Origin of the sequence: Clostridium minihomine (assembly GCF_900240385.1) — a bacterium.
Classification (GTDB): Bacteria; Bacillota; Clostridia; order Oscillospirales; family Acutalibacteraceae; genus Faecalispora; species Faecalispora minihomine.
The window spans coordinates 57672-173014 of the sequence record NZ_OEQH01000002.1; the positions used below are offsets into that span (position 1 = coordinate 57672).

Annotated in this window: 108 protein-coding genes, 1 tRNA gene, 2 other RNA genes, 1 pseudogene, 1 riboswitch and 1 other annotated feature (2 of these 114 cut by a window edge); of the genes and pseudogenes, 39 read left to right on the forward strand and 73 right to left on the reverse strand. The window is 45.9% G+C overall.

The features are described from left to right. The 6 genes from rsmA to C1A02_RS04030 form a co-directional block, all read right to left on the reverse strand. Positions 1-319, reverse strand: partial view of a 16S rRNA (adenine(1518)-N(6)/adenine(1519)-N(6))-dimethyltransferase RsmA gene (gene rsmA, locus C1A02_RS04005; protein WP_101696938.1) — the 5' portion only. The gene continues 545 nt to the left of window position 1, outside the view; only the first 319 of its 864 coding nucleotides appear in the window; the start codon lies at positions 317-319; its stop codon lies beyond the left edge, outside the window. Between the two features lie 85 nt (positions 320-404). Next, positions 405-1085 carry a Crp/Fnr family transcriptional regulator gene (locus tag C1A02_RS04010; protein ID WP_101696939.1) on the reverse strand — a complete coding sequence of 227 codons (681 nt, stop codon included), beginning with the start codon at positions 1083-1085 and terminating at the stop codon, positions 405-407. A gap of 18 nt (positions 1086-1103) precedes the next feature. After that, a complete protein-coding gene (locus C1A02_RS04015) occupies positions 1104-2159 on the reverse strand; it encodes a hypothetical protein (protein WP_101696940.1) in 1056 nt (351 codons plus the stop codon). Between the two features lie 346 nt (positions 2160-2505). Then, positions 2506-3579 carry a 3-isopropylmalate dehydrogenase gene (gene leuB / locus C1A02_RS04020; RefSeq protein WP_101696941.1) on the reverse strand — a complete coding sequence of 358 codons (1074 nt, stop codon included), beginning with the start codon at positions 3577-3579 and terminating at the stop codon, positions 2506-2508. Between the two features lie 12 nt (positions 3580-3591). After that, positions 3592-5295, reverse strand: coding sequence for a 2-isopropylmalate synthase (gene leuA / locus C1A02_RS04025; RefSeq protein WP_101696942.1), 1704 nt, complete (start codon positions 5293-5295; stop codon positions 3592-3594). Between the two features lie 60 nt (positions 5296-5355). Beyond that, positions 5356-5611: a binding site (T-box leader), on the reverse strand. 61 nt (positions 5612-5672) lie between these two features. Next, positions 5673-6377, reverse strand: a complete 705-nt coding sequence (locus C1A02_RS04030; protein ID WP_101696943.1) for a histidine phosphatase family protein — start codon at positions 6375-6377, stop codon at positions 5673-5675. A 119-nt stretch (positions 6378-6496) separates the two neighbouring features. Between C1A02_RS04030 and C1A02_RS04035 the strand changes: the two genes are divergently transcribed. Next, positions 6497-7201 (forward strand): helix-turn-helix domain-containing protein, encoded by a 705-nt coding sequence (locus C1A02_RS04035; protein ID WP_101696944.1) that lies wholly within the window; start codon positions 6497-6499, stop codon positions 7199-7201. A 670-nt stretch (positions 7202-7871) separates the two neighbouring features. Here the strand turns inward: C1A02_RS04035 and C1A02_RS04040 are convergent. From C1A02_RS04040 to C1A02_RS04090, 10 genes are all read right to left on the reverse strand, one after another. Continuing rightward, positions 7872-8171 carry a hypothetical protein gene (locus C1A02_RS04040; RefSeq protein WP_101696945.1) on the reverse strand — a complete coding sequence of 100 codons (300 nt, stop codon included), beginning with the start codon at positions 8169-8171 and terminating at the stop codon, positions 7872-7874. A gap of 150 nt (positions 8172-8321) precedes the next feature. Next, positions 8322-8498, reverse strand: a complete 177-nt coding sequence (locus tag C1A02_RS04045; protein WP_101696946.1) for a ribbon-helix-helix domain-containing protein — start codon at positions 8496-8498, stop codon at positions 8322-8324. A gap of 893 nt (positions 8499-9391) precedes the next feature. Further along, positions 9392-10666, reverse strand: a complete 1275-nt coding sequence (locus C1A02_RS04055) for a glycoside hydrolase family 3 protein (RefSeq protein WP_243577915.1) — start codon at positions 10664-10666, stop codon at positions 9392-9394. Further along, positions 10663-12087 carry a glycogen synthase GlgA gene (gene glgA, locus C1A02_RS04060; RefSeq protein WP_101696949.1) on the reverse strand — a complete coding sequence of 475 codons (1425 nt, stop codon included), beginning with the start codon at positions 12085-12087 and terminating at the stop codon, positions 10663-10665. The genes C1A02_RS04055 and glgA overlap by 4 nt, the downstream gene beginning before the upstream one ends. Before the next feature lie 18 nt (positions 12088-12105). After that, positions 12106-13221: a glucose-1-phosphate adenylyltransferase subunit GlgD gene (gene glgD, locus C1A02_RS04065; protein WP_101696950.1), complete on the reverse strand. Its 1116-nt coding sequence runs from the start codon at positions 13219-13221 to the stop codon at positions 12106-12108. Then, positions 13221-14432: a glucose-1-phosphate adenylyltransferase gene (locus C1A02_RS04070; RefSeq protein WP_101696951.1), complete on the reverse strand. Its 1212-nt coding sequence runs from the start codon at positions 14430-14432 to the stop codon at positions 13221-13223. The genes glgD and C1A02_RS04070 overlap by 1 nt, the downstream gene beginning before the upstream one ends. Positions 14433-14476: 44 nt before the next feature. Then, entirely contained in the window at positions 14477-16420 is a 1944-nt protein-coding gene (gene glgB / locus C1A02_RS04075) for a 1,4-alpha-glucan branching protein GlgB (RefSeq protein ID WP_101696952.1), read from the reverse strand. Between the two features lie 365 nt (positions 16421-16785). After that, positions 16786-17454 carry a hypothetical protein gene (locus C1A02_RS04080; RefSeq protein WP_101696953.1) on the reverse strand — a complete coding sequence of 223 codons (669 nt, stop codon included), beginning with the start codon at positions 17452-17454 and terminating at the stop codon, positions 16786-16788. 410 nt (positions 17455-17864) lie between these two features. After that, entirely contained in the window at positions 17865-18881 is a 1017-nt protein-coding gene (gap, locus tag C1A02_RS04085; RefSeq protein ID WP_101696954.1) for a type I glyceraldehyde-3-phosphate dehydrogenase, read from the reverse strand. Positions 18882-18991: 110 nt separating this feature from the next. Continuing rightward, on the reverse strand, positions 18992-19846 hold the full coding sequence (locus C1A02_RS04090; protein ID WP_101696955.1) for a hypothetical protein: 855 nt from the start codon (positions 19844-19846) through the stop codon (positions 18992-18994). A gap of 157 nt (positions 19847-20003) precedes the next feature. Here C1A02_RS04090 and spoIID point away from each other — a divergent pair, with 157 nt between their 5' ends. Further along, entirely contained in the window at positions 20004-21044 is a 1041-nt protein-coding gene (gene spoIID / locus C1A02_RS04095) for a stage II sporulation protein D (RefSeq protein WP_101696956.1), read from the forward strand. Between the two features lie 342 nt (positions 21045-21386). Here spoIID and C1A02_RS04100 read toward each other — a convergent pair whose 3' ends face one another. From C1A02_RS04100 to C1A02_RS04115, 3 genes are all read right to left on the reverse strand, one after another. Continuing rightward, positions 21387-24605 carry a hypothetical protein gene (locus tag C1A02_RS04100; RefSeq protein ID WP_101696957.1) on the reverse strand — a complete coding sequence of 1073 codons (3219 nt, stop codon included), beginning with the start codon at positions 24603-24605 and terminating at the stop codon, positions 21387-21389. A 367-nt stretch (positions 24606-24972) separates the two neighbouring features. Continuing rightward, a complete protein-coding gene (locus tag C1A02_RS04105; protein ID WP_101696958.1) occupies positions 24973-26805 on the reverse strand; it encodes an MORN repeat-containing protein in 1833 nt (610 codons plus the stop codon). 177 nt (positions 26806-26982) lie between these two features. Next, entirely contained in the window at positions 26983-27207 is a 225-nt protein-coding gene (locus tag C1A02_RS04115) for a hypothetical protein (protein WP_164997144.1), read from the reverse strand. Between the two features lie 185 nt (positions 27208-27392). Between C1A02_RS04115 and C1A02_RS04120 the strand changes: the two genes are divergently transcribed. The 5 genes from C1A02_RS04120 to C1A02_RS04140 all read left to right on the forward strand — a co-directional run bounded on the left by C1A02_RS04120 (position 27393) and on the right by C1A02_RS04140 (position 32498). Further along, positions 27393-27887: a tRNA (cytidine(34)-2'-O)-methyltransferase gene (locus C1A02_RS04120; protein WP_101696961.1), complete on the forward strand. Its 495-nt coding sequence runs from the start codon at positions 27393-27395 to the stop codon at positions 27885-27887. 156 nt (positions 27888-28043) lie between these two features. After that, positions 28044-29240 (forward strand): phosphoglycerate kinase, encoded by a 1197-nt coding sequence (locus C1A02_RS04125; RefSeq protein WP_101696962.1) that lies wholly within the window; start codon positions 28044-28046, stop codon positions 29238-29240. 252 nt (positions 29241-29492) lie between these two features. Next, complete coding sequence (tpiA, locus tag C1A02_RS04130) at positions 29493-30263, forward strand: triose-phosphate isomerase (protein WP_101696963.1); 771 nt, start codon at positions 29493-29495, stop codon at positions 30261-30263. 30 nt (positions 30264-30293) lie between these two features. Continuing rightward, a complete protein-coding gene (gpmI, locus tag C1A02_RS04135) occupies positions 30294-31808 on the forward strand; it encodes a 2,3-bisphosphoglycerate-independent phosphoglycerate mutase (RefSeq protein ID WP_101696964.1) in 1515 nt (504 codons plus the stop codon). 126 nt (positions 31809-31934) lie between these two features. After that, a complete protein-coding gene (locus tag C1A02_RS04140; protein ID WP_101696965.1) occupies positions 31935-32498 on the forward strand; it encodes a hypothetical protein in 564 nt (187 codons plus the stop codon). Between the two features lie 58 nt (positions 32499-32556). Here C1A02_RS04140 and C1A02_RS04145 read toward each other — a convergent pair whose 3' ends face one another. The 4 genes from C1A02_RS04145 to C1A02_RS04160 are packed head-to-tail and all read right to left on the reverse strand — an operon-like array spanning position 32557 to position 37956. Beyond that, positions 32557-34371: a serine hydrolase domain-containing protein gene (locus C1A02_RS04145; protein WP_101696966.1), complete on the reverse strand. Its 1815-nt coding sequence runs from the start codon at positions 34369-34371 to the stop codon at positions 32557-32559. Next, complete coding sequence (locus C1A02_RS04150) at positions 34368-35612, reverse strand: competence/damage-inducible protein A (RefSeq protein WP_101696967.1); 1245 nt, start codon at positions 35610-35612, stop codon at positions 34368-34370. Before C1A02_RS04150 ends, C1A02_RS04145 begins: the two co-directional genes overlap by 4 nt. A gap of 28 nt (positions 35613-35640) precedes the next feature. Next, complete coding sequence (gene thiI, locus C1A02_RS04155; protein ID WP_101696968.1) at positions 35641-36810, reverse strand: tRNA uracil 4-sulfurtransferase ThiI; 1170 nt, start codon at positions 36808-36810, stop codon at positions 35641-35643. A 9-nt stretch (positions 36811-36819) separates the two neighbouring features. Further along, complete coding sequence (locus C1A02_RS04160; RefSeq protein WP_101696969.1) at positions 36820-37956, reverse strand: cysteine desulfurase family protein; 1137 nt, start codon at positions 37954-37956, stop codon at positions 36820-36822. 154 nt (positions 37957-38110) lie between these two features. Here C1A02_RS04160 and C1A02_RS04165 point away from each other — a divergent pair, with 154 nt between their 5' ends. Continuing rightward, complete coding sequence (locus C1A02_RS04165; protein WP_101696970.1) at positions 38111-38548, forward strand: Fur family transcriptional regulator; 438 nt, start codon at positions 38111-38113, stop codon at positions 38546-38548. On the opposite strand, the gene C1A02_RS13435 is transcribed toward C1A02_RS04165, so the two are convergent. Continuing rightward, positions 38549-38788 carry a hypothetical protein gene (locus C1A02_RS13435; protein WP_164997145.1) on the reverse strand — a complete coding sequence of 80 codons (240 nt, stop codon included), beginning with the start codon at positions 38786-38788 and terminating at the stop codon, positions 38549-38551. A gap of 80 nt (positions 38789-38868) precedes the next feature. On the opposite strand from C1A02_RS13435, the gene C1A02_RS04175 reads away from it, so the two are divergent. From C1A02_RS04175 to C1A02_RS04185, 3 genes are all read left to right on the forward strand, one after another. Next, the gene (locus C1A02_RS04175) at positions 38869-39531 is read left to right on the forward strand and encodes a response regulator transcription factor (protein WP_101696972.1); all 663 of its coding nucleotides are present in this window, start codon (positions 38869-38871) and stop codon (positions 39529-39531) included. Then, positions 39528-40931: a HAMP domain-containing sensor histidine kinase gene (locus C1A02_RS04180; RefSeq protein WP_101696973.1), complete on the forward strand. Its 1404-nt coding sequence runs from the start codon at positions 39528-39530 to the stop codon at positions 40929-40931. Before C1A02_RS04175 ends, C1A02_RS04180 begins: the two co-directional genes overlap by 4 nt. Positions 40932-41038: 107 nt before the next feature. Then, a complete protein-coding gene (locus C1A02_RS04185; protein WP_101696974.1) occupies positions 41039-41920 on the forward strand; it encodes a hypothetical protein in 882 nt (293 codons plus the stop codon). 80 nt (positions 41921-42000) lie between these two features. Here C1A02_RS04185 and lexA read toward each other — a convergent pair whose 3' ends face one another. Next, positions 42001-42588, reverse strand: coding sequence for a transcriptional repressor LexA (lexA, locus tag C1A02_RS04190; protein WP_101696975.1), 588 nt, complete (start codon positions 42586-42588; stop codon positions 42001-42003). 383 nt (positions 42589-42971) lie between these two features. Between lexA and C1A02_RS04195 the strand changes: the two genes are divergently transcribed. Beyond that, a complete protein-coding gene (locus C1A02_RS04195) occupies positions 42972-43715 on the forward strand; it encodes a M23 family metallopeptidase (RefSeq protein WP_101697476.1) in 744 nt (247 codons plus the stop codon). Between the two features lie 101 nt (positions 43716-43816). Here the strand turns inward: C1A02_RS04195 and C1A02_RS04200 are convergent, their stop codons facing one another. The 3 genes from C1A02_RS04200 to C1A02_RS04210 all read right to left on the reverse strand — a co-directional run bounded on the left by C1A02_RS04200 (position 43817) and on the right by C1A02_RS04210 (position 45632). Then, positions 43817-44584: an SDR family NAD(P)-dependent oxidoreductase gene (locus C1A02_RS04200; protein ID WP_101696976.1), complete on the reverse strand. Its 768-nt coding sequence runs from the start codon at positions 44582-44584 to the stop codon at positions 43817-43819. 428 nt (positions 44585-45012) lie between these two features. Further along, positions 45013-45300, reverse strand: a complete 288-nt coding sequence (locus tag C1A02_RS04205; protein ID WP_101696977.1) for a hypothetical protein — start codon at positions 45298-45300, stop codon at positions 45013-45015. 158 nt (positions 45301-45458) lie between these two features. Next, the gene (locus C1A02_RS04210; RefSeq protein WP_101696978.1) at positions 45459-45632 is read right to left on the reverse strand and encodes a CopG family transcriptional regulator; all 174 of its coding nucleotides are present in this window, start codon (positions 45630-45632) and stop codon (positions 45459-45461) included. A 122-nt stretch (positions 45633-45754) separates the two neighbouring features. Here C1A02_RS04210 and C1A02_RS04215 point away from each other — a divergent pair, with 122 nt between their 5' ends. Further along, a complete protein-coding gene (locus C1A02_RS04215; protein ID WP_101696979.1) occupies positions 45755-46171 on the forward strand; it encodes a cupin domain-containing protein in 417 nt (138 codons plus the stop codon). Between the two features lie 124 nt (positions 46172-46295). Here C1A02_RS04215 and C1A02_RS04220 read toward each other — a convergent pair whose 3' ends face one another. The 15 genes from C1A02_RS04220 to C1A02_RS04290 form a co-directional block, all read right to left on the reverse strand. After that, on the reverse strand, positions 46296-46721 hold the full coding sequence (locus C1A02_RS04220; RefSeq protein WP_101696980.1) for a hypothetical protein: 426 nt from the start codon (positions 46719-46721) through the stop codon (positions 46296-46298). Between the two features lie 250 nt (positions 46722-46971). Continuing rightward, the gene (locus tag C1A02_RS13310; RefSeq protein ID WP_442338925.1) at positions 46972-47472 is read right to left on the reverse strand and encodes a DUF7948 domain-containing protein; all 501 of its coding nucleotides are present in this window, start codon (positions 47470-47472) and stop codon (positions 46972-46974) included. Positions 47473-47481: 9 nt separating this feature from the next. After that, entirely contained in the window at positions 47482-47688 is a 207-nt protein-coding gene (locus tag C1A02_RS04225; protein WP_101696981.1) for a hypothetical protein, read from the reverse strand. Positions 47689-48151: 463 nt separating this feature from the next. Next, the gene (locus tag C1A02_RS04230; RefSeq protein WP_101696982.1) at positions 48152-50215 is read right to left on the reverse strand and encodes a DUF7948 domain-containing protein; all 2064 of its coding nucleotides are present in this window, start codon (positions 50213-50215) and stop codon (positions 48152-48154) included. Positions 50216-50252: 37 nt separating this feature from the next. Beyond that, entirely contained in the window at positions 50253-50990 is a 738-nt protein-coding gene (locus C1A02_RS04235) for a BclA C-terminal domain-containing protein (RefSeq protein WP_101696983.1), read from the reverse strand. Between the two features lie 721 nt (positions 50991-51711). Beyond that, positions 51712-51795: transfer RNA gene (locus tag C1A02_RS04240), tRNA-Leu, on the reverse strand. A gap of 91 nt (positions 51796-51886) precedes the next feature. Beyond that, positions 51887-52489 carry a ribonuclease M5 gene (locus tag C1A02_RS04245; protein WP_101696984.1) on the reverse strand — a complete coding sequence of 201 codons (603 nt, stop codon included), beginning with the start codon at positions 52487-52489 and terminating at the stop codon, positions 51887-51889. Then, positions 52486-53538, reverse strand: coding sequence for a DNA polymerase III subunit delta (gene holA / locus C1A02_RS04250; RefSeq protein WP_101696985.1), 1053 nt, complete (start codon positions 53536-53538; stop codon positions 52486-52488). The genes C1A02_RS04245 and holA overlap by 4 nt, the downstream gene beginning before the upstream one ends. Further along, on the reverse strand, positions 53538-55766 hold the full coding sequence (locus C1A02_RS04255) for a ComEC/Rec2 family competence protein (protein ID WP_101696986.1): 2229 nt from the start codon (positions 55764-55766) through the stop codon (positions 53538-53540). The genes holA and C1A02_RS04255 overlap by 1 nt, the downstream gene beginning before the upstream one ends. A gap of 49 nt (positions 55767-55815) precedes the next feature. Beyond that, positions 55816-56355 (reverse strand): phosphoribosyltransferase family protein, encoded by a 540-nt coding sequence (locus C1A02_RS04260; RefSeq protein WP_101696987.1) that lies wholly within the window; start codon positions 56353-56355, stop codon positions 55816-55818. 202 nt (positions 56356-56557) lie between these two features. Further along, a complete protein-coding gene (locus C1A02_RS04265) occupies positions 56558-56899 on the reverse strand; it encodes a histidine triad nucleotide-binding protein (RefSeq protein ID WP_101696988.1) in 342 nt (113 codons plus the stop codon). Positions 56900-57101: 202 nt separating this feature from the next. Beyond that, positions 57102-59732, reverse strand: a complete 2631-nt coding sequence (alaS, locus tag C1A02_RS04270) for an alanine--tRNA ligase (protein WP_101696989.1) — start codon at positions 59730-59732, stop codon at positions 57102-57104. A 341-nt stretch (positions 59733-60073) separates the two neighbouring features. Further along, positions 60074-61672 carry a peptidoglycan D,D-transpeptidase FtsI family protein gene (locus C1A02_RS04280; protein WP_101696991.1) on the reverse strand — a complete coding sequence of 533 codons (1599 nt, stop codon included), beginning with the start codon at positions 61670-61672 and terminating at the stop codon, positions 60074-60076. Positions 61673-61858: 186 nt separating this feature from the next. Beyond that, on the reverse strand, positions 61859-62212 hold the full coding sequence (locus tag C1A02_RS04285; protein WP_101696992.1) for a hypothetical protein: 354 nt from the start codon (positions 62210-62212) through the stop codon (positions 61859-61861). 200 nt (positions 62213-62412) lie between these two features. Next, positions 62413-62625, reverse strand: a complete 213-nt coding sequence (locus C1A02_RS04290; protein WP_101696993.1) for a cold-shock protein — start codon at positions 62623-62625, stop codon at positions 62413-62415. Positions 62626-62954: 329 nt separating this feature from the next. On the opposite strand from C1A02_RS04290, the gene C1A02_RS04295 reads away from it, so the two are divergent. Both C1A02_RS04295 and C1A02_RS04300 read left to right on the forward strand, forming a co-directional pair. After that, positions 62955-63491 (forward strand): ferritin family protein, encoded by a 537-nt coding sequence (locus C1A02_RS04295; protein ID WP_101696994.1) that lies wholly within the window; start codon positions 62955-62957, stop codon positions 63489-63491. A 78-nt stretch (positions 63492-63569) separates the two neighbouring features. Continuing rightward, entirely contained in the window at positions 63570-63842 is a 273-nt protein-coding gene (locus tag C1A02_RS04300) for a hypothetical protein (RefSeq protein WP_101696995.1), read from the forward strand. A 72-nt stretch (positions 63843-63914) separates the two neighbouring features. On the opposite strand, the gene C1A02_RS04305 is transcribed toward C1A02_RS04300, so the two are convergent. Next, a complete protein-coding gene (locus C1A02_RS04305) occupies positions 63915-64232 on the reverse strand; it encodes a helix-turn-helix domain-containing protein (protein WP_101696996.1) in 318 nt (105 codons plus the stop codon). Between the two features lie 442 nt (positions 64233-64674). On the opposite strand from C1A02_RS04305, the gene C1A02_RS04315 reads away from it, so the two are divergent. Beyond that, complete coding sequence (locus tag C1A02_RS04315) at positions 64675-65148, forward strand: SLOG family protein (RefSeq protein ID WP_101696998.1); 474 nt, start codon at positions 64675-64677, stop codon at positions 65146-65148. A gap of 146 nt (positions 65149-65294) precedes the next feature. Here C1A02_RS04315 and C1A02_RS04320 read toward each other — a convergent pair whose 3' ends face one another. The 3 genes from C1A02_RS04320 to C1A02_RS04330 form a co-directional block, all read right to left on the reverse strand. Next, positions 65295-67730 carry a methyl-accepting chemotaxis protein gene (locus tag C1A02_RS04320; RefSeq protein ID WP_243577916.1) on the reverse strand — a complete coding sequence of 812 codons (2436 nt, stop codon included), beginning with the start codon at positions 67728-67730 and terminating at the stop codon, positions 65295-65297. A 406-nt stretch (positions 67731-68136) separates the two neighbouring features. After that, on the reverse strand, positions 68137-68886 hold the full coding sequence (locus C1A02_RS04325) for a DUF975 family protein (protein ID WP_101696999.1): 750 nt from the start codon (positions 68884-68886) through the stop codon (positions 68137-68139). 211 nt (positions 68887-69097) lie between these two features. Then, positions 69098-70276, reverse strand: a complete 1179-nt coding sequence (locus C1A02_RS04330; protein WP_101697000.1) for a DegT/DnrJ/EryC1/StrS family aminotransferase — start codon at positions 70274-70276, stop codon at positions 69098-69100. 326 nt (positions 70277-70602) lie between these two features. Between C1A02_RS04330 and C1A02_RS04335 the strand changes: the two genes are divergently transcribed. The 6 genes from C1A02_RS04335 to C1A02_RS04360 all read left to right on the forward strand — a co-directional run bounded on the left by C1A02_RS04335 (position 70603) and on the right by C1A02_RS04360 (position 77234). Then, positions 70603-71193, forward strand: coding sequence for an acyltransferase (locus tag C1A02_RS04335; protein ID WP_101697001.1), 591 nt, complete (start codon positions 70603-70605; stop codon positions 71191-71193). Further along, positions 71180-72313, forward strand: coding sequence for a DegT/DnrJ/EryC1/StrS family aminotransferase (locus tag C1A02_RS04340; protein ID WP_101697002.1), 1134 nt, complete (start codon positions 71180-71182; stop codon positions 72311-72313). The genes C1A02_RS04335 and C1A02_RS04340 overlap by 14 nt, the downstream gene beginning before the upstream one ends. 52 nt (positions 72314-72365) lie before the next feature. Continuing rightward, positions 72366-73685: a nucleotide sugar dehydrogenase gene (locus tag C1A02_RS04345; protein WP_101697003.1), complete on the forward strand. Its 1320-nt coding sequence runs from the start codon at positions 72366-72368 to the stop codon at positions 73683-73685. Positions 73686-73790: 105 nt separating this feature from the next. Continuing rightward, positions 73791-74909, forward strand: coding sequence for a Gfo/Idh/MocA family protein (locus C1A02_RS04350; RefSeq protein ID WP_101697004.1), 1119 nt, complete (start codon positions 73791-73793; stop codon positions 74907-74909). Then, positions 74906-75988: a non-hydrolyzing UDP-N-acetylglucosamine 2-epimerase gene (wecB, locus tag C1A02_RS04355; RefSeq protein WP_101697005.1), complete on the forward strand. Its 1083-nt coding sequence runs from the start codon at positions 74906-74908 to the stop codon at positions 75986-75988. Before C1A02_RS04350 ends, wecB begins: the two co-directional genes overlap by 4 nt. A 13-nt stretch (positions 75989-76001) precedes the next feature. Beyond that, a complete protein-coding gene (locus C1A02_RS04360) occupies positions 76002-77234 on the forward strand; it encodes a glycosyltransferase family 4 protein (protein ID WP_101697006.1) in 1233 nt (410 codons plus the stop codon). Positions 77235-77454: 220 nt separating this feature from the next. Here C1A02_RS04360 and C1A02_RS04365 read toward each other — a convergent pair whose 3' ends face one another. The 7 genes from C1A02_RS04365 to C1A02_RS04395 form a co-directional block, all read right to left on the reverse strand. Beyond that, complete coding sequence (locus C1A02_RS04365) at positions 77455-78105, reverse strand: ABC-2 transporter permease (RefSeq protein WP_101697007.1); 651 nt, start codon at positions 78103-78105, stop codon at positions 77455-77457. Next, entirely contained in the window at positions 78102-78965 is an 864-nt protein-coding gene (locus C1A02_RS04370) for an ABC transporter ATP-binding protein (protein ID WP_101697008.1), read from the reverse strand. The genes C1A02_RS04365 and C1A02_RS04370 overlap by 4 nt, the downstream gene beginning before the upstream one ends. Before the next feature lie 2 nt (positions 78966-78967). Then, positions 78968-79342 carry a GntR family transcriptional regulator gene (locus C1A02_RS04375; protein WP_101697009.1) on the reverse strand — a complete coding sequence of 125 codons (375 nt, stop codon included), beginning with the start codon at positions 79340-79342 and terminating at the stop codon, positions 78968-78970. Positions 79343-79557: 215 nt separating this feature from the next. After that, positions 79558-81657, reverse strand: coding sequence for a methyl-accepting chemotaxis protein (locus C1A02_RS04380; protein WP_243577917.1), 2100 nt, complete (start codon positions 81655-81657; stop codon positions 79558-79560). 327 nt (positions 81658-81984) lie between these two features. After that, the gene (locus C1A02_RS04385) at positions 81985-84144 is read right to left on the reverse strand and encodes a methyl-accepting chemotaxis protein (protein ID WP_243577918.1); all 2160 of its coding nucleotides are present in this window, start codon (positions 84142-84144) and stop codon (positions 81985-81987) included. A 393-nt stretch (positions 84145-84537) separates the two neighbouring features. After that, complete coding sequence (locus tag C1A02_RS04390; protein ID WP_129588141.1) at positions 84538-84777, reverse strand: hypothetical protein; 240 nt, start codon at positions 84775-84777, stop codon at positions 84538-84540. Between the two features lie 26 nt (positions 84778-84803). Continuing rightward, complete coding sequence (locus tag C1A02_RS04395) at positions 84804-85400, reverse strand: uracil-DNA glycosylase (RefSeq protein ID WP_101697011.1); 597 nt, start codon at positions 85398-85400, stop codon at positions 84804-84806. A gap of 379 nt (positions 85401-85779) precedes the next feature. Between C1A02_RS04395 and ffs the strand changes: the two genes are divergently transcribed. The 6 genes from ffs (at position 85780) to ssrA (ending at position 89642) form a co-directional block, all read left to right on the forward strand. Continuing rightward, positions 85780-85879: signal recognition particle sRNA small type (ffs, locus tag C1A02_RS04405), an RNA gene on the forward strand. A gap of 81 nt (positions 85880-85960) precedes the next feature. After that, positions 85961-87691 carry a DNA polymerase III subunit gamma/tau gene (gene dnaX / locus C1A02_RS04410; RefSeq protein WP_101697480.1) on the forward strand — a complete coding sequence of 577 codons (1731 nt, stop codon included), beginning with the start codon at positions 85961-85963 and terminating at the stop codon, positions 87689-87691. A 14-nt stretch (positions 87692-87705) separates the two neighbouring features. Then, entirely contained in the window at positions 87706-88056 is a 351-nt protein-coding gene (locus tag C1A02_RS04415) for a YbaB/EbfC family nucleoid-associated protein (RefSeq protein WP_101697013.1), read from the forward strand. A gap of 3 nt (positions 88057-88059) precedes the next feature. Further along, a complete protein-coding gene (recR, locus tag C1A02_RS04420) occupies positions 88060-88659 on the forward strand; it encodes a recombination mediator RecR (protein WP_101697014.1) in 600 nt (199 codons plus the stop codon). 18 nt (positions 88660-88677) lie between these two features. Then, positions 88678-89148: an SsrA-binding protein SmpB gene (gene smpB, locus C1A02_RS04425; RefSeq protein WP_101697015.1), complete on the forward strand. Its 471-nt coding sequence runs from the start codon at positions 88678-88680 to the stop codon at positions 89146-89148. A 144-nt stretch (positions 89149-89292) separates the two neighbouring features. After that, positions 89293-89642: a transfer-messenger RNA gene (gene ssrA, locus C1A02_RS04430) on the forward strand. 521 nt (positions 89643-90163) lie between these two features. On the opposite strand, the pseudogene C1A02_RS13920 reads toward ssrA, so the two are convergent. From C1A02_RS13920 to C1A02_RS04445, 3 genes and pseudogenes are all read right to left on the reverse strand, one after another. Continuing rightward, positions 90164-91246, reverse strand: a pseudogene (locus C1A02_RS13920) (recombinase family protein); the annotation flags it as partial. After that, a complete protein-coding gene (locus C1A02_RS13440; RefSeq protein ID WP_164997146.1) occupies positions 91224-91364 on the reverse strand; it encodes a hypothetical protein in 141 nt (46 codons plus the stop codon). The pseudogene C1A02_RS13920 and the gene C1A02_RS13440, both read right to left, overlap by 23 nt. Before the next feature lie 315 nt (positions 91365-91679). After that, positions 91680-92141: a hypothetical protein gene (locus tag C1A02_RS04445; RefSeq protein WP_101697016.1), complete on the reverse strand. Its 462-nt coding sequence runs from the start codon at positions 92139-92141 to the stop codon at positions 91680-91682. Between the two features lie 144 nt (positions 92142-92285). Between C1A02_RS04445 and C1A02_RS04450 the strand changes: the two genes are divergently transcribed. Beyond that, positions 92286-92570, forward strand: coding sequence for a helix-turn-helix domain-containing protein (locus C1A02_RS04450; protein ID WP_243577919.1), 285 nt, complete (start codon positions 92286-92288; stop codon positions 92568-92570). 35 nt (positions 92571-92605) lie between these two features. Here C1A02_RS04450 and C1A02_RS04455 read toward each other — a convergent pair whose 3' ends face one another. The 3 genes from C1A02_RS04455 to C1A02_RS04465 all read right to left on the reverse strand — a co-directional run bounded on the left by C1A02_RS04455 (position 92606) and on the right by C1A02_RS04465 (position 95526). After that, on the reverse strand, positions 92606-93598 hold the full coding sequence (locus C1A02_RS04455; RefSeq protein ID WP_101697017.1) for a hypothetical protein: 993 nt from the start codon (positions 93596-93598) through the stop codon (positions 92606-92608). A 497-nt stretch (positions 93599-94095) separates the two neighbouring features. Next, positions 94096-95007, reverse strand: coding sequence for a site-specific integrase (locus tag C1A02_RS04460; RefSeq protein WP_101697018.1), 912 nt, complete (start codon positions 95005-95007; stop codon positions 94096-94098). A gap of 237 nt (positions 95008-95244) precedes the next feature. Next, positions 95245-95526, reverse strand: a complete 282-nt coding sequence (locus tag C1A02_RS04465) for a hypothetical protein (RefSeq protein ID WP_101697019.1) — start codon at positions 95524-95526, stop codon at positions 95245-95247. 225 nt (positions 95527-95751) lie between these two features. Between C1A02_RS04465 and C1A02_RS04470 the strand changes: the two genes are divergently transcribed. Further along, positions 95752-97236, forward strand: coding sequence for a hypothetical protein (locus C1A02_RS04470; protein WP_101697020.1), 1485 nt, complete (start codon positions 95752-95754; stop codon positions 97234-97236). An 80-nt stretch (positions 97237-97316) separates the two neighbouring features. Beyond that, positions 97317-97811, forward strand: a complete 495-nt coding sequence (locus C1A02_RS04475; RefSeq protein WP_101697021.1) for a hypothetical protein — start codon at positions 97317-97319, stop codon at positions 97809-97811. 178 nt (positions 97812-97989) lie between these two features. On the opposite strand, the gene C1A02_RS04480 is transcribed toward C1A02_RS04475, so the two are convergent. From C1A02_RS04480 to C1A02_RS04495, 5 genes are all read right to left on the reverse strand, one after another. Further along, positions 97990-99165, reverse strand: coding sequence for a tyrosine-type recombinase/integrase (locus C1A02_RS04480; protein WP_243577920.1), 1176 nt, complete (start codon positions 99163-99165; stop codon positions 97990-97992). A 150-nt stretch (positions 99166-99315) separates the two neighbouring features. After that, positions 99316-99750 carry a DUF2085 domain-containing protein gene (locus C1A02_RS04485; RefSeq protein WP_243577940.1) on the reverse strand — a complete coding sequence of 145 codons (435 nt, stop codon included), beginning with the start codon at positions 99748-99750 and terminating at the stop codon, positions 99316-99318. A 222-nt stretch (positions 99751-99972) separates the two neighbouring features. Then, positions 99973-100242, reverse strand: a complete 270-nt coding sequence (locus tag C1A02_RS04490) for an ImmA/IrrE family metallo-endopeptidase (RefSeq protein ID WP_101697023.1) — start codon at positions 100240-100242, stop codon at positions 99973-99975. Between the two features lie 29 nt (positions 100243-100271). Then, the gene (locus tag C1A02_RS13825) at positions 100272-100394 is read right to left on the reverse strand and encodes a hypothetical protein (RefSeq protein ID WP_279385498.1); all 123 of its coding nucleotides are present in this window, start codon (positions 100392-100394) and stop codon (positions 100272-100274) included. Between the two features lie 18 nt (positions 100395-100412). Then, positions 100413-101009 (reverse strand): helix-turn-helix domain-containing protein, encoded by a 597-nt coding sequence (locus tag C1A02_RS04495; protein WP_101697024.1) that lies wholly within the window; start codon positions 101007-101009, stop codon positions 100413-100415. A 183-nt stretch (positions 101010-101192) separates the two neighbouring features. Between C1A02_RS04495 and C1A02_RS04500 the strand changes: the two genes are divergently transcribed. The 5 genes from C1A02_RS04500 to C1A02_RS04520 all read left to right on the forward strand — a co-directional run bounded on the left by C1A02_RS04500 (position 101193) and on the right by C1A02_RS04520 (position 106045). Continuing rightward, positions 101193-101441 (forward strand): XRE family transcriptional regulator, encoded by a 249-nt coding sequence (locus C1A02_RS04500; RefSeq protein ID WP_101697025.1) that lies wholly within the window; start codon positions 101193-101195, stop codon positions 101439-101441. After that, positions 101413-102093, forward strand: a complete 681-nt coding sequence (locus C1A02_RS04505; RefSeq protein ID WP_101697026.1) for a BRO-N domain-containing protein — start codon at positions 101413-101415, stop codon at positions 102091-102093. Before C1A02_RS04500 ends, C1A02_RS04505 begins: the two co-directional genes overlap by 29 nt. 242 nt (positions 102094-102335) lie before the next feature. After that, positions 102336-103784 carry a leucine-rich repeat domain-containing protein gene (locus C1A02_RS04510; RefSeq protein WP_164997147.1) on the forward strand — a complete coding sequence of 483 codons (1449 nt, stop codon included), beginning with the start codon at positions 102336-102338 and terminating at the stop codon, positions 103782-103784. Between the two features lie 285 nt (positions 103785-104069). Next, positions 104070-104708, forward strand: coding sequence for a hypothetical protein (locus tag C1A02_RS04515; RefSeq protein ID WP_101697028.1), 639 nt, complete (start codon positions 104070-104072; stop codon positions 104706-104708). 215 nt (positions 104709-104923) lie between these two features. Next, positions 104924-106045 carry a DUF2974 domain-containing protein gene (locus tag C1A02_RS04520; protein WP_101697029.1) on the forward strand — a complete coding sequence of 374 codons (1122 nt, stop codon included), beginning with the start codon at positions 104924-104926 and terminating at the stop codon, positions 106043-106045. Positions 106046-106227: 182 nt separating this feature from the next. Here C1A02_RS04520 and C1A02_RS04525 read toward each other — a convergent pair whose 3' ends face one another. Genes C1A02_RS04525 through thiD form a run of 5 tightly spaced genes read right to left on the reverse strand, consistent with a single transcriptional unit; the run spans position 106228 to position 110451 of the window. Beyond that, entirely contained in the window at positions 106228-106875 is a 648-nt protein-coding gene (locus C1A02_RS04525) for an HAD family hydrolase (protein WP_101697030.1), read from the reverse strand. Continuing rightward, positions 106841-107500 carry a thiamine phosphate synthase gene (gene thiE, locus C1A02_RS04530; protein ID WP_101697031.1) on the reverse strand — a complete coding sequence of 220 codons (660 nt, stop codon included), beginning with the start codon at positions 107498-107500 and terminating at the stop codon, positions 106841-106843. The genes C1A02_RS04525 and thiE overlap by 35 nt, the downstream gene beginning before the upstream one ends. Beyond that, positions 107490-108311, reverse strand: coding sequence for a hydroxyethylthiazole kinase (gene thiM, locus C1A02_RS04535; RefSeq protein ID WP_101697032.1), 822 nt, complete (start codon positions 108309-108311; stop codon positions 107490-107492). Before thiM ends, thiE begins: the two co-directional genes overlap by 11 nt. Before the next feature lie 32 nt (positions 108312-108343). After that, positions 108344-109651: a phosphomethylpyrimidine synthase ThiC gene (thiC, locus tag C1A02_RS04540; protein ID WP_101697033.1), complete on the reverse strand. Its 1308-nt coding sequence runs from the start codon at positions 109649-109651 to the stop codon at positions 108344-108346. Next, positions 109648-110451 carry a bifunctional hydroxymethylpyrimidine kinase/phosphomethylpyrimidine kinase gene (thiD, locus tag C1A02_RS04545; RefSeq protein ID WP_101697034.1) on the reverse strand — a complete coding sequence of 268 codons (804 nt, stop codon included), beginning with the start codon at positions 110449-110451 and terminating at the stop codon, positions 109648-109650. The genes thiC and thiD overlap by 4 nt, the downstream gene beginning before the upstream one ends. 114 nt (positions 110452-110565) lie before the next feature. Continuing rightward, a riboswitch (TPP riboswitch) is annotated at positions 110566-110672 on the reverse strand. A 205-nt stretch (positions 110673-110877) separates the two neighbouring features. Here thiD and C1A02_RS04550 point away from each other — a divergent pair. Next, entirely contained in the window at positions 110878-111357 is a 480-nt protein-coding gene (locus tag C1A02_RS04550) for a TspO/MBR family protein (RefSeq protein WP_101697035.1), read from the forward strand. Positions 111358-111426: 69 nt separating this feature from the next. Continuing rightward, a complete protein-coding gene (locus tag C1A02_RS13830) occupies positions 111427-111561 on the forward strand; it encodes a hypothetical protein (protein WP_279385499.1) in 135 nt (44 codons plus the stop codon). Between the two features lie 214 nt (positions 111562-111775). On the opposite strand, the gene C1A02_RS04560 is transcribed toward C1A02_RS13830, so the two are convergent. From C1A02_RS04560 to C1A02_RS04570, 3 genes are all read right to left on the reverse strand, one after another. Continuing rightward, complete coding sequence (locus C1A02_RS04560) at positions 111776-112987, reverse strand: GNAT family N-acetyltransferase (protein ID WP_101697037.1); 1212 nt, start codon at positions 112985-112987, stop codon at positions 111776-111778. 57 nt (positions 112988-113044) lie between these two features. Beyond that, a complete protein-coding gene (locus tag C1A02_RS04565) occupies positions 113045-113875 on the reverse strand; it encodes an aldo/keto reductase (protein ID WP_101697038.1) in 831 nt (276 codons plus the stop codon). Positions 113876-113977: 102 nt separating this feature from the next. After that, positions 113978-114796 (reverse strand): MerR family transcriptional regulator, encoded by an 819-nt coding sequence (locus C1A02_RS04570; protein ID WP_101697039.1) that lies wholly within the window; start codon positions 114794-114796, stop codon positions 113978-113980. Between the two features lie 127 nt (positions 114797-114923). Between C1A02_RS04570 and C1A02_RS04575 the strand changes: the two genes are divergently transcribed. Then, on the forward strand, positions 114924-115343 hold the 5' portion of the coding sequence (locus C1A02_RS04575; RefSeq protein WP_101697040.1) for a YitT family protein. 300 nt of this gene lie beyond the right edge of the window; the window shows 420 of its 720 coding nt (coding positions 1-420); it begins with the start codon at positions 114924-114926; its stop codon lies off the right edge, out of view.

Consider the following 115343-nt stretch of genomic DNA (forward strand, 5'->3'; position numbering starts at 1 on the left):
AATCCAACTTTAAGATATCCCCATTTATCACCGTCACATTATCATACTCCGCCAGTGTTTCGTCCAGCACCGGCAGCAGCCTTTTATCCAGTTCCACCGAAACGACTTTTCCTGCCCGTTCCGCCAATTCCCGGGTTAGCACCCCGATTCCGGGCCCAACCTCCAGTACACCGCTGCCAGATTCGGCTCCGCATTCCTCTGCCATGCGCGGGCATACCGTGGGATTAATCAAAAAATTTTGTCCCAGCGCCTTGCTGAAATGAAAGCCGTGGCGGCCTAAAATCTCTTTAATGGTTGTAATATTGGATAAGCTGTTCATGGAACCTCCACTTGTTCAGTTGATTCCGGCCATCCCGCCGGTGGGGCAAAACAAAATTTCAAAACAGGAATACACAATGTAAAAGCTACTGTTTTTCCCGCTGGTTCGGATACAGAGAAAAGCGGTTGCGATGAAATCGAATCAAATTTTCTTCCTGCATCTTTCCCAATTCTTTCGAAAGTGCGCTGCGGTTCACACACAGAAAATCCGCCAGTTCCTCCCGGGAAAACGGAATCACCGGATCCATAGTTGCCTGACGCTTGGCCAATTCATTCAGATAAGCCAAGACTTTTTCCCGAATACTCTTTTGAGACAGTATCTCCATTTTCCGGTTCAGGTAGACATTCTTTTGCGCCAGAAGATGCACCATGTTCTGTATTAGACGGCTGTGATAATCACACAAGGCGGTACAGGGGGACAAGATCTTATCAATGGCCAGCCGCATCACAGTACACCCCGAAACCGACACAACGGTTACGGGGCTTTGCCCAACACCGGCACAAGCCAAAGATTCCCCAAAAATTTCTCCGGCAGAAAACTCTGCCATAATAGAGCGGTTCCCCAGCATATCTTCTTTGGTTACCTGCACCCTTCCGTCCAGAATAATCCCAATAAAATCCACCGGTTCCCCCGCTAACAGAAGAATCTGGTTTTTTGGATGTGTTTTGACAGAAGCACCCAGACAGCTGATGATTTTTTCACAGTCCTCTCCGCTGATGCCCTGAAACAGCGGAACAGACTGCAATACGGGTAAATATTGTTTCACGTTCTGCTCCTTTATGCTCTATCTCTCCAAAGATTCCAAACGGATTCCCTGCTTTGCCATTCGTTGATCCACCTCAGAATAATCGGGGGATTCCGTAGCCAGCTTATGATAACTTTCTTTCCCCAAAGGCATAAGCCACAGCAAATCCACCTGATTCCGGCGCAAAAAAGAACTGTTTAGCTGCACGGCTTCCCGATCCGAAAGAAAAACGGCATAGGGATGGGCAGGATCGCTGTTAAAATCGATGGTATGATGATGGCTAAAAAACGCGGCGTGCATCCAAGGCATTGTCACAATGGAAGACATTTGAGAAAGTACCTTGGTTTCTTCCAAAGGCAAATCTTCCTTCCAGCAGAACCCCAGTTCTATCTTTTCATAGTTTTCATAGTCTTCCCGGTGCAATTCCACAGACGGCTGGGGGAACATTCCCACCCCGATGGTAAAGGCGTAACGATACTTTTCTTTTTGAAATACCGCCAATCCCTTGGGCGGAAACTGCCCGCCGTCAATGGCATAATAGGCGGCTACTTTCCCAAACTGATTTTCCAGTTCCTCTAAAAAGCCCTGCTGATAGTTTTGCCAAACCTGAGAAAAATCCTGTGCCCAGAACCGCCGCGATTCCTGCAAGCGAGGGAACATGGCATTCCCCGGTTGCAACGGCAAAGGATAAAGCCCCATCGCCTCTGTGTCCGAATACTTAGAATACCCCGAAAAACTGGAATCCGCCCAATAAGGGATGGCACAAATCAGTTCTTCCCGGCAAAACAGTCCTGCCAGACAGCCTTCTTTCCCCCAAACGATTTCCAGATCTTCTTCCGCCAGAAGAGACAGATCCTCTGGATACCGGCAGTATTTTGTATTGATTTTGGGCTGCTTTCCCTTGTCCATATCATCTGCACAAGAATAACTGTCGTCTACAAACACATGATTTTTAATCCAGCATGCAGCCATGGTTACAATCTTTTCCCGATCGGTATCCATTCGATACAAATAAAAATAGCTGCAATCGTTCTCTGTCAAGACTTCTGCTGTAAAATGAGCAATCGGTGATTCGGAAAAAAGAATAGAGTTCAAACTGCCGCCCCCATATTTTCAATTTTTAACCATAATTCAGAGCACTAATATAGTTAATATATCATAATTTGGCAAAAAACAAAAGAGATACCGAAGGTTTTCCCTTCCTGAACTTTTTCTGCCTACACCGTCCAAAAAAGCTTCCTTCCCAAAGGAAGGAAGCTTTTTATCCGCTAATGATGTATTATTCTAACGCCTTTTCCCATAAAAAGCAACCTTGCGAACAGAGTCTTATCTCATCGTGCTTTTCTTTTCAGGACTGAAAAGGCACTGATAAAGAAACACTTTTCACCCGGCAAAATAAGACGGCGCCTCTTTCTTCCGCTATTTTGCCTGTTGTTTTTCCTTACAGGAAGCTGCAGACAAGCGCCCCCATCTCTTCACAATTGACAATCGCCAAACCCTCTTCCGCCAAATCCGGCGTGCGAGCCTGAGTCAAAGCTTCGTTCACCGCCTGCTCAATGGCATCTGCAGCCTGGGGCTGGTTCAGGGAATATTTCAGCATCATTGCCACAGAAAGAATTGTTGCCAGGGGGTTGGCAATCCCTTTTCCGGCAATATCCGGGGCCGAACCATGCACCGGCTCATACAATCCGGGCTTCTTCGCCCCCAAACTGGCAGAAGCCAGCATTCCAATGGAACCGCTGATCATCGCCGCTTCGTCGGACAAAATATCGCCAAACATGTTGGAGGTAACTATCACATCGAACTGCCCCGGGTGGCGCACCATCTGCATGGCGCAGTTATCCACATACATGTGGCTCAGCTCTACATCGGGGTATTCCTCGGCGATGCGTTTGACTGTCTGGCGCCACAGGCGGGAAGTCTCTAAAATATTGGCTTTATCCACGCTGCACAGGCGCTTTTTGCGCTTTTGCGCCATCTCAAATCCAATGCGGGCAATGCGCTCAATCTCTGGAACGGTATATAGTTCGGTATCATAAGCGGCCTCGGTTCCGTTTATCAGCTTCTGTCCCCGATCCCCAAAATAAATACCGCCGGTCAGTTCGCGCACCACAAGAATTTCTAAGGAATCCCCAATGACTTCAGGCCGAAGGGGTGACGCATGCCGCAAAGGCTCAAAAATCACCGCCGGCCGCAGGTTGGCAAACAGCTCCAGTTCCCGCCGAATTCCAAGCAGCCCCACCGTTTCCGGCCGCTGATTCCCGGGCAGCGTATCCCATTTGGGGCCGCCCACCGCACCCAGCAAAACCGCATCGGCCGCTTTGCAGATGGTTACCGTTTCGGGCGGCAGAGCTGTTCCGGTTTCGTCAATGGCACAGCCACCTAAAAGCGCCGGAACATAATCCACAAAGAACCCGAATTTTTCCGCGGCAGCGGTTAGAACCCGCTGCGCCTGCTCCACAATTTCCGGCCCGATTCCGTCGCCTTTTAACACCGCGATTTGATACTTCTGCATGTGTGCTCCTCCTTAAAAATTATTAATAACCGTAGAAAGCTGTGCCCGGTTAATGGCACACACAATTCCTTTAATGGAAGCCAAGCTGATGTTGCTGTCCAACCCAACGCCAAACACCGTCTGATAATCGGGAGTCGTCATCTGAATATAAGAAAGCGCCTTAGAATCTGCACCGGTAGAAACCGCATGCTCATGATAAGATACAAAGCGGTAATTCTCAATTCCCACACCGCGCAGCGCTTTAAAGAAAGCATCGATAGGTCCGTTACCGGTGCCAGTAATCTGGTGATCCTCATGATGGAAGCGCAGCACACCATCAAAGCATACCACGGTTTCGCCGTCCGCCTCATTTTCCTCATGCAGCCGATAGCTCTTTAAATAGTACGGGTAACGGATCTGCAAATATTCCTTTTGGAACAGATTGAAAATTTCTTTGGGCTGCAATTCGCGTCCCAAATTGTCGCAGGCAGTCTGAACCACCATTCCAAATTCGGGGTACATCTCTTTTGGCAGATTGTAGCCGAAATTCTGCTGCATAATGAAAGCAGCGCCGCCCTTGCCGGACTGGCTGTTGATGCGGATAATCGGCTCGTATTCCCTGCCCACATCTGCCGGATCGATGGGCAGATAAGGTACCTGCCAAGTTTGAGAATGGCTCTTCTGCATATAGTCCACGCCTTTTTTGATGGCGTCCTGATGAGAACCGGAGAAGGCGGTAAAGACCAATTCGCCTGCATAAGGGTGCCGCTCATGAACCTTCATCTTGGTGCAGGATTCGTACACCTGGCGGATCTCATTCATCTTGGTAAAGTCCAAACTTGGGTGTACCCCCTGGGTATACAGATTCATGGCAACCACCATAATATCGGCGTTTCCGGTGCGTTCCCCGTTGCCGAAAATCGTTCCCTCTACCCGCTCTGCGCCGGCCATAATTCCCAATTCCGTTGCGGCTACCGCACAGCCCCGGTCATTGTGGGGATGAATACTGACAATGGCACAGTCACGTTTTTTCAGGTGACGGCAGAAATATTCAATCTGATCCGCATAGCAATTGGGGGTGCTGACCTCAACCGTGTTGGGCAGGTTCACAATCACCTTTTTTTCGGGAGTAGCCCCCAGTTCATCCAACACCCGATCACAAATTTTCACCGCGTTATCCATTTCGGTACCGGTAAAACTTTCAGGGGAATATTCATAGCGAATTTGAATCCCACTCTTTTTCATTTCCTGTTCCGTCAGCTTGCGAATCAACTTGGCACCTTTTACCGCAATGTCAATGATGCCATTCATGTCGGTGTTAAACACCACCTTACGCTGAAGAGTCGAGGTAGAATTATACAAATGGACGATCACATTTTTGGCGCCGGAAATGGCCTCAAAGGTTTTGCGGATCAAATGAGGACGTGCCTGAACCAATACCTGTATGGTAACATCATCCGGAATCAGATTCCGTTCGATTAGGGTTCGCAGCATCTCATATTCTGTTTCGGATGCAGACGGGAATCCGACTTCGATCTCTTTAAAGCCGATGTCTATCAGGGTTTGAAAGAACAAAAGCTTTTCGTCCAGATTCATCGGGTTCACCAGCGCCTGGTTGCCATCGCGTAGATCTACGCTGCACCAAATGGGCGCTTTGTCAATTACCCTGCCGGGCCACTGGCGGTCCGGCAGGTGAACCGGCTGAAAAGGAATGTACTTTTGATAGCCTGTTACCATACTCGATCTCTCCTTTACAAAATAAAAACAAAAAAAGCCCCTAACTCAGCTGTCTGCTGAGTTAGGGGCGAATTCGTAAAATACAAATCCGCGGTACCACCCTTGTTCGGCACTTTTATAATACAAAAGCACCCTCAATAAGCCTCTGACAAGGCTTTGGCCGATAACGCTGCCAGCTGCGTCCGATCCTGCGGCACATGGCGTCGGATCGGCGACTCCGGGATGAGCTATACACATAAGGTTTCGCACCGGCTTGCACCAACCGCCGGCTCTCTGACTGCTTCACCAGATGTCTTCTTCCCTTCAAAGTCTTTGGGTGACCAATCGGTCTATGAAATTGTACTCATTATATAAGCGGCTTTTTGTTTTGTCAAGCCCTAATTTTCAGAATCTTCTTCTCTGCCATAGGCACGGTTGGCCGCCTCTCTGGCCAAATCGACCACGGTATGCTGGCGCTGTTCCCCTGTGGTATTATCTGGAATCGTGGCAATGACTTCCGCTACCATAGAGCGCATCCAAAGCCCGGGGGTAATGCGCAGGGTATAGCCCCGGCCGTTTTCGGTCATCCAGTCATAAAAGGATGCTTTGGGCAGGCCGTAGGCGGCTAAAATAGTCATAATCGTGCCCCCGTGGGTTACCATTACCGCACTGGTGGTGCCAGAGCTCATCATTTCCTCCACCAACTTTTCAAAAGTGGAACAAACCCGATAGGCGAACTGCTGGCTGGTTTCCCCATTGGGTGGGCTGACCTGCTGCTGGTTTTCCATCCAGTTTAAAAAGGCCGGATCGGTTTCCAGCTCTTTGGCGGTTTTGCCTTCCCAGTCGCCAAAATCACATTCCCGCAGTCCGTCTACCAAAACAGGCTTTGCTTCGGGGTACAAAATTCCCAGCGTATCTACACAGCGGCTCAAAGGGCTGCTGTAATACACCTGTGCTTTGGGATATTCATACTCACAGCGCAGCTGATTCAGATGCTCGATTCCCTGCACCGAAAGCGGCGAATCGGTTCGGCCAATGTACTGCCCAAGCAGGTTTCCTTCGGTAATTCCATGGCGGATAAAATGAATCAAATAAGATTTCATTAGATATTGCTCCTTTTTTTCTTCTTCCTACGACATCTAGCGGTTTACAATCCGTTGTATTTAGTATATACTTTACAATACGTTAAAGTTATCCATATTTCGACGGGGGTTTTTCCGACATGAACAGTAATTTTTCCAGAATCATGACATTACTGCGGAAAGAACAGGGATATAGTCAAAAAAAGGTTGCGGAAGAACTGGGTGTGTCACAGGCGCTTTTGTCCCATTATGAAAAAGGGATTCGGGAATGCGGGCTGGATTTCGTGGTTCGCGCAGCCGACTTTTACAACGTTTCCTGTGATTATCTGCTGGGTCGCACACCAGAACGCAACGGGGCCACTTTAACCGTGGAGGACATCCCGGAACCCGATGCCGTTGGCAAAGAAAATGTGATGAAAGGGAGTCTTTTGCCGGTACTGAGCAAAAAGCTTTTGGCCAATTCCCTGAACATTATTTTCAGTTTGCTGCAAAAATGCAATAATAAAGCACTGACTGCCGAAATTTCCGCCTATTTGACCCTTTCGGTCTATAAGGCGTTTCGTATTCTGTATTCCGCCAATCCCAAAAATCCCCAAGGCATGTTCGCGGCTCCGCCCGGACTGGACAGGGGCTTTTCGGACGCAGCTTTAGCCATTGCCCACGCCAACGCAGAATATGTGGCTGGCGGGGAAGATTTGGATCAGGAAAAAGGGCTGAAAAAAGATCAGGCGCCGCCTCTTTCTCCCGAACTGATTCAGGAAGAATATCCCTTATTTGCCGGTTCTTTGTTCCATCTGGTACAAAGCGCAGAATCCCGCATGGGACTGAAAAAATCCGAAAAATAGATGATGTCATTATAACAGTCAGGTCATAAAATTGCAAACAGAGCACACAGGGTTGGTATTTACGAAATACCGGCTCTTTTTTTATCTAAATTTAGGATGTTTTAAGAAAGGTATTTTACTTTACAGCTTATTTACTCTGTTTACCGGGCTGTTTTTTATAAAATATTCTTCTTTACTTCCTCTTGTCCCACAGTCTCATGAAAGTTTTTTCTTTTTGTGCCGCTAGCATAGATTTTTTCTGAAAATATTCTTCCTATTTTTACGTCGCCCCTCAGGCTGGGTGAAGCTAGATGCTTTTGAAAGAGTTTTTGCGGCGATAGCACAGGTGTTTTTCTAAGAACATTCTTCTAATCATTACTTTGCCCCTCCGGCCGGGGCAGGACTTTTCGTTTCCCTGTCAAGAGTGTTCTTTATTTATTAAATAAACTTTACTTTATTGTTTTTAAAAAATATTCTTCTACTAATTCCCTTGCCCCTCCGGCCGGGGCGGGCCCCTACTTTCTTTCAAGAAGAAAGTAGGCAAAGACTTGCCAAGGCTCTGCCTTTGGAATCCGTTTAAAATCAGGGAAAGACGAAAGCGTTGTGTAACGCGCCGCTAAATCGTGGGTGGCGCACTCACCTCTGGCGGCGCGCTACCACACGGCGGCGCTATTTTTAGCTGGGTGTATTATTACCCGGCGGCTTGCCCTTCTTGAATTCCCTGATTGATTAGAATTTCTAAAAGAGCAGACAACAGAACCCCGCTGACAATCAGTTCATAATCGGGGCTGCCTTTGCCCCGATGAATACGCAAGGCTTGTAAGGCTGCCACACGGTTTCGATTTTCCAGCTGTACCTTTAACTGATATTCCGCATGGTTAATCCGCAAATTCACCGTACAGCTGGCGGAGAAAGGCTCGGAATCCGCATAGCATTTTAATTGATGAGATAAGTATTCATACTGTTTGGCTTTTAACTGCCGAATAATCATAGTAACGCTTCCTTTCTAGTTGTGTTTGGCTCAGCAGAGCCTTGAAAGGAATCACGGCATATGGTAAAATATTTACACCGTATTTGCCTTTGGGCATCTGCTGGTATTGGGGAAGTGGCGTTGCTTTACGAGAGTGTGCGCCACTTCCTTTCATTTTTTCAGGTCGTCAAACATTTTCCGAACACCACGTCTTACTACCTCGGCTCTGGATACCCCCATTGTTTCGCTGCATTTTTCTAATTGCTCTGAAGTATCCTTATCGAACCTGATTTTCATCGTAATGTCTTTTGGACTATCAGTAGGACGGCCTAGCTTTTTTGCGGCCATTGTTCCCCTCCTTTTTGCAGGTCGCTAATGTTATTATATGTTTTAGACCTGCAAAAGTCAAGGCTATAGTTGCTATCCGGTAAAATGTTGAAAGAAATCACAGTGTATGATAAAATATTTACACCGTATTTGCCTTCGGGCATCTGCCGGTTGTTTGGGAAGTGGCGTCGTCTTTGCGAGAGTGTGCGCCACTTCCTTTCATTTTTTCAGGTCGTCATGCATCCTATGGATACTACGCCGTATGACTTCTGCTTTCGATACCTCTAAAGTTTTCACGCAATCCTCTAACCTTTCAGAGGTTTCTTTGTCCAGCCTTATTTTAAGCGAAATGTCCTTTGGATTATCAGTAGGACGACCCAGTTTTTTATTCCCCAAAAACATCACCTCACTTAATGGGGTCACTAATATAATAACTTAGTGACGTCGTTAAGTCAAGATATGATACTCTTAAATTGGAAAATTCTATGTTTAAGGCCAACGAAGCGCCACTTCTCGGGTGACGCGCCGCTTTAGCGGCGTGGAGCCTTTGGCGCGATTTCACATGACTGACGTCTTATTGTTTTACGGATTCCAAAGGTGTCCTTTGTGTCGTTCAGAGGGGGTCCCGGGGGAGAGAGTCGAAACTCTCCCCCGGGAAAGCCTTTGCTTCCTTTCGCCTTTCCGCGAAAGGAAGTGCCCGCCCCGGCATGAGGGGCAAGGTAGTGAAAGAAGAATCTTCTTAGAAAAACAATAAAGTTCCTTTATGGCACAAGAAGGCAGAACATCCCCGCCCAGCCCAAGGGCAAAACAAAGTTCAAAAATATAAATTTTTATAAAATAAAACTTTTCTACGAAAGAAAAAGGAGCTCACCGACTACCGGTAAGCTCCTTTTTTGTATCAAACTCTTTGCGGTTTAGCTAAGAATCCCCATGCTGTATTTCCAGGCCAAGATCCGCAGTACGCTTTCGTCCAGCCGCTGCTGAGAAATGGTGCCGTTTTCAACAGCCGCATACAAAGCGTTAAAATCGCCCGAAATATCAGTGGAAAGAAGCAGATCGTTCCCGGCCAGAAAAGCAGCCGGTGCAGCGCTTTTCTCACTCACCCGGTCACGAACCCCTTGCATGGCCAAATCATCGGTCATAATAATGCCGGTAAAATTCAGTTCCTCCCGCAAAATTCGGTGAACCTCTGGTGACAAAGAGGCGGGGTTCTCCCCATCCATCGCTGTTACAATATTGTGAGAAACCAGCACACAAGGTGCACCCGCGTCAATGCCCGACTGAAAAGGAAGAAAATCGCTGGAACGAAAATCCTCGATCGAACGGTTGTCCGTTGCCACGCCGGTATGCGTGTCAGAATTGCTGCCATAGCCGGGGAAATGCTTCAATGTGCTGGAAAGCTTCTTGCTGTTCGAAGCATTCACCACCGTTTCTACAAACTCGGCGGTTCGCGCGCCGTTTCGGGCAAATGCCCGGGGGAACATAAAGGCGCTTCGATCAAAGGTCACATCGGCCACCGGGGCCAAATTCACATTGATGCCATAAGACAAAAGCAGATCAGCTTTTTCCAGCGCATCCTGCCGAATGGCATCCATTCCGCCATTGGCATATACCACCTGGGGGGAACGGAATTTTTTCTCTGCCAAAGCGGGGAACTGGCTGATTCGCGTCACGGTTCCGCCTTCTTCGTCCACAGCCAAAGCCATTTTGACCTTGCTGGTTTCCTGATAGCCTTGCAGCATGGCACGCACCTGCTCCGCCGTTTTATCCTGAAAGCTATTGGCCATTAGAAAAAATCCACCGGGCTGATATTCTTTAATCGTCTGCAAATCCCCTTCAGTCGGGGCTCGGAACAAGAAAACTTGTCCTGCTTTTTCCTTTACCGTCATTCCCGAAAGAGTTTGGGCGGCTTTTTGATAGGAATCTTTAAAAATTCCTTCTGCCTCCACCGGCAGCACAGAGGATTCCGGCGGGGGCTGAGAGGATGCCGGTTCCTGAGATTCCGATGCCTCTTGAGTTTGAGAGGACGATGGAATCGGTTTTCCGGATGATTTTTGAAAAGGAGAAAATGGACCAAGCAGGGCAAAGGCCCCCGCCCCTGCCAACAAGATACCTGTCAGCAAGAGCGCGGGAACCAATTTTCTTCTTCGTCGTTTTCCGTAATATGGTCTGTAATGCTTTCTACTCAATTTTTCAGCAGCTCCCTGTAAAGTCGGATATATTCATTGGCGGATTTTCCCCAGCTGTTGTCACATTCCATGGCACGCTGCACCAGAATTGCCCAGCCTTCTTTTTGAGCATAGCCTTCCAGCGCACGATACACCGCATACAGCATATCCCCGCTGTCATAAGTCTGGAATGTAAAGCCGTTGCCTTCCCCGTCCCCGCTGTCCTGAATCGAGTCTTTCAGGCCGCCGGTTTCGCGTACCACCGGGATTGCCCCATACCGCAAAGCAATCATCTGCGAAAGGCCGCAGGGTTCACTTTTGCTGGGCATTAAAAAGATATCACTTCCGGCGTACACCTTGCGGGATACCTCGGGTGCAAACCCGATATAGGCACAAACCCTGCCGGGGTAGCGTTCCTGCATTTCGCGGAAAAAGCTTTCGTATTCATAATCGCCGGAACCCAACAGCACAAACTGTGCATTGGTTTCGGCTAGAATGCGTTCCAGCGAATCTTTGACCAAATCCAGTCCCTTTTGTGCAACCAGACGAGTCACCATACCAATCAAAGGCGTATCGGCTTCCTGCGCCAGCCCCAGCTGCTCCTGCAAAGCACGTTTGTTTTCGGCCTTGCCGGAAGGATCCGCAGCGCTGTACGGGGCCGCCAAAGTGGAATCGTTTTCCGGATCATAATGCACGTTGTCGATACCGTTTAAAATTCCCGAAAGCTTCCATGCACGGGAACCCAAAATTCCTTCTAAACCATAGGCAAACCAAGGGTCCAGAATTTCCTGAGCATAAGTAGGGCTGACCGTTGTTACCCAATTGGCACATTCAATGCCGCCTTTGAGCATATTGACACAGCCGTCATACTCCAGCAACTGGGAAGCGGAGTCGGGAATTCCCAAGACATCCCGAACCAATTCCAAACCGTATTTGCCCTGATACTGGATATTATGGATGGTAGTGACCGTTTTAATTCCCTGATACCAAGGATTATTGGCATAAAACAGCCGAAAGTAAGCCGGAACCATGGCAGTCTGCCAATCGTTACTGTGAATAATATCGGGTTTAAAATCAATGACGGGAAGCATTTCCAAAGCCGCCCGGGACAAAAATGCAAACCGCTCCGCATCATCGTAATGGCCGTATAACCCGGGACGTTTAAAATAGTATTGGTTGTCAATCAGATAATAAATTACCCCGCCTGCGCGAGCCTCGAACACACCGCAATACTGTCTGCGCCAAGCCACCGGCACCGAAAGACTGGTGACAAAATGCATCTGATCCCGCAATTCCTGCGGAATATCTTCATAAAGGGGCATCACCACCCGGCATCCAATCAGCCGGCGGCGCAAAGCCTGGGGCAACGAACCGGCCACATCGCCCAAACCGCCGGTAGCGGCAAAGGGCAGGGCTTCACTGGTGCAATATAATACTTTCATCACAGCGCCTCCTGTCACTTATACAATACTCCCCTTGCTGATAAAGACGGGGTAGGATTGAAATCCCATCAGGGACCGCTCCTCTTTAATCTCCACGTCCTTGTCAATAATCACATAGTTCAAACGGCTGTTTCGCCCGATGATACTGTCCTGCATAATCACACAGTTTTCCAGTCTTGCGCCCCGGGCCACCTTCACCCCGCGAAACAACACGCAGTTGTGCACTTCACCGTCCACCTGGCAGCCGTCTGCCACCAAAGAGTTTGTCACATTGCAGCCAAGCCCATACCGGGCGGGCATATCATCCCGTACCTTGGTATAAATGGGGCGGTTCGGATCAAACAGCTGCGACCGAACCTGCGGCAGCATCAGTGACATATTGGCCTCAAAGTAAGAATTCATAGAGCTGATCATCTGCATAAAGCCCGTGAATTCATAGGCATACACCTTATAATTCGGAATATTCCGCTGTAATAGATCCCGTGGGAAATCGTACATATTCCGGCTGACACAATCTTCTACCAGTTTTATCAGCAAATGGCGGCCAATCAAAATAACGTTCATGCTGTAATTGCATTCCCCGTCCATCCGGGGATCAATGAGCATATCCCGTACCCGGGATTCCGGATCAATTTGCAAAACGCCCGCACTGCTGACTTTGTCGGGGATTTTGCCGTATCGATACACAATGGTAATATCTGCCCCTTTTGCGATATGTGACGCAATTACCTTTTTGTAGTCAATATTTGCCACGATATCGCAATCGCTGAGCAGCACATAATCTTCTTTTGAACTGGACAAAAAGCGGCTGGCAGAGGAAAGGGAGTCAATTCGGCTGTTGGAAATCGAGCTTTGTGCTCCAAAGGGAGGAAGCATATAGAGCCCTTCCCGTTTTCGGGAAAGATCCCATGCCTTGCCGGAACCAAGGTGATCCATCAGGGATTGATAGTTGCTTTTGGTCATAACCCCCACCTTGTTGATTCCGCAATTCACCATGTTGGAAAGAGGAAAATCAATCAAACGGTAACGTCCGCCAAACGGAATCGAGCCCATTGCCCGTTTTTCAGTCAGTTCCCGCACTCTTTCTTCATGTACATTGGAAAACAGCAGTCCAATCACATTGTTTCCCCGCATTATCTTGCCACCTCCTCAGCGTCGATCATTGCTTTGGGAGGAACCACAGCACCTGCTGCTATCTCACAATTTTCTCCCACAACCGCAACTCCCCACTGCCCTTTGTCTTCCATTTCTTCGGGACGGGCGCCCACAACGGCCCCTTTCCCCACCACGGTATTTTCTGACACAATCGCATATTGAATCACGGCGCCCTCTTCTACCCGGGCGCCGGGCATAATGATGGAATCCCGAACCACCGCTCCCGGGGCAATATATACCCCGGCAAATAAAACCGTAAAATCCACTTCACCGTACACATTGCAGCCCTCAGCCACCAAAGAATTCTGCACCTTTGCTTCGGCAGACAGATAATGGGGCGGCATAACCGGATTGCGGGAATAGATTTTCCAGACAGGTTCGCTTAAATCCAGCTCAGTATGCGGGTCAAGCAAATCCATGTTGGATTCCCAAAGGCTTTCAATGGTTCCAACATCCTTCCAGTACCCGGTAAACTCATAGGCAAACATGCGCTCCCCGGCCTCCAGCATAGCAGGCAGTAAATCCTTGCCAAAATCGTTTGAAGATTTTGGGGTTGCCTCATCCTGTTCCAAATACTTTCTCAATTTGTCCCACGAAAACACATAAATTCCCATAGAGGCTTTGTTGCTTTTGGGTTTTTTGGGCTTTTCATCAAATTCATAGATAGAGCCGTCTTCCCGGGTATTCAGAATTCCGAACCGGGGGGCTTCTTCCCATGGAACCTCTATTTGGGCAATGGTACAATCGGCTTCCTTTTCCTTATGGTACGCAATCATTTTAGAGTAATCCATTTTATAGATGTGATCGCCCGAAAGAATCACCACATAGTCCGGATGATACCGTTCAATAAACGGAATGTTCTGATAAATTGCATTGGCAGTTCCTTTGTACCAGTCTGCCTTTCGGCCGCGCTGATAAGGGGCCAGCATATGAACGCCGGCATCCATGCTATCCAGATCCCAGGGCTGGCCACTGCCTATGTAGTCATTCAGCACCAACGGCTGATATTGGGTTAAAACCCCAACAGTCTCAATTCCGGAATTTACACAATTGGAAAGCGGAAAATCAATAATCCGGTACTTCCCGCCGTAAGGAACCGCGGGTTTGGCCAGATTTTTGGTCAGTACCCCCAAGCGGCTCCCCTGTCCGCCGGCCAGCAACATGGCGACGACTTCTTGTTTTGGCAACATCGCATTTACCTCCTTGGCTGATATACTAAAAACGCTGCGAGCCCTTACAATATTTCCGCATTTCCGGGCAAACGGCCATCTGGCTTTTTAGAGCGGCGGCGTTTGCACTTTAAAAAGAAAACGGACATAGCCGGCAGCGTGAGGCTGATACTTTGATCATAGCCATGCATCGGAATTTCTTGGGTTCGTATCGAATCCCCGTTGGTCACACCGGAACCGCCGAACTCGACTTGGTCTGAAGAAAAAATCTCTTGATAAACACCTTTAAAGGGAACGCCGATGCAGTAGTTTTCCCTTTGAACCGGCAGAAAATTACAAACAACAATGACTTCTTTGCCAGATTGATCGATTCTTCGGAACGAAATGACGCTTTGCGTATAATCGTCGTTAGAAATCCAGGCAAATCCTTCCCAGGAAAAATCGATCTGCCACAAAGCAGGAGTTTCCAGATAAAAATGATTCAGAGCTTTAAAAAATACTTGAGCCTTTTGATGCAGCGGATATTCCAGCAAAAACCACTCCAGTTGTTTTTCGTAATTCCATTCCACAAACTGGCAAAACTCGGTGCCCATAAAAATCAATTTTTTTCCCGGATGAGCCATCATATATCCCATAAAAGCCCTGACTCCGGCCAGTTTTTCTTCATTTTCTCCCGGCATTTTATTAATTAAAGAGCATTTTCCATGCACCACTTCATCATGAGAAATGGGTAAAACATAATTCTCTGAAAAGGCATAAAAGAAAGAAAAAGTCAGGTTGTCATGATTGTATTTGCGGTAAACCGGATCTAAAGACATATACCGCAGCATATCGTTCATCCAGCCCATATTCCACTTATAATTGAAACCCAGACCACCACAGTATGTGGGTTTAGATACCAGCGGCCAGGCCGTGGATTCCTCTGCAATCATCATCACATTGGGTGATGCCTGAAACACAGCTTCATTCAGCTTTTGCAGAAATGCCACCGCTTCCAAATTTTCTCGCCCACCATTTTGGTTTTTAACCCATTCGCCTTCTTTGCGGCTATAGTCTAAATACAGCATGGAAGCAACCGCGTCCATCCGGATGCCATCAATATGAAACTCAGTGAGCCAGAACACCGCACTGGAAATTAAAAAGCTAATCACTTCGTTGCGGCCATAATCAAAAACTAAAGTACCCCATTCCTTATGCTCCCCTTTTTTGGGATCTGCATATTCATAGCAGGGGGTTCCATCAAAGCGTGCCAACCCATTTTCGTCTTTGGGGAAATGAGCCGGAACCCAGTCCAGAATCACACCGATCCCTGCTTGGTGGCATTGATCCACAAAAAACATAAAATCTTTGGGCGTCCCATAGCGGGAAGTGGGGGCGAAATAACCGGTTACCTGATAGCCCCAGGAACCTTCAAAAGGATATTCCGTCAGCGGCATCAGCTCAATATGAGTATAACCCATCTCTGTTACATAAGGAATCAGTTCCTGCGCCAACTGGCGGTAAGAAAGGCTGCTGCCGTCGGAATTTTTGCGCCAGGAGCCCACATGAAGCTCATAAATGTTCACCGGCTGACTGTAGTGGGGTTTTTGTGTCTGATGGCGTTTCCAGCCGGCATCCTTCCAATGGAACCCCTCTATGGAATAATATTTGGAAGCATTGCCGAACCCATCTTCAAAATGAAACGCGTAGGGATCGCTTTTAAACACCTTTGTCCCATCAACCTGTTCCACACAGAATTTATAAGAGGTGTATTCGGGAAGAACAAAAGGCAGATACGCCTCCCAAACCCCTTGACTGATTTTTTTCATGGGGTACTGGCTGTCATCCCAATCATTAAAATCCCCTGCCACAGAAACGGATTCTGCATGCGGTGCCCAAACACGGCACACCATTTCAGGCTGCCCGTTTCTCTCTGTTTCGTGCATCCCCATATACTCATAAGCCTTCGAGTTTGTCCCCTGATGAAACAGAGAAAGCGGCAGGCTGGAGTTTTCCGGTTTTAATGACATCTCTATCCACTCCTTTCCAGAGCTTTCTGTTTTCATCATACCACAAATCCCAAAAATTTCAATAGTTTTTAGTAATTTAATGAAAATATATTGAATCACTCTTCTCATAATTTGTATACTATTCACAAATTACAGCTGTTTTGGTTATGTAATGGGTGAAAGTCCGGACAAACGTAATTGGCTCTATATTACTCCTTTTGTTCTGTCGCATTTTAGAGAAAAGCCGAACCCCAGCTCTTTCTGTAGCATTTAACCAAGAAATGGTACAAAAATCGGTGTACACGAAACATATCGCATACACCGGTTTTGAGGAAGCTCTTTGTTATCTTGAGATAATCCAAATTCATTATGATAGATGCTCCGTATCACTCCAAGTCTCCAATTGATCCAAAAAATAGTTCAAAATTTTTTTCGCATATAAAAGTGTATGTACCATCACTATTATAAATTAGTGTTCTAGAAATACATTGATTCACTAAAATTAGATTTGCTAAATCGGAGTAATAGAATTGCGAAATATATTCCGAATATTTCTTAAAATAATTAATTAAGTATTTTTCAAAATCATAAATATCAAAAAGAATATCTTCTTGGCAAGTTTTATAAATTTCCAGGATATCTTTAGAATCTAACTCTTTTCCATCATAGCCCAATTTATGATAAATATATCTTATAAACAGTCGATTTTGATAACTTTCATATTCAAATTTCTGAATTTGAATTTTTTTCCGTATCGCATTTACAGATGGAATAAAGGATAAAAAATAGAGCATGAACAACAACATCACAACTACAAAAACAATAACAGAAAAGGGTGTGTCGGGAAATATTCGGTTAACTAAAATATAAATATTGCTTCCATTAGAATCCTGTGTAGATTCACTGGCACTACACCATGCAAAAAATCCCCCTAAAAAAACTGTGATAAACAATACATTTCTTACTTTTTTATATAATGATACATCCATGGAAAGTTTTGATAAATCATCTCTAAGTTTTAATTCATAGATTATTTTTTCAAACTGCAAATCCATTTAATTTTCTCCTTTGAGGGGTAATGACTCAAAATACTATCCTTAATCAAATAGTGATTGGGATAGTTCCTAAAAAACTTACTCTAAAGTTTAATAAGAAATAGCACCCCTAACTTAAGTACAAAGCACTCTAAGCAGGGGTACTACTATTGGATTACAAAATTGAACGCTTACACCAGTATTCAATATAAATATTGTAATTTGCAGTTATTCACAATATAGAGCACTTAAAAACCAGGGTGTTTCTGAAAAAGGAAAACCGTTGGGAATTTCGCTGAAAACAGAGCAGATGCAAAGCAAAAAGCGCAGAAATACTAGGTATCAGGACATTCCTAACGCCGCAGTTGTTGTTTACAGTAGAATTCACCTAGAGTTTGGAGTTTTTAGATGTCCCCTAGTTAAAGAGCAAATTATTTATGATCCACACTGAACATATGGCTGATTAAATCCAGCACCTTGTTGCTGTAGCCCCACTCGTTGTCGTACCAAGAAACCAGCTTAACAAAGTTTTCATTCAGCATGATACCTGCATCTGCATCAAAAATAGAGGTGCGGGGATCACCCAAGAAATCAGAGGATACCACGGCTTCGTCTGTGTAGCCCAGAATGCCCTTCATCTCGTTTTCAGAAGCTTCTTTGATGGCTTCACAAATCTCTTCATAAGTAGCAGATTTCTCCAAACGGCAGGTCAAGTCCACAACGGAAACGTCTAAAGTGGGCACACGGAAAGACATGCCGGTCAGCTTGCCTTTCAGTGCAGGGATAACCAAGGCTGCCGCTTTTGCTGCACCGGTGGAAGAGGGGATAATGTTGCCGGCAGCTGCTCTGCCGCCTCTCCAATCCTTGGCGGAGGGGCCGTCCACTGTTTTCTGAGTAGCAGTGGTAGAGTGCACGGTGGTCATCAGACCTTCGGCAATGCCAAATTTGTCGTTAATTACCTTGGCCAAAGGAGCCAGGCAGTTGGTCGTACAGGATGCATTGGATACTACTGTCATATCAGAGGTATAAGAATCTAAGTTTACACCGCATACAAAAGTAGGGGCATCATCTTTTGCCGGGGCAGAAATAACAACTTTCTTTGCGCCTGCCGCAATGTGAGCCGATGCTTTCTCTTTTGTTGCAAATACGCCTGTGGACTCCACAACATATTCTGCGCCGTCAGCGCCCCACGGAATGTTGGCAGGGTCTTTTTCCGCATGAACATTGATGGCTTTGCCGTTTACCATCAGCTTGCCGTCCTGTGCGCTGATTTCGCCCTGAAATCTGCCGTGCATGGTGTCATACTTTACCATATAGACCATGTAATTCAGATCAACAAAAGGATCGTTGATCCCCACGATCTCGAATACATCCGGCTGTGCTACCGCCGCACGGAACACCAAGCGTCCAATCCGGCCAAAACCATTGATGCCAATTTTGATAGACATAGTATAACCTCCTAATAATTTAAAGCATACCTTTTCTTTCCACTATTCTATAGCATTTTTTACAACAATACAAGAGTTTGAGAAAAATTTAACTAATAAATGTTCATTTTTTAAATTTTTTCAGATATTTTTTGCTTTTTTATCATTTTAAAACTAAGAGATTGCAAAAACATTGCCAACACCAAATATAATACACTGCTTTCCATGGTCATAGAGCAAATATCGCCCCGGCCCATGGCATACATCAGTAAGTTCGGCACAGTTACCGTAAAAGTTACAATGGCACAGCACATACCGGATGCCACCATCAAAAGACGGCTTTTGGAATCATCCAGTCCCGACAAAAAACGTGCCTGAGCAAACAGGCATACCAGCAAAAAGATCACCATAAACATGGAATACAAGCTTTCAATGGAATTGACCACTTCTGTGGATCGCACAAACATTACCGTTAAATCCATGCATGACCAAAGCGGCAAAAATAAAGTTGCCGCAGGAAGGTGAAGGTAAGGACTTTTTCCTTGGCCCAATCCCCACGCCAGCACCAGCAGATTAATTGCTGCTGCCACCGCCAGAATCGCCAGCGCAGCGTATAAAACCGGATGCTGCACCCAAACCGGAATCTGCTGCATATAATTTTCTTCCCAATTGGTATCACCCGACGCCACCAGCGCCAGCTGACGAACGGCATAAATCAGCATCACCGCGCCGCTTAATCCACAAAATATAACGGACGGCATACTGGACATATCCTGAAATTGCAAAGAGAAATTCTTTTGGCGCCGCGACAAAAAAAGCACTGCCGCGCACCCTGCAATCAGAATTACAGAAACGATAGTTGAGGTTACATTTCCATCGGTAAAAAAACCAGTTTGACTGTCCACATAATACATCAACTGATATAAACGCACCGGAATCGTCACTATGCAGGTGACCGCAAATACGATCCAAATTTTTTTTATCATGCTTTCTGCCCTTTCTTTTGCTTCTATCAGCGGTCACTGAAAGAATTTTTGCGATTCAATGATAAACTTTAACGAATCTATGACTCATTTTATATCACGTATCCCGCAAAGTCAATAGAAGCCGCCCCGGGCCGCTTTGCGGAGAAAGGAGCCCAATATGAAAGGAAAACCCGCACTGTGCCTTTTGCTGTTCTTACTGCTTTTGCTGATTCCGCTCATGGCACTGGGCGCAAAAACACCAGACAAAAAATCATCTTCCCCTCCCGCATCTTCCACACCGGCAAGCAGCCAAACGCAAAGTGCTGCCCCCGCCTCTTCTACGGCAAGCGAAACAAAAACAGCGGCAACTGCCGCTGTTTTTAAAATTCTGGATGAATCCACCGGAACAGTACTGACCGTGGACGACAAAGAATTCCTGTTTGGAGCAGTCGTCACAGAAATGTCCCCCGAAAACCATGTGGAGGCTCTAAAAGCACAGGCGGTCAGCGCTTACACTTATTACAGCCGCCTGCGCGAACAACAGCGGCAAAAACCAGATTCCTCCCTGAAAGGCGCTGATTTTAAAGCCAACATTTCCAGCTGGCTTCTCTATACCACCAAAGAAGAAATGCAAAAACGCTGGGGTGGAAATTTCGATGCCTATTATAAAAAGCTGTCAGAAGTAGCAGATGCCGTTTACGGCGAAACCCTGCAAAGCAACGGCCAACTGATTTGCGCCACCTATTACGCGATATCTTCCGGCAATACTGAAGCCGCCAAAGATATTTGGGGCGGAGATTACAGCTATCTGGTGCCGGTTGCAAGCCCCGGGGACGTGTATGCCGGGGGTTTTAGCACTAGCGTAACCTTAACCCCTCAAGAAGTCCAAACCGCCGCACAGAAACAATGGGGGCTATCTTTAACAGGCGAGCCTTCCGGTTGGTTTGGGAAAGACGAACGAACCAAATCCGGCTCAGTCAAATCCCAAGTGCTGAGCGGCAAAACGGTTACGGGCGGAGAAGTTCGAACAGCCTTTGGGCTTCGATCCGCCAACTATACAATCAAATTTGCAGGTGGAAAATTCACCTTCTCAGTCAAAGGATACGGCCATGGCGTGGGCATGAGTCAAGTGGGGGCAGAATATATGGCGCAGCATGGCTCTGACTACCGCCAGATTCTTTCTTGGTACTATCCCGGCACTGCCTTAACAAAAGCATAAGCAAAAAGGAAACAGCCATGCAAAATATGACTGTTTCCTTTTTTGATCCCTTATTCCTCGAATCTTTTTATTTGATCCATTCTTTGCTTTCGATCGATCTTTCCTTTGGATTTGTTCCACACATTCGGCTTACCGTCGTACTCTATCGGCACTGATAGCACGGTTCCGACAGGTCGATTTGACCTGTTTTAACAAAAATAAGGAGGTAAGACCAAAAGTCTTACCTCCCATTGATACGTGTGCCGATCTCCGGCACAAAGCGGCGGTCTGGAAGATGAAGTCCAAACCGCCGCACGCAAATACAACTAACGATTATTCAGTTATTTTTAAGAAACTTGGTTCTTATTTGAACAGAGACACGTTGTTGCCTGCTACGCCCTTCGCAACTGCACCAGCAGCAACGTCGAACTTAACGGAAACGTGAGTATTGCCAGCCTTAGCAACTACATAAGCAGTGCCGGGGTTCTGAGCAGTTACTCTGTACACGCCATTGCCGCGGGGAGTGATGGAAACGACTTTGCCGTTTGCGCTCACAACCGGAACTTCATTGCTTCCGGTAACGGTGAACTTCACATCATAGATGCCCTTAGGAGCAAAGGTGTAGGAAGTTGTGTCAGCCTTCAAAGAACCGTTCACTTTTACTACGTTCACAGTCAAAGTAGCAGCAGCGCCGTTTGCATCAGTTGTGGTGATGGTTGCGGTGCCTTCAGCAATACCCTTAACCTGGAACTTGTAGCCGCGAGCATCAGCAGCGTTGAACAGTTCAACCTTAGCAATCTGATCGTCGGAAGAAGTAGCAGTCATAACTGCTTCGCTGGAGGACTTTGCAATATACTGGTACACTGCATTGGTTCCCAAAGTAACCGGCTTGGTGGTATCCAAAGTTACAGTGGAAGCAGGCAGAGCAGTAGCAGTAACTTTAGTGGTAGCAACAACAAAATCATCATTGGTGCGGCCATCTTTGTCTACTACAGTAGCAGTAATAGTTGCCTGGTTATCGGTTGCATACTCTTTGTTGAAATCCAGAACCTTAATGGTAGCCACGCTGCCTTCGGTGGTCATGCTGATATAATCATCATTTCCATCAATGCTCCACTCAACATAGGAACCCTCAGGCATGCCTGTGCCGGTGGGATAAGCAACTGCAGTTACAGTTGTGCTCTGGCCCTTAGCAAGGGAAACTTCGCTCTTATCGAGCTGTACGCCAGCGAAAGTAACAGCCTTAACAACGAACTTCTCAACGTCGCTGTTCACAGCCTTCTTCTCTAAGGTGTAGCCCAAAGTTGTGATGTCATCAATGTCAACTGCATCGGTGTAAGACTGGAATGCAGTTACGCCAGTAGCCAAACCTTCGGTCAGCTGCAGGGTAATGTCTTCCATGCTGTCTTCAACAAACAGTTTGCCAGCGGGAACTGCCAGAGTACCGTCACCGGAAATGTCATTGAAGTAGCCTTCAGCAACAGTTACCTTGCCGTCTTCATCTTCAATTTCCAAGCTGCCAGCCTGCAGTTTGCCCTTGACTTCAACGTTGGAATCGCCGTTTACAGTAATATCTACGTTAGCAGAATTAATGATTTTGCCGATTTTACCGGAGAAATCTTCGAAAGTAATATCATTGTCATAGTCAGCATCCAAAGTGCCGATAGTAACATTTTCGTCGTTCAGAGTAACAGCGCCCTTAACGGTGCCGTTAATCTTCACAGCAGCATCACTAGAAGCATTGATCTCGATTTCGTGCTCATCGCCCTTAGCTTCCACATTACCAGTGATGGTGGTGGCAACATCTTCGTCATTGGCATCGATGTCTACGGTCTTACCAATCACATCGCCAGAAATGGTACCGCCGTTAACAGCAACCTCAGCTTTATCTGCATCAATTGCCTTTACCTTACCTTTGGTAACGGTAATCTGAGGCTCTTCACCCTTTTGCTCTAACAGGCCGACATTACCATCATCAATGGTAATCTTGTTAGCCTTAATGTTGCCGGCGCTACCAGCATCCATATCAACAGTAGTTTTTGCATTACCCTTAATGGCACCGATTTTACCGTCGGTAACAAGAATGGTATTCTCTACAACTTCCCCTTTATCCAAATAGGGAGCAATGTCATAGCCGGTGACGTTGTAAATTTCATTGTTGTCTTTGGCTTTTCTGACATCATCGTTATCCCAGCTGTTCAGTGTATCAGCTTTTCTGGTCACATAGGTTGTGCTGCCCTTTTTGTTGATTTCAACTTTTGAACGTTCTGCACGCCATTTTTTATCAACAGACAACTTAACAGTGGTCTTTTCTGTTTTATCTTTCTTGGTGGCCAAGTCAAAATCTACGTTGATGGTACCAGTAGAAGCAACTTTTTCAGGAACCAATTTGTCTTTCTTTTCACCACCAGCTTTAGCTACAGCAAGAGCAGCCTCAGCATCTGTTACAGCCTTTTTCAAATCTACTTCCTTAAGATCCTTGACTGCAGCGTATGCCTCTTTATGAGCATTCAATTCGTCCTCAGCCTTTTTAACCACTTCGGCTTGAGCATTGTACTTGTCAAGTGTCTCTTGAGCCTCATCTAAAGCAGTCTGTGCGGCTGCAATTGCAGCATCATCCACAGGCTCTGCTTTTTTCAGATCTTCCAGTGTAGTTGTTTTAGTGACTACATCACTTTTTAATGTTTCCAGAGCTTTTCCCTTATAATCACCATGCTCCTTGGCTGTAGCTACGTTGCCTTCCAGCGTAGTTGTTGTAGCTGCGCCAGTTTTAAACAACTCCAACTTAGCGTTTGCAGCATCCAAAACAGCTTGGGCGCTTTCAATAGCGCTCACGTTGCCTTCAGGGAAATAGGTGGTCTTAACGGTGTAAATACCATTTACAGACTTAACAGGCTCATTTTTCTTGATGTCAAAAGCCTTGTCGCTGTCTTTCTTGACTTTACCGTCGACAGCATCTTCATCAATGGTATACACTGCATACAAATCTTTGTTAGTTACTTTATAAATAGCAAAAGTTAACTGCTCGTCATTGATTGCCGCAGAGCTAAGATCATCGGGCTTATCATTTTCGAACGGCTCATCACTCACTTCTGCAACGATCTGGCTTCCAACCGGATCAGCATAAATGGTGATATCTTTCTTGCCTCTTACCTTAACGGTCTTGTCGTTACGGTCGTATTCACCCTCATAGGTAACGGTGATAACTTCTTTACCCTTTGCGTCTTTCTTCAGGGTCAGCACGTTATCTGTATCATCTCTGTCCTTAATGGACTTTACGAGATAATCACCCGAAGCATGAGTGTAGCTCAGGAATTCAACGTCGCTGGCTTCCTCATTATCATAGGTTTTCAGAGAAACGCCTTCGAGCAGTTCGTCAACTGTCACAATGACATCGATATCTTTGTCATTTGAGTCTTTTTCTTTTGCGTTACTTGCCAGATACAATTCATCCTGATCAACGGTCAGCTTTCCGGTCTCACGGACAGAAGCCGCAGAAGCGAAGTTAAGGGAAGAAAAGCTGGACACGATCATGGCAGATGCCAGAACCAGTGACAGCACTTTGCTTTTGGTTTTATTCATCCTTGGTAGTCCTCCTTAATAGTGTTTCGTTGTTTGCGTATTTGCGCTGTGCTTTTATGAAAGGTAAACATACATGGCAGCCCCGCCTCTAAAAGGCCGAGACAAGCGGAAGCAGCTGAAAATTGTAAGAAACTCACGGCCACACCGCTTATATGTTTAGTTGAATTATAGGCGATCCCGGACATAATGTCAAGGGTATTTTTGACTTTTTTTAAAATTTTCACACCCCGCCAGCCCTTGGTACTGCTGGATTTTTCAGGATTTGCCATGGAAAAATCAGTTATTACGAATTCATAGACTAATTGTTAACAATTTATGAATTATTACATTTTTCTGACTTTTTTCTTTCCAGTATTTTTTCGTGCTTTTAGGGGGTTAAAGTATCCTGCGCAATGCCATCCTGATACAACACGCCGGCAAGGGGACGATCCTTTTCCCAACGGCCCGCAAAGCCCACCTGTCCATCGGGCAGATATTGGGTTCCCATTCCGTGGCGTTTTCCGTTTTTCCATTCACCGCTGTAACAAAGCCTGCCCTGCGGATCAAACAAAGTCACTTTGCCCGAAAAGCGATCTCCATCCCAGCGGGCAACCAAAAGGGTTCCATCCTGCGCCCGGTAACTGGCGCCCACGCCGTGGCGTTTGCCTTCTACCAGCGCCCCGGCATAGCTGATGCTGCCATTGGTGTCGACCACAGCGCCGGCCCCATGGGGTTTGTCCTGCTTCCATCCCCCGGCATAAAGGCCCCCGCCGCCGGGGCGGAACCCCACCCCCACGCCGTTTCGTTTGTTCTGCTGCCAGTCGCCCACATAGCACATGCGTCCCGTTTTGTAATAATAGGCGCCAAAGCCGTCACGCTGATCCCGCCAATAGCCGCCTTCATAGGCGGTTTTGCCGTCAGGCATTTCGGTGCGGCCGCGGCCGTGGCGCATCTCTTCCAGCATCTGGCCGAAATAGCGATAGCTTTCTTGCTGGCTGATCACGATGCTTTTCACCGGCACGATTCGATCCTCGGCGGCTTCCGGCTCTTTGGCCGGGGCGGCATTGTCTGCCTTTGTTTCCTGTTTCGGCACCTTTTTGGGTTCCCCTTTCAGGCCCGGGGCACAAACCGTTCCATCGGCGCTTCGCTTTGCCACCGCATAACGGGTCGGCGCAGCGGGTGGCTCCACCGCTTTGTGCTCCGGCACATCCTGCCGGAACAGTTCTCTGTCCACCCGATAGCTGGGTGACGACTCTTCCTTAGAGGGAACATCCGGCTGGGTGGGATCTTTTTCCATTCTTTCTGCATTTAGAAGGTCAGTTTCTTCTGTTTCTTTTATAGAAAGGGAATCTTCCTGTTCCAAAGCCGTATTTTTCATCAGCTGTTCTTCCAACTGCCTCAGGCGATCTTTCAAATAAGAAATAGGAACCTCATCCGGTTCCTTCCAAGAGTCTTCGTGTGCCCCCGGATCTTCTAGCCGGCACAAACGCTCCTGTGCCAAAGATAATTCCGCCGAAGAGCCCGGCAAAGAAGATTCCTGCTCCGGCAAACATTCCGGATCCAGCGGATCCGATTCTTCCCGCTGCGGCAAAAACACCGGTTCTGACGACATTCCGCCTTCCTGAATCTTTTGCCAAAGGCTTCTGCGCTGCTGATATTCCTGCTCATCGCAATAGCAGTAATCCCCTTCTAAACAAGCGGCGATGATCTTCGGATCCCCCAAACTGGAATCGATCATGCTTTGCTCTGCCGTTCCCATCCTCACCGGGCAGGGGTAAAGAACGGTTTGTGCCGATTCCCCGTTCCCCGGCTGGCGCAGCGTCAGCTCCTCTTTACCCGGAACACAGGATAGTTCCGCCTGAACGCGGCCATCCGGCCCATAATAAGAGGCTTTGCGAAACTGGTGCAGCTTATCGTATTCCGTGCGGATTTTCAGCGTGCCGTTTGGATCAAACACATCCAAACAATAGCCATCGGGAATTTTATAGGCTCGTTCCAGCAGATTGCGTTCCCACTTCTTTTCCCACACAAAGGCCCGCTTTCGGATCACATACCGGAACCGCACCTCCATCCCGTCCTCCTGCACGGACGCGCGCTCTTTTACCTTATGGTTCGTCTGAAAATACACCTTTCTCGCGTCATACAACCTTCCGTGCAAAGAAGACAGACTGCTGCAGCCTTTATAATAGACTGTAAGAATCACATGTTCCGGCAGCTGCATAATTCGGATCCCTCCCTGGTTTTTGCTTTGTTTCAGTGTACCGCATACGCCGGCCTTTGGCAAGGGATTCGCCCCCGGAATTTTCTGTATTTTGCCAAAAAAACGAAAAAGAAAACTGCCGCAAAACGGTTCGCTCTTTCCGAATCCGTTTTACGGCAGCCATGCCCGGGGTTGTGATTATTTGAACATATACTCCATGTTGTCCAACACGCCGCCAACTTTTTTCATCGCCTTATTGGCTGAACGCTTCAGCTGACGGTTGTTTTTAAATGCCTTATTGCTGACGCTGGCAACTGCCAGGCCTGCCACAAGCCCCGCGCTAATGCCTTTTACAAAGCCTTTGGTTTCATTATACATATCGTATAACCTCCATATCGTGTAGATCAATTTCAGACCCGACATTATTTATTCCCCCTGTCTTTTGATATAATCAGAAAGATTATGGCAAAAAGGAAATTGCATACAAAACCACCCACAATTTCCTTAATATTTCCTTTTATGAATAGACTTTTTTCCCCGGTTGGATTATGATGAGTATGACAAATTACAAAACGGCCTAAACTAGACCCGAAAGGATAAACTCTGACATGCCAACGCTTAATATTGTGATGGTGGAGCCTGAAATCCCACAAAACACCGGCAATGTGTCGCGCACCTGCGCCGCAACAGGCGCCATTTTGCACTTGGTGGGGCCGATGGGCTTCACAATTGATGATAAAAAATTAAAACGTGCCGGTCTGGATTACTGGCATTTTCTCGACATTCGCTACTATGATACTCTGGCCGATTTTTTCAGCCGTAATACAGGGAATTTTTTCTATTTTTCAACCAAAGCGCCGCGTAACCACACCGAAGTTACTTACCCGGATAACTGCTATTTGGTATTCGGCAAAGAAACCGCCGGGCTGCCGGAAGAACTTTTGCATCAAAACCCGGATTCCGTGGTTCGCATTCCCATGCTGTCAGAAGCGCGCAGCCTGAACCTTTCCAATGCGGTGGCCATCGGCGTGTATGAAGCGCTGCGCCAGTGGGATTTTCCAGAGCTCAGCCAAGAAGGACATCCCCGCAGTTTCGACTGGTAAGCTTCTTTTAAAATATTGATATGGAAAAAGGCCATACATCTTGAAAAATAAGGAAAAATAAGATAGAATGAAACCAGATAATTAATTCTTTAACAAACTGGCTCAACGCCAGGCAGAAAAGCCGGGGGCTTATCAAATACGTAAGGAGTGCAGCTTATGAACTATCTGAACAAAAAAACCGTAGAGGATATTGAAGTTGCGGGAAAACGGGTGCTGGTCCGCTGTGACTTTAACGTTCCATTCGACGGCGAGGGAAACATTTCGGATCCCAAGCGGATTGACGAAGCACTGAAAACCATTCGTTATCTGATCTCCCATCACGCCAAAGTGATTCTTTGCTCTCACCTGGGCCGCCCCAAGGGGGAATTTAACCCCAAATACTCTTTGACACCGGTAGCCGAATACCTGTCAAAGGTTTTAGGGCAGCCAGTAAAAATGGCAGCAGATGTGATTGGCGAAAGCGCCAAATCCGTTTCGGCCTCTTTGCAGGACGGAGAAGTTGCTTTGCTGGAAAACGTGCGTTTCCATAAAGAAGAGGAAAAGAACGATCCCGAATTTTCCAAAGCCCTGGCTTCTTTGGCAGACATTTATGTTAACGACGCATTCGGCACTGCCCACCGCGCTCACGCTTCCACTGCCGGCGTTGCCGCTTACCTGCCTGCGGTCTGCGGTTATTTAATTCAGAAAGAAATCACCGTCATGGGCGGCGCTTTAGCCAACCCCAAGCGTCCTTTTGTTGCAATTCTGGGCGGTGCGAAAGTATCCGATAAAATCGGCGTCATCAGCAACCTTCTGGATAAGGTAGACACCTTGATTATTGGCGGCGGCATGGCCTATACATTTATGAAGTCTTTGGGTTACTCTATCGGTACATCCCTGTGCGAAAACGACAAATTGGAACTGGCTCAGGAAATGATGGCCAAAGCGAAAGACAAAGGCGTTAAGTTCCTGATTCCCCTAGACAACGTGGCCGCCGACAAATACGACGAAAACGCCAACCACAAGGTGGTGGATTCCGATAAGATTCCCGACGGCTGGATGGGTCTGGATATCGGCCCGAAAACACAAGAGCTGTTTACCTCTGCGCTAAAAGGTGCGGGCACTGTGGTCTGGAACGGCCCGATGGGCGTCAGCGAATGGAAAAACTTTGCTGTGGGCACCATTGCCGTGGCGAAAGCAGTGGCCGAAAGCGGCTCTGTTTCCATTATCGGCGGCGGCGATTCCGCAGCGGCTGTGGAACAGTTGGGCTATGCGGATAAGATGACCCATATCTCTACCGGCGGCGGCGCTTCCCTAGAGTTTTTAGAAGGTCTTGAGCTGCCCGGCATCGCCTGCCTGAACGACAAAGACTAATCATTCGCAAAGGGCAGGCAATGGTCTGCCCTTTCTTTGCAGGGTTTCCTGATTGTCGGGGCCCTTCACATACTTCTTTTCCACGGCAAACACTCCCGATGCATGAATTTACAAAACTGTGCCCCATATGGAAACCAGTGCGGCACAGGCAAGAAGGAAACGATTCTCTGTGAGTTACTATTTTAAAACAATGAATTTCATCTGCGGGCGGTAGTTCCGCCATAAAATTGATTGATAAAGGATGGGACGAAAATGAATAAACAACTGAGAAAAGCCGTTATTGCCGGCAACTGGAAAATGAATAAGAACCCTGAGGAAACCAAAACCTTGTTAAACGAGGTGCTTCCGTTGGTAAAAGATGCTGACTGCGAAGTGGTCGCCTGCGTTCCTTTCATTGATCTGATGGCTGCACTAGATGCCGCCAAAGGATCCAACGTAAAAATCGGCGCACAGAACTGCCACTGGGAGAAAAACGGTGCTTTCACCGGTGAAATCGCCGCCCCCATGTTGACCGCAGTGGGTGTCACCCATGTGATTATCGGCCACAGCGAACGCCGTACTTATTTTGGAGAAACCGATGAAACCGTAAATAAAAGAGTCCGTGCCGCGTTGGACGCAGGCCTGACTGTCATTTTGTGCGTAGGTGAAGCCCTAGAACAGCGGGAACAGGGAATCACCGAAGAACTGGTAGCTTTGCAGACCAAAATTGCACTGCAAGGCGTAAAAGAATACGAACTTTCCCGCGTTATCATCGCTTATGAGCCCATCTGGGCCATCGGAACCGGACGCACCGCCACCTCTGAGCAGGCCGGCGAAGTCTGCGGAGCCATCCGCGGCGTAATTGCACGTCTGTATAATCAAAAAGCAGCGGATGCCTTTACCATTCAATACGGCGGCTCGATGAACGCGAAAAACGCAGCGGAGCTGTTGGCTCAGCCCGATGTGGACGGCGGTTTGATCGGCGGCGCTTCTTTAAAAGCTGCTGATTTTGCAGAAATCGTGCGCGCCGCTTCTCAGGGCTAAGCCCCACCTGCATCGCGAAGGAGAATTAGAATGAAAAAACCCTTGATGTTAATGATTTTAGACGGCTTTGGCATTGCACCGGAATATGGCAACGCCATTGCCGCCGCAAAAAAGCCGAATCTTGACCGTCTGTTTCGAGAAAACCCCATTACTCAGATCGGTGCTTCCGGCATGGATGTGGGTCTGCCGGACGGTCAGATGGGAAATTCCGAAGTGGGTCATACCAACATAGGCGCCGGGCGCATTGTGTATCAGGAGCTGACCCGTATCACCAAATCCATTGCGGATGGTGATTTTTATGAAAATCAGGCACTTTTAAACGCGGTGAAAAACGCCAAAGAGAACGGAACCGCTTTGCATTTGGTCGGCCTTTTATCCGACGGCGGCGTGCACAGCCACAACAGCCATCTGTATGCACTCTTAGAACTGGCAAAGCGCCATGGCCTGACAAAAGTATTCGTACACGCTTTGATGGACGGCCGTGACGTGCCCCCCACCTCTGGAAAAGGCTTTGTCACCGATTGCCGGAACAAAATGCAGGAACTGGGCGTTGGCCGGATCGCCACTGTGATCGGCCGTTATTATGCCATGGATCGAGATAATCGTTGGGAACGAGTCTATAAATCTTATGCCGCCATGGTTTTGGGCGAGGGCGTGCAAAACACCGATCCGGTTCAGGCCGTGGAAAAATCCTATGCAGACGGCGTAACCGATGAATTTATTCTACCTGTCGTTTGCACCGAGGTTGGCCGGATTTCTTCCGGAGATTCAGTGGTGTTCTTTAACTTCCGCCCCGATCGGGCCAGAGAGTTAACCCGCGCATTTGTGGATCCCAAGTTCACCGGATTTGAGCGTCTCAAGGGATTCTTCCCCCTGACCTATGTATGCATGACCCAATTTGACGCCACCATGCCCAATGTACAGGTAGCGTTCCACCCCCAAAGCCTAAAAAACACTATGGGAGAATACCTTTCGGATCTGGGCAAAACCCAGCTGCGCATCGCAGAAACGGAAAAATATGCCCATGTGACATTCTTCTTTAACGGCGGAGTAGAAACCATTTATCCGGGAGAGGATCGAACTTTGATCAACTCCCCCAAAGTTGCCACTTACGATATGCAGCCGGAAATGAGCGCCTATCTGGTAACCGACGCTTTGGTTGAAAAGATCGACAGCGGCATGTATGATGTGATCATCCTGAACTTTGCCAACTGCGATATGGTTGGACACACTGGTGTGTTTGATGCAGCAAAGGCCGCTGTGGAAGCGGTGGATACCTGTGTAGGCCGAGTGATGGACGCTATTTCCAGACAAAACGGCGTGGCTTTGATTACCGCAGACCACGGAAACGCCGACAAAATGTATGAAGACGACGGTTCTCCCTTTACCGCCCACACCACAAACCCGGTTCCCTTCTGCGTGGTGGGATACCCCTGCAAGCTAAGGGAAGGCGGGCGATTGGCAGACATTGCCCCCACAATGCTGAAAATTCTGAATTTGCCGAAGCCCGCGGAAATGACCGGGGAAAGCATTATCATAGACTAAAGCACTGATATTAAAACAGAAAAAATCCACCGGTAACGCCGGTGGATTTTTATTTTTAACAATTTACATTCAGAAAGTTATATTGTTCCTTACTGCAAAAACCAATTGTGAAAAGGAGAAATCAAAATGAATCTAATTCTAGAAAGTATCGTAACCCTGATGGTTACTATTGCCGGAGTCGTCATCGGCGGACTCATCACATTAAAGGCCAACAGCATCACCAATGCACAGTCCTTAAAAAAGGAACATCAGCTGGCAATGCTGCAAAAAATTAAAGAACTTTTGCAGGCATGGCATTCTCACCTAGCGAAAGATGTGATCCAAAACTTCCAGCAGCAGAATGCAGCCCCTTGCATCACATTTTCCCTTTGCGATGCTTTACGTACTTTAATTTTATATTTTGATGCCAATCCATCTGTTTTGAAAACATTTCAGCCCAATTTTGAAAAATTGCGAAAGCAAGAGCTTTCACTTCAACTGGTTCGGGAAAAATGGAACTCCCAGCTTCTTATTCTAATGAAAAAATATGCTCTGCAAACTCCCGAAAGTCTGTATGATTACGAAGATGGCAGGAAGCTTTGGGATGATTATGCCGCCTGGATTCTGGAGATCCAAAAAGGCATCAACGCCATGATTCTGTCCATAGATCTTCACATTGAAAAATCTATATTAAATGAAAAATGGTTTTAATCCTTCCCCAATCATTTCACTTTCAAAAAACAATCAGTAAAAGCCGGGCTTGTCTGCCTTACAACGTACTTTCCAAATCCAGTGTTCCCCTGGCCTTGGGAACGGTAATGCGCCGCGCGTAACCGGCTAGCCGCTCTTCGTTCAGTTTTTCCACCAAAAGCTTTTCCAGCCCGCTGCTCCCCCCCACCAGATTCATCAAAAGCTTGGAAGCATTATCCACAGAAGGGATCTCTTGAAAACGAATCAGGATCCGATCTCCGCTAAAAATAAACTTCATCACACGGGTGTTGGGTGTTTCTAAAAAGGAAATGTATAGTTTTAAAACCGGGCGTCCGTCTTCATCCCGGGTCAGCCTTGCCACATTTCCCGTTACATAATATTCCCCGTTAATGTTCAGCACACTGCGGCGGGGTTCACCGTCCAATCCGGCTCGAATAATCTGCTTTCCGGTTTCATCTGTGAATTCTACCGTACAAAATCCCGGTGCAAAAGCAAAGGATACCCGCTGAATCGGGGGCAAAAAGCTATTCCTCACCACAGAAAAAATAAAGGGAAGAATCGTTCCATAGCTGTTTTTCAGTGTATAAGATCGCCCATTGAGCCGGGCAGCATCCGGGCTCAGCTTTGGCACCGGCTGCCGCGCAAACAGCGTCTGGCTGATTTTTTGCAGCAAGGTTTTCTCCCTGCGTTCCGGAATGGTATCTGGAAACAGCGCAAACGATGTTAAAGTTTGTTTTAAAGATCGCAGTCCATTGATGTTCTGCGGCAAAGGATCGGAAGAAAAGTTCTGATCATTGCCAAAATATTTCTGGATGATCGATGCACTTTCGTCCACAAACAGACTATGACTTCCGCTGGTGATGGCAATGACCATATCCAGATTCGGGATCACCACCACATACTGGCCGAACACCCCGTTAAATTGATATGAGCCCGGGATCGGAAACCCCCAAACATGATATCCATAGGTGGTCTGATGCTCCCCCATCACAGTTTGAATCCCCGCATCGGTGGATTCCTCTACCCATTTCTGAGATAACAGCTGTCGGGACTCCCCATTGACCGTCCATCTTCCTTTTTGCAGGTAAAGCTGGCCCAGTTTTGCCATATCTTCCGGACGCAAGAACAAACCCCAGCCGCCTTTTTCAATGCCCATAGGGCATTTTTCCCAAACCACATTTTCAATGCCCAACGGTTGGAACAGCCTAGGGGTCAGATATTCCACCAACCCTTGCCCCGTCGTTTTGTGAATCAAAGCACTGAGCAAATAGGAATTCATGCTGTTATAAGTAAATTCGCTACCCGGTTCATAAGCGCAGTCTGAATTCAGACACGCCTTAACCCAGTCTTTTTCAAAAATTGTGCTGACCTCATTAATGCGGAGACCCGCCGTCATGTTCAGCAGATGGCGAATGGTCATGCCCTCCATTTTGTGTTTGCGGAAAGGGGACGGGGGCATCCGATCGGACAAAAGGTCACAAATCCGATCATCCAGCGAAAATAACTTTTCTTCCACTGCCATCCCCACCGCCATCGCCGTCACTGTTTTAGAAAGGGAATACACCATCTGGGCATAAATTCCCGAATAAGGCTTCCAATGGGCTTGGGCAATCAATTTGCCATGACGCAGAACCACCACACTGTGCACGCTGATATCGGGGCATTGATCCAGTTCCCGAAAAAACAATTCCAAATATGCCGAAGGCACCCCTTGAGCCTCCGGTGTGGAACGCGGCAAGGGGTGTCTGGGCGGCTCCGCCGGATAACGGGGCTTTTCCGGCACAAAAGGATACGGCGTAATATTCCGCAAATCGCCTCGCAGGCTTTTAATCATCATATCTACCGTTTTGATTTGCGCCACCAAGTCCATCATAAAGGAAGATCCTCCAAACGGCGCCTGACCATATCCAGCGCAAAGGACGCTGCCGTATTCCGGTAATAGCTGCGGGGGCGGCGTTGGCTGAACACTTTCACCCGGCGGACAACCGTGCCTTTTTCGTCACACAGGCCCACATAAATCATCCCCACGGGTTTTTCTTCGGTTCCGCCGTCCGGCCCGGCAACACCGGTGATGCCGATTCCGATATCGCTGCCTGCCGCTTTACGGATCCCCTGCGCCATAGCAGCCGCCACCGGCTCGCTGACTGCACCGTGTTCTTCAAGCATCTCTTCCGGCACACCCAAAAGCTGGGTTTTGATGCGGTTGGCATAGGTAACCGCTCCCATTTCAAACACAGAGGAAGAACCGGGAATATCGGTAATCCGCTTTGCTAAAAGACCACCGGAACAAGATTCCGCCGTCGCAACGGTCCTATTCCGTTCTTTGAGCATAGCAACCACCAGCTTCTCTAAGCTGTCTACGTTAATTCCATAGGCATAGTCGCCAATGCGCTGCCGGATCTGTTCTGCCACCGGTCGGCACATTTCCTCTGCCTTTTCTGCGCTTTCCGCTTTGGCGGTCACCCGCACAAACATTTCGCCGTCTTTGGCATAAGTGGCAACCGTGGGATTAGAAGCATTTGTCATGTCTGACAACATTTCCGCCACCGCGCCTTCTCCCTGGCCGAACACATGCACATTCAGGGAATGGATGCTGGCGTTTTCCCGCTTCATTAAGAAAGGAATTCCGTAGTTTTGCAGCATGGGAACCAGTTCCGAAGGCGGGCCGGGCAGCATCATAATCAATTTGCCTTCTTTGGTCTCTACCACGCAGCCGGGGGCTGTCCCACGGTCATTGAGCAAAACCGTGGCGTTTTCCGGAAGCATCGCCTGTTTTTTCTGGTTTTCGCCCATATAGCGGCCGGTAAAATGTTCTTTCAGGCGCTTCATGCTCTCTTCGTGTTCCACCAATCGGGTTCCAGCACATTCTGCTATGGTTTCTTTGGTCAGGTCGTCCTCGGTGGGGCCAAGTCCCCCCGTGGTGATCACCAGGTCACTGCGCTCTAACGCCTGTACCAGCGCGCCTTTCAGGCGGCCGTTATTGTCCCCCACCGTACAAGAAAACATCATATCGATCCCCAGCTCGGACAAAGCCCGGGCTACATAGGAAGCATCGGTATTGATGGTCTGTCCGAGCAAGAGCTCGGTTCCTACTGATATGATTTCTGCTTTCATAGAATGACCTCTCCTATTCTTCCGGATTTTAAAATCCGATTTTCGTCAATCTTACTTCTGATACACATTTTTCAATGAGTGCTTCTGCATCCAAGCCCTTTTCCGCCTGCTCCACAAACTGAAGCTTGGGTTTGGTGCGGGGATGCTTCGGTGTAAATACCGTGCAGCAGTCCTCAAACGGCTGAATAGAAATATCAAACGTATCAATTTTGCGGGAAATGGAAATGATTTCTGTTTTATCCATGCCGATCAGCGGCCGGAACACAGGCATATCCACAGATGCATCCGTGCAGGCAATGGCACCCATGGTCTGGCTGGCCACCTGGCCCAAGCTCTCCCCGGTGATCAATGCTTCGCATCCGGCATCCCGGGCAATCCGTTCTGTAACCCGCATCATAAAGCGGCGCATGATAATGGTGAACAGCTCTTCCGGGCATTTGGACAGGATTTCTTCCTGCACATGGGCAAAAGGAACAATGCGCAGCATGGTTCGGCCGGAATATTCGCTGACCTTCGTCATCAAATCCACAACCTTCTGCTCGGCCCGTTCACTGGTATAAGGCGGGCTGGCAAAATGGACGGGAATCAGTTCGACACCGCGCTTTGCCATGCAAAAACCCGCCACCGGGCTGTCGATGCCGCCGCTGATGAGCAGCGCCGCTCTTCCGCTGGTTCCCACCGGCATTCCGCCGGCGCCGGCAATCACACCGCCGCGGATATAGGCACTAAAATCTCGCACCTCTACCGTTACCGTAATGTCCGGATGGTGCACATCCACCCCCAAATGCGGAAATTGCTTCATTAGGTATTCCCCAACCGTAGCAGAAATCTCAGGGGATTTCAGGGGAAACCGTTTATCAGAACGTTTGCTTTCCACTTTAAAGGTTTGGGCCTGCTCCAATTGATCCTTCAAATATTCACCGCTGGCTGCCAGAATGGATTCCATGTTCTTTTCTGCCACACAGCATCGAGAAAAAGCTGCAATGCCGAACACCTTGCGGATTTTGTCTTCCACCGCGTCCAAATCCACTTCACTTTGGGGCATAATGGTGATGGTGGACTGCGCCATGCGGATATCAAATTCCCCCAGCCGATTGATGCGGTGCTTTATATTTTTTAAAAGAGCCGCTTCAAATGTTTTTCGATTCAAGCCCTTTAGCACTAATTCGCCCAGCTTAATTAAAAGTATCTCTTTCATACAAACTCCTTAGGATTTTTTCACCAGCTGCTTTGTTCCCTGTTTTAATGCAGAAACAAACTCGCTGATTTCTTCTTTTGTGGTAAATCGGGAAAAACTGACCCGCAAAGAGGACTGCACCAAAACAGGCGAAAGCCCCATAGCCGTCAGCACATGGCTGGGTTTTGCTTTGGAACAGGCCGATCCGCTGGACACAAAAACTTCTTTTGATGCCAAAAAATGCAGCATGGTTTCTGCCCGGATGCCCGACACAGAAAAACTGAGAATATAGGGAACCGCATCTTTTGGGGAATGGATTACCACTTCTTCCATTTGTTCCAGCTGTTCCCGCAAAAACTCATTTAGCTGCCCAAAATGCTTTTCCAAAACAGATGCTTCCGGCAATGCAGCCGCAGCCGCGCCGAATCCGGCAATGGCCGGCAAGGGTTCGGTTCCCGGCCGCAGTTCTTTTTCCTGCCCGCCGCCGAACACCCGGGAAGGCAATTTTCCGGAACCGGACACATACAGCGCCCCGGCTCCCTTGGGCCCATGGATTTTATGGGAAGAGATGCTCATCAGGTCAATCCCCATACGGGAAGGACGAACCGCAAGCTTTCCAAAAGCCTGTATTGCATCCACATGCAAAAGCGTATGAAATTTTTTGCGCTTAATAGCCGTTGCGGCGGCTTCCACAGGAAGGCGCACTCCGGTTTCATTATTGACCAGCATCATACTGACCAAAATCGTATCATCCGTAATCGCCTGTTCCACCTGCTCCGGCAAAATATGGCCCTGCGCATCCGGCATCAGATATTCCACCTGAAAGCCATCTTTTTCTAACTGCTCCATTACATTTTTAACTGAGGGATGTTCTATTGCGGTAGTCACAATCCGCTTTCCCCAGCGGCTGTTTCGCTTTACCGCGCCGAAAATAGCCAGATTATTGGCCTCCGTCCCGCCTGATGTAAAATAAATTTCACCCGGGGAAACACCCAATTTGTCCGCCACAGCCTGACGGGCGGCAGTCATCTCCCGCTCCGCTTCAAAGCCCATGGTATGCAGCGAAGATGGGTTCCCATAGGTTTCTGTCATCATTTGCAGCGCTTTTTGCGCCGCCGGTTCACAAACGCGGGTTGTGGCCGCGTTATCCAAATAAATCTTTGTCAAGCCAAAAGCCTCCAACCGATCGAATCAGACCTTATTATACACGAAAAATTGCGAATAGTGAATACACGTCCGCTTGCATTTTTTGCAAATCCGCGCTATGATTGGGACATAAGGGACAAAGCTATCCCCTTTTCAGCAGTTAGGAGGAACCAAAATGGCGGAACTTAAAAACACAAAACAGCGCGGCGCCATTCTGCGTTTTTTAGAAAACAGCCCCGAGCCTGTCTCGGCTGAGGATATCTTTGTGCTGCTAAAGCCTTCTTTTCCTCAATTGGCCCTTTCCACCGTATACCGAAATTTAGAACGGTTTACTGCCAGCGGAATATTACAAAAAATTAATTTTGAAGATGGAATTATCCGTTACACGTTGGCAAAAGAACACGATCATTATTTAATTTGCACCGGATGCAGCAAAAAAATCCGATTGGATGACTGTCCGCTTTCTCCGTTAGAACTAAAACTGGCTCGTTCTACCGGGTTTGAAATTGAACGGCACAGCCTGACTATTTACGGAAAATGCCCCTGCTGCCAAAAACAAAAGGCCATGAAGCCAGAGCACTGTGCAGGCCGGTGTACTCATGAAGAAAAATGATCAAGATATAAAATAAATAGCAAAAAATTCATCGGCATCGTTATTGTAACGATGCCGTTTCATTTCGAGAAAGTACGAATTCATATGATACAAAAGCGGGGAACGCTTTCTATAAACCAAGATAAACGATAAATCCTGCCCCCGCCTGCACGCCATTCTTACTTGGGCAACGTCCAGCAATTGTTTTATTTTCTTCTTTTGCTGTTTTTCCACTAAACCGGCAGCAGGATAAAATAACATGCCGCTGTCTTTTGTTGACAAGTTCGTTACAAGTTTCGCTACAATAGAACCAGAGCTTCTTATGAAAGGCAGGTATTGCAATGGCAAAAATACTGGTGGCAGAAGACGAACAGGCTATCAATGAACTGATTTGCAGGAATCTTCATTTAGTCGGACATTCCCCCACTCCTTCACTAAACGGAAGCGATGCTTTGGAAAAAATACAAAACGAAGAATTTGACTTGGCGCTGCTGGATGTCATGATGCCGGGTCTTTCCGGATTTGAACTAAAGAAAAAAATTAGCAAAAGCATTCCCGTCATTTTCGTCACTGCCAAAGACGGATTATCCAGCCGACTGGAAGGCTTAGGCCTTGGCGCTGACGACTATATCATAAAGCCCTTTGAAATTTTGGAATTGCTGGCTCGGGTGGAAGCGGTTCTGCGGCGCACCAATAAACAGCAGCAAGTATTTGAGCATGCCGGGGCAAGGGTAGAATTAGACACCCATCAGGTGTTTGTAAACGGAAAAGAAATTACCCTGACCCCCAAAGAATTTGACTTATTGGAAGCATTGATTATTAACCGCAATTTGGCTTTGTCCCGTGACAAACTGCTGGAACTGGTGTGGGGGTTTGATTTCGAGGGCGAAAGCCGCACCGTGGACATGCATATTCTTCGCCTTCGCAAAAAGCTTGGGTGGGAAGATGTGATTAAAACCGTATACAAGCTGGGCTATCGGTTGAATGCGAGGAAATCAGAATGAACCATTTGCGTTTTTGGCAAAAAGCTTATTTTCTGACATTGCTGCTGTTTCTGGTTTCTTTGTTTGGTGGAATCTCTTTGATGGGCTGGCAGACCCAGCAGCACATGAAAAACAGTGAAATGGAAAAAGCAAGAAGCGAACAATACTTTATTGCACAAAACCTATCGAATGATTTGTCCAAAATTCAAAATAACCTTTCTTTGCGCGTGACAAGCCTTGCCAGTTCTTACGGAAAATATTACGCGCAGGACGACATTCTGCTTGAGCTAAGTCGGGATGGAGAAATTATTTTCACCAATCTGCCGGCCGATGCCAAAGAACACACGGAACTCTTGGGTCAAGAAGGAAAACAACATTGGATGATTCAGGATTTTCATGGAACGCAATACAGCATTGTCTTCAGCAGTTTGCCGGATGGTTTTGAAAATTACACGTTAGTCTGTGCCCGCAGCATGGCCCCCTTTACCACTATGTGGAATCAGATGCGTCATACGCTGGTGATAGGAAGCACTGTAGTTTCCGTTCTATTGGCCATGGGATTATTTTTCATCCTGCGCGGCATCACCAAACCATTGGAAAAACTGACCGGCACTGCGAACCAATTTGCCGGGGGAGATTTCAGTGTTCGCGCTGTGAAGAACGGAACCGATGAAATAGCCAATCTGGCAGAAAGCTTTAACGCAATGGCCGATGCCGCCGAACAGAATATGGACGAAATTCAGCAAATCGCAGAGCAAAATGCCCGGATGGCCGCCAATCTGTCTCATGAAATACGTACTCCTTTAACGGCAATTCAAGGCTACGCTGAATATATGTGTCTGGCGGAATTAACTGATGAAGAGCGGCACGACTCTCTCATCTACATCATAGACGAAAGCGCACGGCTGCAAAAAATCTCTCAGCGCATGCTGCAATTATTTTCTTTAGAATATGTAAAAACGGAACACACACCCATTGATTTGGCAAAGATTATTCGTCAGGTAAGCTTGTCCATTGCTCCAAAAGCAGAACAATCCAACATTTTATTGGAAATCGCCCCTGTACCAAAGATTGAAATATTGGGTGATGATATCTTATTAGAAAGTCTTTTTACCAATTTGCTGGATAATGCCATCAAAGCTTGCACAAAAAACGGAAAAATTCAGCTGGATACAAAACAGGAAGAAAAACGAATCACAATCACAATTACGGATAACGGCTGTGGATTGAGCCAAGAGGAACTGGACAAATTAGGGGAACCGTTTTACCGCGCGGACAAGTCCCGCAGCAGCTGGAAAGGCGGAGCCGGATTAGGGGTGGCGCTCTGCTATCAAATTGCCCGGCTTCATCAGGCAACCCTTCATTATGAGTCCGTCCCAAAGAAAGGAACCACCGTCACACTGAAGTTTACAGCTTTGTGACAAGCTCCTGTTTTTGTCGTGATATTCCCTTGCTACACTATCCGCAACGAAACGCAAAAAGTATTCTCGTTCTTTTTTTGCTTATCGTTTTGAAAGGAGTGTCCGTAATGAAAGAGAAAAGAAAAACCAATGGAATCTTATTTACACTGGGGATTGCCGCTGCCCTAATCGCTTCATCCGCCGTAATGCTTAATGCATCGCTGGCCCGTGCTGCGACGCAGGACACAAAACAGATTCATATCGAGTCCATCCCACAAGCCTTCCCGATGGCGGCCTCTGATACGCTTTCTGCCAATTTGAACTTCATTGTGGATATGCAGGGAAACAAAGCGCCTGCCGATGGAGTCACCGCACAATATGCTGTGGCAGTAACCTCTGAAATCGCAGAGCGTGTCTATGGCAAGCCGCTCAAGGGGCGGGTATTTGTCACGCTGCAAACCGATAACAGAACCAGACGGGGGCCATATTGGAGCCTGGACGCAGAGACGGAAGGCGGCTCTGTTTTATGCTGGGTGGACATCGAAACAGGAGTGGATGTTCACAGTCAATTTATCGAAACCGAAACTGATTGGCAATGGTTCGACGAATGGAACGCAGAAGACGCAGATAAGAAAAGAGCCGAAATTGAGAAAGAAGAAGCTGCACTGCGTGAGAAATCCGGATCTTCTAAAGAAGATCTGACGGCCTTATATCAGGCAAAACGAAAGGCCATGCTGAAATACGCAGAATCCATGGCAAAAGAACCTCATGGAAAAAAAGCGGTTGAGCTGGTAAACACACTGGGCATTGGCGACGGTGCCAAAGCGCTGTCCGGCGCAATTATGATGAACGGCACACTGGGATTCAACGACAATTACCAAAATTACTATATTGTTGAAGTGAAGCTGGACAACGGAACCTATGTATTTTTAGATCTTTCCGTAGATACCATGCGGGTATTGGGGTATGAACGATCTGATGTGGATATGGCTCAATCCATCTACGGCTGAACACGGTATAACACTAAAAAAGAGAAAGAACCCGGTGAACGCTGCTGCGTAAACCCGGGTTCTTTTAACATACAATAAATTTAATAATAACGGTAAACGGAAACCACTCGCCCCAAAACCAATGCGTTTTGAGAAAAAATAGGAGAAAATGCAGGGTTTTCCGGCTGAAGGCGAATGTATTCCGGCTCATAGAAAATCCGTTTCACGGTGGCCTCGTCGTCAATCATCGCCACCACAATCTGGCCATTTTCTGCGGTGTCCTGCCGGTGAGCAATGATGTAATCTCCATCCAGAATTCCTGCGTTTTTCATGCTGTCCCCCTGCACGCGCAGGGCAAACATCTCTTTTTCGGGAAAGCGATGCCCCACCATGGGCAGATAACCTTCGATTTCTTCCAGCGCCAGAATCGGCAGGCCCGCGGTAACCCGGCCCAAAATCGGCACACGGCACACTTTTTCGACCCCTTCAATATGAATGGCCCGGTTGAGCCCGGCTTCTCTTGTGATGTAGCCCAGTTCTTCCAGCGTTTTTAAATGCAGGTGAACCGTAGATGTAGATTTTAATCCGGTCGCTTTGCATATTTCCCGTACAGAAGGCGGAAGGCCGTACTGCGCCCGATCTTTTAAGTATTCATAAATCTTTTTTTGACTGCTGCTTAGCCCTTTCATACCGTTTCCTCCCAGGTATTCTATGTTCGTTTATTATAGCATAGTTGCTTTTCATTTGCAAACAAACGTTTGAGATTTTTTGCATTTTTTTCGAACTTTCTGCCTTTTTCCTGTAAATTTGATGCAAAATCACTGACAGCAAAAGTTAAAAGAATATTCATAGCGTATTAACAACTGTTTTGGCAATTCTATTTATAATAAGATTGTATTCAAACGATGGAGCCGCACCATCAGAATACAAGTTCTACCCTCCTCAATATACCCCTCAAGCTAACGAAAAAAGACCGAATCAATTGGGTTCGGTCTTTTTTCTTTTTTCTTTTGCATTTCCGGCATATTTGATGATTTTTCTGGTCAAAATATCAGCGGAGGTGCTTTACAAGATGAGCAGTCTGCATTTTAAATCAGAAAATCAATCCCCAAAGAAAAACAACAAAGGCTTTTATATCGCGCTGGGCGTTTGCCTGGTTGCCGTTGGCGTAGCTGCCTGGACAACGTATGACAGTGTGGTAAAGTATGCCAACCCTGAGGACACGTCCTCTTATTCCGCTTCGCCGACCGGGCGCACCCAATCCGGAGTTTACGCCAGCAGCCAGCCGGCAGAGGTTTCTTCCCAGCCGGAATCCACTGCACCGGCTACCTCGGCTCCGGCTGCTTCGTCTAAAGCACCGGAACAGCCCGCTTCAAAAGCGGAAGAGCCCGCAAAAGAGACTGCGGCAAAGCCCGCATCTTATGTCTACCCTGTGGGGGAAACCGTTACGAAGAATTTTAGCGGAGAGAATCCCATCTTTTCAGACACAATGCAGGATTGGCGTGTTCATTCCGGCATTGACTTTGAGGCAAAGATAGGAGATCCGGTCAAGGCCATTGACGCCGGTAAGGTGACCGACCTGTATACCGACGGCAATTTGGGCAATGTTCTGGTCATTGAGCACAGCGACGGAATCGTTGCTTCTTACTGCGGCCTGGGTGATACCATGCTGGTGAAAAAAGGCGACACGGTAAAAAGCGGACAAAAAATCGGATCCGTTAATGTGGTTCCCATCGAGTCGGTGGAAAAACCCCACCTGCACTTGGAAATCCAAGAATCCGGAAAGCTGATTGATCCCCTGACCTTGTTCAAATAAAATAGAATAGTATTGTGAATGAAATACAGCGTTTCTAAAAAAGAGAAACGCTGTATTTCGTTTGCCCGTCTTTTGCCCAAAGCAGCAGACGGGCTTTTTTATTAAATGCAGGTATACCCGCCATCCACCGCAATGTTCATTCCGTTGGTGTAAGAGGAAGAAGAGGAAGCCAAATAAATTACTGTGGAATCCAGTTCGCCTTCTTTGCCCCAGCGGCCTATGGGCACTGCGTTTTTGGCAAAATTCTGAAACTCTTCGGTGCCCATCAAATCCTGTGTCAGTTCCGACTCAAAAAAGCCGGGGCAAATGGAGTTGACTGTGATGCCATGCTTCCCCCATTCGGCGGCCAGAGCCCGGGTCAGGTTCACCACGCCGCCCTTGGCCGCGTGATAGGGCGAAGTCGGCGTGGCCATGCTGCCCACCAAGCCATACATAGAGGCAATGTTTATGATTCGCCCATACTTCTTTGGAATCATTTCTCTGCCGAATTCCCGGGCAACCTTAAAGACACTGGTTAAATCCAGATTGACCACCCGCTCCCACTCTTCGTCGGGGGTATCTTCCGCCGGTGATACAGACCCGGTTCCGGCATTATTCACCAAAATGTCTACCTTGCCGTATTCCGCCATTACCGCAGAAACCGCCGCCTTGATCTGTTCCGTGTCGGTAACATCGCAGGGAACCGGCAGGCATTTGACGCCCAATGCACGAATCTGTTCGGCAACTTGATCCAGTTTCTCTTTGCGGCGGGCTAAAATCGCCACATCTGCCCCTTGACCAGCCAAAGCTTTTGCCATCTGCACCCCTATGCCGGAAGATGCACCGGTCACCACAGCCACTTGTCCAGTTAAATCAAAGTAAGATCTCATAATACTATGCCTCCTTTTATTATGGGCGATCTGAAAAGTTTAAACCTTAGGGTAATTTTGCTGCAAAGCACATCTTCTGTGCCCCAAACACTCGAAATACATGGTGTATTCCTGCACCTTTTGGCTGGCATCTGTTTCTTTTGAGCAAATTCCCGCCGGTTTTTCTTTTTTCAGAAATGCCCTAAAATCATTTGATTTTCTCAACCCTGCGGTTGAAATGCCGCAAAAGTATCAAAAATCTTCTACTCCAAAGTAAAATTTTGGATTGTTTATTATTATACTATATCCTTCATTGTTTGCATAGTATCTCATCAAATTCACAAAAAATAAAATAATTTTCATTGCAATGTTCGGTCTGGTTCTTTTACAGAAAAAAGATAGAGGGATTTTCCGCCCTCTATCACCTAAACTTGCAGTATGTTTTTTGCCTATTTTTGATGAATTCCCTGCTTAACCAGTATTTCCAGAAGAGCCGACAGCATGCTTCCGTCCACAATCAACTCATAGCGGCTTCCCTCTTGGCTGCGGCATAGGTGAACCGCCTGCAAAGCCGCAATCCGACGGCGGCTTTCCGGCTGTACTTTCAGTTGGTATTCTTCGCCGTTAATCTGCAATAAAACGGTGCAGCTGGCCGAAAACGGCTCCCTGTGGGCATACTCCGCAAGCTGGCGACAAAGCTGTTCATATCTCTCTGGTTTTAACTGCCGAAGAATCATAATGACACGTTCCTTTCCCTTTTAAAAAGTCGGTTTCCCGGCAGAACCTTGAAAGGAAACGCGGTGTATGGTAAAATATTTACACCGTGGTTCCCTTCGGGTAACTGCCGGGTTGGTTGGAAGCGGCGTTTTTCTTTGTGGGAGTGCGCCGCTTCTTTTCATTTTTCATCGGACAAAAGTAAATCAACTGCCCTTCGGACTGCTTCTGCTCTTGTAATATTGTGCCTTTGGCAATAATCCAATAGCTTTTGATTAACGCCTTCTACAAAACGCACTTTTACTTCAACGTTTTTGGGGTTGTCTACTTTTGGCCGTCCTGTTCTGGGACTCAATATATCACCTCACTTTTAAGGACCCATAATATGACTTTACTATTCGGGTCCTTAAAAGTCAGTGATTCGTAAAATAATCTCACAGAATTTCCATCTATTTTCGATAGAAAGGGCTGAATGAAATGAATGATAGCGGCAATCCAGTTATTTTCCCCAGAGGGCCAGAGCTTTCAGACGCCCTTCGCCCCTATTTTATCGGCGAGGGATATCTTAGCAGCCTGATACCCGGCGGCACGGAATACAACTGCTCTATTTCTAATGTTACCTTTGAGCCGGGCTGCCGAAACAACTGGCACAAACACCCCGGGGGCCAGATTCTGTTGGTAACATACGGCAGGGGCTGGTATCAGGAAGAAGGAGGGCCTGCCCAGGAACTGCACGCCGGGGACGTGGTAACAATCCCTTCGGGCATCAAACACTGGCACGGCGCGGCCAAAGACAACCGGCTGATTCATCTGGCCGTCAGCACCAACCTGAATCTGGGGCCAGTGGAATGGCTGGAGCCGGTTACCGACCAAGAATATGAGAAACTGAAATAGAGAACGTTTCCTCGAATATCATTTTTAAAAATACTTTCATAGAAGAAAAGGAGAAGGGGACAGCCATGGCTGTCCCCTTCTCCTTTTCTTCTATGAAAAATCCACTGCGGTAATTAATAATCGCCTACAAAATATTTATTTTCTTCTTAAAAAATAGTGATCCCCTATGTCTGAAATATTTTGTTTCTATTTTGCTTTTCAAAAACTCTACAACTGCCTTACGGTTAAAAACAATGAATTTGTATTTTTCCCCATGATGTGTTAGTATCCAAAAACAAGAAATGATACCCAATAGTGCTCTTTTCTTCAAAACTTCACTGATATCGCAATAATCTATTTTAATGGTTGAAGCACCCAAAGTAGTTGTAAAAACAATACTTTTTTCATCAAAAAATAAAAAACCTGAATCAGGATTTATTATCAATGGGATATGAGTTGCAGCAATTTTTTTGCCAATATAATTTTCCATATCTAAAAATTTGACCTCCACTAATATAAAGACAATTACATTCCAGTTGACCGTACAAAATGGAACATCTTGAATTATCATTTTCATTATTCTTTGCCATTATATAAATATTATGAAGTATAACATACAAAAAATAGGCTGAAACAGATACACTTTTGCATCTATTTCAGCCTAATAATTTTGGTGGAACTGGAGAGACTTGAACCAACAGAATTCCCTGTTTTTTGCTTGTTTTCCTATCGAAACGACAAAGTTTTTGTTGATATTTAGCTACATAACATTCAATAAATCCAGTAATTGAGCCATTTTTTAAATGTTTGCAAAAAAGATTTTATCTGTGCAAACACAAAATCGGGTAAAGGCCACTGCAAATCCAATAAGGGCTGTTTGAAAAGCACCAGGCGTGGCCGGGAAGTTGACCAAGCCGGTATACCCCGTCACATAGGCACATCCCTGCGAATTTACAGCAACGTCGTTTCCCAAGCTCTCGGTGCTGCCCCTCCAGATACGTTGTGAATTGCAGGACGGGGCCAATCACAAGGGATAGTTGGGGATTATATGCACCACTGAGTTCAAATCCAACATCAAGCGCGCCATTTATCGGTAGGCGCACCTTTTCCGCATCTATTTCCTGATACGTGAATGGGACGGGATCAGTCAGCGTGCTGAGCGCGTGATGGATCAGAAGACTTCCTGTATTGTCCAGCTCCAAGCTGTTCGCTCCCGCCCAACGCAGCTGAATAGAGGATACCTGGGCTGGATTTTCAAGCACCCAATTCATTTTCAGACCGGTTGCGCCGCCATAAAGCTCCAGCGACACACCGTTTCGCAGTTCTTCGCTTCAATCAAGAATTTTATCAGGAGCGCTTGGCAGCCCTACTTGTTCCAACTCCACCAATGTGATTCTGTCTGAAGAAAAAAATCCCTTGCGGCCCTGAACATGTGTGGAAAAATAGGCCCGCTCGTCTTCCTGCCCTTGATTTTTTATAAAAAGTATCGGCAATCGTGTCCGATTATTTAATATCGAGTTTGTTTCGGTCGCTGCCATTGGCTACACCTCACCCTTTAACCTGTTGCTGTGATTATGATATGCGTGCATGGGCTGCTACCTTCGAGACAGAACGCAATACAATAGTAATGTATGCCGTTTCTACCATGATGCGCGCAATATTGATATCAGCATAGCAAATTTGATAGGCATATGACATGAAACACGCCTATTTAAATTACACAGCATATATTGGTAAAAGCATAATGGCCAGAGTGCCTGTTTGAGCTTTGAGAGGGTCACGCGACGATATAAATATATTCAGCTATGTTTATGGATGTTGGAAGGGTCTATGTTATGAGCCATGAAATCTTGCAGATAGAGCGATTAACGGCAGGAAGCGTCAATACCAATATGGAATGTGGATCGAACTATAAAAAGCCGCTAATTGCGGCTTTTTTGCTGTAAAGTTCTAATAATTTTACAAAACTTAGCGAGAATTCCATAGGACTAACGTAAATAGTCAAAGCTTTTTTATCATAACAGAGGCTTTTGCAAACATCGGAAACAACGTGCGGTATACATACGCATCCGATCCACCGATTTTTTTCGTTTGAAATGCACCTTCCGTAGCAGGAAAATCGGTTGATGTTGTAGTGCCTGTAATATAAATGCTATCATCGACACCTTTGGCAATTCCATATGCGACATCGCGAGTATCCCCACCAATTAAAGTTGATACAATAAATGAGCTTCCATCTTCTGATATCATTGTAATAAAACTCATATAGGCACCTAAAAAGGGCATAGACCCAACCCAAGGCGTTGTGGGAAAATCAGTAGATGTTGTTTCTCCTGTTACACATATTCTATTCTGAGAAGTCAATACTAGACCACGACCGTATTCCCCATCACTCCCCCCCAACAAAGTGCAATAAACTAGATTGGTGCCGTCTGAATTTAATTTAAACACATAAGAATCATAGTCGCCTAATCTAACCGTTTGCGCTGCGCCAGATGTCACGGGGAAGTTAGATGAAAATGTGTAACCGGTCACATAGGCATTTCTTTCATCATCAATACAGATACTTATACCTTTGTCATTTCCATTTCCTCCTACAAGCGTCGAGTAAACAAGGCTGGAACCGTTTTCTGAAAACTTAGTAACAAAGATATCATTTTCGCCTTGGTTAGTGGTTTGAAACGCCCCAGAAGTTATCGGAAAATCAGTAGACTGAGTTTGGCCCGTAGCATAAACACAGCCCTGTGTGTCTATTGTTAGGGAGTCTACACTTGTTGTGCTATTACCACTAAGATAGGTGGAATAGACCAACGCTGATCCATCTGTGAAAAGCTTGGTTATAAATCCAACAATATTGGCATTTTTAGTCTGTTGGAAGGCTCCAGAGGTAATAGGAAAATCGGAAGATATTGTTTCTCCTCCCACATATGCAAATCCACCTTCATCCACTGCGATAGCACTGCCGTAATCACCAGCAGTCCCGCTAAGATAGGTAGAATATACCAAACTTGAACCATCCTGTGAGAGTTTCGTTACAAAAACATCGTTCAGTCCTCCACCAACTTGTTGAAATGCCCCCGGTGTTACAGGAAAATCTGTTGCATCCGTTGTACCGGTAATATAAGCAAAGCCAGCACTATCAACTGTGATAGCGTTTCCATATCCTTTGCCATTTGTCCCGCTAAGATACGTGGAGTAAATCAGATGGCTTCCATCCTCACTAAACTTGGTAACAAATACCGCCTCCGAAGCACCAGCCCGTGTCGTTTGGAATGCGCCAGGGGTTGTGGGAAAATCCGAGGATGTTGTGCGACCAGTAACATAAGCACATCCCATGTTATCCACTGAAATTGCTTGCCCCGTTTCATAGCCATCACCACCAAGTAAAGAAGCATAGGGTAACAGCGGGTCGATAACAAGGTCATAAGATTGGTTATAATCAGCCTCTAACAAAAAGCCATATTCATACTCACCGTGCATGACATAACTGCAAGGTATATCTATGCGATTACCGTTTATAACTTGATAGGCGACAGGAGTATCTTCTTCAATAGTACCGTGGTCGTGCGTAATTAGAAGCTTCCCGTCATTCCTAACGAATAAGCTGTTCGCTCCGTCATAATGCAATCGAATATCTTTCGGATTAGCTCCAGAGGCAACAATCCAATTCAGCTTTATACCTTTTTCGCTGTGTTCCATAATTAGATCGATACCAGTCCAAATACCGTTGTATTTTATCCCGTCATATGTGGGGACATTGCTTTTCCAGCGACTTTTATCATTGCCAATAAAATAATTGATCTTACTATCCTTTGGTTCAACACCAGTTATTAAAGGGCTGTCATTAGCGTTCACAAACCCTAAAGATAAAGCGATTCCTAAAGATTTATCCTCCGCTCCATCGACGTTCTTCAAAAGCATAGAGCTAATGATTTGTGTCTTGGTAAAATAAAACTGAGTGTCCTTTGTTTTAGAGCTAAATGCTACATCATCAGAATATTGCCCGTGGTTTGGAATAAATAATGACGTTTTTTTATACGCCGCTTCAATTTTATTGGAGTTCATGCTGTATTTCCTCTCGTTCTAATAATTGTTTAAAGAGTTAATCAATACGCAGGGTTACTACATCACCCGCATTTAATGTTAAAATTGCAGAATTTGAATGCTCGCCAATCTGATTCAGTGAAGGAATCGTTGTAGAAACTGCCACTATACCATTAACCGCGATTGAAATAAAAATATCCGCAGGTTCTGCTAATACAAAAGTGTAATATATCTCATAATCTCCGTCCTCCAGGATATTAATTTCACTCGTTTCAACCATATGAGTAATATTTTTAAGGGGACCGTTATTCAAAAAGGCTACGTCGAATCCCGCTTGAGCCACGTGGGCCGATTGTGAAACAGGTGTATAAACATAGCCGTATGCCTCTTCGGCAATTTCGATATCCTCAGTGACAAGCAACGACCCTTGTAAGGGTGCTTGCTGGTTGAAATAAAAAGGCTGTGGCGCTATATTTTTTAATGAGACTTCCAATGGCTTAAGCTCACTTTCCACTGTAAATATCCCAAATCCATATACTTCACTGATTTTTAGGGGTGACGCAGCAATCCGCATCTCACCGTCTGAAGACACTAATGCAAAAGAAGCCCCTACATTAGAAAGAGATGCTTGGGTAGACAACCACCAATGAATGATATATCTGCCAGGCCGCGTGATTGTAATAATGCCGGTATTGGAATTATAGTTGATATTTCCCGTTGTATATAAAGTTGTATCGAACAATACATTTTCGTTAGAAGGTATTGCTGATACTAATTGTTCAGCAGTCAGCTGCATAGTAATACTTCCCATAGAGATAGTTACCCATCCTTTCATTAATTACTACATCATATGATTGAAATTAACAACTTGACATATCGGACACTAAAAGAAGAAGGATATTGAACGCATAACGGCCTGCGTCGCTACGTGAAAAAACTTAAATGCTTAAATCTTCCTAATAAGCAGACGTGCATAATTTTTTGAGCTATTCATGCATAATGAAGCTACACACATTGAAATTCCACGTCTGTTACATATGCAGGATATTCTCATAGAACAAGGCAAAGCATGTTCTCCTATATAAGTCCGGCTCAAGGATACGGGTAATGTGCGCCACCCTGTGCACAGTTCGTCCGCTTCGGGAGAGCTCTTTGTCATATATTTTTAGTTCATTTTGATTCCCTCGCTTTTGTTGAATTTTGGATGTTAAAAAGGCTGTAGTTTTATCTCTAAACCCTCGGATAATAATGGGGAAAACTAGATTTTAAAAAAGGGCGCCGCTTTTTGAAGGGCATTTCTGCCGGTTCAAAAAGGGCACCACTCGGTTTTCATATTAATTGCTGTTTTTGGGTCGATTCTGTCGTTTTATCCGCTTGCGCGTTCAACTTCTGCCGGAGTGAAGCCAACGGGCTTATAAATCAAAAAAATGAGGGCTTCCACTTTTCATCGTAGAAACCCTCGAAAGGCGCGGATTTACTGGAGTTGAGACCAATAAATCTATATTACCTTTTTTCTTTGGTGCGGCTAATGGGACTTGAACCCATACGTTAAAAACACACGCCCCTCAAACGTGCCTGTCTGCCAATTCCAGCACAGCCGCAAATATTCTATTCGGAATTGAGCCAAAGGCGCTCAACTCGACGAGTAGTATTATAGCATCCGAGTAAAACGCTTGTCAACTGGAAATGTGCTTATTTCAAAAGTTTTTCAATTAAATTACAATATTCTTCATAACTCATCACACTGTTGAGCACTTTTAAGAGGCCATTGGTGGCCAAATGCTCCGGCAATTCCAAATGCCGCAATAGAATTTTGCGGTTCTGGGCGCTGTTTTCGCCGCCGGTAAGGCCATCGCGGAATAAATCAGATTTTTCAATTTGCCGCACCGGCTCTAACGGTTCCCCTTGCTGTTCCGGTTCGCAAAGCACCCCCGCCCGTTCCAGCGCTTCTAAAATCTGCTGTTTCGAAACACCTTCTACACCCAATTTGCCTTCTTTGGAACTTTTTTCTTTGCGGCGTTCCTTGCCTAAAACATCCGGAATATAGGCGTGCTTGATGTACTTTGCGGGAATAGAGCTCATCAGATGATGTCGAATCAGGAATCCTGCGGAATCGCTGTCGGTCAAAATGAGCAGTCCCCGGCTTTCTGCCATGCGGCGAATCAAAGCCATCTGCTGTTTATCTTTAAAAATTCGGAACCCGTGAGTTTCAATAATCAATCCATCTATGATAGAAGAAAGCTTGATTTTATCATATTTTCCTTCTACGATAACGGCCTCTTTCACTTTAATCAAGCAATTCGCTCCTTTTCGGCAATCAAAAGCAATTTGGCAATCAGTTTTTCCATTAGAATCCGATCTCCGGTACGGGAGCTTTTTAGTCCGATATCGGTTTCTAACAGCACCCCCAAGCTTTCCCGAAGCTTTTCAAGAGACAAGCCCTTCATGTCCCGCTCGGCATTTTTTAGCCGAAATTCCTTTCCTTTATAAGGGAAATAGTCGGTTAGACTGGCCGGGCTTTGTCCGCTCTGCACACAGGCCCGCACCCGGTACATATCCACATAGGCCGACGAAAGCACCGCCAAAACCGCCACCGGCTCTTCCTTTTGCTGGAACAATAAATCCAGCAAACGATAGGCTTTGTCATACTGGGCAGACACCAGCGCCTTCGAGAGCAGAAACACGGTGGTTTCTAAACTCTTCACTGCGATCCGGTCAATAGTAGCCCGGGTAATTTCTCCTTTTCCCAGAAAGGCACAAAGCTTGTCCAGTTCATGAAGCAAAGCTTGCAGTTCTTTCCCGCACTGGGTAATCAAATAAGCCGCATCGCTGCGGGAAAGGGAACAATTCTGTTTTTCTGCATAGGCGCACAGCAGTTTTTCCAGCTCTGCCCCATCCCGCTGCTTCACCTCAATGGCATGACCGGTTTTATTAACAAAGGCCAGCCATTTTTTCCAAGCGGCGGATTTTTTAACATTGATGGATAACGTGGGCTGATACACCAGCAAAACCGTGCTTTCGGGCACCGATTCCGCCAGTTCATACAGTTTGCTCAATTCTCTGGCAGGCAGCTTTTCCACATCCAAATCGCTGATGAGCACAAACTTCTTTTCCGCCATCATGGGCAAAGCCTCGGCTGCATCCGACGCCTGATCCACCTGGAATCCGTCCCCGGAAAACCGCTGCAAATTAAAATCGGCAAAAGGCTGTGCCTGCACCTTTTTCAGCAGCTTTTTCACATAAGAGGAAATCAGGTACTTTTCTTCTCCGTACAAAAAATACAATCCACTTAACTCCAGCCGTTCTGCGGCTTTTTTCCACTGGACTTCTGTAAGTTCCGGCATCAAACCTTCCTCCTTAACTGAATTTTTCCACCCGGCCGGGTATCAACTAACAAATTGCCTGCATTGCCCGTGGATACGGATACCAAACCGATGGCATCCAGCTTTTCCAAATTGGCTTGGGCAGATTCCTCCGACATGGAAAGAACGGTAACAAAAGGGGACAGTGCCCCCATGTTGCGGGGCAGATCATCGGCTATCAAAAAATCCGTCTGCTGCCATTCTGTCGGCAGCCTGTCCGCCCGGCATCCGGAAGATGCCAACAAAAAGCGTACCCCGTTCACTAAAATTCCCGTATAGCTTTGCTGTCCATCTGAGTATTGGCAGATTTTCACCTGTTCCCACAAAGCAACTTCTGATTTTGCGCGATAAGAATGCACCTGCTTTACCCGAGACAGCTCTTTCTCCAAAAATTCGCTGCCTGCGCCGTCTTCCCATACCAACAGATGGTTTGGTTCAAAATACTGCACCAGTTCCGACGCTAACAGGTATTCCTCTTTGGTGTCGCCGGTCATCTGCAAATAGTCCAGCTGCCGCACCCCCTGCCCTTGCAGGTAACTGCGCGCAGCAGAAGAAGAAAACCCGCCGCAGCCGACAACTGCACCCTTCCCCCGGTGAGTCAAAACCACAGAAATGCCGTCGCCCGCCTGCAAAACCGCCACCCGGGTAACCGGATTCATCGAAATCTGGTAAGAAAAAATCCCGCCAAGAAGCAGAATCAGCGACAAAAGCCCGGCGGTTTGTTTGACTTTGGGGGAAGATGGTTTTCGCAAAAGCAATGCCCCCAACAGCAGAACAGCGGCCAGCCACAACCGGATAAACCCAAAAGAAGCCGACACGCTGGCATAAGAGAGTTGCGCCAACAGGCGAGCGCAGCCCATCATGTAATTGGCCAAAATCCCCGTCATAAAGGCCACGGGCATTGCCAAAAACGAAGCACCCAGTAAATACAGAACCGCTGCCACAGCAGCAAACTCCATCAGAAGGGTTGAGGGGAATATCTGAAGGATATTCGACACCGGGCTGATAAGGGAAACCGTTCCAAACGATAAAATGATAATCGGTAAAGTAAACAGTGTGGCAGATACGGTGGTACAAATAACAGAGTTCACGCCATCCAGCAAAATGCGCCCCCGAGATACTTTCTGGTAAAGAACGCAAAGACGGCGGCTCATGGGCCCAGAACATAAAATCATACCTAAAGTGGCGGAAAAAGACAAAAGCAGCCCCAAATCTGCCGCTGCATAGGGATTCGATGCACCAATCAGCACCGCTGCCAAGCCAAGGGAATTCATCGAATCCGCCCGGCGGCTCACCACAGTTCCCAACAAATAAATCAGGCTCATAATACCGCTTCGCATCACACTGGGCACAAATCCCGTTACCGCCATGAATCCCAATACCCCAGCCATCGTAACCACGGCTGCCGATTTGCGGCGAACCCGTAATAGGCTTAACAGCAGCAAAAAGAACTGAGCCATGGTGGTCATATGCAAGCCCGAAACCGACAGAATATGGGTAACCCCCACTGTCTGAAAATCCGATTTTACCTGCCAGCCGATTCCAGAGGTATCCCCCAGCAAAACTCCCGCCGCCAGCCCCGCCTGCTGACTGGGCAGCATTCGGTACATTGCACCAATCATCGCCCTGCGGATGGTAAGAGCATGATAGTAAAGGGGTTTCTCTTGAGGCGGCCCGGTTTCAACCGGCTCATACTCAAACAAATAGGCAAAAAGGGTAATCCCCTTCGACGCATAGTAAGAAGGGGAATCAAAGCCTTCCCCGCCTTGTGGAGTATAAAAATGGGCTTTTCCCTCTACTTTTCCGTAAATATCCACATTCAGCGCATTTTGTGTGGAAAGCCGAACCTTGTCCACATAGGGAACGTCGGTTCCCGAAATGTTGTCCACCTTTATGACATAATAAAACCGTCCATAGGCGCTGACGGGCAGCTCGCAGACCGTACCCGTCAGCACGGCGTCCTTTCCGTCCATCTGCTGCGCAGGCAGAACAATCGTCTGCGCATGAAAATAAAAGGAACCGAACGCCACTGCCGCCGTTAACAAGGCCGCCTGGACGGTACGATGGTGTTGGGTTTTTCGCACATACACCAAAACGCAAAAGGCCAGCCCACAGGCACAGCCCAGCGTTAAGGCACCCGCTGCGCCAAAATAAACCGCAGCTGTCAGTGCCAGCAAATAGCTGAAACCAATAAGCGCGAACGGACGCATGAAAAACCCTCCCCAGATTTATTTCAGGGATCGCTTTTTCGAATTGTGATTATTTGTGAAACAAAGGAAGCGGCTCTAAAAAGATGATGTCGTTACGCTTTGCAGCATCGCCTTCTGCCAGAACACAGGCGCGGCCTACCACATTGCCGCCGAATTCATTGACCAGCTTTTCAATGGCCGCCAAAGATTCCCCGGTGCTGATTACGTCATCCACAATCAGAATTCGCTTGCCGGCCAGCCCTTTGTAATCATCTTCGGAAAGATATAAATTCTGCACATGATCGGTGGTAATGGATTTTACCTCGACATGGATGCAGTTGCGCATGTATGCCTTAATGCTCTTTCTGGCCACCACATAGCGGCGGCAGCCCCGGCGTGCCATTTCATAGCACAGCGGAATTCCTTTGGTTTCTGCCGTAATCACCACGTCGTGCTCCGGGCAGCGCCTGAGCAGTTCTTCCGCGGCGCGCTCTGTGATCTCAACATCACCGAACATAACGAAGCCAGCAATATCCAAATGTTCATCAATGGGGCAAATGGGGAGCTCGCGCTCCAAACCGGCTATCGTCATTTTATATACTTCTGCCATGATTCGTTACAGACCTTTCTTTTGGGCATTTTTTGAAAACGACAATCCACATCTGTTTCTCTGCAAAGGGAGAAGCAGAAGGAAAACCCAGAAATACAATATGTATTTCCAGCACAATTGGTGCGAAACATTTCCCCGCAGAAAAACAGATGGATTCTTTTGTTTTCGATTGCCTCTTATGAAATAAATGAAAAAAATTGCATCAGCCCGGAGGCCAAGCCATAAACCGGCCGCCCAGCATGTGAAAATGCAGATGCTTTACGGTTTGACCACCATTGTCCCCACAGTTATTGACCAAGCGGAACCCGCCTTCCAGCGCAAGCTCTTTGGCCAGCTGAGGAGCCTTCTGGAAAATATATGCCACGATATCGCTGTTTTCTTCCGTAATGTCCCAAGCGGAAGAAATATGCTCTTTGGGAATGATCAGCACATGCACGGGAGCTTTGGGATCCAGATCATAAAAAGCCAGAATTTTGTCATCTTCATAGACTTTTTTGCTGGGGATTTCACCGTGTGCAATTTTGCAGAATATACAATCATCCATTGAAAATCCCTCCCTTTTCTTTGTGATGTCATTGGGGCGTTTCAGAAAACTGTCTTTGGGTTTTGCAAAGCAAATGAAAAAGCTTATCAGAACTACTGTGAAATGGGGCATTCGAATCCGCTAAAGCCACTGCCGTGCAGAACCAAAACAGGCTCTTTTCAAATCGCCCTGTATCTAATAGAATCTTTCCTTATAATGACTGTTATTTCAGCATTTCTGAAAGGATTCCTTCTGCCGCTGTCAAAGCCTCTTCCAGCTTGCCGGGTTCTTTTGCCCCGGCCATAGCCAAGTCCGGCTTTCCGCCGCCGTTACCGCCGGCTATTTTGGCTACCTGCCCCACCAGTTTGCCTGCATGGGCCCCCAACTTCACCGCTTCGGCCCCAGCTGTTGCCGCAATGGTTGCCTTGCCATCGGTCACACCCGCCAGCACCGCGACCACATTGGCCGACCGGCTTTTAATCTGGTCACACATGGCGCGCAATGCGTCTGCTGATGTTCCGGGCAATACCGCCGTCATCAAACGAACGCCGCCCACCGGCTTTGCCTCATCCAACAAGCTGTTGATTCGCACCGAAGCCAGCTTGCCATTCAGACTTTCGATCTCTCTATCCTTTTCTTTCAGCTCTGCACTCACTTGCTTGGCACGCTGAGCCAGATCTGCCGGATTGTTCAGCTTGAGGCCGGCTGCCGCTTCCTGCACCAGATCCATCTGACGGTTCAGCATGGCCAGCACGCCTGCGCCCGTCACGCCCTCAATGCGGCGCACACCGGCTGCCACAGAGCTTTCAGAAACAATTTTGAATAATCCCAATTTTGCGGTGTTGTCAATATGGGTTCCGCCGCACAGTTCCCGAGAGAATTCCCCGGCGCTGACCACGCGAACCACATCCCCATATTTTTCGCCGAACAACGCCATCGCTCCAATTTTTCTGGCTTCTTCCAGCGACATTTCGCGGCATTCCACAGAAACGCCCTCTAAAATCACCTGATTGACCAGTTCTTCGGTTTTATGGAGTTCTTCCGGTGTCATTGCAGAAAAGTGGGTAAAGTCAAAGCGCACATGAGCATCACTGACCAGCTGGCCTGCCTGCTCCACATGAGAACCCAGCACCTGGCGCAAAGCCGCCTGAAGCAAATGCGCCGCCGTGTGATTGCGCATGATGGCCCGGCGGCGTTCTTCCGCCACCTGAGCTGTAACAATATCGCCTTCAGAAATTCTTCCGGCCGTCACCTTGCCCTGATGCAGATAAATGCCGCTGTGATTCTTGGTGGTATCTTTTACCAGCAGCTGAGAATCCCCTGCTGTTACAAAGCCGGTATCCCCCACCTGACCGCCGCTTTCCGCGTAAAAAGGAGTACGGTCAAGCACCAAAGTGATTTCGTCGCCCGCTTCGGCAGCATCCACCCGCTCGCCGTCTTTTAAAACAGCCAGCACCGTGGCGGAAGACGAAATGGAATCGTACCCCACAAATTCTGTGGCAGCTACGTCATCCAAAACATCAGAGCCGCCGGCCCAGGCATCTGCCCCTGCATTCTTGCGGGCGGCACGGGCACGCTCTTTCTGCTCTTTCATCAAGCGGCGAAAGTCTTCCTCATCAACGGTCATGCCTTGCTCTGCTACGATTTCCTTGGTTAAATCCAACGGGAAACCATAGGTATCATTCAGGCGGAACGCATCCTCACCAGAAAACACCTTGCCATTCATCTCTTTCATCAGGCTGCCAAGCAGCTGAAGCCCCTGATCAATGGTGCGGGCAAAGCTTTCTTCTTCCACATGAATCAGCTTTACAATCATGTCGCGTTTTTCTTCCAGTTCCGGATAAGCATCCCGGTTTTCAGCAATCACTGTTTGTGCCACTTCGGACAGGAAAGGCTTGTTGATGCCCAACAGCTTGCCATGGCGTGCAGCGCGGCGCAGCAAACGGCGCAGCACATAGCCCCGCCCTTCGTTAGACGGCATAACTCCGTCGCCAATCATAAAGGTGGTGCTGCGGATATGATCGGTAATCACCCGCAAAGACACATCCCTTTTGGGCTCCTCCCCATAGGTAACGCCTGCAATCCGGCTGATGTGCTTCATGATATTCTGAACGGTATCCACCAAAAACAGATTATCTACCCCCTGCATCACGCAGGCCAGACGTTCCAGCCCCATGCCGGTGTCGATGTTGGGATGCTCTAAAGGCGTGTAGTTGCCTTTCCCATCGCTGTCAAACTGGGTAAACACCAAATTCCAGAACTCCATATAACGGTCGCATTCACAGCCGGGGCCGCAATCCGGGGCTCCACAACCATACTGCTCTCCCCGGTCAAAGTGCAGCTCTGAGCAAGGGCCGCAGGGGCCGGTGCCATGCTCCCAGAAATTGTCTTTTTTGCCGAGCCGAACCATACGATCCGGTGAAATGCCCACTTCTTTTGTCCAAATTTCATAGGCCTCGTCGTCGTCCTGATAAATGGTGATCCACACGCGATCTTCCGGCAGCCCCATCACTTTGGTGCAGAACTCCCAAGCCCAAGCCGTAGCTTCTCTTTTAAAGTAATCCCCAAAAGAGAAATTGCCCAGCATTTCAAAATACGTTCCGTGACGCGCCGTTATGCCCACACTTTCAATATCCGGAGTGCGGATGCACTTCTGACAGGTTGTCACCCTCTTTTTCGGAGGAGTCACTTCGCCTGTAAAGTACTTTTTCATGGGAGCCATACCGGAATTGATTAGCAAAAGGCTGTTGTCGCCATCGGGCACCAGAGAAAAGCTTTTCAGCCGCATATGCCCTTTGGATTCAAAAAAGGACAGATATTTCTCCCGAATTTCATTTAATCCCGTCCACTGCATGATTGTACTCTCCTGTCTGAAATAGTCGGCGCAAAAGCAAATGGATGTCCGCAAAAAAACAGACCTCCGCCGCCCGATATGGGACGGAGGAAGTCCGTGGTACCACCCAAATTGCGCAAAAAGCGCCACTTAAATCCCTTAACGCGGGGAACGGCCGGATTCTTCATCCAGCGGCTGAGGGAGGGGCACGCTGCCCGCTGTTCCGAAAGGTCTTTCAGCCCAAATCGGCAGCTTTCTGCCGGAACCTTCTCTCTGTTTTGGAACGCAAAAACAACTTCTTTCCCATAATCGCCTTTGTTCTATTAAATCATTCAAATTATACTCCCAAAGCCAGGCCATTGTCAATTGATTTTTGGCAGCAGTCCGTTGGCGATTTCTTGAAACACAGGCGCACCGTCGCTGGCTCCATTGGCATCCTCTGATAGAACTACAATCGAATAGCGGGGGTTATTCAGCGGATAAAAACCAGCATACCAGCCTTGCACCACTTCTCTTCCATCCACAAACTGCCCGGTCTGAGCGGTTCCTGTTTTGGCTCCGGCCCCGCCGGAAAGAGGTCTGCCTTTTTTTCCGGTTCCTTCTTCCACCGCTGCCCCCATAAACTGGCGCAGCAGCGCCGCTGTGGTTTGTGACATCACCCGAACCGGAGTCGGCTCTCTGGCAGTGTCCACATATTCCCGGTTTTCATCCACCAGCCCCTGCACCAAACTGGGGGCCACATACTCCCCTTTTGCCGCTATCGCATTCATCAGCCCGGCCACCTGAACGGGGGTCGCCGTCAGTCTTCCCTGCCCAAAAGAAAAGTTGGCCAAAGCACGGGGCGTCAAAAGTTCTTTTGGTTCTGGCAGTGCCCCGGAAGAAGATCCATACCCCGGTGCCAGCGGTATGGTCTGCCCAAACCCAAGCGACTTGGACATTCTTAAAAAATCTTCATTGGGAACCTGCTGCATCAGCCGGACAAAATAGGTATTACAGGACTGAACAATTGCCCCTTGCATATCCAGCTTTCCGTGCACCTTTCCATTAAAACAGTGGTACACGCCGCCGCCGATATTAATCCCGCCGGTACATTCAAAAACCGTATCCGGCGAAACGCCGTTTTCCAGCGCGGTGGCAGCCGAAACCAATTTAAATACCGACCCCAAACTATAAGCAGAAATCGCCCGGTTCAGCATGGGGGAATCCGGGTCATCCAGCGCCGCCTGCAAATCATTGGGGGAAAAGTCCGGCACGCTGACCATGGCTCGGATTTGCCCGCTGGGCACTTCCGTCACCACTACGGCGCCTTTTTTCAGGTGCTTTTCTGCTGCCTGTTCTGCCAAAGCCTGAATGTCTTTGTCCAGCGTCAGCACCACACCGCTGTTTCGTTTTTGATACGTGTCAATTACTTCGGTTTCTTCACCGGGCAAAACCCGGTTAACTGCGTCCACCCGATAGCTCACGGTGATTTCACCTTGATCTTGAGACAAAAAATCCTGATATGCTTTTTCAATTCCCGCGACCCCTGTGCCGCTGCCATCCAGATAGCCAATGACATTGGCAGCCGGCTGCTCTGTCTGGGCATAGCGTTTTTCCGTTTCAAAAGTACGAATTCCTTCCGCAGAAACAGACTGGGGAACCTTTAGCAAAAAAGGGTTCCCTTTGGTCAGCAGGGTGTACACTTCCTCCATTCTTTTTCGGGGAAGAACGTCTGCCAAAGCAGAAACGGATTCCGGCGTGGGAATCACCGCAGCCACATATTCTTTTTCTGTTCCCGTCAGGGGGGTTAAGTTGGTATCGTAAATTGTCCCTCTGGTGGTGGCCACCGAAAGATGATAACTGCTTTGTCGGTCAGCAGTTTCTGCCAGCTGATTTCCCGTAGAGATGGAATACAGGTTCATCAGCATCAAAAACATACAGCACATAAAAATAGCAAAAAATATGGTGACTCGTTTACTCATCCCTGATCACTCCTGTTCTTTAGCATAACCACAATCCGAAACCTTTAATCGGTAACAGTGCAGTCAAAGGAGGAAAAGGAATCCACACTATTTTCATTTTGGTTCTGTCGCATGAAAGCGTGACTATTACTGAAAATAAATTCAGCTTTAGAATTCAGAAGCATTTGTAACGCTCTTGCTCATGACTTACTGAAAAGGGGAAGGTTTCTTCTGAATGATTTTTACAACATTATAAATTTGATAAGGGATATATCCTAAAACACCAATATAGAATAAACCAGCCAAAGAAATTGGCCAGAAGACCGACGCCATGATTTTAAAGATTAGTGATTTTTTTGAAATAAATCGTACAAACAAAATAATCCCACTCAATATAGAACTAAACCCATATCCGCCTAACAACCCGTACAATAAAAAAGATTGTATTTTGTCTTCATTACCGAATGATTGCATATTGCCTAAAAAAGCATAAATTAAGAAGGCAGATATAAAAACAGAAAGTGTCACAGCTAAATATTCAATTCTTTGTTTTTGGGTCATGGTATTGTCACCTCTTTCAAACGAAACTTATTTTCAGCTGTTTGCTTCAAGCACTAGCCAGAGTTATTTTTAGAGACCAGCAAACGTGGTGAGCTAGTACGTTTCACTTCTTATGCTTTCGAAAATCATTCCCTCATTTATAAAAGCAAAACCAAAAAAAGGCCGTCCCATTTGGGACGGCCTTTTTACCTTAGCAAAACTTATTGAGCAATCTCAACATTGGCAGCCTTCAGCTTGCCGTTGCGGGCATCTGTTTCTACCTCAAAAGTGACCTTCTGGCCTTCGGCCAATGATTTATATCCCTGACCGATAATAGCGGAAAAATGAACGAATACATCTTCGCCGCCGTTGTCGTTGGCAATAAAACCATAACCTTTTTCTGCATTAAACCATTTGACTGTACCTTTCTCCATGAAAAGCACCTCCTTAGTAAATTGTGTATCCAAAACTGTAAAAAAGAAAAGCCCCCACCTTGCATAAATCATTAAACGGACAATGACTTACATCAAGATGTGAGCTCATTTTCGTACATTTAGAATTTAGAATGCAAGTTCAGTATAGCATGGCGTTTGCGTTTTGTCAAACTGATTTGTTCTCTTTTCTTTCACCGCTTCATCCCGGTTTTTCTGGCAAATCACACCCATTTTGATGGAATCCTGTTCGTGGGAAATTCGCTAATTAAAAGTCTTTTTCATACCATGATAGCAGGCAAACCGAACCAGAAGAAGGGAATGAAATCTTTATGCCAGACACCCCCTACCGGGCGCCGCTTGCCCCTTATCAGGCCAATCTTCCGTATCCGGAAATAAAGGGAATAGAACCCAACCGTCGCTTTGCCATTTTGCTTTCAGACGCTTATGCCGGGCGAGGTTCCGAAATGACAGCCGTGAATCAGTATTTGGTACACAGCTATTATTTGGAAGAATATCCGAAAATATACCAGACTTATCAAAAAATAGCCCAAGTAGAGCAGATTCATTTGCAGCTTTTGGGCAAACTGATTCACGACTTGGGCAGCCAGCCACTTTTGCAGTCTCGCGTCACAAACCATTATTGGAGCGGATCATTTCCCAACTATGAGTACAGCTTGGGTGCTATTTTGGAATCCGATATTCGCAGAGAATTAGAAGAAATTTCTCATTACAAGCTGCTGATCCGCCAAATTAACGATGATCACATTCAGCGCCTGCTCGGCCGAATTATTTTGGACGAGCAAAGACACGTTCAAATTCTTTCCGCTTTTTTAGCGGATTCTTCCACAGACATCACCATTGTATGATTTGGAAAATTCAGGCCACACTAAAACGGTCTGATAGGCCATTCCATCATCCTGTGCCCGAAGGGAGAAACAAAAGCCATGCAGAAGAAAAACGGATGCTGTCTGGGTTCCTGCGGAACGTTCCTGCTAGTGCTGATCTTCCTTCTTCTTTTGGGCTCCTTTGTTCTTCGTAAAATTCAAATTGTTCCAAAGGATGATACCAATACGTATCCTTCGCGCATGCTGGTAAAAAATCAGCAATCCCCCGATTCTCCCTTTGAGCCTGACGAACACAGGATTCTTCCCTTTTCATTGGGCTTTACAAATGAAGGGGTCTCCCCAATTCAGCAAAGCCAGGATTTCCGCATTTAAAAAGAATCTTGTGAAAAATATCAATAAAATACACCGTGCCGCATTGGCAAGGTGTATTTTTTTAATACGTCATCAATTGCTTTTTCCGATCAGGCCCTTTACAATCGCCGATATATGCACCAGCGACTGCTCATCTAATTTTTTTAAATTTTGGATCAGCTCGGCAATTTGCCCCGGATATTCGTTTTCTACATCAAAAAAATCTTTGGGAGAAATCCCCAGGTATTCGCAAATATAAAAAAAGACAGTCATGGATGGGAACGCTTTTTTCAACTCGATTTTGTTGATATAATTTTCGCTTTGTCCAATTGATAAGCTCATATCTCGAGCCGAAACGCCTTTTTTCATTCTTAGATCAGCCAAACGCTCGCTGAAAAAATTGTCGTACATTTTCTGATCACCCGCTTTCATGTAGTATTATAAGTTTTATATTGTTTTATTACGGGGAATCAGTTTCGCTATTATGATTGACATTAGGAATTAAATGTTTTATTATAGCTTATTATAAGGAATTGGTTGATGTATCTCAACGGGGAATCGAAAATAAAAGGGTGTATTGGCAGAAATCATTCGGCCGGTTTTGTCTTATTTTAAAAGAAAAACCAACAAATGCTTGAGGCAGACTGTTTTTTACCGAAAACAGAACACAAGCACCGGCCCTGTTTTTGCTGCTGTTCCACTGTTGCAAATTTTTCTCTGGTTCGACAAAATCCCGGTACAAAAATCAGTCGGATTATGGTATGCCCAGCAAAGAGCAAACACCGCCTAAGTACAAGGATAGAAATCACATTCTAAAAGAATGAAATTTTAAAATGTCCCAGGAGAGATGTGTATGAATACCGAGCATCCAGCCAAGGCCTGCTGTGTGACGGGCCACCGATTTATCGCACCCGAAAAAAGGGATTATGTAAAGTCTGAACTAAAAAAAGAAATATTGCGGGCAGTCGAAGACGGCTATACCCATTTTATTTCCGGATTTTCAGAAGGGGTAGATTTGCTTTTTGCTTCTATTGTGGCAGATTTAAGCACCAAAAATGCAAATCTTACGTTAGAGGCAGCCATCCCTTACCGCGGCAGACTAAACACCACAAACGAACTGTTTCAGCAGTTGCTTTATAAGTGCTGTATGATTGGAATTCATGGTGAAAATTTTGACCGCACCTGTTTTTTTAACCGCAATCGGTTTATGATCTCTGTATCCCAGCGGGTCATTGCGGTATATGATGGACGGGAAAAGGGTGGTACTTTTTTTATGATGCGCTATGCCTACTCGAAAGAGCGCGATGTAAGGATTATTAAAATATAGCAGCAAAGCGTACGGCAGATCCGCTCCGGATCTGCCGTACGCTTTGTTTTTGGGGAATACCTGTTCTTTCTTTTTCTGAAAGCGCCTTTAGCGGTTTCTCCCTTGACAGCTTCACACCGTAAAACCTCCTGAATTTTTGCCTTTTCTTATCTTTCTATCTTTTTAACAGTTTCAACTTCTGTTTCTGTATTTTCTCTTGGCAATATCTCATCTTCTAAAAATTCTTCCTGTGTTCTTTCAAAAAGAATTTCTTCTGCAAATTCTGTAAACGGATTTTCTGAGGAAAGAGCCATTTGTCTGCCGGAAACTTCGCTCTCTATCCTTTTGGATACCAATTCCGAAATATTTTCTTTCGGAGAAACGTCCTGCTGCCTGAAAGCTTTCTGAAGCAATGGCTGTGAAAGCGATTCCTCTTCCGACCATTCCCGCATTTCCTCTGTTGGCGGTTCCATCAAATTGGCTTGTTCCGCACGCAGCCGGAACCGGCCGATTTCCCGGTAAAGTCCGGTGGCTTGTTCCGACAAAGTTTCGCTGACTGCCGAACTTTTTTCGGCGGCAGCTGCATTGTTCTGCACCACAGAAGACACCGAAGTTAATCCCTGTGTAATTTGAAAAATTGCCTGCGCCTGATCCGAGGCCGCAGTATCTATTTTTTCCATCATTTCATCCATTTGGCTCGCTTGATGAGAAATGGCGTGCAAAATTTCGTTGGTTTCTCCTGCTAAGGCGGCTCCCCGCTGGACTTGTGCCGATGATTTTCGAATCAGTTCTTCCGTTTCTTTAGCCGCCTGCGCAGACTTTTCAGCCAAATCGCGCACCTCATTGGCCACCACTGCAAACCCCCGGCCTGCTTGTCCGGCATGGGCCGCTTCCACGGCGGCGTTTAATGCCAAGATATTTGTCTGAAAAGCAATATCCTCAATCATCCGGGTAATGTGAGAAATCTGTCCCGATGAAGTCTGAATTTCTTTCATAGCATCGGTTAAAGAGAGCATTTGCCCCACTCCCTCGGACACTTTTTGCTGTGTTTCCGCCACATAGCCAGATGCAATTTTTACACTGCCCGCGTTTTCGCTGGACTGTTGTGCTACCTGTTCCACCGCGGCAGAAAGCTGCTCAATGGCCTGTGCCTGCTGCGTTACCCCGTCAGCCAGTAACTGGGAAGCACCGGACATTTGAAATGCCCCCTCACTGACCTGACCGGCAGAGGCTCCGATTCGGCAGAAGGCCCGGTTCAGAGAATCTGAAATATTTAACAACGCAGTCTGAATTGGGGCAAAATCCCCTGCGTATTCATTTTCAATCTGCACCCGCAGGTCTCCACTGCCCATCTGCGCCAGTATCCGTGAAATTTCATCCACATAGGTGTGAATCACCAAGCTGGTTTGCCGAAATGTTTCGGACAACTCCCCAAATTCATCTTGTGTTTTTTGTTCAAACCCAATGTTCAGATTCCCGTTTTTCATTTCTTCTGCCAGTGCCATAACATCGCCCATTGGGGACAAGGCTTTTTTCAAAAGGAATACGATGCTAACTCCTAAAATTACAATCCCCAAAAAGGCCACTGCCAAAACAAGAAATGTGATGTGTCTTGCGTCGGCCAAAGCTTCTTCGGTCTGCACCACAAAGGCACTGGTTAGGGTATTCTCCACTCCGCTGATTGCAATCGGCGAATGAATCTGATAAGAACGCCGGCCTGTTGCATCATCACTTCCTTCCCAAAACAACAGGCTTTCCGATTCATCGGGCAGTTTATACTCTGTTCCAATGATTTCCGGGTTCTCAGAATGTCCGATATAGGTTCCCTTACCTGTTAAGATATAGCTATAGGCGGTTTGATATCCCCCCCTATCAAAAGGGATTTGATTGATGGTGTCTACCAAAACATCGCAGTTAGCTACCCCCACAAACCGGCCGGAATCATCCAGAATCGGATTACTGATGCTGATGATCCATGCCTGTTTCCCATTGGACAGCTCCACCGTATAAGGCTCGGTAATATAAGGTTTTTGGGTTTTCTTTGCCACCGCGTAATATTCCTGCTCACCGTATTGATCATAATCATTTTTAACCGTCATCAGCAAATTGCTGTCACTGCGAAAGGCATATGAAGACAGACCATACGGTGTTTTTTCAAAATAGCTGTTGGGTTCCCATGCAACATAGACGGAAAAAATCCGGTCATCCAGTAAAATTCCGGTGAGCATATCGTTTAAAAGCGGGCGCAGCTGCTCTTTTGTCAAATGCAGCTGTTCCAGCTTAGACATGGAAAGTGCTAACGAGCTGGAACGAATCTGCATGGCATCCAGATAACCCGAAACCAAATTCGCGTTGCGTTCTGCGAGATATTCCACATTCTTTTTGGTGCTGTTCACCATGATTGCCGACAAATTCATATTCAGCACCGCGATTACCGCAGCCATTATTATTACAATGAGCAAAAGAACCTGTGCCGGCATCCGAAAAGCCAGCTGTTTGCTCCAGATTCTTTGGCGTTTCCCGGTTTGCTTTGGAATAAATGGTTTGATGATGTGTAGCACAATGTTTTTAAAGTTCACAAGCAAATCCCGCATCTTTTTCATTCCTTATCTCCATAGAATTTCTTCTAAATTCATCCTAGCAAACAGGGAATGAAGAATCAATCGTGGCAGCACCTGGGGCTAAAAATACGGGAAATGGCAGAAGTTTTGCAATATCAGCAAATTTGTTCTGGGAAAGATTACCTGTTGCTCGAAAGTACATTAATTTCGTGTTAATTTATTAGAAAACAGACACAAAAAGCCTTGGTGTCTCAATCCAGCCTCTTGTCAACATTTCTGTTTTCTCTTTTTGTCAAATCCTTATTTTCAATTTATTCTTATTTAGAAGATAAAAGTTTGGTAAAATAAGTTAAAATCAGTTAAAATGGGTGGCTATATTTCTGGGATCAAAAAAAGAGCCGGCGGCTTTTTTTGCCGGCTCTTTTCTGGTTCTATTATTTTTTAAGCACTAATATACTTCCGGCCCTGCCTGTTCCGGCTCCACCCGTCTGTATTGCAGCGACTGGTAAAAGTTTATAACCGTCTGCATGATGTAAGGCTGCAGCCACAAACCGCCAATTCCACAAGTTAGAAGTGCCAAAAACGCCCAGCCGATAAAGCTCAAATAAAGAACGAAGAATTCTCCTTTGTGCCCGCGGGTTAGTTGTGCACTTCTTTTCAATGCTTCTGTGGCCCGAAGTTCCGGAAAATCCAAAAGAAGGAAAAAGGAAAAACCATATTTCAGCCATACCAGCAAAGTGCCTATAAGGGCCAGCACATATCCCGATGTCAGCATTAAACTGGCACTCATCACAGAACCTGCCGAAGCGTAATATCCTTCCTGAATGGCATCCATATTCAAAAATCCCAGAACCATAAGTACAATTCCAAGCAAAGAGTAAAGAAGAATCCAGAGTGCGATTAGCAGAAGAGCGCAAAAGGTTCTGCCCCAATATACTTTAAAATTGCGGAACACACTGAACATGGTTCCAATTTCCACCGGCTCACGCCTGCTGTTAAGTATAAAATACAGCATATACCCCAGAAGCAGCATTGGATAAACCAATATCCCAATCACCCAACCTAAAATCGGGATAAAGTCCAAAAGTCCTACCGCAAAGATCAGCAAGGCATATATCAGGGTTAAAATTGCCGCCTGTCCCCAGCCTCCCTTAAGCTGTTCTTTTGCAAGGGTCTTGCATTCCCCTCTTGTCATCATAAAAAACACCTACCCATTCTCAATATCTATATTTTATCTCGATTTCCGTTTTGCCCAACGGCAAAATGATGGCCGGAAAGAGAATAAAATCAACGTTTTGCCGCACGCTTTTAAACCTCTTGCTTTTAGTATACAAAAAAAATCAAAAAAATAGTTGCCTTTTAAAGGAATAAACCCGAAAAAGACAACTAAAGATTTTCTTACAACAAAATTATTTATGGTATTTTTCTGCAATATCCGCTACCGCATCAATGACATACTGTACCTGTTCGTCTGTCATAGTCGGATACAGCGGCAAAGAGATGCAGCGCTCGAAATGCTTTTGCGCATTGGGGAAATCTTCGGGCTTATAGCCAAAGCGCTCGGTATACGCCGACATGTTGTGCACAGGGATAAAGTGTACGCTGGTTCCCACATTCCGCTGATTCAATTCCACGATAAACTGGTCGCGGTCAATGGTCAGGTTTTCCGGAACAATGCGAATCACATACAAATGCCAACAGTGAGTGGTGTAATCCGGCACAAAAGGCTCATCGATAGCGTCCATCGCCCCAAAGGCCTTCTGGTATTTAGCGGCGATCTTCAGGCGTGCTTCCTGCATTTCTTCCAGTCGTTTCAGCTGAATGATGCCCAAAGCAGACTGAATATCAAACATATTGTACTTAAAGCCGGGCACTGCAATGTCATATTTCCAAGTGCCGCCTTTGGCATAGCGGTTCCAGGCGTTCTGGCTCATGCCGTTGCCCACATACATCCGGGCAGTGGCCGCAGTTTCGTCATCGTCGGTAACAAACATTCCGCCGTCACCGGTGCAAAGGTTCTTGGTGGCATAAAAACTGTAAGAGGCAGCCCCTTGCAGGGAATTGCCAACCAGTCTTCCCTTATAACGGCTCCACAAAGCATGGGCGGCATCTTCCGATACAAACAGATTGTGTTTCTCAGCGATTTCATAGATGCGATCCAAATCGCACACCTGCCCGCTGTAGTGAACGGGAACTATCGCTTTGGTTTTAGAGGTAATTTTCTTTTCAATCTCGGCCGGATCAATACAGGTCGTTTGAAAATCAATATCCGCCAAAACCGGAGTTGCCCCGGTATGAATAATGGTGTTGGCAGTCGAAGCAAACGTCATGGGGGTCGTAATTACTTCATCCCCGGGTCCGATGCCCTGGGTTACCAGAGCGATGTGCAGCCCTGCCGTACAGGAATTCACCCCAATGGCATGCTTTGCGCCAAGGTATTCGGCAAACTGCTTTTCAAACTCCACCGTGCGCGGCCCTTTGGCAAGCCAGCCGGACTTCAGCGTGGCAACCACTTCATCGATTTCCGCCTCGGTAATGTCGGGAACATTATAGGGAATAAATGTATCGCGGCTAACAAACTTGCTCATAACTATCCCTTTCCCCTGCTGGTGGCTCTAACCGGAAGGCCCAAGCAGGAATGAATTGTGCAAATATTCCGGTATTGCGCACATCAATTTGGTAAAAAATAAAACGAATAAATTACTGCTAATGATAATACGATCGGAAATTCTTGTCAATACGATTCAAAGGGATTGCGGATTGAAACGATTGACTATGGTAAATAATAGCGATATAATAAACCAAGATTACGCCGGAATTTGGGTAAAACTGGTACCGCGCTCCAGATTCGGCAGCGGCGCGCGGCACACCGGCCTAAATATATTCTGCTGCCGGAGAATGGCGGTTACTCACAGTGAGCAAAAAAAACTTTTTTATACACGAAAGCGCCTTTGCAGATGAAGGCTGCCAAATCGGAGAAGGAACCAAGGTCTGGCATTTCAGCCACATTTCCTCCGGAAGCCAAATCGGGCAGGGCTGCACCCTGGGCCAAAATGTCTTTGTTGCCCCGGGCGTAACCATCGGCAACCACTGTAAGATTCAGAATAACGTTTCCATCTATGAGGGCGTGGAACTGTCGAACTATGTGTTCTGCGGCCCCTCTATGGTGTTTACCAACGTGCCTCGCCCCCGCTGCAAATACCCCCAGCGCGGCGCGGAGTTTTATGTCCGCACACCGGTGGGCGAAGGCGCCAGCATCGGCGCAAACGCCACCATCGTCTGCGGCCACAGCATTGGGGCGCACGCGTTTATCGCCGCGGGCAGCGTGGTGACAAAAGATGTGCCCGCACATGCCATCATGATGGGAAGCCCCGCACGGCAGCGCGGCTGGGCCTGCGAATGCGGCGAAACGCTGAATGAAGCCCTGCACTGCCCCAAATGTGGCAGGCAGTACACACAAACACCAGAAGGTCTAAAGGAGGAAACCAATCATGCAGAAAATTGAGTTTAATGATTTGTCGGCTCAGTATCAGAAATTAAAACCGGAAATCGACGCGGGTATCGCGAAGGTTCTGGAAGAATGCCACTTTATCTCCGGCCCGCAGGTGGAAGAACTGGAACAGGCGTTGTGCGACTATGTGGGGCGCAAATACTGTGTAGCAGTGTCTAATGGAACCGATGCGCTGCAAATGCCGCTGATGGCTTGGGGAATTGGCGCCGGCGATGCGGTGTTCGTGCCGTCCTTTACCTTTGTCGCCACCGCTGAAGTGGTCAGCCTGATGGGCGCAACCCCGGTGTTCTGTGACGTAAAGGAAGATACCTTTAATTTAGACCCGGCTTCGCTGAAAGAGCAGATTGAGCGCGTAAAAGCAGAGGGCAAACTGACCCCCAAGGCAGTTATTCCGGTGGATCTGTTTGGCCAGACCGCCGATTATGATGCAATTCTCTCTTTGTGCCGCGAACACGGCCTGTTGGTGATGGAAGATGCCGCACAGGGGTTTGGCGGAACCAATAACGGCCATAAAGCTTGTTCCTTCGGCGATGTTTCTGCCACCAGCTTTTTCCCGGCAAAACCCCTTGGCTGCTACGGCGACGGCGGAGCGATTTTTACGGATGACAAAGAGCTTTATGATCTTTTGGTTTCCATCCGCGTACATGGCAAGGGCACCTTTAAATATGATAACGTCCGCGTGGGCCTGAATGCCAGACTGGACACCCTGCAAGCAGCCATTCTTCTGCCGAAGCTGCGTGCATTTGACGAAGAGAACAACACCCGCATCAAAGCGGCCGAGCTGTACACCTCTTTGCTCAAAGACAAATTCGACATTCCCGTGGTTCCGGAAAATTACGTTTCCAGCTGGGCACAGTACACGATTAAGGCGAAGTCCACTGAAGAGCGCGACCGCCTGATCAAAGGACTGCAGGAAAAAGGAATTCCCAGCATGATTTATTATCCGAAGCCTCTTCATTTCCAAAAAGTTTATGAGGATTTGGGGCACAAAGAGGGGGATTTCCCGGTCAGCGAAAGCTTGAGCCAGCGTGTGTTCAGCCTGCCGATGCATGGCTATATCACACCGGAAATCGTCACCTATGTGGCCGAAGCACTGAACTCTTTGGCGGAATAAAACACTTGTGAAGTGAAAAAGTGATAGAAATGCAAAAAGGTAGGTAACAAATATGTCAAATTGCAAGACGGAGCTTCTTTCGAAAATAGAGGGCAAAACCGCCGCAGTCGGAATCATCGGACTGGGATATGTCGGTCTTCCCCTTGCCGTAGAAATTGCCAAGGCCGGCTATAAAACCATCGGCTTTGACGTTCAGGCACAGAAGGTGGAGCAGGTAAACCGCGCACAAAACTACATTGGCGATGTGGTAGACAGCGCTTTGGAGGATGTGGTAAAAAGCGGCCATCTGTCTGCTACCAGTGATTTTTCCTTCATTCGTGACGTGGACTGCGTGGCCATTTGTGTTCCCACCCCGCTGGACAAATACCAGCAGCCGGACATCAGCTATGTCAAAGGCTCCACAGAATCCGTCGCACAATATCTGCATTCCGGCATGTTGATCGTGCTGGAATCCACCACCTATCCCGGCACCACAGAGGAACTGCTTCAGCCTATTTTAGAGGCTTCGGGCCTTCACTGCGGCGAAGATTTCTTTTTGGCCTTCTCCCCCGAGCGCGTGGACCCCGGCAACAAGCAGTTTAAAACCAAAAACACCCCCAAGGTAGTCGGCGGCGTGGGTCAGGACAGCACCGAGGTAGCAGCTGCGCTGTACCGCAACGTGCTGGAAGGCGGCGTATATGAGGTTTCTTCCCCCGCTGTGGCGGAAATGGAGAAGCTTTTGGAAAACACCTACCGTAACATTAATATCGGCCTTGCCAACGAAATGGCCATCATCTGCAACCGCATGGGCATCAACGTTTGGGAAGTCATCGATGCGGCAAAAACAAAGCCCTATGGCTTTCAGGCTTTCTATCCCGGCCCGGGACTTGGCGGCCACTGCATCCCGCTGGATCCTTTCTACCTGACTTGGAAAGCCCGCGAGTTTGATTACCACACCCGGCTGATTGAAACCTCCGGCGAAATCAACACTTCTATGCCCGAATATGTGGTAGACCGTGCCATGAAGATTCTGAACCGGAATAGGACCGCAATGAATGGCGCAAGAGTTTTGATTTTGGGTGTCGCTTATAAAAATGACATCGATGATTACCGTGAGTCCCCGGCACTGAATGTCATTGATCATCTATTGGAGCAAGGCGCAGACGCTGTGTTCTATGACCCTTATATTTCGGAATACAAGCACAAGGGGCAGGTTCATACCGGGCTGACTGAGCTCACCGATGAAGAGCTGAAAAGTGCCGATATCGTCATCATCTGCACCGCTCACGAGCGTTTTGATTATGACCGCATTCAGTCCCTTTCCAAAGAAATTTTTGATACCAGAAATGCAATGAAGCAAGTAAAAGACAGAAGCAATATCGAGCTGCTGTAAGATATCTTTGATTATTGTGTGTACAGGAGCGCCGTCCCGGCTGTGGCAGCGCTCCTGACTGCGTGAAGAACGAAATTGCAAATCTAGACGAAGGATGGAAACACAATGAAAAAACTACACTTTCTGTTGATTGGCTGTGGAAGAATTTCTAAAAACCATATTGCTGCCGCCGCGGAAAACCAAAGCCAAATGGAATTGGTTGCCGTTTGCGACCCGATTGTAAGCCTGGCGGAGCAGAAGGCGGACAGCCTGGCAGAAAAAACCGGCAGCCGTCCCGCTGTGTATACCGATTACAAAAAAGCATTGGAAGAACTGGAAATTGACTGCTGCGCCATTGCAACCGAAAGCGGCTACCATGCAGAGATTGCACTGGACTGCCTGCGCAAAGGCAAACATGTACTGGTAGAAAAGCCCATGGCTCTTTCTACCCATGATGCACAGCTGATGATTCAGGAAGCCAATTCCCGTGGCCTGAAACTGGGCGTCTGCCACCAAAATCGCTTTAATGCCCCCATTCAGGAACTGCACAAAGCCTTAGAGGACAAGCGCTTTGGAAAATTGGTTAGCGGCACCGCCCGCATTCTATGGAACCGTTCCATGCCCTATTATGAGCAGGCACCCTGGCGCGGCACTTGGGCACAGGACGGCGGCACGCTGATGAACCAGTGCATTCACAACATCGACCTGCTTCAGTGGAGCTTGGGCGGTGAACCGGAAACTATTATGGCGATGACAGGCAATTATCTGCGTGATATTCAGGCAGAAGATTTCGGTGCCATTCTGGTGCGTTTTAAAAATGGAGCCATCGGCATCATAGAAGGCACCGCTTGTGTATACCCCAAAAATCTGGAAGAGACCCTTTCCATCTTTGGCAAAACCGGCACGGCTGTCATTGGCGGACTGGCCGTCAACCGGGTACAAACCTGGAACTTTGAAGAGCCTGCCGAACAGGATAATCACATTGCGGCAATGGCCGGAACCGACCCCACCGATGTATATGGCCACGGCCACAATTCCTTGTATGCCGATTATATCGAGGCCATTCACAATAACACTCAGCCCCTGATTAGCGGAGCGGAAGGCATTAAAGCTCTGAAAATTATTCTGGCTGCTTATCAATCTCAAAAGACCGGACAGGCTGTTCGGTTCGACGATTTGGAATTTTCCACCTTAGACATGACAGACAGCGATGTGCGTTACCACTGTGAGGAGGCCATCCAGTGAAGCTTGTGACAATTGTCGGCGCCCGTCCCCAGTTTATTAAGGCGTCTGTAGTATCCGCAGCTCTTGCCCATTCCTGTGAAGAAGTGATGGTGCATACCGGCCAGCATTATGATCACAATATGTCCGATGTGTTTTTTGAGGAGCTGGGTATCCCCCGTCCCAAGTATAACCTTGGGGTTGGCTCCGGTTCCCACGGAAAGCAAACCGGCGAAATGCTGATGAAAATTGAAGAAGTTTTGCTGGAAGAAAAACCAGATGTCCTTTTGGTCTATGGTGACACCAATTCCACATTGGCGGGCGCTTTGGCCGCTTCTAAGCTGCATATTCCGGTGGCCCATGTGGAAGCCGGCCTGCGCTCTTACAACCGCCGCATGCCGGAAGAGCAGAACCGGGTGCTGACCGACCACATTTCAAGCTGGCTGTTCTGCCCCACTCAAACAGCAGCGGATAACCTGAAAAAAGAAGGCGTGGAACAGGGTGTTTCCATCACCGGCGACGTGATGCTGGATTCTGTTCTGCACTTTTTAAAGGTAGCCAAAGAAAACCCGGAAAAATCCGCTATTTATGATCGACTGGGCATTACGCCCAAAGGGTATCGGCTTGCCACTTTACACCGGGCAGAAACCACCGACGGCGGTTTGGAAGCAGTTCTGCGTATTTTTCGCGCTTTTGAACAGCTGCCCCAGCCGGTGGTACTCCCCATTCATCCCCGCACCCGAAAGCTGGCGGAAGAAGCCATCCAGCAAGAAGGCTTTGGCAACATTCAGCTGATTGATCCGGTGGGATATCTGGAAATGCTCCTGCTGACATCCGGCGCCAATCAGGTGCTGACCGATTCCGGCGGATTGCAGAAAGAAGCCTGGTTTATGGAGGTTCCCTGTGTCACTTTGCGGCAGGAAACCGAATGGGTTGAAACTCTCACTGGTAGCTGGAACGTGCTTTCTCAGCTGGAAACCGAAGACATTTTGCAGAAAGCGCTGCATACAATACCGGATCCTTCTGCCCGGGGCCTGATGCCTTTTGGCGACGGACACGCCAGCGAAAAGATCGCCGCGGCGCTTTTGGAGCAAACAAAATAAGGGAGCCTGTGCTATGAATATTATCCTTTCCAATCATTATGCCGGAACCGGCAAAAGCATGGAGTACCGCCCGTATTTCATGGCAAAACGCTGGGTGCGGCAAGGGCACCAGGTCACCATCGTGCTCTCGTCTTTTTCTCATCTGCGCGGCGATAATCCTGATCCACAGGGGCGCCCCTTTTGGGTAGAAGAAATCGACGGCATCCGGTATTTTTGGATCACCGGCCCCGAATATCAGGGCAACGGCTTGGGCCGAATCAAAAACATGCTGTCTTTTTACCGGGGTCTTTCTAAATTTGAAGCAGAAATTACGGCAACAGGCAAACCCGACGCAGTAATCGCTTCTTCCACCTATCCGTTAGAGATTTATCCCCTGCATAAAATGGCTCAAAAGCATAACGCCAAGCTGATTTATGAGGTTCACGATCTGTGGCCGCTAAGCCCCATGGAGCTGGGCGGAATCCCCAAATACCACCCCTATATCATGCTGATGCAGGCGGCGGAAAACTACTGCTATAAACACAGTGATTCTGTGGTTTCTATTTTGCCAAACGCACAAGAGCACATGATTGAACACGGCATGGAACCCGAAAAATTCGTGTGCATTCCCAACGGAATTGTGAAAGAGGACTGGGAAACAGCAGAAACCGGGGAACCTGTTTATGGAGAAAAGCTGGCACAGTATCACCGGGACGGATATTTTCTCATCGGCTACACCGGTGCGCACGGCGTTGCCAATGCGCTGGACAGCTATGTGGAAGCAGGCGAATTGCTGCGAGGCAAAAAAATCAAACTGCTTCTGGTGGGGCAAGGGCCGGAACGGGAACGGCTGATGCAAAAGATTCAGGAAATGGATCTTTCTGATGTGGTAGAAGCTCTGCCCGCGGTAAAACGACATGAAGTGCCGGGGCTTTTGGAACAGATGGATGCCCTATATGTTGGGTTACAGCGCCAGCCTTTGTTCCGATTTGGAGTAAGCCCCAACAAGTTAATGGATTACATGATGGCGGCAAAGCCTGTCATCTTCGCCATAGAAGCTGGGAACGACATGGTAGCAGACGCAGGCTGCGGCATCTCTATCCCACCGGAAGACCCAGTGGAAATCGCCCGGGCTGCTCAGCAAATGGCTGCTGCTCCCAAAGAAGAACAGGAAGCTATGGGGCGGCGCGGACAGGACTATATTTTAAAGCATCATGAATATGATGTGCTGTCGAACCGGTTTCTGGAAGTTTTGCAAAACCGGTAACAGCAAAAACAGATAAAACAAAAACCCGTCGGTATCTTCGGCGGGTTTCTTTCTATTCCTAACAGTAGGATGCCGCAAATCAAAAGATTTGCAGCATCCTACTGTTATTTTAATACCTATTTTCTTTCTTTGCTTTTTCTTTTTCAGGCAATTGGGGTATTCTTCCCTTTTCTGAATGCTTCTCTTTGGATTTCTTCTGTTATCCGGTATTTTTATAGATTTACAATTCCTTCTTTTCGTAAATCCCAATGGATATTGCCAAAGAGATTCCAAAGATTAGGATACTAGCCACGGCCAAGACCAAACCCAATGCAAACGAAGGAATGGATGCAAAGGCAGCTAAATTAACTGTGGAATTCGCAAAGATCTTTGCGAACACAGACGGGCCTATCGAAAGTACAATAACAATCGTCATATAAAAAAACCTTATTTTTATAATTCCATATTTAAATTCTAAAGGTAAATAGATACAAAATATGATTACTGCCAAAAAAAGTACCGCTAAAACGTCCAGCAAATCAAGAAGTCCGGCTGGGTTAAAAAGAACCATTTCGATGGTGTGGACAAAGTAACAATAAGCAAATATCAAAAGGAAAAGGACATATTTTTCGGCTGCAAAGGCGCTTCGTGGATAAGGAGCCGCACATAATAACGCCTCGGCTTTTGGATTTTTCCCCTCCAACTGAAAAAGCATTTGAAAGATAATCAGCTCCCCAAGAATCACCATATATAAAAAGGGAATGATTCCCCACTGCGCCAATTCAGGGGCAGTCCATAAAAAGAACGGTGGAATGATGCAAACGATAGCCAAAATAATAAATATCATCTTTTTCGCAATTAAAAAATCCTTTTTTACCAGCTGCAAAATCATTTCTTCTTCCCCCCTTCAATATAGGCTAACATAATCTCTTCAATGGTAGGTCTTTCCACCACAATATCCGGTATTGCCTGTTGAACCTTCGGCAAACACTTTGTGATTCCGGTAAAACCGTAATCGGTGGTTTCTAAATGGGAAAACAGCGCTCTGTTGTTGCCGTTCAGCGAATTTTTATCCCCTTTTATCACACGGTGACTTTCCAACAGAACATCCTTTTCCTGTTGAAAAAGAACGGTTCCCTGATCAATCAGAATGAGCATATCGGCTACCTTATCCAAATCCGAGGTAATGTGGGTGGAAAAAAAGACGGCCTTCCCTTCCTGTTTCATATAATCTTTGATGATTTCCAGCAGCTGACTGCGGATCAAGGGATCCAGCCCGCTGGTGGGTTCATCCATAATGAGCAAATCTGCTTCATGAGACAAAGCCAAAGCCAAAGCATATTTCATGCGCATACCTTTGGACAAAGTTGAAATTTTTTGCTTGGGATTCAAAGAAAACCGTTCCATGTAATCCCCAAAGGTGTTGTCGTTCCATTGGGAATAAGCCGGGGCAATCACACGTTTCATTTCCCCCATGGTCAGCTCTTCGTAAAAGCTGCCGCCGTCCAATACCACACCGATTCGGTTTTTCAATTCTTTTTCGTGCTTCTCCCATTCTTTTCCGAATATTTTTACGGAACCGGACTGCTTTTTTACCAGACCCAGAATGGTTTTGATGGTAGTGGTTTTTCCCGCTCCGTTTACCCCAATAAAACCAGTAATGCAGCCCTCCGGCAAACCGAAATGAATGTCTTTTAAAGAAAAATCCGGATAGGATTTGTTCAGGCCGGTTACCTCTAAAATGTGATTCATACTCAAACCTCCTCGTACAAAATCTCCATCATCGCACTAAGCTCCTCTTTGCTGATGTTCAGCATTTTGGCTGTGTGTATCATGTCCTGCATCTTTTGTTCCACCAAGCGACGTTTGGATTCCCGAAGCAATTCCAGATTTTGCGCAGACACAAAAGTGCCAACCCCCACTTGGCTTATCACAAACCCCTCTTGCTCTAACTCATCATAGGCCCGCCGAATGGTCAAAACGCTGACCTTCAAATCGTTAGAAAACCCACGAATAGGCGGAAGCAAATCGCCCTCCACCAATTCCCCCTGAAAAATCGCGTCCTTTATTTGGTCTTTAATCTGCTGGTACAAAGGAATATCCGATGTATTCGAGATCAGAATTTTCATATTTTCAGCTGCCCTTCCTCCAGTGTGCATGTTAACAATACACACTATACACTTAATACACTATTCTGTCAAGACCGAGGATCCAAAACACAAAAAAAGAGAGCCGCTCCTTCTAAAAAGGAACGGCTCTGCGGGGTTTACATAGAAATTCTCTTTTTTATCCCTATCAAAAACATGACCTCAAAGAGCATACTTGATTGGAAAAAGAGTGCGAATTAGAAATAGAAATCCTCTGCCTCGGCCTGGTCTGCTTCCGGCGGCAGCTGATCGGCTTCAGAACCTTCCAGCTGGAATTTACGGATTTCCTTATGCAGAACCCCTGCCTGAGCAGAAAGCTCTTCGCTGGAAGCGGAACTTTCTTCTGCTGTAGCGGCATTGGTCTGAACCACCGCCGAAATTTGGGACAAACCATCGGTAATTTGCATGATGGCCTGCGCCTGATCCTGCGCAGAGCGCCCCATCGTGTGCACCGACGTATCCACCTGTTCCGCCAGATTGACCACGTCACCCATAGCCAAAGAAACCTCATCCACTGCTACCGAGCCCTTGGCAACCGTCTGGCCGGATTCCTCCAGCAATTCGGCGGTTCTCTTCACTGCTTCGGCAGATTTTGCCGCCAGATTCCGAACTTCATCGGCCACCACGGCAAAGCCTTTTCCGGCGGTTCCGGCCCGCGCCGCTTCAATGGCAGCATTCAGCGCCAGAATATTGGTCTGGAACGCGATATCTTCAATGGCATGGGTAATTCCCATAATCATTTCTGACGATTTGCTGATATCCCGCATATGTTCTTTCAGGCCGTTTACACGCTGATCAATTCTGCGGAATTGCTGAGTGGACTGATCCATCAGTTCCAAGGCTCCGTCTGCTTCTTGCGCATTCTTCTTCGCAGCTTCGTCAATTCGGGTCAGCATAGAAGAAAGCTCTTCTACCGAAGCCGCCTGCTCGGTTGCCCCGGCAGCCAGTGCCTGCGCCGCACTGGAAACCTGTTCTGCACCGGAATTCACCTGTTCGGCAATTTCATTGATGGTGGTCAACGTATTGTTCAACGCACCCGAAATATCAAGCAGTGCCTGTTTAATGGGTGCAAATTCGCCCGCATACTCATGCTGCAGCCGAATCCGCATGTCGCCCTGTGCCATGGTTTCCAAAACAGATACAATCTCTTGAATGTATTCCCTGTAATGAATAAGCTGAGATACCGTGCGGTCAAAGGCTGCGGCCAGCTTGCCCGTTTCGTCTCGGGTTTCCACCTCAATGCTGACATCCAAATTTCCTTCGGCAATCTGATTGGCCACGATTTCCAGCTTCTTAATAGGCGCTACCAATCCTCTGGTAATCACCACAATAAAGGCTGCAACCACCACCATAGCCAACAGCATCGCTATCGCCCATACAAACAGAATCTGGTTAAAAACCGCATTATATTCTGCATCGGGCAGTCCGGTTGCAATCATCCAGCCGGTGTTGCCCACCGCAGAAAGATAGCCATGGCTGTGAACACCTTCAGAGGTATATTCCAAAAGCCCCTCTGTTTTTGCAGAAATCGTATTTTTAAAGTTCTGGGATAAATCAATATCGGTGATATTTTGATTGATTTTTGTGGAATCGGGGTGATAAATCACACGCCCGCCGGAAGAAACCATAATATAAAACCCGGTTTCCCCAAGCTTATATTGGCTCATGCTGGTGCGCAGATTATCCACCACCAGATCCAGCCCGACTGCACCAATGATTTGCTGGGTGCCTTTCTGGTACACGGGCGCCGCAATCGTCACCACCAGCTTTTTTGTGGTAAGGTCTTCATAAGGCTCTGTCAAAGTCAGCGCATTGCTTTCTTTCATTTCCACAAACCAGGGGCGTTCCGTTGTCGCGTAATTCTGAACATTTTCCCCTGTGGATGTTACATATTGCCGGGCATCCACATCTGCCAGAAAAACCGAAAGGATGTTGGTATCTTCCCCCGCCAGATTTTCCATGGTAGCCAACAGTTCACCAAAACGCAGATCCTGTTCCATCTGCTGGCCGGCCCCAATTTTGCTCATCATATCCTGCACTTCCACATTTTGCGCAAACTGTTTGGGAACTTCGACATACTGCTGCAAGAAAAGCTCGATGTCCCCAGACGCTGCGCGGGAATCAGAAGTTAGCTTGTCATTTGTCAATTGCTGTATGTTGGTTTCCATGATTTGAAAGATTGCGGTCCCCACCGCTAAATACGAGAGGATTACCGGAATTCCTATAAATACAATGATTTTTTTCCGAAGGCTCCTCATTCCCCGTCCTTTTTCTGCAGTCTTGGTTCTTAGTTTCATATGCATTCCTCCTTGTCAAATCGACCAAATTCTAAACGGATCTTTTCTGTTTGGCCGCTTTTGATCCCTGCCAGGCCGCAGGCACAGATCACAAACCCCCATGCCGCTGTTACTGGTTATATTAAGTATATCGGTTAGAAAAATATGGAGTTTATGTCAACAATGTGACAGATTCTCACCAATATCTACAAATTCTTATTCTTATAAATTGCTGTTTTTCAAACAAAAGAAAAAGAAGAATGGCCTACCCTATGGGGGAAAGGCCATTCTTCTTCTTCTTTTATTGTCTTTTTTTCTGAATCAAGGGTTCAAAATTTAAAACCTTTTTTAAAAAAAGTGTTCGTTAGAATCGCTGTCCTGGGAATAATCAGATTCCATAAGCGGTAATTCTTCGTCAGATTTTACTGCGAAGTCATTCTGCCCTTGCAGCTTAAACTTTTTAATTTCCTGATGCAGCACTTCTGCCTGAGAGGAAAGCTCTTCACTGGATGCAGAACTCTCTTCCGCGGTAGCGGCATTGGTCTGAACCACCGCTGAAATCTGGGTCAGACCCTCGGTAATTTCCATGATGGCCTGCGCCTGTTCCGTCGCGGAATCCCCCATGCTGATAACCGATTCATTGGCGGTTTGCGCAAGGCCGACTACATCGCTTACGGCATCACTTACCACATCCACCGCATGGCTGCCATTTTCCACCGTCTGCTTCGAGCCTTGCAGAAGTTCGCCGGTTCTTTTGGCGGCCTCGGCAGACTTTGCTGCCAAATTCCGCACTTCGTCGGCAACAACAGAGAAGCCCTTACCGGCTGCCCCGGCCCTTGCCGCTTCAATGGCAGCATTCAAAGCCAAAATGTTGGTCTGGAACGCAATATCTTCAATGGTTCGGGTAATGCCAACCACCATCTCTGAAGAAGTTGCAATCTCTCTCATGTTTTCTTTCAGGTGAGTCACACGGCCGCGAATCACATCAAACTGTTCCGACACCTGTTTAAAGACCGGAATGGTCTGCTCAGCGTGGTTGGCATTCCCCTTGGCCGCTTCATCGACTCTGGCAATCATAGAAGACAGTTCTTCAATCGATGCCGCCTGCTGAGTGGCTCCGGCCGCCAATGACTGGGCCGCACTGGAAACTTGTTCAGATCCGGAATGAACCTGATCGGCTATCTGGTTAATATGACTTAATGTGTTATTAAGTGATGAGGAAATATCCAGAAGAGCAGTTTTGATAGAAGCAAACTCTCCGACATATTCCTGTTTGAGCTCAATACGCATATCACCATCTGCCATCACTTCCAGAACTTCGGTTACTTCTTCAATATACCCTTTATAATTAGACAACTGAACCACCGTGCGGTTAAAGGCATCTGAAAGCTGGCCAATCTCATCCTGACCCTGCACTTGAATTTCCACATTCAAATCTCCGTCCGCAATCTGGTTGGCCACTTTGGTCAGCCGGCGAAGCGGGGCGACCAGGCTGTTAGAGATCACAACCAGAATAACCGCAATAATTCCAATGGCAATCAGGAAAGAAATCTGCATCACGCCGCGAACCTGATTGTATTGCTGGTTAAATTCGGTATCCGGCATGCTGGTAGCAGTCATCCATCCGGTGGTTCCCACAGTAGACGTATAACCATATTTGGGTTCTCCATTAATGGTATACTGTAAAAATTCCACTTTTTTCATAGTCAGGTTGGAATTCAGGTTATCTGAAATGCCAATTTCTGAAATGTTTTTCCCCAGCAAGCTGGAATCCCTGTGGGCAATCAGTGTCCCTTTGGCAGAGATCAACGATACCGATCCCATTTCTCCAACCCGGAAGTTGCTGACGCTGTCACTGAGGCCCTGCAGTTTTAAATCCAGTGCCACTGCACCAACCAATTCAGAAGTTCCTTTTTTATAAACGGGGGAAGCAATGGTAATAACCCGCTGTTTTGTATTCAGATCCTCATAGGGTTCTGTCACTGTCAACCCGTTTTTCTTTTTCATCTCTTCATACCAAGGGCGTTCCTCTACCTTATAGTTCGGATTATTTCCCCCATTGGTATTGACGCTCTGCTCAGCGTCTATGTCCACAATAAAAATAGAAAGAATATTCTCATTTTGGCCGCGCATATTTAACATGGTTTGATAAATGTTTGGAAACTTTGCATGTACGCTCATTGGCGAAGCCTTGCCAGATTCTGTCATCATCTGCTGTAAATCTGCATTCTGCGCCAACCGGCTTGAAATTTGCAAGTATTCCGACATATAGTTTTCAATTTGGTAAGTTGCCGATTCCGATTCAGCGATTAACTCTGCGCTGGATAACTCATGCACAGAATTCCCGACCAAACTGAGAAGAATTGACCCTACAATTACATAAGACAATAACACCGGAACGCCCACAAAAGCCAAAATTCTGACACCCAGACTTTTTAGGCCTGTGCCTTTTATACGGCGCTTATTGATAACCGATTCTTCGTTCCCATTCCGCTTTTCTTTGCTCATACCTATTCCTCCTGTCCTCCCATCGTCTTTTCCGTTAGATTCTCGGAACCAAACAGACGCTATTTTGTCTTGGTCACCCCGAATGTTCAAATCACCGCAAAAACGATGCCAATCTTTTTCACTAGACTGATTTCACATAAAAATTCTGCGTTTTGGTGGTCCACATCTTCTATGCAATATCAACGGCTATTTCATTATATCGGCAATTATTTGGTAAAATGAAGAAAATAATACAAATAATACCATTATCTAACCGATCAATTCCGTCAGAAATAAAAAAATACAAATTTCATGTCTAATTCGACAAATTTATTCACCTTTTAGTCGGATGTCACATTTCACAATCGAAAATGGCCAAAAGCGCTTCTATTCTCTATATTTTTGCGATTTTTTCTAACTAATTTCTGCAAAACAAAAAATAACATCACATAGATTTTTCCCAAATTCTTTTCGTGCTGATAAAAAAACAGCAAAAAGAATGCCCCTTCCAAACGAGGAAAAGGCCATTTTTTTGCTTGCTAAAACCAGAGTACAACCAGCACCGCACCAACGTCTTTTTTCAACACCGAAACCATCCATACTCTTACAAAAAATCACAGAACCAATGCTTTCATCAAAAAGCAAATCTTTCATTTCTGATTTGCCGCCAAAGGCACCCATTAAAAACAGTCGAAAGGTTCCGATTCCACGGGAGCCAGCTGAAGCTCATCCAGTTTCTTCCGAAGTTTTAAAAAGTCCTCAAAAGCCCCCGGTTTATTATGGGGATTGCGCAGCAGCGCCGCAGGATGCAGTGTTCCCATCATCAACACCCCACCCTTTTCAAAAAAGATGCCGTGTTCTTTCGTGATCTTAATATCGGGCTTTATCAGCTTCATAGCCGCTACCCGACCCAGACAAACAATGATTTTGGGGCGAATCAGGCTCACCTGCGCTCGAAGCCAGGGCAGGCAGGCTTCCTGTTCTCCCGGCTCGGGATCCCGATTTTTCGGCGGACGGCATTTCACAATATTCGCAATAAAAATGTTGGTATTGCGATCTAAATCCACTGCTGCCAGCATTTTATCCAACAGTTGGCCGCCACGCCCCACAAAGGGTTCCCCTTGAAGATCCTCGTTTTCGCCGGGGCCTTCCCCGATAAACATGACATCCGCGTTCCGGTTTCCTACCCCAAACACCACATTCGTTCGGGTTTCGCATAATCCGCATCTGCGACACTCTTTACAGGCGGGCTCCAGATCTTCCCATGTCATTTTCATACAGCAATGTCCTCCATCCTTATACTGATTCCATTTTCTTTTGCATCTGCCGCGCTTGTCTGCGGGATATGCAGCCGGTTATCCCAGCCGAAAAAACAGCAAACAGGAAAAAACTTTCCTTATCTTACTATTGTTTGCCTGTTTCTTAATTTTGCACTGGCAAGAATATTATTTTTCTTTTGTTTTCTTCTTATGATATCATAAAACAACCTTTTCCTGTTGCATTTTTTTCGTTTGCTTGCTAAAATAGAGGCAAAGACAATCGATTTCGTTCTTGAATTTTTGGAAAACAGTTGTCTTTTTTTCAAAAATCGTTTATAATATCTCAGTTAGCTTATGAAAAAGCAAGACAGAATTACGTGCAATAGGATATGCGGGCGGGCGGGCTCTGTACGGCTGGCCGCCGTGAACCATGTCAGGCGGGGAACCGAGCAGCATTAAGCGGATTGGCTGGTGCGATGCAGGTTGTGTCTGTTCGTCCGCATATCCTATTGCATGTGTCGTCATTGGGCGATGCTGTCTTGCTTTCGGTTTATTGGTGGGTAAAGGCAGGTGAGTTTGTGTATCAGGTATTATACCGAAAATGGCGTCCTCAGCGTTTTTCAGATGTAGTAGGACAGCCCCAGGTGACAACTACCCTGAAAAACGAACTAATCTCTGGCCGGCTGGCTCACGCTTATCTGTTTACCGGCTCACGCGGAACCGGCAAAACAACTTGTGCCAAAATTATGGCCAAAGCGGTCAACTGCCTGAATCCACAAGAAGGCGATCCCTGCGGGGAATGTGACATCTGCCGCGGGCTGGAAAACGGCTCGATTCTGGATGTGGTAGAAATTGATGCTGCCAGCAATAACGGGGTGGAAAACATCCGCTCATTGCGCGAAGAAGCCAATTTTACCCCGGCAGCGGCAAAATACCGGGTGTACATCATTGACGAAGTGCATATGCTGTCTATCGGCGCCTTTAATGCCCTTTTAAAAACGTTAGAGGAACCCCCGGCTCATGTGATTTTCATTTTGGCCACTACAGAGGTTCACAAACTGCCCGCCACTATTTTGTCCCGCTGCCAGCGGTTTGATTTCCGCCGGATTGCGCCAAAAGATATGGCGGAGCGTCTAGAGTATATTGCAGCTGAGGAAAACGCCCAGATGGAACCGCAGGCATCGCTGCTTTTGGCCAGACTGGCCGACGGCGCACTGCGGGACGCACTCTCGCTTTTGGATCAGTGTCTGGGACGCGGCCGCAATATAACGGTTGATTTGGTTACCCAAACCGCAGGTTTGGCCGGACGGGCGCATTTGTTCCAGCTGGCGGACTCCATTACCCAAAAGGATTCGGGAACGGCCCTGCGGGTCATTGATGAGCTATATTGCGCTTCTAAGGATATGGCTCGGCTATGCGAAGAGCTTTCGGGTTATTTTCGCAGTCTGATGCTGATTAAAACCATGAAAGACGCCAGAGATATTCTGGCGGTTCCCGATGAGGAATATGAGGCTCTGTCTGCCAGAGCTTTACCGTGTCCGTTACCTGTCATTTTGCACAGTCTGGACACTTTACAGGATGCTTTGGAGCGGATGTACCGGGGCGGCAGCCGACGCATTGAAATGGAAATGGCAATTCTGCGCCTTTGCACGCCGGAATTGGACAACAGTATGGATGCGCTGGTGCGGCGAATTGCCTCTTTGGAACGGCGAAACACGGCAGCAGCGGAGCGTTCGCCACTTCCGACGCAATCTGCACCGCCGGTGCGGGAACCTTCTCCCCCTCAGTCATCCCCAGCAGCTTTGCAAAAAGAAGAAACAGTTCCGGCTTTTCTTACGGATGCAGCGCCTTCGGTTTCGCCCGAACCCCCGCCATCCTATGTACCACCGGAACCCCCGAGGCATTTGGAGCCTGAGGAACCAGCTTCAGCCAAAGGAAATACCACGCCTGCCGCCAGTATGGAGGATTTGCAGAATTCTGCCCAGCGTCTGGCTTCATGGCCTGAAATATTGCAGGTATTAAAAGAATACTCGCGGGTTGTCGCCGCATCCTTTACCGGTTCCACCGCTTATGTCAGCGGGGAATATGTGTTGATTGACGCACCCAGCCCCACTGCTTTTGAGCTGCTGCGCCGTCCCGCCCAGCGGGATAAAATGCGCGATGCCATCAAGCAGGTAACCGGGCGAACCTATAAGCTGGGGCCCTATAAAAAATCCCAGCCGGAACAACAAGAAAATCAGGAACGGGATCCGCTGAAAGCTCTGGCAGAGTCAGCGCAGGCTGCGGGAATCCCAGTCATTCAAAAATAACGGGAGGTTTCGATATGAAAGCAAGATTACCGGAAGGCTTTGGCAAAGGCGGAGCCGCAAATCTGCAGCAACTGGCACGTCAGGCTCAGAAGATGCAGGAAGATATGGACAAGGCCACCAGCGAATTGGAAGCAAAAGAATACACTGCAACCTCTGGCGGAAACGCCGTAGAAGTAACCGTTACGGGCAAAATGGAGGTTCAGTCCATCCAGATTAAACCCGAAGTGGTGGATCCCGAGGATGTGGAAATGCTGTCTGACCTGATCATGGCTGCAGTGAACGAGGCACTTCGCTCCGCTGCCACAGACAAAAGCCAGCGGATGGAAGAACTTTCGGGCGGCCTGAACGTACCCGGGATATTTTAAGCCATGCCCGCCTATTATGTGGCACCGCTGGCAAGGCTGATTGAACAGTTTGAACGGCTGCCCGGCATCGGGCACAAAAGCGCCCAGCGTCTTGCCTATTATGTTCTGGGTCTTTCTCAGGAAGAAACAGAAAAATTTACCGCCGCTATATTAGAAGCGCATGAAAAAATTCATTACTGCAAAGACTGCTGCAATCTGACCGATCAGGAACTTTGCCCGGTCTGTCGAAGCGGCGGCCGCGATCTCTCAATTATCTGTGTGGTTGAGGATCCCCGGGACGTATTTGCTCTGGAGCGCACAAATGAATACAAAGGCCTTTACCATGTTTTGCACGGCGCGATTTCACCGCTGAACGGCGTTGGCCCCGAGCAGCTCTGCATCAAGGAATTGCTGGCCCGCATGAATGATCAGGTGAAAGAAATCATCATGGCCACGAACCCCACCGTAGAAGGCGAGGCAACCGCCATGTATCTTTCCCGGCTGTTAAAGCCTATGGGGATAACGGTAACCCGGCTGGCCTATGGAATTCCTGTGGGGGGCGACTTGGAATATGCTGATGAGGTCACGTTAAGCCGCGCCATGGAAGGACGAAGAGAGATTTAGAAAAGGAGGCTTTTTTGCATGGCAGAAAAGAAACAAACCAAAACAATTGCCCAAAACAAAAAAGCCTTTCACGACTATTTCGTAGAGGAAAGCATGGAAGCCGGCATCGAGCTGTTCGGCACTGAAGTAAAATCCCTTCGCCAGGGACGGGTCAATTTAAAAGATTCCTGGTGTTCGGTGGTAAACGGTGAATTGCTGATTAACGGCATGCACATCAGCCCCTATGAGCAGGGCAATCAGTTTAACCGAGACCCGTTACGGGTTCGCCGCCTATTGATGCACAAGCGCGAAATTATGCGCCTGTTCGGTCTGGTAAAGCAAGACGGCTATGCCTTGGTTCCCTTATCGTTGTATTTCAAAGGCTCTTTGGTGAAAGTACAAATTGGACTGTGCAAGGGTAAAAAACTGTATGACAAACGACAGGACTTAGCAGAAAAAGCGGCCAAGCGGGATATTGAACGGGCTATGAAAGATAAAAACCGGGCATAATACTTTTTAGCCGCAGGAACAGCAAGGTCAGCCATAAGAACGGAATTTTCAGTTTGATGTTGAAAAGACCAATGAAGTTTGGCTGAATCAGTGGAAAAGAACAGGTTTCATCATCGGACGAAACACCGCAGCTCATATTAACATGGGGATGTAATGGTTTCGACGGGGGTTGTGAGCCTAAGTAAGCGAGTAGCGGTGCGGAACCGCTATAAAATCCGTAAACTTAAAATTAAACAACAACAATAAAGTTGCTTTAGCAGCCTAATTTAGGCTGCTCGTTCTTACCGGAAGTACCGCGGTCCGGATAAGAGCGTCGATTAGCGGTGAACATGAACCGGGTTACGCCTTTACCCCGGTCATGGTTTAAAGGCTACTAAACCACAGAGCCTGCCCTTGGGCGCTGTGCAGAGGGAATGTAAAAACACGGGCTACACTCGTAGAAAGCTTTGGTAGGCGGTCTTCGGACAGGAGTTCGATTCTCCTCATCTCCACCATTCCAGACCACCACTTGATGAAAATCAAGTGGTGGTCTCTTTTCATTCTCTAAACCACCTATACCAGCAGAACAACCCAAAATGGCAAAAATATTGAGGACTAATATAATATAGTCCTCAAAGACTTCAACCTTATCAACGAAAGCCTGAAACAGCTTTTTGTGTTCTTCTTCTGATTGATTTTCGCGAATCTGATTCCGCATTTGATAAAAAGCATTTAAAGCACTTTCCTCATTGATGATTAATTTTTCACGGGCTCGGCTCTCCAAAATTGCCAATTGCTCACTCAAATTGTGTTTTTGCTCTTTTAAAGAAGCATATGCAGCCTTTAATTCATCTGCATCAAATCCACTTGCTATAGCGTTAATAATATTTGAAATCTCTTTTTCTGTCTTTTTAAGACGTTTGCTTAGCAAGGCTTGTTCCTGATCGGTATCAACCTGTGTCTTTGCATAATCACGCAACGCTTTCATAATAAGTTTAAAATTATCTGCAATGCACATAGTTTCAATGTAATGTAAAACCGCTCGCTCAATATACTTTTTATTGATTTCCTTATTGTTGCATATTTTTGTGCCTTGCTTATCTCTGCAGTTACATTTATACGTTACATGATATGAGCCATTGCGGTTGCTGCGTTTTCTGTTGCCATGCATGTTGCTTCCGCACTTACCACATTTAATCAAACCTGACAGCAAATAAACCTCTTGAGCCTGATAACAGGCATTCCTTCCTTTTCGGCTATCCATTAACTTTTTGACTTTTTCAAAAGTTTCTTTATCAATAATAGCTGGGAAGGCATTTTCATGTCGAATTACTTTGTCACTCTCCTTTTCCTTGCTATTATTTCGCTTACAGTTGGCATCTTTGCTTGACCTGCGATTATAAATATAAGTACCAAGGTATTTTTCATTCAAAAGTAAATCTCGAATGCTGGAAGATTTAAATGGCTTTCCCAACTTATTGTGATACCCCAAATCATTTAAGCATTGAGCGATTCTCTTATAGCTGTATCCTTCATCTGCATACCATCGAAAAATTTTGCGAACAATCTCTGCTTCCGCTTCATTAATAATATAATGCTGATTTACCACATCTAATCCGAGCGGCGGTATACCTCCATTATGCATGCATTTCTGTGCATTAGGCAAAAGCCCCTTCTCCATAACCTCCCTTGCAAGATTGAGCGAATAATAAGCTGCCATGCCATCAGAAACGCTCTCATAAATAACGGTTTCAGGAGAATTTCCATTTAATATATCTTCTTTTACATAATTTATAGCTACATCATTATTAGAAAGCTTTCTTTTATAAACGGCTTTATCGTAGCGATCGCGAGCAAAACGATCATTCTTATATACCACAACAATATCAAAAATTCTCTTTTTACTGTCATCAATCATTTTTTGAAACTGCCTGCGGTTTGCAGTGGTACCTGAAAGCTCTTTATCAACATATTCACCCACACAAATATAACCCTTATTACTGATAAATTCCTTGCAATACCTGACTTGCTCTTCTGCTGACACCTCCCTCTGGTTATCTGAACTATAGCGCGCATATACAACACATCTTTGTATATTATTCATTTTTATTCTCTCCATTCAAATAATCAAATAGTAATTTAGCAACTGTCATAGCCTGTTCTTTTGTCAAAGTCCCTTTCTGAATTTTTATATAGTCCTCATCTTTTAACTGTTTTCTAGTCAGTGTAATCTTCAATGCTTGAAATCCTTTCATGAAGTAGATTTCAAGTTGCAACTTGATTCAATTTGTAATTACACTTACTATTATGCAAGGCAAAACAGCAGCTTTCAATATAATCATTCTTATATATTCTACTTAATCAGAATTATAATAGACAAAAAATAAATCCACTCTTGTATTTTATAGATTTGCAATGATGATACTTAACATTATTATAACCCCTCTCAACTAAACTAAGTTTGTTTGATATTGAATTATACTATTCATATAAGACAAATATAAAAATGCTCCCACAATTTTTAACTGTGGGAGCTAATTTCTTTTATCTGATTATGCAGGGGTCTGCCCCCATGCTTTTATAAATGAATCAATTTCTTTGGTCGGAAGCTTAATGCTAAATGTATTTCCATTCGTTTCGTGAAGAATGACCCAACCCCAAGTATATCCGCCATATTTTTTCTCATTGTTCACTTCTGTTTCAATCCTTGAGACCGAGCGCACAGGAATAACCCTTGTTACTAAATTAGTGTTATCTCCCCTCGTGACAGTAAATTGGCATAATATGCTCTCATGTGTCAATGCGACACAAACCACATTAGAGCAAAACAATAAAAATTCCCCTGATGCATCATAATTTACCCGTCGGCAAATATATTCGAATTTTTCTTCTGTAGTTCTTCCTTGTGGGGCTTGCCTTCTCACACTAGAAGATGCAAGCCAATTCACAAAAAGCCAACCAAGTACAAAAATAATCCCTGCAACTATCCAAAAGCTACCATCAAATATAGTCATAAAACCCCTCCTAATTTTTTACAAAATTCGTCAATCATCAGAGCCATTATAGCACACCAAAATCCTATATGTCAATTATTGGAGCCTTAAATGATAATGATTAATCCTGACTGGCTCTTTATAATCATATTAAAGAGGTGTGCTATGATGATTGCTGAAAAAATAAAATCTCTTCGAGTAGCCAGAGGGCTAACACAAGCGGAACTTGCACGGCAGCTTGGTATTACTCGAAATGGAGTCAACTCCTGGGAACAAGGATTGTCGATGCCCTCCCCTGCTTATCTAGTAGAATTGGCCAAGCTGTTTCGGGTTACAACAGATTATTTGCTCGGGCTTTCTGAAATGGAAAGCATTAATGTTTCAGGGCTGTCCGAAAGGGATATTGGAATTTTAACGGAACTTGCAGAAAGACTAAAAATGCAAAAATGAAAGTGCTTTGATGATTAATCAAAGCACTTTCTTCTTTAAAATGGCAACTCTGAATCGTCGGGATCGTAAGCATATTTTTCTAAAGGTTCTGGTTTTATCTCCGCTTCCTTTTGATTTTTTTCCTTCTCTGCATCAAATGAAGCAGATTTCATAAGTTCTGCATTTTGAAATCGCTGTATTTGACTTTCATTTTCAAAATTAAATTCTATGTTCACATTATCTTTTAATAGTGCTAGCGTGTTCGTATAGGTTTCAAGTAAGCAGTTTTCTGTATGCAAACTGCTGTAGAGCGTATCCTTTTGCGGTTCATTATCTGACAAATATTTTAATAATCGAAAAGTATTATCAAAAAAGACTACAGTTTCAATATCGATATTTAAATGAACCTTTTCCAACCGTTCAAGCCAGTAATGCCAACCAAGCGGCCTTTTCCCTTCCAATCTCTGAAAATGCTTTTCCCTTGTGCCTAGTTTCTCAACTCCTACAATTTCTGCATCGGTTGTATTGAGAAAAATAAGATTACGGTATTTATTATCAAATGCTAACAATTCGCGGCTAATGAGTTCCGCTATTAACTTGGTATCAATTCCTCTTTCTCTGAAAAAAGGAAATATAACTTTGTTTCCTTTCACTCTATCGTAATTTAAAAAGCTTGAGAAATCCATATTTACCCGCCTTGTACGCAGTCTTGTTTCTATTTCAGGGTGGTCAGTTAAGTATTCCTGACACTTTTTATCGTTAACTTGCTTGTCTGACTGTAAAAATCTTTGAAGCAAAATACAGGCAAGTCGAAAGCTTTTTACATATTGTGCAGAAATATGTTTGTTATCTATTAAATCAAGAATACAGGAAAACACCCCTGTTTCAAGATTTGCCGCTCCAACTAGATTAAAATCAAACCAGATGCAGAACTCTAAAGCGGTACGCCGTTCTTCTGAAGCTTGTTTTTTTAGAAACTCATAATTTCTTGTTCGGGAAGATCGCGTAACCGAAAGGTAATCCTTTGCTTTTGTATAATAGCTTTTCATTTATTTATATTCTCCTATCCTATTAAAACGATATTTTCCCATCAGCTATGCTGATGGCTAAAAGATTCACCCCCTTTGGGGGGAGCTTTGAAAAAGCCCTTTGAGTAACGGTATGAAAGCGTTCCGCTTTCTCATAATTTAACCCGTAGGGCAAACTTTTTTACCAGCGTTTCGCTGGAGTGTTTCTCTTTGATTGTACGCTTACACTATTCCTAAATATTAATTAAAAGTGTTCGAGCATAAAAAAGTCCTCCCACAACTCAATTGTTACGGGAGGATTCTTAATTTCTGCCCTTTTATTTATTTGGCCTTTATGGGTCATTACCCCTTTATATTCCTACCATTTTATATTCTTTCCTCTCACGTTCTTTCCCTGTGTATGGATTAAGGCAAACCTAGAAAGCTGGAGAGATAACTAAATAGTAAGTGTATCAAGCTTACTATATTACATTCTACAAGTGAGCAATGAAATATATCACTTAAAATTGCTCGATAAACTAAAACAAATAATGATACAATATTACATCAATTCGATTATGCCCCATATTTTGACTGACCTCGGCTAAAATATCCCGTTCATAGCCTCGAACAACCTCATGATTATAGCGGCTAATTGCTCGCTCAAAGTTGGCCTGATTAATAAAGCAATTACGTAGGCCACTATAGTAATCTTGTTCTTGAGCTTTTGCTTGTTGTAAGTCTTTATATAACTGTTGAGCATACTCTCGGCGACAATAGTGAGGATTGGCGTTACTGTCAACCTGTTGAAACATTTGAACGGTAGCCCCATCCTTTTGCTGCCGCTCTTGAACAAGCTCCGTTATAACTGTTCTATCTTGCTTCAACACCAAACAATTTCTTTCCCTACCGCCTTTTTCCGTAACATGGAATCCGATCACCTGGCCATTTCTGTCCCAGATAGCCTGATTGGGTGTGATAACGGCTACAGATTGTCGACGAATACCCGTTGATCGTACAAACTGCAATTGTTCACGGTTGCGTAATGCGTCAGAGGTATCCCGTTGCGCCAATCCGCGATTGTTTACAATTGCTTGATAGCTTCTGCTCTGTAATCCGAAATCCTTTACATTATATCGGGTATCTAACAACTTATTAATCGCCGACAAATCTTTGCTATGTGTATAAGACGAAAGCTTAGAACGGCTTTCCATGTACCCTGCAATATGATCTCGCTGTATCTCTGCAATATTGCGCACCCCTTGACTTTTCAGATAGCCAGCAAAATTGTTGGCTATACTGCGGTATGTGTCTGCTGTGCGAATGGAATGGATTCCTTCCGATCGGTTTGAATTTGTCAGATCATTCTTAACCTTGTGTTCCCCAATTTTCAAGAGTTCATCTATCCGTTTATTTAGCTGTATTTTTATATTCTTAGAATTTCTTCCCATGTCCCCCTCCCCAAATGTGTTAAGACTAAAACCACTTTTTTAGCATAAGCAAGGCGAAGGGCATAACCTTTTTTAACTGGAAACATGAAGAAGCGGCGGCATTCGCCGTTTCTTCATATTCCTTTTAATACAATTCAACAAATTCTACAATGTCATGCTTAGTGTCACTCTCCTACTAAAATTAACCTTATTTTTGATATAATAGATTCTACTGCAGATAACACAAAACTATAACTGCTATTCTTCTACTTCGCCAAACACTTCAACATATTCATCTACACCCATAAGACTTTCACTCAACCGAGCCGCTCGATCAAAAGTGAGCGGCTCAAGATATTGAAGATTATTATCAAAATCATCAAAACGTATATATTGAGCAAAAAACTCTCCATTATCTTTCCGATAAATAAAATAGCAATAATCTATATCATTTCCAACATAAATATCAGCGACAGGAAATTTGCAGATCAAAGTTGCTGTCTCCGTATTGTAAAGTTTCCCATTAATAATTTGTTTCATATTTTAAAGCCTCCCAAATTTTTGATTGTGACAAGTTATCAACCGTTGCTCTTTGAATGACTTGTCTATTCATTTTTCAATGTGCGTCATCAGCTGCTGACAAATAAAGTGTAGCATTCAGATCGCATTATTTAAATATGTACATTTTTAATAATTAGATTTAAACAGAATTTATTTCTTTACATTTGTGATGAAGCAAGGTATTATACTGATGAGGTGATTTTCTTGCACGATTTATTTCAGATAGACATTTCAGAGTATAATTTGCTGCAGCTTGCGGACTGGATACAGAAATGCCGCGAAGCTATAAAACCCAATTCAAATAAAGAAAATGATAAGATTGTAAAATTCTATGAAGAGTGGAGAAAACATTACACTGAACATGAAGGGTTTTACAACAGTCAACTATATAAACACGCAATTTTGGCAAATGGAATTACCCCTGACACCTATCTATTAGAAGATGGATCAGGGGAGCAACATGATATATCCGATTTGCTTTATAAGCTTACCATTCATTTAGAGGAGGATGATCTCAATTTAGAATTCATTACTGATTATGCTAAGCACCGCTTTTCAAAAATTGAAAAGTACATTGAAGCTGTTAATTCTGCTTTTCAGGCTAAAGATTATCGGGAGGCTTTAAAAGAACTTGTGCTTAACCGTAAAAGACATAAAATCAATACAATTAAAATACTGAAAAATGAAAAAGAGCTATTTACAAAAGACCCATACCGTTTGCTTAAAAATATCAAGGAATATGAAATTACTACGGTAGAAATGGAATTTTCAGATTCCAAGAAAGAATATACGAGCAAGAACAATCGAAAAATGCGTGATAATGGATTTGAGGTTTACTACTTAAAAGATGTCCAAGATGATTTAGATCAATATAATATTAGAAAAGATCAATACTTTGCCTACTTTAAAAATGCTTTAGTAAAGGAATATGATAAAAAACTATTCGGTAATCTATGCTTTTATCTTTCTCTTGATATTGATAGTGCCGAAACACTCTATAATTTAAATGGCTATACCATTACAAGAAGTAGAGAAAAGAGTGATGAAATCTTAACCGAGTGCTTCCGTTTGGGATTTCCATTGTTATATGCTAATATTTTTCTTTCGAGAGCTCAAAATGTAACTACCACACTAGATGTGAGGGTATTTCCGAATAGAAAACCCAAAATTACCATCTCAAGATTTAATTTTGAATGTAATGTTTCTGATTACACAAAAGAATATGAGCAGCAGATTATATACTCCATTAATAGAATATCGTCTTTTCTTAAGGCTAAACATAAAAGCTTGCAGGGACATGAGGATAGAATTAAAAAATGTGATAAAGATGCAATAGCATTTGAAAAAGAGCAGGAAAAACTTTATCTTGAAATTCAAGAATGCGATAAGAATATTGATGATTACCAAAGAAACTTACAAGGTAATAAAATTAAGTTGAAAAACGAACAGACTAAACGGGATATTAAAAAACGCCGTATAAATACTTTACAGAAACAAATCGAATCAAAAATTGAAAGCTATGAGTGGCACCATAAGGCGATAGGGATCATTAAATCCTCAAAATATCCATCTGTAGAATTCTTAAAAACAGAATTGCCCTATTATGATGGATTAACCTTAAAGCAGATAAAAAAACTTTGCCGTAAATTATCAGAATTACACTATAAAATGAAAAAGAAATGGAGGTAGCCTTAGGTTCATCATTTTCTAAAAACATGGTATAATGCGAATCATCATTAAAAATTAAATTATTAAGGAAGTTTTATGCAGTGATTAACAACATAGCTTTTAAAAGCAAAAAAATTCTTAAAGAAAACCAAAAAATATATGATTCAATTACAAGCATTAAAAATACGCGCAAGAGTATTGATGAATATTATTCGCAGGAAATATCATCAGATTCTTTAATTAAAATGTTGAATCAACTTGAGTTTTATAAAACCCAAGATTATTCTTTTATATCCACAATGGTCACTGGCATCTTTACAGGAGCATTATCTTCTATGATTTTTTCCTTGAGCGATTTTGAAAGAAGCAATCTAATTATTGTGAACATTATTTTGTTTTTGATTGTAATAATTTTTTGTTGTGTTATTGCTGGTATCACTGCGTGGTTGGTATATGTCAATTTAAAAAAATTATATGTGAATAGCAACTATCTTCTTTACGTTATTCCATATGAGTGCAATACTATAAGACAAAAGCTTGAAAAGACTTACCAAATAGAGTTGTCCCACAAACAACTCCCAATAAACCTAAAATGAGGGTAGCCTAAGCTCCCCCATTTTCCTTAAAAGTGTAAACATATTCTTTTTTCCATTTGGTGGTCAGAACAGGTTTCCCCTCATCTCCACCAAATAGAACCCCTAAGAATTGGCTTATATGCTGGACTCTTAGGGGTTCTTTCTTTTTAAAATTCCTTATTTGGTCGTTGCTTGGTCGTTATTTATCGGATTTTTTTAGACCAATGGCATTTGCCACGGTCTGCATCGCTTTGGCTTGTGCGGTTTTTAAGGCGTGAGAATAGATATTAAGAGTTGTTGATGTTTGAGCGTGACCAAGCAATGCGGAAACTGTTTTCACGTCAACCCCATTGGATATCAACAGCGTAGCGTTTAGATGTCGAAAACTATGCAGGCTAACCCGCCGCATACCAGTTTTCGCGCAGAATCTTACCAGCCAGTTGTACATCGACGAGGAACCTAAGGTGCCGCCCTCCGTGTCCGTAAATATTCGGTCACTCTCTTTCCACCTATCCCCTACCAATTCGCGGTTCTTCTTCTGTTCTTCTTGCCTCTCTTTAAGTGCGGTCACTATTTCATCTGGCATATAAATACTGCGAATGGACATCTTCGTCTTAGGCGTATCAGTGTAATGCCCTTTTATTACCGTATACTCTGCTATTCTATGGATGGGCAAAACACCCGATTCAAAATCAACATCTTTCCATTCTAAGCCTAATATTTCCCCTTTGCGGAGTCCTCCGAATATAGCGCAGATAAAAAAGGCTTTCCGTAGCGCGGGTTCATTTTGCAGAAGTTCCAAAAAATGTTGTGCTTCTTCTAAGGTATAGCATTTATCATCTTCCAGCCTACCGACACCGTTCGGTGCTATTTTAATCCCTTTCACTGGATTCTCCTTTATCATGTTTAGTTCAACGGCATAGGAACACACAGAGGAAACAAACGATAAATAATCACGGACAGATTTAGAGGACAGACGCCCTTTTGTAATTTGGTTGACGCCCTCTACTTCCAGCGAATTGATGAAAAGCTGGATATTCCGTTTTGTTATCTTATCAATGCGCAGATGCCCTATTTCTTTTTTTACCAGTTTAGAAATTCTATGGTATTTCTCACGCGTATTTTCTTTTAATTTCCCGTCCACACGTTCAGCCAGCCACTGTTCTATGAACTTCTCCAGCTTAATATTCGCATTCACAGCTTGAGACTCTTCAAATAAAACGGCTTGGCGATTCAATTCCTTTTGGATTTGCCTGTCTGTCATTCCTGGCTCAGGCATCCAAGTCATGGAACGCATAACCTGTTTGCTACTAGTCGTGTACCCGTCAGACACGCGGATACGGTAACCCTCTCCCCTTTTTGTTATTGTCGCCATAATTATACCTCCTAAAAATGGGCATAAAAATGCCCGGAATATTGATTATTCCGGGCTGATTTGGTACAATATTATTGCGTTTATCGTACTGTCAGCCCTTGGTTGATGGTGGCCGCTCTATCCTGGTGCAAACAGGGTAGGGCGGTTTTTTTATAAAAGCAAGGAATAAATTGTGAATTTTATAATCCAGAACAGAAAGGCGATTATCGCATACCCACCCAAAAGTCCAGTTATAAAACGCAATAGATTCGTTGATGTCCTCCATCCACGCAGTTGCGTAAATCCATCAATCGCCATCGGGATAAGTAAGAGAATTATTTTCCAAGATAAAGGTGCAAAAAAAGAAAAAAACAAACTGACTATTTCACCTGTAATTATTCCAGTGCATCTGGCGCATAATGGAAACTGATAATTTCTAAAGGAAAAACTGCGTTCCGGCATTTGATGGCAACCCCAATGCCTCGCAAACCATTCCATACTTTTAATCCATCGGCGCATCCCATCTTCACGCTTTAAATTTATATCCACAGCTTTTACATATCCAGTACTGCACATTTTTGGTTTTTCCTGCTCCGCAAAATCCACAGATTCCAAACAAGCACACCTTTACTCCGCTGACCCCCTTGCTTTTTACTTCATTGTAGACCTGAAGGTCTTCGGTTCCACATTTTGGGCACTTCATGTTGCTACTCTCCTTAATATCTCCATTGACAAATTATGACAATAAAGTATAATGATTTTAGGAGATTCCCGCTCGGAATTTCTTGACCCTTTCCCGTTCACTACCGCAAATAGTGGACGGGATTTTTATGCCATTTTTCTCTGCCGCGCTGAAAAATAATAATTTAAAGCCTTTTGAATAAATGGCTCGGGCATATCAAAATATTCGGCAAGCTGCCAGCGCTCTGTATATCCTTGCTTTATTGCTCTGGACATTTCATCAAACGGTATGTATTGCTCAATTGCCCAGCGGTTAGCCTTATATTCGTGCTTTTCGATTAAATCGAGTAAGCTGCTCACCTTATGCGTGCACCCGGTGGCACAGTGGCCAAGTTCATGAGCGAGTACACATTTCATCTCTGGAATAGATTTTATTTGAAAAGCATTTAAAAAACGGCATATTTATTATTCAGTTCGAGAGTAACGCCTTTTTCTTCGCCGACATCATAAGCGTATAGAGATATGCGCTGCGCATTCATATCCTCATACAGCCTGTTCAATTCTACCATGAGAATTCTCCAATAAAGTTATTTGTTCCCTTCCTTTTCTTTTTCCTGCTGCATTTTAAAAAACTTCGCCATTTCAAGAAGTTTTCGTTTGTTTTCCTCGGTAAGCTCTTTAGCTTCACCGTAAAAAGCATAGGTAAAATCATCAAAAGTCATTTCTTGCTCGTCTTCCTGCGGAAGGGCGGGCTTTTCTTTTTGTAACCATTCTTCCTTTAAAGTGATAATAAAATTTCCTTCCGTATCTATATGCAGATCCTTCACTACGTTAGAAATAAAAGATATAAAGGCTTGCAGGCTGATTGAAGCTGTGTCAGGCAAATCAAAACCCCAAATGTATTTCAGCTTTTCCTCGCTAATTCCTGATTGCATAAGAAACTTTTTTCTATCCTTATTCATTTGTTCCCAAAGAGTAAACTGCGAATGACCCATTAAAAAATCAATAGGAACATTAAAGTGGTTTGCAAGTTTCCCAATGTTATCCATGGATATTGATTTACTTCTTCCGGCTTTATAGTCACTTAATACCGAGCGACTTACTTCTGCCTCTTTACACATTTGAGTAATATTAATTTTATTGTCCTTGCATAGCGCCTCTAATTTTTCATATAAAGGTAACACAAATAGCCCTCCAATTTGTAAATAACTACAAATTACTGAATTACGTTATTATTGTGTTGTATTTTACGATATTGCAATATACTTAAGCCACATAACGGAATTAAGTAATTGTTTGATGTGGTAACTATAATATATTACTTATTTCCGTAATTGTCAACTGCTTTTCAGAAGAAAGGAGCCTTTATGTGTAAAAGAAAATTCACTTCGTTTGGTATTGAAGTAAAAACAAAGCTTTTAATGATTGGCAGAACCCAAGAGTGGTTAATTGCTGAAATCAAAGAAAGAACTGGTATGTATGCTGACAGTTCAAACCTTTATAAGATTATGACTGGGCAGCTAAGCAGCCCTAAAATTGAATCTGCAATCAAGGAGATTTTATATTTTGAAAAAGAGGAGGTTGGTTATGAAAAATTTACAATTAGTGAAATCTGAAAACTTTGGTTCCGTTAAAGCAGATATCTACAGCAATGGTAACGACATGTTTATGACTATCGACCAATTAGCGAGGTGCTTGGAGTATACCGGAAGCAATGCAATTGAGCAAATTCTTTCTAGAAATCAGTATCTTAAAAACTCCGAATTTTCAGTTACTGACAAACTGTCAGGTACTGACGGCAAGCAATATAACACTCGTATTTTCACCGAAGATGGTATCTATGAAGTTACCATGCTTTCCAGCCAGCCAAAGGCCAAAGAATTCCGCGCATGGATTCGCAAAGTTTTAAAGGGCCTGCGCAAAGGCGATATGAAACTTATTCCCACCCGCCGCTCTCTCGGTGAAACGAACGCCGCCGCTAGAATCATCAACCAGACTTTGAAAGAGGCCGGTATGCCGCCGCAATATAGAGCAGTTGCTATCAAAAGCCTGTATGCGCCCGTCGGTGTGGAAATTCCTCTGGATGGCGTTACCACAGGCAAGAAACTATTTGACTGCACCGCAATTGCGGACAAGCTCGGACTACTGTCTAAAGCTGGTAAGCCCCACAATCAGGCAGTTGCTGCGATTATCGCTCAGCTTCAGGTCGGCGATGATGAACGAGAATTGGTTCCGTTACCAATAACTTTTCCGGGGTTGCTCCCGTGATTGGGACCGTCAGCACGGGCGCGACAGATACGGCAAGCACCGGTGCGGAGCAGGCGGCGGAGGTTAAAGCTGACCCCGGAGGGAAACCCGAATAGATATGACAAATCCCGTCTTGTGTAAAATGCAGGGCGGGATTTTTGCATTGCGGTTTCACCCCTTACCAATGGTAAATTTTATCCATTGTAAATACTGGGATTCTCAGGTAGGCTATAAATGAATATTACATATTGAGGATGAAAATTATGAAAACATTTCAAAAATCAATCACATTCATTTTAACTTTGATTGTATTGATCGGTACAACTGCTTTTTCTTTCCCTGTACTGGTAAACGCGGCTTCTGCCAGTGATTTTGTCATTAAAAGTGGTGTGCTGACGGAATACAAAGGAACCGATGAAACAGTGACAATTCCAGAGGGAGTCACCTCAATTGGGGAATCGGCATTTTATAATAAACCGATTAAGCAGGTTGTGTTTCCCAAAAGTCTAAAGAGCATAGGCGGCAACGCCTTTATTGGAAGCAATCTTACCAGTGCAGATATACCAGAAGGGGTCACCTCTATCGGGGATAGCGCTTTTGCTAGCTGTATGGATTTGAAAGAAGTCAAGCTTCCGAAATCTCTTTCTTCTATTGGGAATCAAGCGTTTTACAACACCCCTTGGTTTGTTACTTATCCAAAAGATATGCTGATTATCAACGACATTCTGGTTCAATATTATCCGGAGGATGTTGCCGACGTAACAATCCCGCAGGGAGTAAAAACGATTAATTATAAGGCGTTTGCAAATAATTCCAGATTACATACCGTAGTCATTCCCAACAGTGTTACCACAATTAAATCAGAAGCGTTTTCTGGTTCCGCTTTAACCAGTATTGTCATTCCCCCCAGTGTAACAACCATGGAGGACAGAGTGTTTTATTGTTGCGATCAGTTAACAAACATTACCTTATCTCCGAATGCAAAGCATCTGGGGGAACGGGTGCTGGCGGCTTGTTACAGCCTGAAGAATGTTTCGATTCCCAAAGGTGTTGAATCGATTGGAAACTATGCATTTGCTCAGGATGGATTGCTAAAAACTCTGTCTATTCCCAATACGGTCACCAGCATTGGAGAGTCTATTTTAATAAACTGCTATACGATAAAGGAGCTGACGGTTCCGGCCAGTGTCAAAAAGATTGGCCGAGCAATTGCGGATGTGGATTACAGTAACGTAGACGCTACCAATCCGGATATCCGTTTTATCTTTCGAGGTTATAGAGGTACCGCGATTGAAAAATATGTGGAAAATTACCCGCAATATCGCTTTATTTCGCTCGGAGAAGCCCCAGTCGATGCTGATAATCTGACTTATAACGGCCGTGAATATAAGGGTGCAGTCACTTTGGATACCAGAACGTATACTATGGCCCCTGGGAACATTTACGACATTGGTGTAAAGCTGGCGGGAAACGCCTCGGCCAAAACACGCCGTATGACCTCTTCGCGGGACGGCATCGCATCCGTTCGTCAGCTGCCAAACGGCAATTACCGTGTTACTGCTCTGCGCCCGGGGACTACCTACATTACTTTCACAATTTATAATCCCAAGGATGGGAAAACAGAAATTACTCATTCATCTATCAAATTTGTAGTGACCGCTGGGGTAAAACAAAACGGTGTTGCCTGCCGCCAGACCACCTACTTTAATTAAAAAGACACAATCCCCCGTAGCTGGAGTAAACCCGGTTACGGGGATTTTTTTGTTATAGCAAACCCGCCCTTATATCCCGGCCAGGAGTGAGGGCCTATGCTGGTAAAACCTCATTTCTGCTGGCTGTAAACGACAGAGTAATACACGAGTCATCTCCACCACACCAGACCACCACTTGGTGAAAATCAAGCGGTGGTCTTTTTTGTGCTCTCTAATGTTTAAAAATATATGCATTGTAGTGATGACATGCTATAATAAAAAAATATGTTTATACAGAGGTACCATATGATACAACATAGATGCCCTTGGTGCGGAGAAAAGATTCCATTTCACTTACCAATTAAACAGTTGCTTTGGAAACTTGCAGACCCTGATAGCTGTCCAAAATGTAAAAAGCCTTACACATCCAACACCGGTTGCCGCAGTGCCATTATTTTGGCAGTTGGGCTAGTTGGAGGTATCTTTTTTAAAACTTTTATCAAGGTTTTAAAAAACAATATAATCCTATACTGGTTTTTAGTAACAGTGGGACTTATGATTCTCGCTCTTGTGTTTGTTGAACTTTGCCGAATACCATATGCTCGGGATATCAAAAAAAAAGACCGGCTATGTGTCAACTCCAAACGCTCCGCAAACGTGAATCTATCCTGGGAAAAGCATGAGAAGGAAGGGCTGCTTTTACCTCGATTTCGGGTATTAAGCGGAGAAATTTTCCTTGCCTGCTTTATGGCTGCGGATGGAACTTCTATCAGCACAACATTTTGTGTCGTACTGAATGACATTGTTTGGTCAGATAATTCTCATTGCACCTGTAAAGTCCAATTTGTTTTAGACGATGCTCCTGCGGAATCTTTTTTACGGGAACGAAATCAATTTTCTCTTTATTATAACTATCGAAAAATAGCGACAGGAACCATATGGTGACAGCGCGAGTTCAGGTTATAAATCAACCAAAATTTCAATCTGACATATCAGCTACCAAAATTCAAATATTTGACTAGCCTAAATCCCTTCCATTAGAGTGCACACTCTTTGCTGCACCTGAACATCCTATAGCAAAAGCATAAAATCAGCTTTTACAAGATAAGCTAATCGAAATGCCCTTACGCAACCAATCAGGAAGGAAATGATTTGATTTTATGAAAAACATCATTCACTATGTAGAAGAAATGTTCAGCCTGTTTTCTGAACACCCCTTTTCTTCTGTAGACAGTTTGGTGCTGTCCCAATTGGTTTATATCCGCCTTCCTTCCTGTGTCCCTGTTTTGGGGGAAGAAAAACCTTTGCTGCGGCTGGGGGATTTGCTGCGAGCAGAATGTTTTGAATCCATGTTTCGAAATGTGAGGGATCCGGAAAATAACCGGCGCCTTTTGTTTGCTCTGGCAGCCAGTCCCCGATTTCGTAATATTTTAGTGGGCAACTATTCAGAACAGCTGGATATTCAACAGGAAAAACAATTTGCAGCGGTCACTTTTTACCTAGACACCCAAACAGCATATATCGCCTTTCGCGGAACAGATGCCACGTTCATCGGCTGGAAAGAAGATTTTAATATGGCTTTTCAAAGCCCGGTTCCTTCTCAGGAAGAAGCACTGATATACTTAAATTCCGTCGCAAAGCAGTGGCCGGGAACTTTTTTGATAGGCGGCCATTCCAAGGGCGGAAATCTAGCGGTTTATTCTGCTATGATGAGTCCTGTAGAAATTCAAAACCGTATCCGGCAAATTTATTCCCATGATGGCCCCGGGTTTAAAGCCGAGATATTGCAAAGCAGTAACTTTGACCAAATCCAAACTCGTATTCACAAAACACTCCCCCAATCTTCCATTGTGGGAATGCTGTTAGAAAACCAAGAGCCTTATTCCATTGTAAAAAGTAACCGGTTTGGAATCATGCAGCACGATCCGTTTTCCTGGATAGTAGAGGAAAAACAGTTCAGTGTGCTGGAACGGCTTTCGGTAACAGCAAAACACATGGATCATACATTAAACGGGTGGCTTCAAACCTTGTCTGATGGGGAAAGAGAACGATTTATTGATACGCTGTATACAGTGCTAAACGCGGGGGGAATCACCGACTTTTCTCAATTAGAAACCGAATGGCAAAAAAGCCTGTCTGCTATGCTGAACGCTGCAAGAAATATAGAGCCGGATGCCCGCGAATTTGCATTTCAGACATTAAAATCATTTGTCACCTCCGGAATCCGAAATTTAATAATTCCTCCCAAAGCACTTTTAAAAAATGAACACATTGAAAAATAATCTTTGTGTTTTGGTAGACAGAACACGGCAAATTCGTTTGCGAATAAGAAGTTACCACAAGAAACCGAAAACCGACTGATTAGCCTTAGAGATATCTATCACAAAAAACCCGCAAGGAACTTCTTCTGTTCCTTGCGGGTTTTCTTTTTTAAATCATTTTCAAAAGAGATTGGTGAGTCCGGTTACAGTAATTCCCAAAAGTCCCGAATATAATGATCCGCTGTCTGCCGCATTTTTTCTTCTTCCTCCCGGCAATACAAATCATAGACTGCAACGGTGGTAAAACCGCCGTCCTTTGCGCCTTTGAGCCCTTCCCAGATGTCTTCAAACACCACACACTGCTTGGGGGAAATCTGAAGCAGCTTTGCCGCCCTCCAATAAATATCGGGAAACCCCTTGCCCCGGTTAACCTGAGAAACCGTTACGACGGCATCAAACCAATCCCGAATACCGTGCCGCTCCAATGCGGGCAAAAACAGCTCCTCATAAGAAGACGTGGCCACCGCCATCCGCACCTGATTTTTTCGCAGAAATTCCAGGTATTTCCTGGCGCCGGGCTTTAAAGCAATCCGGTTGTGGTACGCATCCCGAGCCATTTCATTCCACTCGTCCATCAGCTGTTCCGGCGCTTCGGATAAGTTGAAGCGTCGAGCCGTATACTCCGCAGCGGCATGAAAGCCCAGCGGTGCGATGGTTTTTACATAGTCTTCCGGAACCGGAATTCCTCGGCGACCCAAAAAATCCTTATCGATTTGTTCCCAGACTCCGTTGGAATCCAGCAGAGTGCCATCCAGATCAAAAATTGCTCCTTGAAACTGTTTCACATTCATTCTCCTGAAAAAGCTGTATTAATTCCCGGCTGGCAGCTGCGATGTCCGGCTGCGCCAAAACAGCAGACACCACTGCCAGACCGTTAATCCCTGTTTTTGAAAAGCAGCTTACCGTATCCCGGTTGATGCCGCCGATAACCACAATGGGCAGGCTGACAGTGCGTCGAATTTGCCGCAGCTGTTCCATGGTCACCAAATGCGCATCTGTCTTGGTGGGTGTGGCAAACATTGCACCCACCCCCAAATAATCCGCTCCATCCCGCTGAGCCAACACCGCTTCTTCCAAACAAGAGGCGGACACACCCAAAACCTTCTCCGGCCCAAGCATCCGGCGCACCACAGCGGCCGGCAAATCACTTTGCCCCACATGCACCCCGGCCGCATCCACCGCCAAAGCGATATCCACCCGGTCATTGATGATAAGCGGCACCCCATGAGCATCGGTGACCTGCTTTACCCGGCAAGCCAACTGATAAAACTCCAAAGAAGAGCAGTCCTTCTCACGCAGCTGCACCAGCGTACATCCACCGGTAATGGACTGTTCCACTGCGGATTCCAATGTATCGGCAGTCATCAGCGATCGGTCAGTACAAAGGTAAAGGGTATAGTCCACTTTATTCTTCATAGAGTCTTGCCCTTTCTTTCAACACAGAGGAATCCATTTGACTGAGAGCATCCACAATCGCGATATGAAAGCTTCCGGTTCCCATAGCACCCGCCTTTTCATAGGCCAGTTCCCCGGCAATGCCCATGCAGGCCACACCGGCCACCGCCGCCGTGAAGAAATCTTGATCCGACACACCCACAAAAGCCCCCACCAATGAAGAAATCATGCAGCCTGTTCCCGTTACCTTGGACAACAGGGGATGTCCGTTTTGAATTTTCACCACGCGGCTGCCATCCGAAATCACATCCACCGCCCCGGTCACTGCCGCAACACAGCCGAATTTTTGTGCCACGGCCTTGGCTACCTTCACACTGTCATTTTTTTCGTCTTCTTCGGCAGAGTCCACCCCTTTGGTAAAAGCTTCTAACCCGGCCGCAAAAGAAAGCTCTGACAGGTTCCCCCGCAAAACAGCACACTTTATCTGGGATAAAATTTGCCCAGTTACCTTATTTCTAAGGCGAGAAGCACCTGCGCCCACCGGATCAAACACGACGGGAATCCCCAGCTCATTGGCCTTTTTTCCAGCTGCCAGCATAGACTCTATCGTTTGTTGATTTAAAGTGCCCATATTCAGCACCAAAGCTGACGAAATAGCGGTAATGTCTGCCGCTTCTTCTATGTCATCCGCCATAATCGGGGAGCCGCCAATGGCCAGCAGTGCGTTTGCCACGTCGTTCACGGTCACATAATTGGTGATATTGTGTACCAACGGCACCCGGGCACGCACTTGATCGGACAAAGCGGCAACCACTGCGGTAATCTGATTCATAATCGTATCCTTCTTTCTGTATTGTATCGCAATTACAGGAATAATTCCACTGATTTTCCCTCTAAAATTCGGTTGGTAGTGCGTACGGCGCACATTTTTCCGCACATGGTGCAGGTTCCCGGATCCTCCGGCGGAGTGCTTTCAAAATAATCCCGGGCTTTTTCACCGTCAATGGCAATGCGGAACATTTCTTCCCAATCCAGCTTTTTGCGGGCATCGGCCATTTTGTTGTCCCAATCGGTTGCGCCCGGCACACCTTTGGCGATATCCGCCGCATGGGCCGCAATTTTGCTCGCAATGATTCCTTCCTTCACATCGCTTAAATCCGGCAGGCGCAGGTGCTCGGCCGGTGTTACATAGCACAAGAAATCTGCTCCCGCTGCCGCCGCAATGGCTCCGCCGATGGCAGACGTAATGTGATCATACCCCGGGGCGATGTCGGTAACCAACGGCCCCAGCACATAAAAAGGTGCATTGTGACACAGCCGCTTTTGCAGCACCATATTGGCGGCAATCTCGTTCATCGCCATGTGTCCCGGGCCTTCCACCAAAACCTGCACCTCCTTTTGCCAGGCGCGCTCAGTCAAATAGCCCAATTCCACCAGTTCGCCCACCTGAGAAGCATCGGTGCTGTCTGCCAAACAGCCGGGTCGCAGGGAATCCCCCAAACTGATGGTCACGTCATATTCCCGCAGGATGTCCAGCAGTTCGTCGTAATGCTCATAAAAAGGATTCTCCCGATTGTTCATTTCCATCCAGGCAAACAGCAAAGAGCCGCCCCGGGACACAATGTTCATTTTCCTCCCGGTGCGCCGAAATGCTTCCACAGCGCGGCGGTTGATTCCGGCATGGATGGTCATGAAATCCACACCTTCTTCTGCATGGGCGCGCACTACCCGAAGAAAATCTTCGGCGGTAATATCCCGCAGATCCTTTTCCAGATAGCCCACCGCATCATAGATGGGAACCGTGCCGATCATTGCCGGGGAACGATGAATCAATTCCTGCCGGAAGGGATTGGTTTTGCCGTAATTACTTAAATCCATAATGGACTCTGCCCCGAACCGGATGGCCAAATCCACTTTCTTCATTTCTGCTTCATAATCTTTGCAGTCGCCGGAAATACCCAGATTCACATTAATTTTGGTTCGCAGGCCTTCCCCGATTCCATTGGGTTCTAAGCATGTATGACGAATATTTGCCGGAATCGCCACGGTGCCTTTTGCCACCCTCTCTTGCAGCAGTTTCGGCGCTATGCCCTCCCGCTGTGCCACTGATGCCATTTCGGGTGTTATCATTCCTTTTTTAGCCGCTTCCATTTGAGTATGATAGTTTCTCATTTCAGCCATCCTTTCCACTGATACAATTCATAAAAATGATTGGTGGGGCCACAGCCCTTTCCAATAGCCAGTCCATAGCGGATGGCTTGTGTGACGTACACCTTGGCGGCTTCCACTGCCTGGGGCAGTTCCATTCCCCGGGCCAAATAAGAAGCTAAGGCAGAGGACAAAGTACACCCCGTGCCATGCGTATTCCGGGTGGAAATCCGCGGAGCACGAAACTCGGTATAGGTTTTGCCGTCAAACAGAATGTCTGCCGCATCGCCTTCTAAATGCCCCCCTTTGACCAAAACTGCTGCCGCGCCCATTTCATGAAGAAGTTTTGCCGCAGTCTTCATATCTGCTGTGGTCTCGATTTTAATTCCGGTTAGCGCTTTGGCTTCGGGAAGGTTGGGGGTCAATAGTCCCGCCAGCGGAACGATGTTCTGTTTCATGGTTTCCAGCGCATCGGGCTGCATCAAGGCACAGCCGCCCTTGGCCACCATCACCGGATCGATCACTGTTACCGGCGGGCGATATTCCAAAAGCTTTTCTGCAACCGCTTCCATCACCGAAACCCCAGACAGCATCCCCACCTTTACCGCATGGACAGGAATATCCTCAAACACCGCATCCACCTGATCCCGAATAATCTGCGGCGGGATATCGTGAATGGAAATAACCCGGCTGGTGTTTTCTGCCACAACAGACACCACCACGCTCATACCAAAGCAGCCTAAGGCCGAAAAGGTCTTTAAATCCGCCTGAATTCCGGCTCCGCCGCTGCAATCGGAACCGGCGATAGACAAACAGTTTTTCATAAGAAACCTCCTTTATAACTTTGAACCACCCGGAAAGCAAGTGTTTTTTATCCTTTTTTAACCCTTTGGTCTACTGAATAAAAAAGAAGGAGCGCCACAGGCGCTCCTTCTGGATAACATAATTTAGCAGCTCCCTACGTTGGCATTACCCAAATCAGGTTAAAGGGTCGAAGTTGATAACTTCCTCTCAGCCTGCTACACAAGCTCCCCTGAATATTCAGTTGTTTTTGTTCTATATTGTTACTGTAGCACAAAAAGAAATTATTTGTCAACCAGTGTTTGAATTAGAACCCTTTATTTTTATAAAACCAAAATCGGTTTGAAATTAAAAATAGCAGACAATACTATAAGTGTAATGTTCGGTTCTCCATAAATAGCCTTTCTCGGCAAGCTCTAATCCCCAAACATAAGAAAGGATCACAAACCATGAATTCTAAAAAATCAATTCGCTGGCAGCCGCTCCTTCTTTTTTTTGCCCTCAGCCTGCTGGCGTGGCTGGTAGCCGCATATTTTTCCCGAACCGCCGGCACACTTTATCGAACCCTCATCCAGCCTCCGTTTGCGCCACCCGGCTGGTCATTCCCAGTGGTTTGGCCGATTTTATATATACTGCTGGCCATTTCTGCCTATCTGGTGTTTGTTTCAGACAGTAAATACCGAAAATCTGCTTTGATTCTGTATGGCGTCCAACTTTTTATGAATGCCATATGGCCGCTTTGGTTTTTCCGCTTGCAACTTTATTTTGTGGCAGTTGTGTGGATCGCAAGCTTGTGGTTTGTGATCGAGGGCATGATTTTTCTCTTCTTTCTGTGCAGAAGATCGGCGGGTTTTTTACAGATCCCCTACTTTCTTTGGGGCAGTCTTGCGGGGTATTTAACTCTTGGCGTATGGCTGTTAAACCGATGATTCTATGGAAAAAACAAAACTGGAATGGCCAAATACCGTTTGGGGAATACTGTGGCTGAGGTGACAAATATGCCAAAAGACAGCCAGCCCGATAAAAAGGAAGTCCGCGAAGAAAAATGTAACGGACAAACACCCTTAACTCGGGAAAATCAAAACCAAAATAAAAATGCAAAAAAGCAGTCTATTCCTAACAATGATGTTTAAACCAAGACTGTTTTGTCAAAACTTTGATTACCAAACTCCTTTTTAGACTTTCATAAACCAAAAGCCGCGGGATTCCGAACAATATTCGGAGCCCGCGGTTTTTGGTTTTTTCTTTGTTCAAACAGGGGTCACCTGCTACTTTTTAAAATACTTAAAATACCTTGCAAATAATTTGGTTTCTGCTATAACATAGGCTGATTCTTTCTGCTGAACTCTAAAAATAATCCGAAAAATAAGGGGTTTGCTGTTCAATGGCATCTTCCAGCATTTCCACCGTGTCGGGACTGCACGAAATCCGCCCGATTTTATGCAGGTAATGGGGGCGTTTATACCCCAACAGCATGGTGGTCATACTTTGAATATCAATTTTATCGCTGCTTTTCTGAAGCGCGCGGATTACTTCCCCCTTCCCTTGCGGAGTAATTCGCAACGTGAAAACACCTTGGTTCCAAGATAAAAGCGGATCATCCAAAGTAAAGGTCCACTCTCTGGTTTCTTTGTCCGGTTTAAAGGGGTATTGGCTAATAAACCGCTCTAAATCTACAATCCGGGCCATAAAATAGGGCGAAATTGTTTCTTTAATGTCTGCATCTTCCAGCAAAAAAGCAAGTGGCTCATCGGTAAAGATATTTCCGATTACCTTTGAAATCATAGAAAAATGTGCGCTGATAAAATTCCACAGCCCGCTTCTGGCCTCTTCGTTGACAAAAATCATATCCTTAATATGAAAAATCTCATCGGCGATCCGGTAAAGCACATAGCCATCCGGCTCCCCTTCTTCGTTATAGTACACAGCGGCCATCATATCCTCTGGATCCCACAGCCAATATTCGTTCCATGCCAAGTCACTGCGCACCATAGCGCCGTGGGTTTGCTGAATAAACCGTTCATATGCCCTTTTCACCGGCTCACTTTCCACATCAACCCGGGCCACTTCGCCAGACACCTGCTTGTTTTTAGGAAGCTGATAATCATTGATTTCATAGGTGATTTTATCAGAGATAATCTCCCATCCTTTTCTGCGGTAATAAGGAATGGAATAAGGGTACAGATACGAGATGGACTGATTCTGTTTTCTCATGTTTTCCAATGCCTGATACAAAAGTTTGTGCATCAGGCCCTGATTCGAATATTCCGGATAGGTTCCCACGCCGGTCAGGCCGCCCATATCATAGGTTTGCTTAAAAATACGCACCTGCAAAGGGTACACCGCCACCTGAGAAATCAGCTGATCCCCATCAAACCATCCCCAAACATCCGCCTGCCTCAGCACGGGGGATTTTGCCCGGATGATCTCTTGTTCTTCCCAGCCGATCTGATGCAGTTCCCGATCGGTCACCTGAAAAACATACCGCAGCAGTTGATTGTATTGCTCCAGATGCTCTAAGCCGACCGGTTTCATTTTCAGCTGTCTTTTCCTGCCCATAAAATTCTCCTCCCAAAACGTCTCTCTGTGTGCCGAAACGGCGTTCTTGTTCTAGCCTTACAGCATATCCAACTCTGTTTTTGTTGTGGGCGGCGGGAACGCTTCGTCAATTTTTCTCAGATCTTCTTCTGTCAGCTTTATTTTCAGGCTTTCCAGGTTTTCTGCAATATGTTTTTGGCTGGAAGCTTTCGGCAGCGCAACGGTATTTTCTTGATGAACCAAAAAGGCAAGCATAATCTGGTAAACCGATGCATTATGATTTTCCGCAATTTGCTTTAGCACAGGATTTTCAGTGATATTCCTGCGGTAGGCGTCACTGTGTGCCAAGGGGCAATAGGCCATTAATGTAACCTGATGCTCCCTCATCCACGGCACTAAATCATATTCCACCCCGCGGGATGCAATATGATATAACACCTGATTGACCGCACAATTGCTCCCGCCGGGAACGTTCCAAAGCTCCTTCATATCCACAGTATCAAAATTAGACACACCCCAGGAACGAATCAGTCCTTCCTGCTTTAACTCCTCAAAAGCAGACACCGTTTCTTCCAAAGGCACATCGCCCGGCCAATGAAGCAAATACAAATCCAGATAGGATGTGCCCAGTCGTTTCAGGGAATTCTCACAGGCTGTTCGCATTTTGGAACGGGACGCATTGTGGGGATACACCTTTGACACCAAAAAAACCGATTCCCGGGGGAAGGATTTCAGGACATCCCCAATTAAAAGCTCTGAGTTTCCATTCCCGTACATTTCGGCGGTATCCAGCATAGCAATCCCATTTTTCAGCGCAAAGGATAGTGCCTCATACTCTTCCTGATACGGTTTCTGATTTTCCCCCATCTTCCAGGTTCCCATTCCCAGCTGAAAGTCGCTTCGTTTCATATTCAACCCTCTCCTTTTTGATAACCGGTTATTTTTCTTTTATTTTTATGAATATCAGATCCAACCATCCACAAAAGCCCCAAAGGCCAACAACAGAAGGATCTAAGACTCTGATCCTTCAGAAATTCGAACCTGAATTTCCGTTAGAAATTCTTCCGGGCATCCGGTATCTCGATTATCAATTTCATAAATTTCAAAAGGATCACTTAATATCTTTCGCCCCAACTGTTGCACCTGATCAAAAACCTCTTGCATGCGCTGGGGGCTTTGCAGGTAACCGCCCCGGTAATAATAAGAAAGATATTGCCCCGCCGGCAGCACAAAATCATATTCCTCGATTTGCTGTTCCAAGATAAAAAAGACCGAATGAAACACATGAAAAGTTCCTTGGTGTAAATCCTGTAAAGATACAGATGCCCCAATGGATTGATTCCCAAAATCACGAATCTTTTTTTCGTGCCGGCTGTGCAGTTTCTTTACGGCAAAATCCATTTCTTCGTCCCGGGTGATGTACTCATTCAATTGCAGACAAAACCGATTTGGGAAGCTTTTAACCGAAAATACGCCTGCCGGAATCTGCGATGCGGCCGCCAAAGACGCCATTCTTTCCCGAATAATTCGGTTTCTGGCTTTGAGCTGCTTTAGCTGCTGCTGAATTAACTCCTGTTCTTCCCGCAAAAGCGCCATCGTTTGTTCGACACTTTGATGATCCAAATATTCTTTAATCTGTTTCATCGAAAAATCCAGCTGGCGCAGATCCCGAATAATGTTTAATTTATAAATATCTTTCAGGCTGTAAAGACGATAGCCGTTGGTATCTCTTCGCGGTTTTAAGACTCCGATTTTTTCATAATAACGCAAAGAATCGACTCCGATTCCATATAGTTTTGAGATTTCGTTGATTTTATAATAATCTTTCATGCCCGTCACCCCAATGGCCAATTCACTGTGAAAAATCGATTCTTGACATTGGTATTATACCATAGTTTAAAATAGAGAAATCAGTGTAAAAAGATTCTTTTTGGATAAAAAGAAAGGTTGATCTATCATGAAGCAAATCCTATCCAATTTGATAGAACGGAATAAATGGCTTTTTACCCAGGAACGGATCGTTGCGATCGTAATCGGTACCGCCATCGGATCCTTTGGGGTCTATAATATACACCAGCCAACCGCCATTACCGAAGGCGGCGTTCTGGGAATGATTTTGCTGGTGAACCACTGGACCGGCCTGTCCCCCTCCATTATAACCCCTGTTCTGGATCTTCTTTGTTACGCTTTGGCATTTCAATTTCTGGGGCGCGATTTTATTAAAATATCCATTGTGTCCACATTTAGTCTGGCAGGCTTTTTTCGGCTGTGGGAACAGTTCCCGCCGGTTCTGCCGAATCTTTCCGCTTATCCCTTCGCCGCGGCGCTGTTGGGCGGTTTGTTCATTGGCATCGGCGTGGGGCTGATTATCCGGCAG

Coding starts and splice junctions, on each gene's coding strand:
- leuB (WP_101696941.1), bottom strand. CDS start 3,579: ATGCAGAAGTATCAAATCGCGGTGTTAAAAGGCGACGGAATCGGGCCG.
- leuA (WP_101696942.1), bottom strand. CDS start 5,295: ATGGTAACAGGCTATCAAAAGTACATTCCTTTTCAGCCGGTTCACCTG.
- C1A02_RS04030 (WP_101696943.1), bottom strand. CDS start 6,377: ATGAAATCTTATTTGATTCATTTTATCCGCCATGGAATTACCGAAGGA.
- C1A02_RS04035 (WP_101696944.1), top strand. CDS start 6,497: ATGAACAGTAATTTTTCCAGAATCATGACATTACTGCGGAAAGAACAG.
- C1A02_RS04040 (WP_101696945.1), bottom strand. CDS start 8,171: ATGATTATTCGGCAGTTAAAAGCCAAACAGTATGAATACTTATCTCAT.
- C1A02_RS04045 (WP_101696946.1), bottom strand. CDS start 8,498: ATGGCCGCAAAAAAGCTAGGCCGTCCTACTGATAGTCCAAAAGACATT.
- glgA (WP_101696949.1), bottom strand. CDS start 12,087: ATGAAAGTATTATATTGCACCAGTGAAGCCCTGCCCTTTGCCGCTACC.
- glgD (WP_101696950.1), bottom strand. CDS start 13,221: ATGCGGGGAAACAATGTGATTGGACTGCTGTTTTCCAATGTACATGAA.
- C1A02_RS04070 (WP_101696951.1), bottom strand. CDS start 14,432: ATGTTGCCAAAACAAGAAGTCGTCGCCATGTTGCTGGCCGGCGGACAG.
- glgB (WP_101696952.1), bottom strand. CDS start 16,420: ATGTCATTAAAACCGGAAAACTCCAGCCTGCCGCTTTCTCTGTTTCAT.
- C1A02_RS04080 (WP_101696953.1), bottom strand. CDS start 17,454: ATGGATTTGCAGTTTGAAAAAATAATCTATGAATTAAAACTTAGAGAT.
- gap (WP_101696954.1), bottom strand. CDS start 18,881: ATGTCTATCAAAATTGGCATCAATGGTTTTGGCCGGATTGGACGCTTG.
- C1A02_RS04090 (WP_101696955.1), bottom strand. CDS start 19,846: ATGATAAAAAAAATTTGGATCGTATTTGCGGTCACCTGCATAGTGACG.
- spoIID (WP_101696956.1), top strand. CDS start 20,004: ATGAAAGGAAAACCCGCACTGTGCCTTTTGCTGTTCTTACTGCTTTTG.
- C1A02_RS04100 (WP_101696957.1), bottom strand. CDS start 24,605: ATGAATAAAACCAAAAGCAAAGTGCTGTCACTGGTTCTGGCATCTGCC.
- C1A02_RS04105 (WP_101696958.1), bottom strand. CDS start 26,805: ATGCAGCTGCCGGAACATGTGATTCTTACAGTCTATTATAAAGGCTGC.
- C1A02_RS04115 (WP_164997144.1), bottom strand. CDS start 27,207: ATGTCGGGTCTGAAATTGATCTACACGATATGGAGGTTATACGATATG.
- C1A02_RS04120 (WP_101696961.1), top strand. CDS start 27,393: ATGCCAACGCTTAATATTGTGATGGTGGAGCCTGAAATCCCACAAAAC.
- C1A02_RS04125 (WP_101696962.1), top strand. CDS start 28,044: ATGAACTATCTGAACAAAAAAACCGTAGAGGATATTGAAGTTGCGGGA.
- tpiA (WP_101696963.1), top strand. CDS start 29,493: ATGAATAAACAACTGAGAAAAGCCGTTATTGCCGGCAACTGGAAAATG.
- gpmI (WP_101696964.1), top strand. CDS start 30,294: ATGAAAAAACCCTTGATGTTAATGATTTTAGACGGCTTTGGCATTGCA.
- C1A02_RS04140 (WP_101696965.1), top strand. CDS start 31,935: ATGAATCTAATTCTAGAAAGTATCGTAACCCTGATGGTTACTATTGCC.
- C1A02_RS04145 (WP_101696966.1), bottom strand. CDS start 34,371: ATGATGGACTTGGTGGCGCAAATCAAAACGGTAGATATGATGATTAAA.
- C1A02_RS04150 (WP_101696967.1), bottom strand. CDS start 35,612: ATGAAAGCAGAAATCATATCAGTAGGAACCGAGCTCTTGCTCGGACAG.
- thiI (WP_101696968.1), bottom strand. CDS start 36,810: ATGAAAGAGATACTTTTAATTAAGCTGGGCGAATTAGTGCTAAAGGGC.
- C1A02_RS04165 (WP_101696970.1), top strand. CDS start 38,111: ATGGCGGAACTTAAAAACACAAAACAGCGCGGCGCCATTCTGCGTTTT.
- C1A02_RS13435 (WP_164997145.1), bottom strand. CDS start 38,788: ATGTTATTTTATCCTGCTGCCGGTTTAGTGGAAAAACAGCAAAAGAAG.
- C1A02_RS04175 (WP_101696972.1), top strand. CDS start 38,869: ATGGCAAAAATACTGGTGGCAGAAGACGAACAGGCTATCAATGAACTG.
- C1A02_RS04180 (WP_101696973.1), top strand. CDS start 39,528: ATGAACCATTTGCGTTTTTGGCAAAAAGCTTATTTTCTGACATTGCTG.
- C1A02_RS04185 (WP_101696974.1), top strand. CDS start 41,039: ATGAAAGAGAAAAGAAAAACCAATGGAATCTTATTTACACTGGGGATT.
- lexA (WP_101696975.1), bottom strand. CDS start 42,588: ATGAAAGGGCTAAGCAGCAGTCAAAAAAAGATTTATGAATACTTAAAA.
- C1A02_RS04195 (WP_101697476.1), top strand. CDS start 42,972: ATGAGCAGTCTGCATTTTAAATCAGAAAATCAATCCCCAAAGAAAAAC.
- C1A02_RS04200 (WP_101696976.1), bottom strand. CDS start 44,584: ATGAGATCTTACTTTGATTTAACTGGACAAGTGGCTGTGGTGACCGGT.
- C1A02_RS04205 (WP_101696977.1), bottom strand. CDS start 45,300: ATGATTCTTCGGCAGTTAAAACCAGAGAGATATGAACAGCTTTGTCGC.
- C1A02_RS04215 (WP_101696979.1), top strand. CDS start 45,755: ATGAATGATAGCGGCAATCCAGTTATTTTCCCCAGAGGGCCAGAGCTT.
- C1A02_RS04220 (WP_101696980.1), bottom strand. CDS start 46,721: ATGATAATTCAAGATGTTCCATTTTGTACGGTCAACTGGAATGTAATT.
- C1A02_RS04225 (WP_101696981.1), bottom strand. CDS start 47,688: ATGGCAGCGACCGAAACAAACTCGATATTAAATAATCGGACACGATTG.
- C1A02_RS04230 (WP_101696982.1), bottom strand. CDS start 50,215: ATGAACTCCAATAAAATTGAAGCGGCGTATAAAAAAACGTCATTATTT.
- C1A02_RS04235 (WP_101696983.1), bottom strand. CDS start 50,990: ATGCAGCTGACTGCTGAACAATTAGTATCAGCAATACCTTCTAACGAA.
- holA (WP_101696985.1), bottom strand. CDS start 53,538: ATGCCGGAACTTACAGAAGTCCAGTGGAAAAAAGCCGCAGAACGGCTG.
- C1A02_RS04255 (WP_101696986.1), bottom strand. CDS start 55,766: ATGCGTCCGTTCGCGCTTATTGGTTTCAGCTATTTGCTGGCACTGACA.
- C1A02_RS04260 (WP_101696987.1), bottom strand. CDS start 56,355: ATGGCAGAAGTATATAAAATGACGATAGCCGGTTTGGAGCGCGAGCTC.
- C1A02_RS04265 (WP_101696988.1), bottom strand. CDS start 56,899: ATGGATGATTGTATATTCTGCAAAATTGCACACGGTGAAATCCCCAGC.
- alaS (WP_101696989.1), bottom strand. CDS start 59,732: ATGCAGTGGACGGGATTAAATGAAATTCGGGAGAAATATCTGTCCTTT.
- C1A02_RS04280 (WP_101696991.1), bottom strand. CDS start 61,672: ATGAGTAAACGAGTCACCATATTTTTTGCTATTTTTATGTGCTGTATG.
- C1A02_RS04285 (WP_101696992.1), bottom strand. CDS start 62,212: ATGACCCAAAAACAAAGAATTGAATATTTAGCTGTGACACTTTCTGTT.
- C1A02_RS04290 (WP_101696993.1), bottom strand. CDS start 62,625: ATGGAGAAAGGTACAGTCAAATGGTTTAATGCAGAAAAAGGTTATGGT.
- C1A02_RS04295 (WP_101696994.1), top strand. CDS start 62,955: ATGCCAGACACCCCCTACCGGGCGCCGCTTGCCCCTTATCAGGCCAAT.
- C1A02_RS04300 (WP_101696995.1), top strand. CDS start 63,570: ATGCAGAAGAAAAACGGATGCTGTCTGGGTTCCTGCGGAACGTTCCTG.
- C1A02_RS04305 (WP_101696996.1), bottom strand. CDS start 64,232: ATGTACGACAATTTTTTCAGCGAGCGTTTGGCTGATCTAAGAATGAAA.
- C1A02_RS04315 (WP_101696998.1), top strand. CDS start 64,675: ATGAATACCGAGCATCCAGCCAAGGCCTGCTGTGTGACGGGCCACCGA.
- C1A02_RS04320 (WP_243577916.1), bottom strand. CDS start 67,730: ATGAAAAAGATGCGGGATTTGCTTGTGAACTTTAAAAACATTGTGCTA.
- C1A02_RS04325 (WP_101696999.1), bottom strand. CDS start 68,886: ATGATGACAAGAGGGGAATGCAAGACCCTTGCAAAAGAACAGCTTAAG.
- C1A02_RS04330 (WP_101697000.1), bottom strand. CDS start 70,276: ATGAGCAAGTTTGTTAGCCGCGATACATTTATTCCCTATAATGTTCCC.
- C1A02_RS04340 (WP_101697002.1), top strand. CDS start 71,180: ATGCAGAAAATTGAGTTTAATGATTTGTCGGCTCAGTATCAGAAATTA.
- C1A02_RS04345 (WP_101697003.1), top strand. CDS start 72,366: ATGTCAAATTGCAAGACGGAGCTTCTTTCGAAAATAGAGGGCAAAACC.
- C1A02_RS04350 (WP_101697004.1), top strand. CDS start 73,791: ATGAAAAAACTACACTTTCTGTTGATTGGCTGTGGAAGAATTTCTAAA.
- C1A02_RS04360 (WP_101697006.1), top strand. CDS start 76,002: ATGAATATTATCCTTTCCAATCATTATGCCGGAACCGGCAAAAGCATG.
- C1A02_RS04365 (WP_101697007.1), bottom strand. CDS start 78,105: ATGATTTTGCAGCTGGTAAAAAAGGATTTTTTAATTGCGAAAAAGATG.
- C1A02_RS04370 (WP_101697008.1), bottom strand. CDS start 78,965: ATGAATCACATTTTAGAGGTAACCGGCCTGAACAAATCCTATCCGGAT.
- C1A02_RS04375 (WP_101697009.1), bottom strand. CDS start 79,342: ATGAAAATTCTGATCTCGAATACATCGGATATTCCTTTGTACCAGCAG.
- C1A02_RS04380 (WP_243577917.1), bottom strand. CDS start 81,657: ATGAAACTAAGAACCAAGACTGCAGAAAAAGGACGGGGAATGAGGAGC.
- C1A02_RS04385 (WP_243577918.1), bottom strand. CDS start 84,144: ATGAGCAAAGAAAAGCGGAATGGGAACGAAGAATCGGTTATCAATAAG.
- C1A02_RS04390 (WP_129588141.1), bottom strand. CDS start 84,777: ATGAAAGATTTGCTTTTTGATGAAAGCATTGGTTCTGTGATTTTTTGT.
- C1A02_RS04395 (WP_101697011.1), bottom strand. CDS start 85,400: ATGAAAATGACATGGGAAGATCTGGAGCCCGCCTGTAAAGAGTGTCGC.
- C1A02_RS04415 (WP_101697013.1), top strand. CDS start 87,706: ATGAAAGCAAGATTACCGGAAGGCTTTGGCAAAGGCGGAGCCGCAAAT.
- recR (WP_101697014.1), top strand. CDS start 88,060: ATGCCCGCCTATTATGTGGCACCGCTGGCAAGGCTGATTGAACAGTTT.
- smpB (WP_101697015.1), top strand. CDS start 88,678: ATGGCAGAAAAGAAACAAACCAAAACAATTGCCCAAAACAAAAAAGCC.
- C1A02_RS04445 (WP_101697016.1), bottom strand. CDS start 92,141: ATGACTATATTTGATGGTAGCTTTTGGATAGTTGCAGGGATTATTTTT.
- C1A02_RS04450 (WP_243577919.1), top strand. CDS start 92,286: ATGATGATTGCTGAAAAAATAAAATCTCTTCGAGTAGCCAGAGGGCTA.
- C1A02_RS04455 (WP_101697017.1), bottom strand. CDS start 93,598: ATGAAAAGCTATTATACAAAAGCAAAGGATTACCTTTCGGTTACGCGA.
- C1A02_RS04460 (WP_101697018.1), bottom strand. CDS start 95,007: ATGGGAAGAAATTCTAAGAATATAAAAATACAGCTAAATAAACGGATA.
- C1A02_RS04465 (WP_101697019.1), bottom strand. CDS start 95,526: ATGAAACAAATTATTAATGGGAAACTTTACAATACGGAGACAGCAACT.
- C1A02_RS04480 (WP_243577920.1), bottom strand. CDS start 99,165: ATGGCGACAATAACAAAAAGGGGAGAGGGTTACCGTATCCGCGTGTCT.
- C1A02_RS04490 (WP_101697023.1), bottom strand. CDS start 100,242: ATGAAATGTGTACTCGCTCATGAACTTGGCCACTGTGCCACCGGGTGC.
- C1A02_RS13825 (WP_279385498.1), bottom strand. CDS start 100,394: ATGGTAGAATTGAACAGGCTGTATGAGGATATGAATGCGCAGCGCATA.
- C1A02_RS04500 (WP_101697025.1), top strand. CDS start 101,193: ATGTGTAAAAGAAAATTCACTTCGTTTGGTATTGAAGTAAAAACAAAG.
- C1A02_RS04505 (WP_101697026.1), top strand. CDS start 101,413: ATGAAAAATTTACAATTAGTGAAATCTGAAAACTTTGGTTCCGTTAAA.
- C1A02_RS04510 (WP_164997147.1), top strand. CDS start 102,336: ATGAAAACATTTCAAAAATCAATCACATTCATTTTAACTTTGATTGTA.
- C1A02_RS04515 (WP_101697028.1), top strand. CDS start 104,070: ATGATACAACATAGATGCCCTTGGTGCGGAGAAAAGATTCCATTTCAC.
- C1A02_RS04520 (WP_101697029.1), top strand. CDS start 104,924: ATGAAAAACATCATTCACTATGTAGAAGAAATGTTCAGCCTGTTTTCT.
- C1A02_RS04525 (WP_101697030.1), bottom strand. CDS start 106,875: ATGAATGTGAAACAGTTTCAAGGAGCAATTTTTGATCTGGATGGCACT.
- thiE (WP_101697031.1), bottom strand. CDS start 107,500: ATGAAGAATAAAGTGGACTATACCCTTTACCTTTGTACTGACCGATCG.
- thiM (WP_101697032.1), bottom strand. CDS start 108,311: ATGAATCAGATTACCGCAGTGGTTGCCGCTTTGTCCGATCAAGTGCGT.
- thiC (WP_101697033.1), bottom strand. CDS start 109,651: ATGAGAAACTATCATACTCAAATGGAAGCGGCTAAAAAAGGAATGATA.
- thiD (WP_101697034.1), bottom strand. CDS start 110,451: ATGAAAAACTGTTTGTCTATCGCCGGTTCCGATTGCAGCGGCGGAGCC.
- C1A02_RS04550 (WP_101697035.1), top strand. CDS start 110,878: ATGAATTCTAAAAAATCAATTCGCTGGCAGCCGCTCCTTCTTTTTTTT.
- C1A02_RS13830 (WP_279385499.1), top strand. CDS start 111,427: ATGCCAAAAGACAGCCAGCCCGATAAAAAGGAAGTCCGCGAAGAAAAA.
- C1A02_RS04560 (WP_101697037.1), bottom strand. CDS start 112,987: ATGGGCAGGAAAAGACAGCTGAAAATGAAACCGGTCGGCTTAGAGCAT.
- C1A02_RS04565 (WP_101697038.1), bottom strand. CDS start 113,875: ATGAAACGAAGCGACTTTCAGCTGGGAATGGGAACCTGGAAGATGGGG.
- C1A02_RS04570 (WP_101697039.1), bottom strand. CDS start 114,796: ATGAAAGATTATTATAAAATCAACGAAATCTCAAAACTATATGGAATC.